The sequence below is a fragment of the Pontibacter sp. T17 genome (genome assembly GCF_057219875.1).
The window spans coordinates 862,590-977,932 of the sequence record NZ_JBXVVW010000002.1; the positions used below are offsets into that span (position 1 = coordinate 862,590).

The following is a 115,343-nucleotide window of genomic DNA, read 5'->3' on the forward strand; positions in this document are numbered from 1 at the left end:
GATCAAAGCCCTGATCGCGGCGCGGGGCAAACTTCACGCTGTCCAGTTGCAGTGCCTGAATGTAGAATTTGTCGTAGTCGAAGATGAATTTGTCCAGCCCGCGGCCGTAGAGGTTCACTTTACCGGCATACACCAGACCACCGAAACGCAGGTCGCGGTTTTTCTCCACCAGTACCGAGCCGTCCTGTGGCCGTACTATCACCTTCTGCGAGTCGGAGAGTGTAAAGGCCTCTACGCCGTTCACACGCATCAACTTGGTACGGAAGTTCAGGTCGGCGTTGTCGGGGCGGCTGGTTTTGGAGATCAGCTGCAGGACATCGTAGTCTTTGCGCTTGCTGGCGGCGCGGGTCCAGCGCACCAGCTTGGGCTTCACCACCAGCTTGCCTGCCGCCTGGTCGTAGTCTACATACCCTGCGGCCCACATATTGTATACGGCTTCCTTGAAGCCCTGCATCCACTTGCTCAGCTTGTAGGCTTTCAGGATTTCGTCCAGGTAAATGCCATCGCGATAGGGATTCACGATTTCACCAAAGCCAACAGGCGCCTTTTCCTCGCCAGGATTGGTGGCTCCTTCCACACTGCCATCCCAGCTGGTGACGGCCTCCGCCGACGCGCCAGCGTCTTCCCAGCCCGCCAGGCCCGTACTGCCCGCATCGGTGGGAGTACTGGTACCCCAGCCAAACATCTCGGCTTCTTCCTCGGCAGCCTTCTTGGCTTCTTCCTCACGGCGTTTCGCGTCACGTTCGGCTTTGGCGCGCTTGGCCCAAAGCTTGTACATCTCGTCGGCATAGCGGCCAATGATGCCCATTGGGTTGAAGGGCAGCACGCCGTTAAACTGCATGAAGCGGTTCTGCAGGAAATAGTCGTAGCTCTCCACCAGACCAATGCGGTCGGCCTGGTCCACAAACGCCGACAGCACCATGGTGTCCTGTTCGGGGTTCCAGCGCAGGGCCTCAAAATAGAAGCCATAGCGGTGGAAACTGCTGGTCATGGCCTGACGATAGAAGGGGTCCTTGATGTCCTTGGTAAGGAGCAGCTCGGGCTTGTCGGGCAGGTAGGTGAAGTCCATCGACGGGTGATAGAGCGTATCGCCGTCGGGTAAATAGATGGTCACGCGGTTGCGGGTGTTGCGCAGTGGGCGCGCCGAAAGATCAATCTCAGTGGCCTGCATGCGCAGAATACGATCCTGCCCCCGCTTAACGAACAGCGCCGCCGGGTTGGTTTTGGTACCATAGCCCAGAATACGAAGCCCCCGCATGGTGAAGCCGCCCGTAAAGTCGATGCCGCGCTGCACGTCTTTGAGCTCGTGGTTCATGTTGCGCGAACGGAACACCGGCTGCGTGGCCTTGTTGATGTCGGTCACGTGCTCGATCTCGTCTTCAAAGGTGCCTGGCACTGGAGTGGTCGACAGCTTGGGATAGACCAACACGCAGCTGTCGGAAGAAAAACCCATACTGTCGATGTATGCCCGGAAACGGAACATCCGAACGTACATTTCATCGGGCTGGCGACCCAGGCGTACATAATTGTAACGCGCAGCTTGCCCGTAGAGCACTCCACGCAGCAAGTCAAGCGAACCCGTGGTTTCATCTATGGCGGTAGAGTCTGCACCGTTTACCAGACTGAAATAGGCATTCTTCATCTTAAGGCTGGGATATCGGTTCCACACCTGCATGGTGGTATCGAACGCGGCATCCCAGGTGAGGTTGCCATAGAGTTTCTCGAAGCGGAAATGATAAGCCGAGCCCTTACCGCGGTCATAGCGGCCATTGGTGGCGATGAGATCCATGCGGGCCAATACCGACGCCAGCTCCTGTGGTGAAAGGCGAACAAAGGCCGTGTCTACAAACCGCAACACCTCAGGTATCGGGAGCATCATGTGGGCTCCTTTGGCTGAAATCCGCTCTACCAGGCTCAGATAGGTAGCAACGTGGGGGTAAAACTCCAGCCCTTTTTCCATCATACGGTTCACCTGATTGGCCAGCCTTACCAGGTCGGGGTCAGTAAAACGCTTGTCGTTCCAGGCGTTGACGAAGCGATAGTTGATGGCAGTACCTTCTGGCTTGCCCAGCCGCTCGAAACGGCTGTTTACCCCCAGTGCAAACTCCTTGGGCGTGTTGGGCAGCGGCAGGTTGAAGGGGCTGACCTTCTTGCCGGAGTCGGTAGGCGTGGTAGTCTGGGCCCAGGAGGCCGAGATGCCCAGGCACAGCAGCAACCCGGTTATCAGCAGTCGAACTTTCATGAGCGGAGTGCGAGCAAAGTCAGTTGGTAGCGTTCGGTAGTAGTAGTTCCAGTGGGTCAGGCCTGCAATTGCAAGCAAAGGCTTTGCCAACCTGCTTCCTGCAGAGAGCGATGCAGACGGAAGCCCAGTATTTGGAAATTCCGCAAAATCTCATCGCCGTCCAAATCAAAGAAGCCGCTGAGCAACAGCCATCCACCTGGCTTCAGGTGGCGGGTATATATGCTGGCGTCGTGCAGCAGCACGTTTTTCTGGATGTTGGCCAGAATCATATCGTAGGTAACGTCCGGGATGACGGCAGCATCACCCAGCAGCACGCGGGTAGAGGCATCCGACAGCCCATTCCGCACGATGTTCTCGCGGGTGTTGTTGGTCGCCCATTCGTCAATGTCGATGAGGTCGCAATGGGCGGCACCCATTTTCAGGGCCAGCAGCCCCAGCAGGCCAGTGCCACATCCCATGTCCAGTACCTGCATACCCGCTACGGGCAGGTCGTACATCTGGCGCATCATCATGCGCGTGGTCGCATGGTGACCGGTACCAAAGCTCATCTGCGGCTGCACACACAGCGTGTAGCGAAAACGCCCCAGCTGGCTTGTATCGGGTGTCCGGTGCTCGGGGTACACCAGCACAAAGTCGTCTACCTCCACCGAGTCGTACCCGGCCTCCCACACTGCATTCCAGTTCTGGTCGGGCATGTCGGCTACGGCAGTCAGCGCGGCACCATAGCGGGCCAATACCTCAGCTACTGCCTCCCGGTTCCAGGCATCGGCTGCCACATAGGCCTTCATCAGCTCGGGCGTTTCCTGCACAAAGCTCTCGAAACCCTGTGCATCCAGCTCGGCGATGATCATCTCCTGGGCATCTTCGTTGGGCGTGTGAAAAGCGAGTTCCTGGTACGACATAGGGCGGTGTAAAGCACAAAGGTGCACAGTTCCGCTGGCACTGCGGCACCAATGCACAGCGGCTTTCGGTCGAAGCGTTGGCATTTTGCGTAACTTTGCAGCGCAATAATGCCTCAGAGCTATGGATATCAAGCAATTGGATCAAGCGCTTCAGCGCATCAACGATACGTACTACGAAACCGAGGACCGCGCCCAAGCCATAGCCGCCCTGGATGAACTGCACCGTTCGGTCAAGGGCAACGAGGCCGCTCTGGCCCATTTCCAGACTGCCGCCGCCACTGTAGCCGGAGGCCAGTATGTAGCACACCTCTTCTGGGTAGCCCTGGCCCAGTACCAGAAAGACCCTGCCACCCGTGGTAACCTCATGCCGCTGTTCGAGGCTTTGGCTGCCAGCGAGTTCGACGATGAACTCAAGTTGGAAATCAAGCCCCTCATCGTCATCTACCTCGCCATCGAAAAGCAGTTCGAGATCGACAAGGTAAAGGCCCGCGTGTTCGACAAAGCTCACCCCGCGGTGAAGGAGTTCTTCGAAAAGCTCATTGAGTTCGTGACCAAGAACGTCAACTCCGTGAACGCCTATCGCCAGAAGTTTGCCCTTCTGCGCAACCGTCACCCCGACTTCGAACTCTTCTCCCAGCCCATCTCGCGTCTGGAAGAAGAACTGGCCTAACCCTGTTCACCTCCAGCGCATGTCCTGGCAAGCCTTTCTTCTGGTAGGCGCGGGCGGAGCGCTGGGCAGCATGCTGCGGTTTGCCCTCAGCCACACCCAAGGTGAGGCAGCGGAAGGGCACTTCCCCTGGGGCACATTTGCCGCCAACGTAATCGGATGCCTGTTGCTGGGCTGGCTGGCATGGCGTGGCGGTATACCGCGTGTGCAATGGCTGCTGTTGGCTACGGGCTTCTGCGGCGGCCTCACCACGTTCTCTACGCTGTCGCTTGAGCTGGTGCAGCTTTCGCCAGCAGGCTGGGCCCGTGCGGCGGTGTATGGTGTGATCACGCTTGCCGCTGGCATTGGTGCCATCGTTGTGGGGGGTTGGCTGTCGCGCACGTTTGCATGAAAGGCTGGCTTAAACGACAGTGGCAGCGCCGTTGGGTGCGTCACACCGCGTGGTCGCTGTTGGGCCTGCTGTTGTTGCTGGGCGTACTGAACGTCGTGTTTCCCCCACCCCAGCCACCGGGCTGGTCGGTAGTAGTGGAAGCCGAAGACGGGCGCATGCTGCATGCCTTCCTCAGCCCCGATGACAAGTGGCGGATGTACACCCGGCTGGAGGAAATCAGCCCCCGCCTGCAACAGACCCTGCTGAACAAAGAAGACCGCTGGTTCTACTGGCACCCCGGCGTCAACCCGCTGGCCATAGTTCGGGCGCTGTTCAACAACCTCGTGAAAGGCCGCCGCACTTCCGGCGCTTCTACTCTCACCATGCAGGTGGTGCGGATGCTGGAACCTGCCGATCGCACCTACTGGGCCAAGCTGCGCGAAATGCTGCGTGCCATTCAGCTGGAGTTGCACTACTCAAAAGAAGAAATACTGCAACTCTACCTGAACCTGGCGCCATATGGCAGCAACGTAGAGGGCATCAAGGCCGCCTCATGGATATACTTTGGTCGCCCGCCGGAAGCCCTGAGCCTGGCACAGATCACCGTGCTGACCATCGTGCCCAACCGGCCTACTTCGCTGCGTCCCGATCAGGCTGGCGACTTGCTGCAACGCGAGCGCGACCGCTGGCTGGACCAACTGGCTATCGAGGGTATTGCCACTACCGATGAAGTGGCTGACGCCAAGGCCGAACCCATACGGGTGCAGCGCCATCTGTTGCCCAAAGATGCACCCCATCTTGCCCTGCGCTTGATAAAGGAATCAGGAAACAGCCCCCTCATTCGCTCTACTGTCTCCTATAACGTGCAGGCGCGCACACAACAGATGGTGGCCAACTACGTAGAGCGCATTCGGCACCTGGGCATCACCAACGCCGCCGTGTTGGTGGTAGACAACCGCACGCACGCAGTAAAAGCCTATGTGGGGTCGGCGGACTTTTACGATGGCCTGGCGAGCGGACAGGTAGACGGCATTCAGGCGCTGCGCAGCCCCGGATCTACTCTCAAGCCCCTGCTCTATGGCCTTGCGATGGACAGCGGCCTTGTGAGCCTGCGCACGATCGTAACCGATGTGCCCATCAACTTCTCAGGCTACTCGCCGCAGAACTACAACGAGAAGTTCAACGGGCAGGTGTCCATCCAGCAGTCGCTGGCGCTTTCGTTGAACATTCCGGCGGTAAAAGTGCTGAACGAGCTGGGCGTTCCGGCGTTCACAGGTTCGCTTGCCTCGGTTGGGTTTCGGCACATCAGCGCCAACCGCAAGAAGCTGGGGCTCTCCATGATACTGGGCGGTTGTGGTGTGCGGCTGGACGAGCTGACGGGCCTGTTCAGCACTTTCGCGAATGGGGGTATTTACATGCCACCCACTTTGCGTTCCGACATCCCTTCCGACACAACACTGCAGCATCGCCTGCTGTCAGCCGAAAGCACATACCTGATCACTCAGGTGCTGTCGGACATTGTCAGACCCGACCTCCCCAACAACTTCGAGAACAGCCTGCACCTGCCACGTGTAGCCTGGAAAACCGGTACCAGCTATGGCAGGCGCGATGCCTGGGCTATTGGCTACAATGCCCAATATACCATTGGTGTTTGGGTGGGCAATTTCGACGGCAAGGGAAGCCCTGCGCTGGCTGGCGCCGACATTGCCACTCCCCTGTTGTTCCAGCTGTTCAACATTCTGGAATACAACAGTACTGCCGCATGGTTTCAGCAGCCTTCTGGCCTTGCACCACGGCAGGTGTGTGCACAAACCGGACTTCCGCCCGACAGCTTCTGCACCGACCTTGTGCCGGAACTCTTTGTACCCGGCGTGTCGCCTGCCCGTAAATGCGACCACCTCAAACCTTACTTCGTCAGCACCGATCGCCGTTATACCTACTGCAAAGATTACCAGCCTTCCGACGCTGTACTTCAACGATACCCAAACTATCCGCCGGAGCTGATTGCCTGGTGGCGCGACAGCAATATTCCGTTTCAAGGACCACCGCCCTTCCATCCTCGCTGCCAGCAGATTACCCAAAGCGAGGGTCTGTACATTACGTCACCTACAGCAGGTGCCACTTACTACTTAGATCTGCTGGGGAAGAAGCAGTTGGGCCTCCAGGCCCACTCCCCATCCGATGCTCGGAAGCTGCATTGGTTTGTCAACGACCGCTATCTTGGCGAAAGCAAGCCAGGTGTTCCATTCTTTTTCCGGCCCGACACCGGCCAGGTGAAGGTGTCGGTCACCGACGATGTGGGCCGCACGGCAACTGTTGTGTTTCTGGCAAAACCACTCTGAAGTGCCTGGCCTTGGGGCACATTGCGTAACTTGCCGCCCTCATGAGCACGCCTAGAATCCTTATTGCCAACGACGACGGCATCACTGCCCCCGGTATACAGGCACTTGTTAATGCAGTACGCGACCTGGGTCACCTGATGGTGGTAGCACCAGACAGCCCACAGAGTGGCATGGGCCACGCCATCAGTATTGCCAAGCCTCTGCGCCTCACCCGCAGCCAGCAGTTTGGCCCCGATATCGAAGCATGGGCCTGCAACGGCACCCCCGTAGACTGCGTAAAACTGGCCCGCGCCGAACTCCTGAAAGCCGCCCCAGACCTTATCCTGTCGGGCATCAACCACGGCCCCAACAACTCCATCAGCATTTTCTACAGCGGCACCATGTCGGCAGCCATGGAAGGTGCCTTCGAGCATATTCCGTCTATCGGGTTTTCGCTCTGCGATTTCAGCCACGAGGCCGACTTTACCGCCGCTGCCGTTGTGGCACGCCAAATTGTGCAGCAGGCGCTGGCCAAAGGCTTCCCCTCCAACTCTGTCCTCAACGTCAACATCCCCAAAGGGCCGCTGGAGGTCATCAAAGGCATGCGCGTAACCCGCCAGGCGATGGGCCGCTTTGTGGAGGAGTTCGACCGCCGCACCGACCCCTATGGCCGCGAATACTACTGGCTCACCGGCAAGTTCGTAACCGAGGACGTGACCGAAGACACCGACGAATGGGCCCTGCGCAACAACTATGTGAGCATCTGCCCCGCACAAACGGACATCACCGCACGGTTCGCGATGCCCGCTATTGAGGCCTGGGATCTCAACGTCCCCCGTTAAGAGGTTACTTTACAGCCTGCTGTATCTGCGCGAGCAGTTCGGCGGGCTGTATATCCATATGGCTCTCGGCCAGTACGCACTCGCCGTCTACAATCAGCAGGGCCTGCGGGCTCTCATGGTGCACGGCAAACTTCTCGGCAATGGCGTTGGAAACATCGCGATGGGCCAGGAGGTCAAGGTAGTAGCAGTCTGCTACTGCACTCAACTGGGACAATCCCTGCTCCATGCGCTTGAGTGCTACGCTGGAGATGGAACAGCGGGTGCTGTGTTTGAAAAGAATTTGAGGTCTTTCAGCTGAAGCCAGGGCAATGGCGTCCAGTTGAGCGATATCGGAGAGGGTCTGCCAGGGCATGGAATCAGAAACGATGATTTCCCACCTTGTTGGTGGCACACCGGCCGTTCATATTTTGCCGTCCGCCCGAGTTGAAGGAGTACGGTTTGTTCACCGCGCAGCCAGTAACAACTACAGCCAACAGCAATAGGGCCAGTACTATACGAATCATCTACAGTTCTGAAAAGTTCGCCACAAAATAAGCGGTTTAGCTCGAGCCAGCCACCATCTTCGGAAACGTTAAACTGGGAATGGCTGGCCAGTACCGAAGGGCAATCGCTCCTCTCGTCGCTCCATGCGGCCAATCCATCGGATGTGGCCCTGAAACTGCGGACCCGCCTGGGCCTACGGGCCGCCCTGCTGGCCACACAGTTGCAGCTGCGCCAGAAAGCCCAGCACAAACTGCCTGATTGGGTAGCCGCTGGCTGCATTTTCTTGCCTAAAGCCTACGAGCAGGCCACACGGCAGCGGGTTGCCCACGCCAAATGGCAGCAGGCACCCAGCGGCACCCATGCGCTGGACCTCACGGCAGGCATGGGCGTGGACGTGTGGCAGCTGGCCCAACGCTTTCACAAAGTGACGGCCCTGGAATGCGACCCCGGGTTGGCCGCACTTACACGCTATAACCTGCACAGACTGGGTATTGCCAACGTCGAGATTGTGGAGGCGGAAGCGGAAGCCTGGCTGAAACAGCTGCCGCCGGATGCACGCTTTGACTTCATTCACCTGGACCCCGACCGGCGGGTAGCCCCCGGACAACGCAGCCATGCCTTGGCAGACCTCAGCCCCAACATACTCACGCTGGCGCCCCATCTGCTGACGCTGGCATCCGAGGTATGGGTGAAGCTGTCGCCGATGTATGATCTGGACGAAGGTCTGCGCCAGCTGGCAGGAGCCTTCAGCGGCATCGCCGTGTCGGCTGAAGGAGAGGTGCGCGAATCGTTGTTTCGCCTCTCTGCCAATGCCCGACCACTGTCGCGAGAAGCATGGGTGATTTCAGAAAAAGGATCCCTACAGACGTATCGCAACGCAGACGACATGTCCACGGAAATAGCTGACCCTGCAGAAACCTACACTACCGTGTGGCTGCCAGACCCTGCACTGCGCAAAGCACGGCTGATGCGCGAAGCCCTTGCCATGCACCAGGTTGCTGGTGTGCCCACTGGGCCCGATGGCGTCTGGCTGCTGAAAAAGCCTGCCCCTGCCGCATTACCGGGGCGCCAACTGGAACTGCGAAACCGCATGACCACAGAGAAGAGTCTCCTGAGCTACCTGAAGCAGCAGGGTATTCAAAAAGCCAACGTACTGGTATGGGGCTTACCAGAAAAACCCGAAGCCCTTCGCAAGAAATGGAAAGTGGCCGAAGGGGGTAACGATTACCTTATTCTCAGCGCGGGCCAAAGCCGATCGTCGGCTTGCTTGCTCCATGCTCGGCGTCTTTGAGCACATCTGTGCTGGTGCGCCAGAGGTCAATCATCTGTAGCGCTGCCACAGCCGACTCTGAACCTTTATTACCGTGCTCGCCACCAGACCGCGCCAACGCCTGCTCTTCTGTATCGGGCGTAAGCACACCAAAAATGACGGGCCGCCGCGACATGAACGAGAGGTTCATCAGGCTGCTGGCCACCGCATGGCTGATGTACTCGTTGTGCTTGGTTTCGCCAGTGATGACGCAGCCAAGCGTGATAATGGCATCGAACTTGGCCTTCCCTGCCAGGTGCGCAGCCGCCTGTGGCAACTCATATGCCCCAGGCACATCAAAACGCACAATCTTGGTTACCCCGTATTGCTTCAGCGTCTGCTCACAGCCCTGATAGAGGGCATCTGTCACCTTGGAGTTGAACCGGCTGACCACTACCGCTATGAAGTCTTTGCTGTGGTCTTGCCCACCTGTGTAGGTCTGGGCACCGATAGCTTCAGCCGGATTTGCCATTTGCAGGTGCTTATTGGTTGGCCATCAGCCCTTCCAGACGGGCAATTTCGCGGTCTGCGATATAGCCTTCCTGGCTGATGGGATACTCGTTCTTGATCTTCTTCACGGCATCCAGTGCCTTGGCCAGCTTCCCAGCAGCCTCGTGGCAACGCGCAGCCGACATCAGATAATAAGGAGTGAGCGCTTCGCTTGGCTTGATGGCAGCAGCCGACTCATAGGCAGCAGCGGCTTTCTCCATGTTCTTCTGCTCCTCATAACCAAAGCCAATAGCTGCCCAGGCCTGTGCCGATACCATGTTTTCGTTTTTGTCGAAGCTCTCCAGCTGGGCTACCCCTTCTGCAAATTTACCCTGCTTCAGGTAGGCTACTCCCAGGTAATAACGGCACTGGTTGCCAGCTTTGGTTCCACTATACTCATCTACCAGCGCCTCAAGGCCCAGGTGTTGCGAAGTACCTTTGATGGCCTTGTCCATCGAGTCGGCCTCGAAGAACTGAACGGCGGTCCACATCTGCTCCTGTGCCTCGATCTCGCGCTCGGGCAGGTACATGAACTGGTAGTAACCCCAGGCAGCGGCGACCACGAGCAGCGCGATCAACACGCCCAGCAGCGGCTTCTGGTTCTTTTCAGCCATGAGGCTCAGGGTTTCCAGTACGTTGGCTTTGGGGGCTTCGGCGTTGGGTTGGGCTTCCACAGCGGGTTGCGTCTTGGGGGCTTCAGTTGCCATGCGGTGAGGTCGCGAATGCGGTATAAGGCGAGAAAATCAGGACGGCAAAATAAGTGAGTACGAAAGCAAATTCCAAGTGCCTTTCGCTGAGGCATTGCCGCCGTACCTTTGAGGCATGTCTGCTGTGCCCACTCCCGAACAGGCTCAAGCCCTCCGCATCGCCGATTTCACCTACCTCCTGCCCGACGACCGTATTGCAAAAACCGGCCTCACGCAGCGCGACGCCGCACGTCTGTTAGTCTGCCGACCTGACAGCGCGATTACAGACCACGTGTTTCACCAGCTGCCCGGCCTACTCCCTGCCCATGCCCTGCTCGTTTTCAACGACACTCGCGTGGTGCCCGCCCGATTGCAGTTTGCCAAACCCACTGGGGGCCTTATCGAAATCTTCTGCCTCTCGCCTTTGGAAGGCGATGTAGCCCTGGCAATGGCCCAGCGAACAGCCGTGCGCTGGAAATGCCTCGTGGGGGGTGCCAAAAAGTGGAAGGAAGGGCAGGTACTGACCCTGCAGGGCCCTGATATTCTGGTAGAAGCACGGCTGGACCGCACGATAGCCTTACCCGAAGGGTTCGCGATAGAGCTGTGCTGGCAGCCCGCCGAGCTGCCCTTTGCGGAGGTGCTGGAACGCGCTGGCAAAGTGCCCCTCCCACCCTATCTGAACCGTGAGGCCGATGCCGACGATCTGATACGCTATCAGACTGTCTATGCCAGCCGTGCAGGCGCCGTGGCAGCCCCCACCGCAGGGCTGCACTTTACCCCCGAACTGCTGCAAAGCCTGTTGGAGCGCGGCTTTGAGGAAGCGTTTGTAACCCTGCACGTAGGCGCTGGCACCTTCAAGCCCGTCAGCAGCGAGCAGATGGCTGGCCATGCCATGCATCAGGAGCAGATTCTTATCGCCCGACAGACGCTGGAGCAACTGACCTCACATCTGCGCGATGGCAAGCCCATCGTCCCGATTGGAACCACGGCCCTCCGCACTCTGGAAAGCCTGTACTGGTATGGCGCCGAGTTATGGCGCCATGATACTGACAGCCCCACCCTATGGGTATCACAGTGGCAACCCTACGAACGCAGCCATGATGGTCGGCCACTTCCCTCATCCGCCGACGCCCTGGCTGCCATAGTGCGGCATCTGGAAAATACAGGCCAGCAGGTATTAACTGGCCACACCGAGCTGCTCATCGCTCCTGGCTACCCACTCCATCTATGCGATGCCCTTATTACCAACTTTCACCAGCCCGAGAGCACCCTATTGCTGCTGGTGGCAGCGCTCCTGGGCCCGCGCTGGAAGGAAGTATATGCCCACGCACTGAACACAGGCTATAGATTCCTCAGTTTCGGCGACAGCTCTCTGCTGTTTCGTCATGCGAAATGAAAAACGCCTGCCACAGATTGCGGCAGGCGTTTGTATGAAATCGTGGCAGCTTACTTGCGGCTGCTGATGGCAGTGTAATCGCGGCGGGGCGAACCAGTGTAGATCTGGCGGGGACGGCCAATCGGCTCGTTATTGTCCATCATTTCCTTCCACTGGGCAATCCAGCCGGGCAGACGACCCAGCGCGAACATCACCGTGAACATGTCGGTGGGGATGCCGATAGCGCGGTAGATGATGCCCGAGTAGAAGTCTACGTTGGGGTACAGCTTGCGCTCAATGAAATAGGGATCGGTGAGGGCAGCTTCTTCCAGCTTCTTGGCGATGTCGAGCAGCGGATCATTTACGCCGAGGGCGTTGAGCACGTTGTCGCAGGCGGTCTTGATGATCTTCGCACGGGGATCGAAGTTCTTGTACACGCGGTGGCCAAAGCCCATCAGACGGAAGTTGTCGTTCTTGTCCTTGGCCTTTTCTACCCACTTGGCAGTGTTGCCACCATCGGCGTGGATGGCCTCCAGCATTTCCAATACTTCCTGGTTGGCACCACCGTGGAGCGGGCCCCAGAGGGCACAGATACCTGCGGCAATGCTGGCATAGAGGTTGGCGTGGCTGGAGCCTACAATGCGCACCGTGCTGGCCGAGCAGTTCTGCTCGTGGTCGGCATGGAGGATGAGCAGCTTGTCGAGCGCGTCGCGTACGGCAGGGTTCACTTCATACTCCTCGCTGGGCATGGCGAACATCATCTGCAGGAAGTTGCTCACGTAGTCGTGGTTGTTCTTCGGGTACACATAGGGATGACCTACGCGCTTCTTGTGAATCCACGAGATGATGGTGGGGAACTTGGCCAGCAGCCGGATGATGGTGAGCTCCACCTCTTCAAAGGGCCGGTGCGTCAGCAGCGACTCGGGGTAGAAGGCGCTCATTGAAGCCGTGAACGAGGCCAACACACCCATCGGGTGAGAAATGGTGGGCATTACCTCGAAGAACTTCTTCGACTGCTCGTGGATGAGCGTGTGGTTGGTAACGCGGTGCTCGAATGCCTTGTACTGCTCGGTGGTAGGCAACTCACCGTAGATGAGCAGATAGGCAACTTCGAGGAAGTTGGACTTTTCAGCCAGCTGCTCAATCGGATAGCCGCGGTAGTGCAGAATACCCTGTTCACCGTCGAGGAACGTAATGGCACTCTTGGTGGCACCCGTGTTCTTGTAGCCCGAGTCCAGCGTAATGTAGCCGGTCTGGTCACGCAGTTTCAGGATGTCAATTGCCTTTTCGTTCTCGCTGCCTTCTACGACGGGCAGGGTGTAGGTTTGTCCATTGAGTTTGAGTTCTGCGACTTCTGCCATGGCTTTGATAGTAAAAGTGGGAGCTTGCTTGGCGCGCCCAAAGGTAAACAATCGAGTGGAACAGGCGAGATGAAATTTGTATTACCCAGCCTGTAGTACCGCTGTTTTACAATTCGGGAGGGCCCTTTGGTTCCCCGCGCGCAACATTAACCTGCCTTAACAAGAAAGGCCCACTCCCGTGGGGGAGCAGGCCTCAACTACTTACCAGCAGTCTTCGCGGATCAGAGCTTCACGATGCGCAGGAAATCTACCTGGCCGTCGGCTGCAATCCGTATGGTATAGACACCTGAGGGCAGAGGTGCTACCGCATCGTAGAGCGGCATCACGGCTACCTGGAAGGGGCCCGTCTGTGTGAAGTACACCTTGCCATCGGCCCCCACCAGGGTCAGCGTAACCCGAGTGTTGAGGTTGAAGGCGGCATCGGTGGCTGCCAGGCTCCAGAAACTGTCGCTGATGGGGTTGGGGAACACCGTGAAGCGGCCATTCTGATTGGCCTTACCGGTAATTGCCACTTCCATTGGCGAGGTGTGGTGCATGGTACCATCAAAATCTACCTGTACCAGACGATAGTAGACGTAAGGGGCACTTGGCACGTCCGTATCCAGCCAGGTGTAGTTCTGCACGAAGTTGGTGGTGCCATGGCCAGCCACCGTTCCCAATACAGTTACATCGGTGAAGTCGGGGCTGAGCGAGCGCTGCACGATGAAATGCGAGTTGTTCAGCTCGTTGGCAGTTGTCCAGCGTACCGAAACCGTGCCTGCGCCCGTCAGTTCGGCTACAATGCTCAGGTAAGTCACCGGCAGCGGGTTGGTGCCACCAGTAGCGTTACCGAGAATGAAGTCGCTGAAAGCAGTGAAGTTGGTTGTAGACGAGATATTGCCCGTCATGCCCGAACCTACACCTCCCAGGTCTATCCAGCTGCTGCCATTTGACTTGGCAACACGCAGGTTGTTGGGGTCATTCACCCCATCATCGGCACCATAGCTGAAGCTGACAGCACCTGTTGCTATACCATCGTTAGGGGCCTGCGTAATGTTGTAGTAACGCACAGCCGATACGCGATCCAGGGTACCGGGCAGCGTGCGGGTAGCAGGCTTACCGGTGCGTACTTCAGTGGTGTAGGTGCGGCTGGTAGCGTTCGTCTGTGTCAGCGACAGTGTCAGCGGACGGTAGCTCGCTGCATCGTTACCGACAGGGAAGAACTTCACAACCGGCGTTGCCGAAGCCACAGTCTGCGTCATGGGGCCAACTACAAAACTGCTGGCGCTGCCACCGCTGAGGATAGCTGCAGCGCTGAGGATCAGACGGTGCGTAGCACTGGAGGTTACGATACCGCTGGTCATGGTCAGCTGATTGCCAACCGTAGTGCTGCCTGTACCTGTCAGGGCAATTGCACCAGATGGCTTGTTGAGCACCAGGTTGTAGAAGGTATTGCTACCCGACACATTCTGCGCGGCAGTACCGTTCAGTGTAACCGTACCGGTCCCGGCGGTATAGGTGCCTGCATTGTTCCAGTCACCAGCCACCGACATGTTGATGTTGTTGGTGTTGTTCACCGTAACACCTGCCCCGATGGCGAAACTACCATTCATGGTAAGGGCAAACGATGGGAGACTGATGCTGCCGGCGCCGGAGAAAGCCAGGTTACAGTAGGTGGTACGGCTGGCAAGGTTGCTCATAGGCAGCACATACTCAATGGTGCCGCCACCTGAAGCCACAAACGTGGTGTAACTCGCAGCCGGGAACGTGGTAGTGCGGGTTTGCAAACGGCCCGCGCCCTGAATGGTACCGAAGATGTGCCCGATGTTGGTACCGATGAACAACGTACCGGGGGTAGCGCCACCTGTCAGGGTGATGGAGTTGGCGCGACGGCCCGAGCCATTGGTATTCACACGGTGTCCTGGCAGAATCACCACCGGAAGGCCCTGCGGAATCTGGGGATTCACACTGGTGGCACCCGTCGGATCGGTCGTCCAGGTATTGGCGTCGTTCCAGTTGGCGCCCACCGCCATATTGGTGATGTTGGCTGCGCCATTGAAGGAATAAAGGGGCGTAATCGGGTTGGGGAAACGATCGCCATCACCAGCTGTGTAATCTACCGAGTTGGTGTTGGTGCCGTTACCGGGGGCCGAGTTCACGTTGCCGAAACTGATGAGCGAGATAGTAGCGCTGGAACTGGGTTCGCCAGTGGTCCATGCGCTGGGCGAGCCACTCAGGCGCGCAGCCACCAGCGTACCGGTAGTGCCCGTCATATCCGAAGCGGCGGGCGTGTAGGTGTGGCTCAGGCTGCTGAGAATGTTGCCAGTGCTGGTAACATTCCAGTAATAAGCCAACTGATACGACGTGCCGCCACCCAGTGTCAGCGGATGCTTCGAGTTGATGGGTCGAACCGTAATGGTCCCCGACGTCGAGAGGTTGGGCGTGGTGTAGGTAACAGGCGTGTACTTGCCTGCAACACCCACCGGATACACAAACGTAACGTTGGCGCCACTGTTGAACACCTTGGCAACACCAGCATCGCTGAGTGCGCCATTGGTGATGACCATGCGGGTAACAGAGCCAGCCGTAGCCGAGGCGTTTGGCCCGAAAGTCAGCAGCGTGCCGCCGATATCCAGCAGGCGTGTCGTACCAGCGGTCAGGTCCAGGGTACCAGTCAGCGTCTGGGTACCTGTCATCGTAACAATCTTGGTAGCTACAGCGCCACCAATGGTCAGGTTACTGATGGTACCATTGCTGCCACCCAGCGTGTGGGTGCTGGCAGCGCCCGCAAAACGAAGCGCCAGCGAACCATTGTAGGTGCCACTGTTGAAAATGCTGCCGTTCACATCGATAAACGTGATGGCCCCACCACTGGTTACTGTGCCCTGCGTGATCGTCAGGTTGTTGTTGATGGTGATACCACCCGCCAGTGTACCGTTGAAGGTCAGCGTACCTGCCGACTTATTGATCTCAAGGTCATACAGCGTCGCAGTAGAGCCAGTGTTATTGGTAAATGCCTGGGCGGCAGTACCATTGAAAACAGTGAGCGCAGCACCGTCAGCTTTGAACTGGCCGTTGTTGATTACATCGCCCAGAATCGTTGTGGTCAGGCTGTTGGTGCCCGAGTCGAAGATGGAGTTGGCACTGCCGGCACTGGTAGTAAGCGTCCCGCGGATGGTGAGCGGATGCACCTGTACTCGTGCAGTTACCGCATTGCCCGCGGCACCAGATACTGTCAGGTTGAACAGTGGTGTCGTAGACTCCACCAATATCGTCTGCGCGCCAGCCGTGGCAATACCCAGCTGAATGGTGCCTCCGGTAACATTACCTGTTTCGGGCAGCAGGTACAGGTCGCCGATAGAGCCGCCGCCGGCACGCTCTACAACCAGTGTACCACCGCTCATATTGAAGCTGGTACCAGTGTTGGAATAGAGCTCAAAAATACCTCGGGTATTCTGTGGATTACGACCCCGCACCGTTACCGTACCGTTCGACTGCGTGTATACCAGCGAGCCGGAGGTGATGGTCGTACTGCGTCGAATCTGGCCGTTCACGTTCAGTGCGCCACCGCTTACCGTCAGCTGCGAGTTACCGTCAGAGGTGTACTCGATATCGTTGTTGTTGTTGTTGCCAGCCACACCAACGTTTACCGTGCCATTCTGGATTTCCAGCTCACCGGCCAGCGTAACATCGTTGTTGTCGGCTGCGCTCTGTGCCAGGTTTACTGTGCCCTGCAACACGCGCAGACGGCCAGTGGTAGGAATATTGAACGTAGAGGTAGTCGAGATGGAAAGCGTGTTGTTGCGGTTCCATACCAACGTACCATTGGTCAGCGTCAGCCAGTTGTCGGCAGGCAGCGTTACAGTACCTGAAGCATCGAAAGTCAGCAGGGTTGCCTTGCTGGTGCCCTTGTTTACGGTCAGGTTGGTAAGCGTAATGGTGCCAGCACCCGTGAGCGAGGCATTATTGCCACCGCTCATTGTCAGGTTGATGTTGCCTGCACCGCCAGAGAAAGTGCCTGCTACACTCAGGTTGCCACCGACCGAAAGGTTGTGTGTACCTGCTATCGACTGGAACTGACCTGTTACTGCACCTGCACTTACGGTCACATTTCCTGCAACATTTACGGTTTGGGCTGTAGCATTGTTAAACAGAACTCGCCCGTCTTCAATCGTCATGTTACCGCCCACCGTAAGGGTACGCGAGTTGCCTCCGGTATTGAACCGAACTGTTCGGTTTGCATTATTGGTCTGGCTGAAGAGGGTAAGATTATTCAGCACAGTCAGGTCTACGTTCGGCAGGGTCATCTGCTCCGTACCGCCGGCAGCAGTGTTTCGCACCGACAGGTTCCAATAGCTTGTAGGAGCGGCGGGCAGTGTCAGAGCCGTAGCCGAACGATACTCGATGGTACCACCATTGGTGCCCAGGAAGGCGGAGAAGTCGCCAGTAGGAAAGGTCGCCGTCTGCAATCGGATGGTGCCTGTACCAGTTACGGTGCCCCAGTTACCGCCTGTAAAGGTTACGGCATTGAACGTTGCATTCGTAGCTACATCCAGCGCACCCATAGTAACGTTTGCTGTGAGCGTAACAACGTCATTACCGACAATTCGTACCACATAGCCAGTACCGGAAGGTGCCACACCACCTGCCCAGGTAGCATTCGTGTTGAAGTTACCACCGCCGGTGCCGTTGGAAGTAAACACCGTGGGCGAGGTAAACCCTGCACTACCTACGGTGTAATCACCATCGATAAAATCCTGCGTCAGCGTATTCCAGTTGGCGCCCGTCCGGAAGCTGCTGTTGTTGGGCGGGTTGGGGTTTACCACCGTAGTAGCGCCGGCATTGAAGGTGCCAGTACTGGTAGTCCAGCTGGAAGATGCCGCGTCATAACGCGCCACACGATAGTTCGCGGTTGCACCCTGCCGGTCTCCCGCGATATACGTGTACGTCTTGTGCGTGGCCGACAGTGTACCCGTCCAGCCAGCAGATGTTACACGCCAGTAGTACAGCAGTGCATTGCCCGTGGCGGTTAGGTTGGGGTGTGCGCTGTTTACCGGACGAACCGTGACAGTGCCATAGGTGCCCGTAGTGGTTGCGTTCAGCGTGGTGGGGGTGTACTTGCCACCGGAACCTACCGGGAACAGTACATCGCCGCTGGCTGCCGTAAAGGTGCGCGTAAGACCGCCGTTAGAGCTCTGGCCTGCCGTCTGGATGTGACGGGTAGCCGAGTAACCGGGTGAAGAAATCGCCGCTGTACTGCCCAGTGTCAGGTTGTAGCTGGCGAGGTCCAGAATCTTGTTGGCGGTAAGCGTAAGCGTACCATTCACCCGCTGGTTGGCCAGCAGCGAAATAGGTGCTGTCGCAGCGTTGGTGTTGTTTAGCTCCAGGTTCTGGAACACACCACTGCCGCTGCCGCCAATGGTCTGCACGGCCGCAGCTGTCTGCATCAGAATCTTACCACTGCCGGTATGTGTACCGGAGTTGACGATGTTGCCTGTTACGGTTACAGTCTTGCTGTTATCGTTCAGCGTGCCGCTCGTGATGGTAAGACCACCAGTGGTAACCGTACCCGCACCATTGAGGGTAAGTGTGCCGCTGGTTTTGTTCACCACCAACGAGCCCAATGTCAGGTTGGGTACGTTGTTAAACGACTGCGCACCAGTACCATTGAAAGTAGTGGCGGCACCGGGTACGTTATAGGTAGCATTGGTATTTACCAGCAGATCGCCGCCGACAGTGAGGCCAACCGTATTGGTGTTGCCATCCCAGGTAGTAAAGCCGTTCAGCGTAACATTGCCAATACTGCGCACATCAGTTGGCCCGCCTACAGCACGACCACGCACAGTAATATTTCCTGCACCGCTGGTATTGGTGACATTAATACGGGGCAGCGGTGAAGTGGAGTTGATGGTAAATGCAGCAGTAGCATCTGGGTAGGAGATATTGATTACACCGCCAGTTACATTGAAGTTGCCCGCGCGTGCCCGGATATCTATCCCATCGGTTGTTGCAGCTGTTGGAATGCTGCCAACAAAATTCATGGTGCCACCCGTCATGGTAAAGCTGTTGTTGGCAGATGCCATATCAAACAGCGGATATCCTGGCCAGGCACCAGGAGTAACACCAGAGCCCAGGATATTCATGGTACCGCCCGATATGGTGACGAAGGCAAACAAACCAACGGCAGAGCCACCTAACTGTGAAATATCCAGCTGCCCACCGGAAAGTTGTATTGCTGGGCCTGCGGAGTTACCATACAGGATACCCCCGGAAGCACCCGTGGAGAACAGCCCAGCTGTAATCCTGAGCGTACCCACCAGATAGGTTGCGGTAGCAGCTCGGTTGTTGTTGGGGCCGGCAAATTTGGTAACAACTACTCTTGCAGAGTCTACCCACAACTGTACGGGCACACCAATCTGAAGTGCCTGGCCACCCTCGGTGAGCGATTGGATACTGATGTTGTTGCCAAGCCGGAAAGTACCAGCCTCCAGATACAGCGCCTTGGTGGTATCTGCCGGAGGAGTATAGCCACCTGGGCCCTGTATGTTGGGCGCATACAGTCGGAAGTGAGTGGTGTCGGTGCTGAGCACACGCAGCGTGTAGGTCTGGTCGGTGCCCTTCCGCACGCGCAGACGATAGAAGTCGGTAGTGCCTGCACAGAACAGCGTTGCGTTATTGGCACCCGTAAACTTCACGTCTACCGTAGCACCATACCAAGCGCGCTGAAAGGGCGTATTGGCATACGTACCATTGTAGTAGTTGGCAGTGGTCAGGTCGGGCCCCTGGCCTACAGTCGTATTGAAGAATCGGGCGGTGCCTCCCCGGTTGTAGAAGTTGCCATTCAGTACCAGCTGGTGGCCACCGTTCGCTTGTGTAGCGCCTGCCGGAACCCCAGTGCCTACCGTGATGAGCCCACCCTGCTCCAGCGCCAGATCGCCCGTCACTCGGATGATGCGGCGCACTGTACTGGCATCGTTGATCTGCCAGGTAACTGTACCGGCCCCACCATTGCGACGAACGATCGTCAAATCGCCGTTGATGGTCCAGTCGCTAACCAGCGTATACGTGTAGTTGGTAGCCGAACCGTCTTCTTTCACCAGTTCAACGTTATTGAATATGGTCTGGCTGGTCGGCAGGTTGCCGGTAAAATTGTAGAACACAACCTTGCCACCTGTGGTTGCGGCAAAGCTGGTATAGGTTGCTGTCGGCAGGTTCCCCGAGTTGGTCCGGAGCGTACCCTGTCCTTCTACATTCCCGAAATTGTGTCCTGTAGTGGTTCCGAGGTCCAGCACACCGTCCTGTTCCAGTTGCAGATTGGCAATGGAGACGTTGCTGACGTTCATGGTTACAGTCTGTCCGTTCAGAATGACGGCCTTGTCGCCATTGGCAGGGCCATTTGTTGGCGAGTTGATGAGCGTAGAGCCAGAAGGATCTACCGTCCAGGTATCTGGGTCGGTCCAGTTGCCGGAAGTGTAGGAATAGTAGGTAATCGGATAGGCTACCGGCGTACCCAGAGTGTAGATATCGGTGTCAGACACCAGGCTGGCAGCGCTGGCCGTAAAGGTGTTCGCGCCGGTAGTGCCCGCCAGGGACGTCCACGTGCCGCCGCTTGTAGTACGGCTCCAAACTGTGTTATAGGTTGCGGCGTTGTCGCCGGAGAAAACGTCGTTGTTAACGTAATTGAAGGTAATAGGGGCAGTTCCAGTCGTGATGTTGCTGGTAGTGATGCGGAAGTAACGCGCGATCTTGCCCGTGTAAACGGTCTCCACCGTCTGCTTCACCGACAGCGTACAGACAGCAGCAGAACCACCCGTTACAGTACCTACTGTCACGGGCGCGTATGCGTTATAGTTGACTGTGGTACCTACCGGAAAGGTGTAGGCAACGCCTGCGGCGTTAGTGCCAATCCTTGCAATGGTACCGCCAGTGGCAGTGGTTGCATCGGGCACAATCATACGGGTAGCACTGAATGCTCCTGCACCCGGACTGATCGCTGCCGCATTGGCACTCATGAATACATTCGCAGAAGCTGCAATGTTCAGATAGCCGTCTGATTGCAGTGTCAGCTGGTTGTCGATAATGATGTTTCCACCAGTAACCGTAAGGTTGCGGCCCGACTTATTGATCGTGACGTTTCGGAACGCGGGTGTACCCGCACTTACCGTAATGGTTTGGTCGGCCGTCGTACTGTTGAATACAAAATTCACGAAGTTGTTGGCTGACATGGCCGTACTGAACGTGCCCGAGTTGAAATTGACATTCCCCCCAATAGTGATGGTGCCTGCACCATTAGCGCCATTGTAGGTAAATGCAGTTCCTGTCTGGTTGAAGTTCAGGTTACCAGAGATGGTAAGGTTGTTGGTATTGGCAGATGTCCACTGCAGCACGCCAGTACCCTGAATCGTCAGCGAGCCGATGGTGGCTGTCAGCGCGCCCGGCATCTGAACGGTGTGTCCGGTCAGGATGGTCACCGCCGGATTTGCTACCGACAACAGCCCACCTGGATAATCGCCTATAGTGGTGGCATTTACCCACCCTGCGCCATTCCATCGCTGCCATGTAGTGGTACCTGTCCATGACAATGGGCCAGCTTGTCGCGACCGGTAGTCACCCGTCGTTTGGGCCCATGTTCCATGACCTGTCAGGAGGCACAATACCAACAACATGGTGCCCACCCAAGCTGTTGTTCCTCTAATCCGATTCATTGCTTTGTAGAAAGTAGTTGTCGCCGCTTCTCTACAAAGGCATTGCCAAGAATCAGTATAAATGAGAAAAATGGACGAGCACGGGAATCTGACTGTCGAAATCGCTGTTTCTCTGTTTGGAAAAGCGTGAATACTGAAAAGAAGGTACACTCATCGCCAGTCTACAGCCGTCCTAAAGTGGGAAAAAAGAGACATAGCTCTCTCAAAAATGCCCTCAGTGACAGCGCCAGCAAGGATTTATCAAGGATTCACCTACTATTAATCACTGAGTTAAAACTAACTATTTTGCAGGATGAGTCCCCGCGTTAACACTTATCATCTTCCTTAAAAACTGAAATCTCCGAGCATTTTAGCATTCCACTACCAGCGGCTCGTTGAGTTTGTGTAATACCTATTCCCAATTCAAGAAACCCAACCAGCATTATATATTATAATTGATTCATCTATCCAGAATAGGCCAATTATAATCACTTACCTATGCAAAACTTGGAGAATATATTGCCCAGAATTTCGTCGTTGGTGATTTCTCCGGTGATCTCGCCCAGATAAAGCAAGGCATGGCGGATGTCCATCGCCAGCAGGTCGCCTGGGCGGCCAGCCCGCAAGCCCTCACGCACAGCCTCCAGACTGCCCTTGGCCCGCTCCAGCGCATGCAGGTGTCTCTGATTGCTCACCAAAGTGTCACCACCAGCCAACTCGCCAGCCAGTGCCGACAGCCGATGGGTGAGCACCTCAAGACCCACTCCCCCTTTGGCTGACAGACCAATATGCCCACTCGGCAGAAGCGCATCAGGCCGGGTATCCAGCTTGTTGGCTACAAACAACAGGTGCGCACCCTCACTCAGCGGCAGCTCGCGGGCATAGGCTTCCGCATCCTCGGGTGTACTCATACCAATGTCATACAACAGCACCACTACCATTGCTTCCTGCACCTTGGCAAGCGTACGGGCAACCCCTTCGGCCTCTACCGCATCCCCTGTCTCGCGGATACCGGCAGTGTCCATCAGCCGAAACTCAAAGCCGCCTATATATAAGGTATCCTCGATGACGTCGCGGGTGGTACCGGGTATGTCCGACACAATAGCCCGGTTCTCCTGCAACAGCAGGTTCAGCAGGGTAGACTTACCCGCATTGGGCCGCCCCACAATCACGGTCGGCAGGCCCTGCTTTACGGCATTGCCCGCAGCAAAACTCTCGATAAGGCCCCTTAGCGCAAAGATGGCCTCCGCCGCAGCGGCATCAAGTGCCCCGCGGTCCGCAAACTCCACGTCCTCTTCCACAAAGTCCAGCTCCAGCTCCACCAGTGAGGCAAACTGCACCAGCCGCTCGCGTATGCTGCGCAGGTGGGCACTGTAGCCACCACGCAGCTGCCGCATGGCCAGTTGTTGGCTTTGGGCCGAGCGCGCCGCAATGAGGTCGGCCACCGCCTCGGCCTGCGACAGGTCCATCCCTCCCGCCATGAACGCCCGCAGCGTAAACTCACCAGGGGCCGCCGGGCGAGCACCGTTGGCGGTCAGCAGCGACAGCACCCGGTGCAGGATATACGAACTGCCGTGGCATGACAGCTCTACAATATCCTCGCGGGTATAGCTGCGGGGCGCGCGAAACAGCGACAGCACGGCTTCGTCCAACACCGTCCCGGAGGGTTCGCGCAGGCGGGCAAAGTGCAGGGTATGGCTGGGCAGTTCGGCCAGCTTGAGGGCGGGCACCAGCGGCTGCACCACCTCCAGCGCACGGCTGCCACTCACACGGATAACGCCCAGCGCACCACTACCCGGCGGAGTAGCAATGGCGGCAATGGTGTCGGAAAGATCGGGAATCAGGGCCACGGCGCAAAGGTAGCGCATTGGCAGCGCCCCATGGTGGAATGGCCTGTGGCACGCGGCCTTTCCGTATGTTTGCACCGCTGGGTGATGCGCATGGGCCTGCCTGTGCCGTCTGAAAAGGGAATCCGGTGAGAATCCGGAGCAGTACCCGCTGCAGTAAGTGCCTTCTCTGTCACAGGAGAGGTGGAGCACAACCGCCACTGCGAGTAATCGCGGGAAGGCGTGCCCCACAGCAAGGCCGAGCCTGAAGACCTGCCCTGCACCAACCGGTAATCCTGCCGCTTTCGGGACCAAAAGCGAACCGCCCATGTCTATCGTCTCCTGGCGCGCCGTGCGTGCCGCCCTACTTTCCCTTACCCTGCTGGCCGCTGCCTGCACACAACAGCCGCGCATTCAGCATCCGACGCAGGCTGCTGCCGCCCTGCCAGACTCCTTCACCGTCAGCCATGCCAAAGGCTTCCGGATGGAAATGCCTGCACCGGGTGTGCTGCTGCTGCACATCCTGCGGCCTGCACAGGACACCCAGGACTCCCTTACGTTTGTGCTTACCCGCGCTGGCGTAACCGTACCCCCAGCTTACACCGGCCTGCCACAGGTGCAGGTGCCCGTGCAGCGCCTCGCACTGTCTGGGGCCTCGCAGGCAGCGATGGCCGCCGAACTGGGGGCTGTCTCAGAAATCGTGGGGCTCTCGGGCGCACAGTATGCCTATCACCCCGCTGTAAAACAGGCACTGGCGGAAAAGCGCATACAGGACCTGGGCCAGGAAGGCCTGAACCCCGAAACCCTGTTGGCCCTGAAAACCCAGGCCGTGGTAACCACTGCCGCCATTGCGGGCAGCGGCACCAGTGTACGTGCCGTAAGTGCCACCGGGCTGCCCCTTATCCCCATGGCCGACTGGCTGGAAGAAACGCCGCTGGGCCGCGCTGAATGGATCAAACTCATGGGCGCGCTCACGGGTAACAGCGCCAAAGCCGCGGCGTTATTCCGCCAGACTCAAACCCGCTATGACTCCCTCAAAGCCCTGGCCCGTGGCGTGCAGCACCGCCCCATTCTGCTGGTAGGATTGCCCTACAAGGATGTATGGTATGTGCCCGGTGGCAACAGCTACATGGCGCATTTCTTCATGGATGCTGGCGCCACTTACCCCTGGGCGGGCCAGCGCGAAACCGGCGGCCTGCCCCTGAGCCTCGAAGCCATTCTGCCTATTGCTCAGAAAGCCGAATTCTGGTTCAACCCCGGCCAGTACAAACTGACGCGCCTCGACGAGCTCCGCGCCCTCGATCCCCGCTTTGCATCGTTCCCCTCGCTGCGCCCCGGCAAAGTATGGATCTACAACCGCCGCCTGCTGCCCGACCTCACCAATGACTTCTGGGAACGCGGCCTCCTCTACCCCGACCGCGTGCTGGCCGACCTTCTCTTCATCCTGCACCCCGAGCTGCTGCCAGGCTATCAGCTGGAATTCTACCTCCCTCTTTCCTGACGAATGAACGCCCCGCTGCTTCGGTTTGCGCGTCAGCGATGGCTGCCTATATTGCTGCTGGGGGTAGCACTGGCCTTCCTGCTCGATCTCTGTTTCGGCGCCGTTGACATCCCACTCCCCGGCCTCCTACGGGCGCTGTGGCAGGCCCCTGCCCCCACCGACGACCCCGTCTGGAGCGTCATTATCCACCAGGTACGCCTGCCCAAGGCGCTCACTGCTCTCTGTGCAGGGGCTGCACTGGCTGTGGGGGGCCTGCTGATGCAGACGCTCTTCCGCAACCCCTTGGCCGGGCCCGATGTGCTCGGCATCTCTGCTGGTGCCAGTCTGGGCGTATCGGCGCTGCTGCTGGCTTCGGGCGGGCTGGGTATTGCCGCTGTGAAGGGCATGGGCATTGCCAGTGGGTCGTTGCTGGCTGGGGCCGCCGCTGCCGGGGCTGCACTGGTGCTGCTCATCGTACTGCTGCTGGCCTCACATGTGCGCGACGCCGTGGTGCTGCTGCTCGTCGGCATGATGATGGGTGCCACTACGCTGTCGGTGGTCAGCATCTGGCAGTATTACAGCGCCCCCGAGCAGTTGCAGGACTATCTACTCTGGACGTTCGGCTCGCTGGGCGGGGTGCCCCCTGCGCAGATAGCCCTGCTGGCGGCTATCACCCTGCTGGGACTGGGGCTGGCATGGGTATCGGCCAAACCGCTGGACGCCCTGCTGCTGGGCGAAGACTATGCCCGCAGTCTGGGCCACCATCTGCGCCGCAGTCGCTTTCTCATCATACTGGCTACCAGCCTGCTGGCGGGCGGCGTCACGGCCTTCTGTGGGCCCATTGCCTTCATCGGCATTGCGGTGCCGCACGTGGCACGGGGGTGGCTGGCCGCTTCCAGCCACCGCAAACTCATACCCGCAACGGCCCTGCTGGGCGCTCTGGCACTGCTGCTCTGCGACGTACTGACAGCCCTGCCCGGCCATGCCGCCGTGTTGCCCGTCAACATTGTTTCCTCCTTGCTGGGGGCACCCGTTGTCATATTCCTGCTGCTGCGCAGCCGTTCACTCCAACGCGCTTTCCACTGATGACCACTCCCCTGACACCCCGGCTGGCAGGCACAGACCTGAGTATCGGTTACGGTGGCCGCCACACCCGCACAGTGGCCAAGGGCCTCAGCTGCCGACTTTACGCCGGCCAACTGGTGTGCCTCCTGGGGCCCAATGGCGCAGGCAAATCTACCCTTCTGCGTACGCTGGCTGGCCTGCAACCGCCACTGGCAGGCGCTGTCTACACCAACGGTGCCGACCTCGCCAACCTGGGCCATGCCGAGCGCGCCCACCGGTTTGCGCTGGTGTTTGGCGCACAGAGTGGCCACAGTCTGCTGCGAACACACGAGCTGGTGGCACTGGGCCGCCAACCCTACACCAATTGGCAGGGCACGCTGTCGGCCACCGACCTTGCCCTGGTGCAACAGGCCATGACCGACTGCGGCATTGCCCATCTGGCCGACCGCCCGCTCCACGAGCTCTCCGACGGCGAGCGTCAACGTGCCCACATCGCCCGTGCACTGGCGCAGGATACCCCCGTCCTGCTGCTCGATGAGCCTACCGCCCACCTGGACCTCCCCGGCCGTGTCAGCATTCTGCATCTGCTGATGCGGCTGGCGCACCAGCACCACAAAGCCATTCTCGTCAGCACACACGAACTGGACCTGGCCCTACAGGCCGCCGACAGCCTGTGGCTGCTGCCCCCCGGCGGTCCACTGGTGGCAGGCCTGCCCGAAGACCTTCTGGCACAGGGCCATCTCAACGCCACGTTCCCCACCGAAGGGCTGCATCTGGACGCTGCCACAGGCCGCGCCGCACTATTGCCACAGGGCACACTGCCCCTCTGGCTGGCTAACGACTCGCCCGAAGCCTGCTGGGCCCTGCGTGCACTCTTCCGGCTCGGCTTCTTTCAGGCCAGCACACCTGAGGCACCCTGGCATCTGGACACCCGTACTTCAAACGGCACCACCCACTTCATACTGACACACCACGGCAGACCAGCCGCTGACGCTACCGACATGGCCATGCTGCTGCTGCAAACCGGCCAACATCTGAACCAGATCACAGAAAAGGCCCCGTTGCCGGAGCCTTTTGAAACACAGGTCACGCTGACGCGCTTCGTCAATTGACGCGCAGCACACGGCTCGGCAGCAGGCCCACACTGAAACGCAGTTTCTGGACACCGGTGCGGTCAAACACCAGCGTTTCGCCTGCACGCACATAATCCTTTGCGTCCGTCACATAAACTTCGCCAGTGACTGGATCAGCCGAGATGTTGTAGGGATTGCCTACGTTGTTCACGGTCATGTTGATCCAGTTGATGTTCGCAACTGCATCGGTTTGGGTGTTGACCAGCGAAACGCGGCTGTTGCTGAGCACAAAGGCCGAGTCGCCACGCAGGGCAAAGGAGGCGGAGTTCAGGCTCAGCGTCTGTTTGATACTGCCATCAGTAGCGTTAAGCACATGGATGGCAGAGGGTGTGAGCTCGCTCCAGTCTGTGGGGTCATAGGTTGCGCGGGCCGATACGTAGATGTCGCCGCCCTTGTCGGCCGCTATCAGGAAGAGGTTGTCGGCCACTGTCCAGTTGGCCGTAACGGTGTTGGTGGCAGCGTCAATCACCGAAACGCGGTTATCGTAGGTGCTGAGGGCGCCGCTGTTGGCTACATACAGCTTGGTGCCCAGTGACAGAATGCCTTCGGGATCGCGGCCCACGGGTATGGTGGCAACCGTTGCAAAAGTGGCTGTGTCTATCACCACCACGTTGTCGTCGTAGCAGGTCACGTACAGCTTTCCGCTGTTACCGGCCGCATACCGTGGCTGGCGGCCCGTGCCTCCATTCTTCACTTCAATCTGGCGCAGGTGCTTCAGGGTGCGGGCGTCCAACACCTCGATGGTGCTGGAGACGTTTACCACGACATAGATGCGGTCACCATACCGAATGAGGTCGTTGGCGGTGTCGCCCAGGCCCCGGTCGGTGACTGTGCGGAAGTAGTCCTGGAAGTTGATGCCGGGGGCATTCTCGGGGCGCACGTTGGTCTGCAACAACGAGAGCGAGGCGTTGTTGCGGCCAAAGAGCCCCTCGTTCAGCACCAGCAGACCCTTGGGAGAGACCGGAGGTGTGGGTTGTGGCTGGTCTTCAGGTGCGCTTTCGCAGGCAGTCAGCAACAGTGCGGCACACAGCAGCGCCAGTGCGGGTCGGGTAACGTTCATCATATTGTAAACAGTCAGTGGGTCAGGTTTTACAGGGAAAAAGACAGCGCCAGACGGTATGACCGGCCCGGCATGGGATAGCTCTGGATTAACTCGTATTGCTGGTCGGCAAGGTTGTTTACCTCGGCCTTCAGCAGCAGGGGGGGCCGGGCCGAACGGATGCGCCAGCTGGCCTGGGCATCCAGCAGAGTAAAGCCAGGCAGCACGTTGGCGGCAATGTTCTCCGGCAGGGAATAGCGGAATCCCGTGTATAGGAGGCCTGCCCCCACACTCACGGTGCCATAGGTAAGCGTCAGGCGGGAAGACGCCAGGTTGAAGGGCGTGTAGGGAATCTGGCCATTGGGTTCGGTGCCACTGCTGCCCGCAGTGCTCTGGTCGGTGGCATACTGCATGGTGAACTGTCCCTGCCACTGCGCGGAAAACCGGCCCCACTGGCGGGTTTCCAGTTCGGCCTGCACTTCCAGCCCGCGCGTCGCCACCTCGGCCACATTCACCATGGACCACACGAAGAGGTTGCGGGTGGGGATGGCCAGAATGCGGTCGTACACCCGGCCCAGATAGACATCTGTCGCCAGCCGTGTGCGTGCCAGCACGCCCCGGGTACGATGCTCCCAATCCAGCCCAAGGTTCAACTGCTGCACGCGCTCGGGCCGCAGGTTGCGGTTGCCTACACGGGTATAATACAGGTCGTTGAGGGTGGGCAGGCGCAGGGTCTGCTGCCCCGCAAGCCGCAGGCGTGGGCCCGCATCGCCAAGCGGAGCCCAGCCGATAGCCAACTGTGGGTTGCCATAGGCAACGGCTGGCCGGTCCACCGTCCCTACCGGACTGTCGTTTACACGTGTCAGCAGCCACGAGGCATCCACCGCCCAACGGCCCTTCGCGTCGGGCTGCCACTTTACTGCCAGCGCCTGATAGAGCGTAACGCGGGTAGGCATTCCCGCCAGAATCGTCGTTGCCAGATGGTTCCAAGCAACATCGGTGGCTGCGGAAAAGGCCAGCCTGCCAGTTGCCAGCCACGACACCGCCGCCGAGGCATAGCCCTCCTGCTGCTGATAGGTGTCGTCGAGACCACCAAGCTTGCCGGGGTCGTTAGGGTCGCGGTAATGGGTAAACTGCGAGCCATAGCGTACCTGCACTGCCAGTTGCCAGCTGCCCCCCAGGCGTTGCTCCCACCCCACCTGCACAAAGGCATCACGGTTGCCCAGCCGCTGTGCCGCCGCCGGATTGTACAACACCGTAGCACCGGGTAGGCCACGGTCGCTGTCGAAATACCACAGCTTGGCCCGTATATGGCCATTCTGCAGGGCGCGGGCAAGGTCCAGCTCGGCGCGGAGGGTGCGCAGGTCGGCGTTCTGGCGCGTCAGCGTCTCCGAGGCGCTGCCGTTTTTCAGCAGAAAGTCGTAGCGGCCATGGCCCTGCTGCACCTCCGCATTAAGTGCGGCAGCCCACTTACGGCCCATCCGCCAGTCGGTCCCTACGGCCCCGGTGTACAGGCCAAAACTGCCGCCTGTCACGCTTCCCCGCAGCCGATACGGCACCGTCATGGACAGAAGTGTTGCTCCCCGCGAGGTCAGATGCAGGGTGCTGGCCGCAGCATAGGCACGGGCTGGCTGTGCCAGCAGGGTGGTAGCGCCCAGCTCCAGCCGCACGCTGCGCAGGTTGTCCAGCGACAGCCGCCCGAGGTCGGTCTGTCCGGTTTGCGCATCCACCAGCTGGAAGCCGTCCAGAAATACTGCCGTGTGGTTGGCGCCCAGGCTGCGGACACTCAGCGTGCGCAAGCCTCCAATTCCGCCATAGTCTTTCAGCATGACGCCGGGCAGCTCGCGCACTGCATCGGCCACCGAGGCGGCGTTGCGGCGGGCCAGCGCGGCACTGTCCAGCACATGGGCCGGCAGCAGGCGTCGGTTGGGGTTTGGCAGACGTTCGCCTGTTACCTCTACGGCGTCCAGTACAAGTGTGTCAGGGGCGGTTTGCGCCAGCATCCCCAGCGGGGTGACAAACAGAAGCAGCAGGAGCAGGTGGCGCATGGGACGGTACAGATTCAGTATGGAAACCGAATCGGCCCGGTATGCCCACGCACAGAATGGGAAACCCAATGTGGCAACAGCCAGGCCCTGTAGGCCCCTGTGCCCAAAAGGAAACACCGTCCTGCCTTTTCTCCGAAGGCGCCGGAACGACTCGTGCACAGGCAGGTCTTCTGGCTCGCCTCGTGGCTGTGGGGCGCCTTCCCATCCTGGCCGGACAGTGGCTTCTGTGCCCAACAGCTGGCCTGCGCAACCGCAGACCGGAGACTTACAGCAGCGGGAACTGCTCCGGTTTTGCACCGGATTCCCTTTTCACGCACCCCCAAACGGCCATTCGGCGGTGCGACCTGAGCGGGGCAAAGGTAGGCACTGTACCCGCGCTTTCTCCAAACCAAAGTTTTCAACAGAACCCAATGCCCCGTCCGCCCTGTCTTCCAGCCGACAAATGCGCAGCGCCCTGCCACTCACCTTTGCTCTATGCGCAACTGGCTCACGCTCACATATTCACTCCTTCTGCTGCTGGCAGTGCCACTTTCTCTGCGGGCACAGGAAAGCCGCTTCGATGTGCAGACCACCGACTGGGCCAATACCCAACCCGTAAAACTGGCCGGCGACTGGGAGTTTTACCCCAATCAGCTGCTCACGCCCATCGAGATGGCGGTAAAAGCGCCCAGGGGCGTGCGGGTGGCCGTACCAAATAGCTGGGATGCCTACACCGTAGACGCCAAATCATTCGGCACGCATGGCCATGGCACCTACCGCACGCAGGTGCTGCTGGGCCGCAACCACAGCGGGCTGGCATTGCAGGTGCCCTTCATCTGGACGTCGTACCGTGTATACGTCAATGGTCAGTTGGCAGCTGTGAGTGGCACCCCCGGCACCTCGGCCGCCGAAACCGAGTCGAAGATGCTGCGCCAGCTGGTGCGCATTCCCGACAGCACCGACCGGCTTGACATCGTAATCCAGGTGGCCGACTACAGCCTCTTTGGTGGCATGCTCGAAACGCCCACCGTAGGGCGCGAACCCCAGTTGCGTCTGGCGTACGAGTTTGGCAACAGCCGCGACCTAGCCATCATCGGCGGCCTGCTCGTTATGGCCATCTATCATTTTCTGGTGTATCTCTTTCGGCGGAGAGAACGCGCCATGCTGTGGTTCGGCCTCATCTGCCTCACGGTGATGTTACGCTACATGGTCTTCGCCGACCATTACATCTACTTCTGGCTCAACGAATACAGCGGCTTCTTCACCTTCGCCTGGCAGGTAAAAGGCTACTACCTGCTCACGCTGGCTTTGGTAGTTGAGGGCGCCTTCTATCTGCGGGCACTCTTCCCGCGCGACATGCCACGCCGTGCAGCACAGGGCATGGCCCTGGTAACGGGTCTGTACACGCTGGTGGCCCTGTTACTACCCATTGCCACCTTCACTGAAACACTGATTGGCCTTCAGCCTGTCCTGATTGTGGTAGTAATCGGCCTGCTGTACGTACTGTTGCGGGCAGCCTGGTTTCGTCGTCCCTATGCACGTGCCCTTTCCGTAGGCCTGCTGGGCATGGTGGCTGCGGGCCTGCATGACGTACTCCAGCTCGCAGGCTATGGCCTGGTAGAATACGAACTGTTCACCTATGGCTTCCTCTTCTTTCTGGCAGTGCAGGCCATCGTGCTGTCGCGGCGCTATGGCTTTGCCCTCACAGAGGCCGAAGACCTCAGCGCCAACCTTGAACTGAAGGTGGCCCAGCGCACCGAAGAACTGAACCACGCCAATCAGGAGATCAGCCAGAAGAACCGCGACATCACCGACAGCATCGAATACGCCCGCCGCATCCAGCTGTCCATCCTGCCCAAAACCGATACCTTCTACCGCGCCTTCCCGCAGGCCTTCGTCCTGTACCTTCCCAAGGACATCGTCTCCGGCGACTTCTACTGGCTGCACGAGCAGCAGAACAGCTTTTACGTCTGTGCGGCCGACTGCACGGGCCACGGCGTGCCAGGTGCCTTCATGTCCATGCTGGGCAGCAACCTGCTCAACCGACTGGTGTCAGAAAACGACCGCCCCTGCCCCTCCATACTGCTCAACAGCCTGGACCAACTGGTGCAGGAAGCCCTGAAACAGAACCAGACCCGCCGCGAGCGCGAAGACCTCGCCGCCGAGGGTAGCCAGGACGGCATGGACCTCAACCTATGCCGCTTCGACCGCGACCAGCAGCAACTGGTGTATGCTGGCGCCAACCGCCCGCTGCTGCGCCTGCGCAACGGCGAAATGGAGGAGTTTGCCCCCACCAAGCAGCCCATCGGTGGCGGCGCCTCACTGTATGGCGACCGCACGGCCTTTGCACGCACCGTCATCGACACACAGCCCGGCGACACCTTCTACCTCTTCACCGACGGCATCACCGACCAGTTTGGCGGCGACAACAACCGCAAGTTTACCAGCAAGCGCTTCCGCACGCTGTTGCAGGAAACAGCCCTGCTGGACCTGCCCGCCCAGAAGCAGCACCTGCACAATGCCCTGAAAGCCTGGCAGGGCGACCGCCCCCAGACCGACGACATCCTCGTGATCGGCATCCGCATCTCCTGACTTTCCTCTACACCATGACTGCTACCTCCACTCTCCTTCCCGCCGCCGAGCGCCGACTGGCCCTGGTGCTGGCTGTACTGATGCTGGCCTTCAGCCTGCCCAAACTGCTGGCCCTGCCAGTATCGCTTGCGCTCTTCAACAAAATCAATGCTTTCATGGGCTGGCAGGGCCGCTGGTTCATGTACCTCACAGGGGTGCTGGAGCTCTTGTGTGGCAGCCTGCTACTGGCCGTGCTGGCTGTGAAAGACCGTCACTGGCAGCACACCCCCTATCGCCTGTACCTGCTGGGCCTGCTGGCCGTAGCGGGCACCATGATGGGCGCTCTCTTCACCGAGCTGGCCATTCGCCCCGGCGAAGACCCCGTACTCACCCTGCTTGCCCTGCTGCTGCTGGTGCTGTCGGCTGCTCTTCTGCTGCGCAACCGCCCCCATTGGCCCCTTCTTTCCCGCTGATTCCCATGCTGATACAGGCTACCCAGAACACCGTCTTCAACCAGCTGCAATACCTGCTGGAACACCTGCCGCCTGCGCTCTACAGTCAGCAGGTAAGTGAGATGGGCAACGCAAGCATCGGCCAGCACGTGCGCCACACGCTTGAGTTCTACACCTGCCTGCTGGAGGGCGTAGCCACTGGCACCGTCTGTTACGACCGCCGCCGCCGCAACCCTGCGCTGGAAACAGCTCCCCCCGCTGCGCTGGCATGCCTGGCGTGGGTGGAGACAGAAATAGCCCGTGTGGAATGTAACCTGCCGCTGGTGCTGGAAGCGCCCCTGGGCCGGCAGGGCACCATCGTGCACCAGACCCGCACGCACTTCGACCGCGAACTGCTTTATCTTTCCGAGCATTCGACCCACCACCTTGCCCTCATCCGCTTTGCACTCGCATTTACTGCGCCCGAATTCACCCTCCCTGCCGACTTGGGCATTGCCGAATCCACCCTTCGCTACAGGGCAGCCAATAACTTAACAGTCAGCGGCCTTCCACCTCAATCTACCAAGATGTAACTTCCGGCAAAGCCTATGTCCATGCCCGCCATTCCCCAATCGGTACCGGAGTCGAAGTACTGGTACTTCAAGAACTTCTTCTTCTTCGACATGATCGACGATGCCGACTACAAGGCGCTGGACGTGCGGAGCGAGATGGTGCAATGCCACAAGGACGAGTTTGTGTACCTGCCCGGCGAAATGCAGGACTCGGTTTTCTTCCTCAAAAAAGGCTTCATCAAGCTCGGCAGCTATGCCCCCGATGGCCGCGAAGTCATTCTGAATGTGCTTCAACCCGGCGACATCTTCGGCAGCATTGGTGGTGTCAGCACGCCCACGCAGGAGTTTGCACAGGCCATCAGCGAGGTGGCAGTATGTGCCATCAATACCGACCGCTTTCAGGAAATGCTCAGCACCCGCCCCGATCTCTCGGTACAGGTCATCAAAACTGTGGGCGAGCGGATGAACAAGCTGGAGCGCAAGCTTATCTCCCTCGCATTCAAGGATGCCCGCACCCGCATCCTCGACTTCCTCCGCGACTTCGCCAACGACTACGGCCGTATCCGGGGCGAGGAAATCCATATCGACAACTTCCTCACCCACCAGGATGTAGCCAACCTCACGGCAACCTCGCGCCAGCTGGTGTCCACCGTCTTCTCCGAACTGAGGGAGGCCGGCCAGATGGAATACGACCGCAAGCACATTCGCCTGTTGGTAGCACCAGACCAGCTCAGGTAGCAGCCAGATATCGCACCAGCTCGGCAGCCAGCCACAGCCATAAGGCCGCCAGCAACCAGAACGCTATCCGCAGCACCCTGTCCACTACATGTTGCAGTGCCTGCTGTTGCAGCCGCTGCCCCAGTCGGATGACTCCCCAGTGCAGCAGAAAGCTGCCTAAAGGTGCGCCTGCCATCAGGGCCACCTGCTCGGCCGAAGCTGTCAGCATCCCAGCCGTCTGGCCCATCACCACCACACCAGCCCAGAACAGCGGCAGTTGAACATTGGCCAGCCCAAGCGCCAGCCCGGTGAACAGGCCGCCCCACACCTGGCGGCCTGCCGACACAGGCAATGGCCCGTCCAGCAGCACTTTCGGCTGTCTCCAGAACACCACGCAGACCATTCCCACCGCCACCAGCGCACCCATTCGGGCCCAGAGGCCATGGGCTGACACCAACGGCAGCCAGCTGGCTCCCAGCAGAGCTACACCACTGTACAAAGCCTCGGGCAGACTGAACCCCACCGCTTGACCCCATGCGGCCTGTGTACGCCCGGCAATCGTGCTTCGCAGCACCATCAGGTTCATGGGGCCGGGCTGAAGCGAGCCCATGAAGCTGATGGCCACTGCCACCACAAACACCAATAGCGCACTCATGGCCGTGGCGAATGGGCTTTGCGGTAGCCTCGATACAGCTGCCAGAACTGCCCCCACGACAAAGCAGGGGCGCCGCGGCGCAGGTTGGCTACGGAGATGTGCATCACCTGCCGCCAGTGGATGAAAAGGTCGCGCCAGGCTTTCCAGAGTGGCATATCGGGGTCGTAGATATGGGCGGGCTCACTTGCCACGCCGTTCAGTTCCAACACCACAAAGTCGCCACGCAGCAGGGCTTCCTCGCTGGCTGCGCGGATGTCCAGCCGACCCACGTAAAAGCCAGCGATGCGGCCGCAGAGTGGGGCAAAGACGTTATCCAACGCTGGCCCCAGCAGATGCTGCCCACTGCGAAACAGCGTACCACGGCTGTGGTTGCCAATGCTCACCAACTCCAGACGCTCGCCGGGGGCCAGTACCCGATCCCACTGAGCCGCATACTCCTGCCGCAGCCGCTCCTGCTGAAACCGCGCGCGGTCGGTCTGCGCTACCCACTGTCCCAATGTAGTGCTGCCATCGCCTACAGCCGTCAGCAGTTCTTTCCTCACCACCGAGGTTACGCGCCCTATCGTGGCGTCAGGGTGGCGCATGTACAGCACCCCCAGTTCCAGCGGCAGGTCTACATATGTCTGAAGCAGCGTGGGCTCTCTACTGCGTTGCAGATAGTGGCCCAATTGCTGGGGGGTGGCCAGCTTCTCCACCAGGCGTCCGCGTTCGCCTACCTCGGGTTTGGCAATGAGCGGAAAGGCCATGCCAGCAGCCTGCACCTCTGCCAACACCTTCTCCAGTGCCTCATCTCCTGCCAGAAAAAGGGTCTGCGGCAGATATTCAGCGGGAAGCATTTGGTGCAGTTCGCGCTTACTTTCGCCAGCCAGCCCCCCAGCAGGTATGCCAGGATTGGCTGCCGTAAAAAACAGCAGGTTGCGGGCCCGCAGCGCCAGCAGGGCAATCCAGGCAAAAACAGGCAGATAGAACACGTAGAAGTTCCAGTACTCCCAGTGCAGCAGCCGCACCAGCCATAGAGGCCGCTGCCAGCGTCGCGAAGTGGCCACGGGCGTCACTGTCAGTTCCATGCTGCAAGATGGCCCTGCCCAGCTGCCCCAACTGTCACCCAGCCGACAGGCCAGCGCCAACCGCCGGTTTGGGGCATTCTGCCTACCTTTGCGCCCGAATCCTCAAAACGCTACTATCCCTATGCACCCTCGCAAGCTGTTGGCCGCCAATTGGAAGATGCACCTCACACTGGTAGAGGCCCAAAGCCTGGTCAGTGAAATTGTGGCTGCCCTGGGCACCGACCCTGGCCTGCGGGTGCCGCTGGTGCTGGCCGTTCCGGCACCCTATCTCCAGGCCTGCCACCATCTGGCCAAGCGTGAGGGCAACCGCATTTCCATCGCTGCGCAGAACATGCATCAGGAAGAGCGTGGAGCCTTCACCGGCGAAACCTCAGCAGAGATGATTGTGTCCTGTGGCGCCACCCACGTGGTGCTGGGCCACAGCGAGCGCCGCCAGTATTTCCACGAGGACGACGCTCTGCTGGCACACAAGACAGACCGTGCCCTGGCAGCCAACCTGCGCCCCATTTTCTGCATTGGCGAAACCCTGGCCGAGCGCGAGGCCAATCAGACCCTCGACGTAGTGAGCCGCCAGCTTTCAGCCGGGCTCTTCCATCTCAGCGCCGAACAGTTCGGCCGCGTGGTGTTGGCCTATGAACCCGTGTGGGCCATTGGTACTGGCCGCACTGCCACCCCGGAACAGGCACAGGAAGTACATGCCGCCATCCGCCAGCAGATCACCGCCAAGTATGGGGCGGCCGTCGCCGAAAACACCACCATCCTCTACGGTGGCAGTGTAAATGCTGGCAATGCAGCCGTACTTTTCGCACAAACCGACATTGACGGCGGCCTTGTAGGTGGCGCCAGCCTCAAGAGTGGCTCCTTCCTCGACATTGCCCGCGCCTTCAAATCCTGACTTGCCTATTGGCTCAGTGCCGCTTCACCCCTATTTTGAGGGATGAAAAAGCTGCTGCGCCGCCTGTTGCAAATTCTCCTTGGCTTGCTGGTGCCGGTGGTACTGTACCTGCTGCTGTGGCCTACCGACGTTGACCCCGTAGCCTGGGAGCCGCCCACCCCGCCCGCGCTGGAGAACAAGTATAACCCCGACCCCCACCTCGCACAGGCCGTGGTCTTCGGTGGCGACACCGCCGCCGTAAAGCTGCTGGGGCCTGAAGACGTTGTGCGCGACAGTGCCGGCTGGTTCTACACCGGCTGCGTTACAGGCGACATCTATCGCTTCAAGGTTGGTGGGCAGGATATGCAGCTGTGGGCGCACATCAATGGCCGACCGCTGGGCATGGCATTCGACAGCACCGGACACATGATTGTTGCTGCTGGCGATGGTGGCCTGCTGCGTCTCTCACCAGATGGCAAGACCGCAACAGTACTCACCACTGGCCTGCCCGACAGCCGTGCCATGGTAGTAAACGATGTAGCACTGGCCGACAGCGGCCTCATTTACTTCACAGATGCCAGCCGTAAGTTTGGCCTCGGTCGCCTGGTAGCTGACGTCCTGGAACACCGCCCCAATGGTCGTGTCATGGTGTATAACCCCAGCACCCGTGAAACCAGCCTCCTGCTCGACAGTCTATACTATGCCAACGGCCTGGTGCTGTCGCCCGACGAAGATTTCCTGCTCGTGAATGAGACCTGGATGTACCGTGTGCGCCGCATCTGGCTCAAAGGCCCCAAAGCTGGCACCACCGATACCTTTGCCGACAACCTGCCCGGCTTCCCAGACAACATTGATTTCAACGGAAAAGGCAGCTACTGGGTGTCGCTGGTATCGCCGCGCAGCAAGCTGGTAGATGGCCTGGCACAGTATCCCTTCATCCGCCAAGTGCTTTCGCGCCTACCCGATGTGCCCCGCCCTGTCCCCAACGGTATGGCGCTACGCCTCAACAGCGAAGGCGATGTGACAGGCTTCTTCATGGACAACACCCTTAAAGTGCCCAGCATAGCCAGCATCAACGAAATCGACGGATTTTTATGGTTGGGGTCGCCATACCGCACGGGGGTGGGGCGTGTACCTGCACCGTAAGCAACCGGTGCTGGGAGGCCTCAGCTGAGGTGACTGTCGAACCGCAGCCCAATCACCAGCACGTCGTCCAGTTGGTTTGCGGTGCCTCGCCACTGGTCGAAGAACTGCTCCAGCAGGCGCGCCTGGTCGTGCATGGAAAGCGTGCTGGCCTCGCGCAACAGCTCTTTCAGACGGGTCGGCATCAGTTTACGGGGCGGGGCATCGCTGCTGAACTGATCTACATAGCCATCGGTGAAAATGTAGGCGCTGTCGCCAGGCTGCACGTCTATGGTAATGGTCTCGAAGGGTGCAGGTGCCTTGTTCTGGCTGCCTCCTACCGGATGGCGCTGGCCTTTGTGCTCCATTACGGTGCCTTTACGGTAGAGATACAGCGGGCGGTTGGCACCAGCAAACTGCAGCTGCATGGCGTCGGCATCGTAGCTCAGCAGCGCTACATCCATGCCGTCAAAGGTTTCGCTTTCAGCATCAAACTGTCCCAGCATCTCCTTCACCTGCCGGTTCAGTTCGTTGAGAATGGCCCCAGGGTCGGTCTGTCCGCGTTCGTTCACAATCTGGTTCAGTAGAGTGTTGCCCAGTACGCTCATGAAGGCACCGGGAATGCCGTGGCCCGTGCAGTCCACTGCCGCAATGAGGCTGCGGTTGTTGCGCGAGCTGAACCAGAAGAAATCTCCCGACACCACATCCTTGGGCCGGAAAAACACAAACGACTGAGGGAAGGCTTTCTCTATCTGATTGCGGCGGGGTAGAATGGCTTCCAGAATGCGCCGGGCATAGCCAATACTGTCGCGGATTTTGCCGTAGGTCAGCTCCAGCTCCTGCTTCTGTTGCTGGATTTTCTTCATGTAGCGCGCCTTGCTGAAGGCGCCGGCCGCATGCTCTTTCAGGCGTTGCAGCTTACGGGGGTCCAGCCCCTCGAAGGCCCGCATATTGTAGGTGTTGTCAAACACCATGATGCCCACCAGCGCCCCTTTGATATGCACCAGCACCACCAGACTGGCCGCCACATTGGGCATGATGTTCTTGAAGCGCTCGATGGTGGGGCCGGCGTAGGGGCGCTCTTCTGAAAAGAGATAGCAGCCATCGTACACCTCTCGGTCGGGCACCATGTAGCGCTGGGTTGCCTCGCGGTATGAAAGGTGAATGTCCTTCACCTGCTCGGGGAGGTAGCCACGCTGCGCCAGACACCGGAAGCGCTGGGTGTCGGTGTCATACACCATGAACACCCCCGCCTGCACCTGGCCCAGCAGCACCATGCCCTGATCCAGCAGCATACCCATAATGGCCTCCATCTCCACTTCCTGGTTGATGGCGTGCAGAATCTTCACCAGGCTTTCCAGCTCGGTGCTCTGCTTCTCCATCTGCTCGTTTTGCAGCTGAATCTGCGCGGTCTGGCCCTGAATGGCCAGGTTCTTCATCATCAGCTCCTGTTGCGCCCGCCGCGACTCTTCCAGCAACCGGGCATTCTGTATCGCACTCACAATGGTGCTGACATACTTGCCTATGGTGTCGAACGCAGTTGCCGAAATGCGCAGATCCTGTGTCTGATTGGCAAAAGCGATGACGCCAACAGGCTCGTCGTTCAGCCGCAAGGGATAGAACAGCGCCGAGCGGAAGGGGGAAATCTCGAATATCTCCCGGTCGAAGGGCGACATCGGCTTGTCCTTAGACAGCTCGGTCAGCAGATACGGCTTGTTTTTCAGTATCGTCTTGACAGTGACGCTCTCTGCTTCAACCAGCGAGACCGTCATGCGCTCATAGCGGCTCAACTGCTCGTTGCTGAGACGGTTGCCCTGAACGGCCAGCACCTTCAGCGTGTTGCCGTCTGTGTCCAGCATAATCACGGCCATGAGGTCTATGCGCAGCACAGCCGCCATAGCCTTGCGGATCGCCTTGATGATTTCGTCCAGGTCCAGTGTCTGGTTCACCGCCTGCAATACCCGGTTGAGGTTGGTGGCCAGTAGTTCGCGGCGACGGGTCTGCTCGTAACGCTGTGCATTGGCCAGCAGGGGCGCCACAAAACGGGCCAGCGTCTGAAACTGGTGTATCTGCTCAGAGTTGAACGGGGCCGTGAAAGAATAGTGCTCCACATTTACAAACCCGATCACCTCCTGCGCCACCACCAGCGGCAGCACAAGTATTTCGGTAGGCACCTGGCCCCCATGGTGCGCCAGTATCTGTGGCCGCAGCATTACCTGCAGGCTGGCCCCGGCATACACCCTGGGTTCCTGTAAACGCAGCGCCTCCCAGCCCATCATTTCGCCGTTCTCATCGGGCAGATGGAACTCGTTCAGGTCGCGTACGTGCAGGCCGTGTACGGCACGCAGCGAATAGCGGTCCATGTCGGTATCCAGCAGGAAGACCGAGCCTACGCCATCCGGACGAATTGCCGAAATCGATTCTACAAGAAACGCGTGAGCAGCGCTTTGCACTTCTGTGTGCGCCGATACCTGCTGCACCAGATACAGCACCATAGGCAGAAGATCCCCCTCCAGCGGTGGCGCACTCGACCAGTCTATAGGATCACGCGGCGGAGCATCCCGGTCGGTCCGGAAGCCGCGATCACCATTCAGCAGGTCCCCATTGATGGGTTCATCCTTTCGTTTCGGATCCACCATAGGTGGGATTGTTTGTCTAACCGCAGGGAAGCGTTTTCTTTCCTTAACAAGTTACGCCACGGTCATTATTTCATCATCAATTCAGGCCATTTTGTGGGAAACAAAACTGGCCTTTGTATTTACCCGTCTAGGCGTCCCTGCCTTGTTAGGCAAGCACCTTTCACCGTTATTTGTGGGGCACACCCGTCTTCCATCATGATCTCTACTCAGTCACGGCGCGCCGCCGGTCTTATTCTGCTCTCGTACCCGCTCGTGGTGTTTGGGGGCGTCTCGCTGCTATCATTGCTTCAGGACCCCGCTTCCGGCTACCAGACCCACCCCCTCATGCAGGACCTCTACCGCGCTGGTCATGCTCATGCCGCTGTCCTGCTGGTGTTGTCGCTCATTTTGCTCCGCTGGGTAGACGACGCCCTGCTCAACGACCGCGCCAAGCAGATTGTCCGCTGGTGCGCCCCTTCAGCCGCCATACTGATGCCACTGGGCTTTTTTGGCGCGGCTATCCCTGCCGATACAGCCACCCCTGGCCCCATGATCTACCTCGTGTATCTGGGGGCAGCCATCCTCGTCACCGGCTTCATTCTGCTGGGGGTAGGTCTTATCAGAAAGTAATTTTTCCCTCTGCCATTCAGGCAGTTAGAACTTCAAACTGGCCATTTTTCACTGGGGTGAAATCCACCGTTTGGACCCGTCTCGTACATGGGTAAACCAAACAGTAATTCTTTCACTCCCTATGAAAAACCTGATCAAAGTGCTGGCAGTGGCCGGCTTCGCATTCAGCGCCCAGGCCGTGCTGGCACAGGGCGCCATGATGAGCAACAACACCGTGATGGTGGGCGGCGAAGCCATGTCTCCCAGCCGCGACATCGTAGACAATGCCGTAAAATCGAAAGATCACACCACGCTGGTAGCAGCCGTACAGGCCGCTGGTCTGGTACAGACCCTGAAGTCCGCAGGCCCTTTCACGGTGTTTGCTCCCACCAACGATGCCTTTGAAAACCTGCCCGCAGGTACCGTCGAAACGCTCCTGAAGCCCGAAAACAAGGCTACGCTCACCAAGGTACTCACCTATCATGTGGTGGCTGGTCGCTTCACCTTCGACGATGTAGCCAAACTCATCAAGGCAGGCAATGGCAAGGCGGAAATCAAAACCGTCAGTGGTGGCACCCTCACAGCCATGATGAACGGTGCGCACAATATCCAGCTCCGCGACGAAAACGGTAACGTGGCCAATATCACCACTTACGACGTACTCCAGAGCAACGGCGTCATCCACGTGATCGACCGCGTGGTGCTGCCCAAATAAGACCTCAGCGTCTCCGATTTTGGTTCATTGGTTGGTACTGTTGTCAAGGGGCCGGGCGTTCGAACACCCGGCCCTCTTTGTTTCTGCAACTTCCTTTTTCTTTCACCTGTATCCCCTGATACCTGCCTGCCCTGTATCTTTCGGAAATTCACCCACCCTCACTGGCCCCATCGTTACGTGTCTACAGACCGCACGACCCTCCCCGAAGCCGCCCTGGTGGCCTGGCTGCAGCGGAAAGACCCTGCTGCCTTCACGTACCTGTACGACAACTACAGCACTGCCCTCTGGGGTGTAGCCCAGCGCGTCCTTAACGATGAGGAAGCTGCTCAGGACGCTCTACAGGAAGCCTTCGTGAAAATCTGGCAGTATATCGACCGCTATGACCCTGCCAAGGCACGCCTCTTTACCTGGCTCCTCAACATCACCCGCAACGCGGCCATTGATAAACACAGGAGTCTGAATACCAAGTCGCAACCCAAAATCCGAAGCCTCGACGATTCCGTACGTACAGTAGACCGTACTCACAACATCAGCACCCCCGTGGAGCACATTGGCATTCAAAGCCTACTGAAAAAACTGCCCGAAGAGCAGCGTACCCTTCTGGACCTTGTCTATTACCAAGGTTACACCCAGGCCGAGGCCGCTGAAGAACTCAATATCCCGCTCGGCACTGTAAAAAGCCGTATCCGCATTGCCATGAAGTCTCTCCGCGAACTGATCTGACCCTTCTCTCGCCGTGAATACACAACAACTCATTTCTTCTGGCGATCTGGAGCAGTATGTGCTGGGATTGTGCACGCCCGAAGAAGCCGCGCGTATCGAGCAGGCCGCCGCCGCCGATCCCCTCATCCGGGCCGAACTGGAAGCCCTGCACGAAGCCTATGCTGGCTTTGCCCGTGCCGAAGCCCTGTCGCCACCCCCTGCCCTTCGCAGCCGGGTATTGGCACAGATAGAACAACTGGCAGCCAACGAACCCAAAGCATCTGCCAAGGGTGCTGCTGGTGCGCCCATCCTGCGCATGCAGCCCTACTGGATGGTCGCGGCTGCTGTGCTGCTGCTTGTCAGCCTCACCGCCAACTACCTCTTCTATTCCCGCTGGCAGCGCGCCGACGAACAGCTGGCCGTGCTCCAGACCGAGCGCACACAGATGGCCGAGCGCCTCAATGTCTTCCAGACACGCTTCGCCCTCATGCCCGACGAGCTCAAGGCCATGTCGGACCCCCATCATGTGCACTTCGCCCTCAAAGACCAGCAGGGCAACGAGTTTGCCATGATCTACTGGAACACCCAGACCAAGGAAGTCTTCTTCGGCTCGCACAACCTGCCCGCACCGCCCCCCGGCAAACAGTATCAGCTGTGGTCCATCGTGAACGGCAAACCCATTGACGCAGGTGTCATTTCCGCGCACGATGGCATGCTGCGCCTGAAAGTGGTGGAAAAGGCCGACGTATTCGCCATTACGCTGGAGCGTGAAGGTGGCGTACAGATACCCGAAGGCAAGCCCCTGGTACTTGCTACTGTGCAGAGCTGAGCCCCTGCACCTCAGCTTACCAGCGCACGCAGGCCGTCGGCTACTTCCAGCAGCTTGCTGATGGCCTTGTGGCCATTAGGTCCCAGTTCGCGGGTGTAGCGGTTCACGTACAGGTCTATGTGGGCCTTCATCACGGGCTCTTCCATCTCCTGTGCGTAGTCGCGTACGAAGGGCATCACGTCCTGCGGATGTGCCCAGGCATAGTCCAGGCTGCGCTGCAACACGCGCGTTACCTTCTCCGCCACCTCGTTGCCCAATGTTTTGCGCACCACAATCCCTCCCAGCGGAATGGGCTGGCCCGTGGTCTGTTCCCAGTATTCCCCCAGGTCCTGCACCAGTTGCAGGCCGTGCTGCGGATACGTGAACCGACTTTCGTGGATGATGACACCGCAGTCTACTTCGCCCCGTTCTACTGCGGGCATGATCTCGTGGAAAAGCATGACCCGCCGCTGGCTGTGCGGCACCTCTGGCGCAAAAAACTCCAGCAGCAGGTGCGCCGTGGTGTCTACGCCCGGTATGGCAATGGTCTTGCCTTTCAGCTCGCTACGCGCAATGGGTGTGCGGCTCACAAGCAGCGGGCCGCAGTTCTGGCCCAGCGCGCTGCCAGCTTCCAGCAGTTGATAGTCGTTCTGCACCAGCGCATAGGTGAAGTACGATAGCTTGCACACGTCCACGGCACCGGCACGTGCCAGGCGGTTCAGCTCCAGTATGTCGGCAAACTGGGGATCAAACGTCAGCCCCTCGGTATCCACTTTGCCCTGTAGAAGTGGCGCGAACGCAAATGTGTCGTTCGGACAGGGACTGATAGCCAGCGAAAGCGTCATGCCTGCTTAACGCAGGTTCAGGCTGTCGAGGTATAGTGCCACGGTATCCTGTGCGGCATTTACGGCATCGGTCAGCTGCCAGGCGGCGCGGTTGCGCGGCTCCACCCGGTTCGAGACGGCACGCACCGCCCCAAAGGGCAGCCCGGCCATCAGCGCACACTGGAAAAACGCCGCGCCCTCCATGCTCTGCACCTGCACATGCGGGTGCAGCAGTTCTTCGTGCCGTATGCTGTTGGCATTGCCCAGCACCTTGTTGGCAGTGCCGCCCAGCACCTGGGGCACTGGCAGCATTAACGGCAGGGGGTTCCGCAGCGTCTGATAGTGGGGATTATCGTTCAGCACAAACAGCGGAAAGCCCAGTTTTTCCAGCGGCAGCCAGTGTTCGTGGTCCTCAGCACCCAGTTCGGTGTAGGTCTCCTGCACTATCTGCACCACACTGCTCAGCGGCAATGCCTCGTCAAACGCCCCGCAGATGCCAACATTGAGCATCAGGTCATAGCGGCGGTCCAGCAGATGGCGGCCCAGTGCCCAGGCGGTGTTCACCATGCCAATCCCGGTTGGCAGGATGTCCAGTTCCAGATGGGCAAACCGCCCCGCATGTCGCCATTCCCGCAACCGCTGGCTCTCCAGCTCCGTCGCACTTGCTACCAATACACGCATGCCTAAAGGTACTCCTTATCTTCGTGGCAGTTCACCTGCCCATGCACATCGCCGTTCTTTCCGACCCCTCCAACTTCCACTGCGAGAAATGGGCGGGCGCCCTGGCGGCTGCGGGTGCGCAAGTCACCATCTTCACGCTCGACCCCAAACCTGCCGAGATTCCCGGCGTGGAGATCGTCCGGTTCAAAGCCCCCTTTCAGGCGGGTGGCCGCATCCGCTACCCTTCCTACTGGCTCACACGCAAAAAGTTGCGACAAGAGCTCTTTGCCCGCAAAGTAGACATCTTGCACCCCCTGCATCTTACGCCCTTTGGCACCTGGGCGCTCTGGGCCGATGTCCAGCCCTATATCCCCATCCTATCTGCCGCGATGGGCGCCGACGTACTGGAGTATCCGCGCCACAAAGCCCAGCAGCCCGAGGGCCTGCGCACCTGGCGCGAGAGCGAAGTGCAACGCTCGCCCCTCCAGCGCCTCAAGGCACACCTGCTCAACCGCTTCTTCCGGGCCCGCGTCCAGGCCGTCATCAACCGCTCCGACCTCCTCACCGGCGACAACATGCCGCTGGTAGATGCCATGCGCGATTGGTTTGGCGCACCTATTGAGCGCACGCGTCTGCTCCGCTGGGGGCTGGAACCCGAGCTCCTCGACGCCCACACCAGCCCCGAGGCACAGGCCGCTACCCGCGCCGCCTATGGCATTCCGCCCAATGCCCGGGTAGTATTCAGTCCCCGCGGCGCCAACGCCCTCTATCAGGCCGACATCATCCTCGATGCCATTGCCCGCACCCTCGCCCATCCTGCCACTCCTGCCGACACGTTCTTTCTGGTGCTGGGTGCTGGCTACCCGGCAGCGCCCTCTGTAGCCGCACTGGCACAGCAGCTTACCGCCGCACATCCCTCGCAGTTCCGCTTCATCCCCCATCAGATTCCCCGCATGGAAGTCTATCGCCTCTGGGGTATCACCGACGTGTTCATTACTGCGCCAGTATACGATGGCTATTCTGCCGCACTGGCCGAAGGGCGCTATGCCGGGGCCATTCCGCTGGCCAATGCCATCCCAGGCAATCTGGAAGTTATCACCGATGGCGAGAACGGTCTCATCGTTCACCCCTTCGACGCCCCCACGCTGGCCCAGCGGCTCTCCTACACACTCGCCCACCTCACAGAACTGAAAGCCCTCTTCGCCCCGCGCAACCGCCAGTGGATCATTGAGCACAGCCTGCTGGCCAGCAATGCCCGTCTGCTGGTACAATGGGCGCAGGAACTCCTCACCAACCAGTCAGACAATTAACCCCTGCGTACGCGCTCTTAGTTTTGAGCCGGTCCCACGGCTCATGCAAACTCAAGGAATTCTCAGAGCGTTCTGCTCAGCGCGGGATGTCTGCTGAAACCATAAGTAGATTTCTCCAGAAGCACGCAGGGGCAAACTTCGCGATGACGCCTCACAAGAATCTCCCCCCACTCTCACGTCATTTCGAGCGCAGCGAGAAATCTACTTTTGGGCGGTGTACCGCCCAGTCAGACGGAGCACGCGAGGCCTTCTCCGAAGGCCAAAGGTAGATTTCTCAGGAAGCCCCAGCGGGCACCCTTCGAAATGACGTGTTTCCTTTTTGAGGTAACCTTCTTTCAAACACCCGTCATTCACTCCTCACCAACTGGCCAGTCAAATAACCCCTGCGTTACGAGCCCTGCCTGCGGATGTCTGTTTCTTAACGCTGCCTTAGCACTCGCACTGCCCTGTACTAACACGCTGCCAGCACCTTTGTACATGTCACTACGGTAGGTGACGGGAACCTGTAGACCTGGCAGTGCAGTTGGTCAGTCTCTTCAAGAACGCTTCGTTTCATCCGTAGGTATCCATTTCCAAATGCCAACTGCATACGCGCCCTGCCTCACCGTAGGGCGCTGCCATTTCTACCCGGCAGCCACTACCTTTGCCGTATGCTCAAACGCCTGGAGCACGCCAACAAACGGCTGCTGCTGAAACTGCTGCTGGCCTCGCGGCCCAAACCCGCCGTTCCCGATGGGCCGCTGCCGCCCAATCCCCGCATCCTCTTCATCCGGCTCAACAACATCGGCGATGCCCTTGTCACTACACCGCTCATTCATGCGGTGAAGCAGCAGCTGAATGCTGAGGTGCATGTGCTGGCCGTGCCACATAACCAGGTGGTGTTCCGGGACCATCCCGATGTAGACCACCTCCACCTTTTCCGAAAAGGGCTGGGCGGCTTCCGCGACTACCTGACGCTATGCCGCACCCATGCATTCGACGCCGTAGTAGACCTTCACGATGACATTTCCACTACCGTCACCTGGCTGATGGCGCTGGCCAACGCACCCCGCCGCATTGGTCTGGCACGCGACGGCAGCGAGGCCGTGCTTACCCATTCCGTACCCCGCCCCGATCCCGGTGAGACGCACGTTATACAGCGCCATCTGGCTTTGGCCCCGCTGTTGGGCGTACAGGTGAAGCCCGAAGACGTTAATGTCTTCTATCCGCTTAAACCAGCGTCAACAGCCATTGCCAAGGCATTTACCGCACAGCACTTCCAACACGGTCAGCCCCTGCTGCTGGTCAACCTCTCGGCCGGCTCCGATGCCCGCTGGTGGGGGGTAGAACGCTGGCAGGATGCCATCCGATACATGCGGCAGCACCCCAACCTAGCAGGCTGGGGCCTCATTATCGTCTGTGCCCCCGCCGACCTGCCCCGTGCGCAGGCCATCGTCGCCACCGAAGACCTGGCCCACACCCCCGTATACTGCCAGAAGAACTACAACGCCTTCGCAGCCATTCTGTCGGAGGCTCGGCTGCTCATCACCCCCGACACCGCCATCGTGCACCTGGCTTCGGCCATCAGCCTGCGGCTCTTCGGCCTGTATGTCTCCATACGCAGCCCCAAGCACATCTGGTACCCGTGGCAGACTGCCTACGAGGCCTTCCTCACTTACGACGACACCCTAGAGACCATTGACTTTGCGCAGGTGAAACCCAGCCTCGAGCACTTCCTGACACATTTCGCTCAGCCCCATACCTGAGTTTCTCGGCACTGGGCCACCTTTCGTGCCCTTCGTGGCTTAACATATAGTATATTGCGCAGCTAAAATCCGCAGAGCGATTGCAACCGACCGAAACCAAACTGACGATTACAGAGATCGCTGCGTTTGTCGGCGGCATGGTCGAGGGCGACGCCGACCGTGTGATTACCCGCCTTGCCAGTCTGGAAGACGGTAAGCCGGGCGCGCTCTGCTTTCTGGCCGACCCCCGTTACGTACACTATATCTACGACACCGAGTGTGCTGCCGTATTGGTCGACAGTCGGTTTGTGCCTGAGAAACCCGTAGCTGCTACGCTCATCCGGGTGGCTAAGCCCCAGTTTGCCTTCAACCAGATCTGCACGTCGTACTTTGTGCCCAATCACCATCGTGAGCCCGGTATAGAGCCGCAAGCCTTCGTAGCAACCGGGGTGAAAATGGGCAAAGACGTTTCGATTGGCGCTTTCTGCTACATTTCCGAGGGCGTAGTGTTGGGCGACAATGTGACCCTCTACCCCGGAGTATACCTGGGTAAAGGCGTTACCATCGGTGACAACACCACCCTGTACCCACACACCTGTGTATACTATGGCTGTCAGATTGGCGCCAACTGTATCATACATAGCGGCAGTGTCATCGGTGGCGATGGCTTTGGCTTCCTCCGTGACGGCGACCGCAACGTGAAAGTGCCCCAAATAGGCATTGTCGTTGTGGAAGACGATGTGGAGATTGGCTCCAACTGCGCCATCGACCGTGCCACCATCGGCATCACACTCATCCGCAAAGGCGTCAAGATCGACAACCTCGTTCACCTGGCCCATAACACCGACATCGGCGAAACCAGCATCATAGCAGGACAGGCAGGTGTGGCCGGCAGCAGCCGCCTTGGTAAGGGCTGTTTACTCGGCGGTCAGGTAGGGGTATCACCTCACGTACAATTGGCCGACTACACGCAGGTAAGCGCACAGTCGGGCATCTCCAAATCCATCAAGAACCCTGGCAAGAAACTCCGTGGCTCTCCCGCCCGTGAGATGAGCAGCCAGTTGAAATTCGAGGCACAGCAGGGCCGCATTCCTGAGCTGCTCAAGCGTATCGAGCAGCTGGAGAAAGCCCTGGAGAAGTTCCTCGACCAGGAAGACTCGTAATCCAGCCATCCTTCACCCTTAGCGCGGGCGACATCCCCCAACGCCCCTTCCATCGCATGTTTCTCAAGCAGCATACTATCCAGCAGCCCATTACGCTGGAAGGCCGTGGCCTCCACACGGGTGAGCCCAGCCGTATTACCATTCATCCTGCCCCTGAAAACCACGGCATCCAGTTTCAGCGCGTAGACCTGCCAGATAAGCCGATTATCCCCGCTGATCTCGACCACGTTACCGACCTCTCCCGCTCTACCACTCTCGCCATTGGCGATGCACGCATTCACACAGTAGAGCATTGCATGGCCGCCCTCTCCGGCATGCAGATCGACAACGCCCTCATCGAAATTTCAGGCATTGAACTGCCCATCCTTGACGGCTCCGCGCTTGACTATGTACAGGCCATTCGCCGCGTTGGCACCGCCGAGCAGAAAGCCAACCGCGAGTTCTACGTCATCGACGAGCCCATCCACTACCAGAACAACGAGCGCCAAATCGATGTCGCAGCGCTCCAGTTCAACGACTATCGCGTAACGGTGATGGTGGATTACAATTCCAAAATCCTTGGCATTCAGCACGCCACCATGGTGCGCTTTGAGGATTTTGAGACCGAAATTGCCCCTGCCCGCACGTTCTGCTTCTTCCACGAACTGGAAGCCCTGCTCAGTGCAGGCCTTATCAAAGGCGGCAGCACCGACAACGCCATCGTCATTGTAGAGAAGGACGTACCCGCGGCCGAGCTGCACAAGGTAGCTACCCTCTTCAACAAGCCCGACGACATGCCCGTGCTGAAAGCCGGCATTCTCAATAACGTGGAGCTCCGCTACCAGAACGAACCCGCCCGCCACAAACTGCTGGATCTCATCGGCGACCTCGCCCTCATCGGCACGCCGCTCAAAGCACAGATTCTGGCCGCCCGCCCTGGCCACGCCTCCAACATCGCCTTCGGCAAGCTGGTCAAGCGCCAGATCAAGCAGAAGAAGCTGATCCGCAAATACCAAACCGCCGAGAGCGAAAACCAAGGCTTCGTGTTCGACATCAACGCCATCCAGAAAATCCTCCCCCACCGCTATCCCTTCCTGCTGGTGGACCGGATCAAGTCGTTCGACGGCCAGACCATCGAGGGCATCAAGAACGTCACCATCAACGAGCCCTTCTTTGTGGGCCACTTCGATGGAAACCCCATCATGCCCGGCGTGCTCATTCTCGAGGCCATGGCACAGGTAGGCGGCGTGATGCTGCTCCAGATTGTCGACGAGCCCGAAAATCACTGGGTCTACTTCGGCGCCATCGACAAGGCTCGCTTCAAAAAGCCTGTTGTGCCGGGCGATCAGCTGGTCTTCAAGCTGGAAATGCAGAGCCTGCGCCGCAACATCTGCAAAATGTATGGCCGCGCCTACGTGGACAACACCCTCGTAGCCGAAGCCGAGATGATCGCCAGCCTCGTCAAGCGAAGCTGAGCCCCTACCCCATGCTGCGTCTGCTGGGCTCCCAACTCGGGCATCGGTTCGCGGGCCACTGGCTCTTCCGCCAGTTGTCGTTCGACGTACCGCCCGGTGGCAGCCTGGCAGTGCTGGGTCCCAACGGCAGCGGTAAAAGCACCGTGCTGCGCATGCTGGCAGGTCAACTGGCTCCTGCAGAAGGCGAACTCCAACACCTTACTGTCGCGGGTACGTCTGTTCCCCCAGAAGACATCTACCGCCAGGTGTGTTGGGCCAGTCCGGCCGTAGAGCCTTATACCGCCCTCACTCTTGCCGAGGCGCTGGACCTGCACTTTCGCTTTAAACGATGCCGCCATGCCAAAGGCAATGACGGCGTTATGGAAGCCATTGGCTTGCAGGCGCACGCGCATAAACCGCTTCGGCAGTTCAGCAGTGGCATGCTGCAACGCGTAAAGCTGGCACTGGCACTTTACAGCGAAGGCGCACTGCTGCTGCTCGATGAACCCACCGCCAACCTCGACGAAACAGGCTCGGCGGCCATGCTGGCCCTCATCCGCCAGGAGCAGGCCGGCCGCACGCTGGTACTGGCCAGCAACCTCGCCCGCGAGTACACCGACATCCCCCTGCGCATACACATTGCGCCACCCTCCGCCTGACTTCCATCGGGGTTCCGTATCTTTGTACCCCGCTGAAAAACTGGCCCTGTAGTTCAACGGATAGAACAAGCGTTTCCTAAACTCTAGATCCAGGTTCGATTCCTGGCAGGGCTACCAGCTGCAAGCCGCCTCCCACCGAGGCGGCTTTTCTGTTGACCACCAACGAATAACCCCTTGATTTAGCACAATGCTAAACGTCGCCCTAACCTTTAGCATTTTTCGATTTTTTGCTAAAACAAAAATTCAAGCGCTTCTTTATCAATTAATTATAAGCAGCGTTGCAACTGCAAAATCTGCTTCGGTCACTGGTCCCCGATCGGTGTCCAGAATGAAGCGATAGGTACCGTTTTCCTCGGCACTCTGCGTAACAAACTTGCCATAGCCCGTCCCAACTCGACCGTCGGGCTGTACATGGCGCAGCCGATAGTAGCCCACATCCGTCACCACACCACCTGTCACCGACCGGTGCAGCAGGGCAAAATCCAGCACCACCTTTCCTCCCGCTTTCCCAATCTGCTGCAAAAAGCCGCCCAAATGCTCCTGCACTGCCGTTTGCCCGTTCAACGGCCCTTGCTCGGTTACATACACGGCCTTTTCTGCGTAAGCATTTGCCAGCTGGGAAGGGTCCAGATCGGCATAGGCCTTGGCCAGCGCTTTGTATGGTGCGTTATATGCCGGGTTGGTCATCAGCGCCGACTGGCCGTAAAGCGATTGGCCCAGCACCAGCAGCAGAAGGCAGTAACAGAATGTGCGCATGCCCTAAAAATACAGGCCGTCACAAACCAAACTCCGCGGGCAACATTCTTTAACCTAGAGTACCAAACAAAAACAGCCACCCTTTCAGATGGCTGTCTGCATTCTATCAGCAGCACTTACACGTGCTTGATGCCCAGTTCTTTCAGCGACTGCTCGGGTACAATGGCAGGGGCGTCCAGCATTACGTCGCGACCCGACGACGCCTTGGGGAACGCAATGACATCGCGGATGGTGTCGCCACCAGCGAAGAGCATTACCCAGCGGTCGAAGCCGAAGGCACAGCCCCCGTGTGGCGGCGCACCATACTCGAATGCCTTCAGCAGGAAGCCAAACTTCAGCTCTATCTCCTCGCGGGTCAGGCCCAGTTTGTCGAAAATCTTGTTCTGCGTCGCCTGGTCGTGGATACGGATACTGCCAGAGAGCACCTCGCTGCCGTTCATCACAAAGTCATAGCAGTAGGCGCGGATCTTCAGCAGGTCGTCGGGGTTGCCACTGTCCAGCAGGTGGGCGTCTTCGGGATTGGGCGCCACAAAGGGGTGGTGCACCGGCACAATGGCACCCGAGTCGGCATCCTTCTCGAACATCGGGAAGTCTACCACCCAGAACACTGACCAGTCGCCGTCCTTGCGCAATCCCTGGCGGTTGGCAATCTCCAGTCGCAGTTCGCCCAGTGCACGGCGCACGATGGCGGTAGTGTCGGCCACCAGCAGCAGCAGGTCGCCCGGCTTGGCGTTGAAGGCCGCCCCCATCTGACGCAGACCTGCTTCGTCGTAAAACTTGTCGATGGAGCTCTTCACACTTCCGTCTTCGCCAAAGCGAATCCATACCAGGCCTTTGGCCCCGGCCTTCTGGCCTTTGGCAAACTCGGTAAGGGCGTCAATATCCTTGCGGGTATAGGCGGCGCAGCCTTCAGCGTTGATGCCAGCCACCAGCTCGGCGCTGTTGAACACACCAAACTCCGACTGCGGCAGTAAGCCTGTCAGTTCCACAATCGGCATACCGAAACGCAGGTCGGGCTTGTCGCTGCCATACTTGCGGATGGCGTCCTGGTACGTAATACGGTCAATCTCCACGGTAGCAGGCACCCGGCGGGCGATGTCCTCTATGCCGTTGGTGGTGGCCCAGGTGTTGACGCTGGCAAACATGTGGCGCACCAGGCCGCTGAACATCTCCAGCACATCTTCCTGCCGCACGAACGACATCTCGCAGTCGATCTGCGTAAACTCGGGCTGACGGTCGCCGCGGAAGTCCTCATCGCGGTAGCACTTACACAGCTGGTAGTAGCGGTCCATGCCGGCCACCATCAGCAGCTGCTTCAATATCTGCGGGCTTTGGGGCAGGGCGTAGAAGGTGCCGGGGTGCAGGCGCGAGGGCACTAGGAAGTCGCGGGCGCCTTCGGGTGTGCTTTTGATGAACGTCGGCGTCTCGATTTCCAGAAAGCCCTGCCCGTCCAGATACAGGCGGGTGGCTTTGGCCATCTGGGCACGCAGCACCAGCGACTGTGCCACCTTGGGGCGGCGGATGTCGAGGTAGCGGTATTGCAGGCGCAGGTCTTCCAGGCCGTCGGTTTCGTCTTCTATCAGAAAGGGCGGCTGGGTAGCGCCGTTCAGCAGCACCACCTGGCTGGGCACCAGCTCCACCTCGCCAGTGGGCAGCTTGGGGTTCTTGTTCTCGCGCTCACGCACAGTGCCCACAGCCTGTATCACAAACTCGCGGCCCAGGCCTTTGGCAACCTCGTAGGCATCCGGATTCACGTCCTTGTCGATGGCCAGCTGCGTGATGCCGTGGCGGTCGCGCAGGTCTACGAAGATGAAGCGGCCAAAGTCGCGGGAGCGCTGCACCCAGCCGCACAGCGTGGCGGGCTGGCCTGCGTCGGAGAGCCGAAGCTGGCCGCAGGTGTGGGTGCGCAGGGTGGTGGCGGTAGCAGATACGGTGCCCATAGCGGCTGCAAAGGTAGCGCACAGCAGGCGTGTTCACAATTCTGAATAAATAATCAAATTTAGTTTGTTCTATAAAGAATTTCAGGCATAGAACAATTGACAAATTTAGCGAATAAAGTAACAAAACTAGAATCCATAATGTCTGGTCCATGCGTACAAACGTCCAGAATCATTCTTATTTCTCTTTCTAATCTACAATTAAAAATAGAAGAAGTATTTAACATAAATATAAGAAACTCACCTCTAGGAAAACGATAGCGCCACTCTGCATGCTCAGGCACAACTCTCAACTCATCTTCAATCTCGTAATATCCATTATGCATTTCAGCACTAGTGATATATACTCCATCAAAATAACCAGCTTGATACTCTTCATTTCCATTATTTAAAAAAGGACCAAGGCTAGAAATTTTTACAATGATAAAATTAGTGTACAAACTATCAGAACGATAAGCCCAAACTACTTCGGGATATATTTCCCACCCAGACTCACTATCACCATCTTTTACTTTCCAATTATCTCCAATCTTGCTAAAGCCACAATGCATATCCCCCCCACTAAAATAGTACCACATTCCATTCCATTTCCTTGAAGAAAGAGCATCAAACATCCTATTTATCTTATTTCGGTCAGAAGTACTTACTGAGCCATTTTCAAAAGAAGGAAACGTTCTACTGATAACATCTGCAAAAGCATATTGCTCTTCCCAAGCTTTTTGACTTTCGTCGATATAACGTCTACTAGTAGACATTTCATTGTGAAAATGATCTATTTGATCTATTGACTCAAATCTATCGTCTTTTCTGATAGACAGACACTGCCCAATAATTCTATCATACTCTTCAATTGACGAATCTATTTTAAATAGCTCAGCCAAATTTCTTCTCCCCTCACCCCTACACAGCTCTCCAAATACAAACCAATAAAGCACCTGACCAAAAGAGTAGATATCAGTTCGCTGATCAACTTCAATGCCTAAACTTGGAGCTTGCTCAGGTGCGTTAAATTCAAAGTTTGCCAGCCGTTCGCCTTCCTTAGTTATTGAATCAGGATAATCAATAAAATGAGCAATACCAAAATCACCTAGTACATATCGCTCACCATCAAAGAATATATTCTGAGGCTTGATATCGCGATGAATAATACCCGCATCATGTAATGATTTCAGGCTGACCAGCAAATCATCATATAGTTTTTTAAAATCTTCAAACTTAGGAGACCCATCTCTTTTCAGAATACTTTTATAAAGTTTCATGATTATTATATAGAAATCATGAGTATCAATACTTATCCTATCAAAATCATAGTATACAGCCACATTCTTAACTTCTTTAGAAGCTACCAGAAAATATTCCCGTTTGAATCTCTCCAGTTTCTTGGCGTCATAGTTTATCAGCACTTTAACGGCCACATCTGTTTCATACAATCGCCCGCTAAAAACAACTCCATTGGCAGACTGTCCAATCTCTTCACAGGAAGAAATAGTGCCCAAGCTAACCGGAAGTGAATACCGATTATCTTTTAAATACTTACGAAATACAGATGCTCTATTCTCCATCATATGAGCAATATAGCAGAAGAACGCTCATAAATATCTCCCCCCCTACTGCAAGCCCAGCCGCTCGCCGTCGGCGGGTATCCGCACCCGCTGTGCCAGCCCCACCCGGTGCATAGCCTCGGCCAACTGGCTGCATGTCAGCAGGCAGTGGTTCACCGTCTCCATGTGTACGGCTATCACCTGGGCTGTGGGCAGTGCTTCGGCGGTCTTCTGTACATCGGCGGCCGTCATGGTAATGGGGTCGCCAGTGAGGAACTGTGCTGCACCCGCGTTCACCACCACCCACTCGGGCTGGTGCTGGCGCAGGGCGGTTTCTACTTCAGTGCAATAGATGGTGTCGCCGGCAATGTACACCTTGCCACGGCCAGCCGTCACCACAAAGCCGGACACCGGGCCCATCTTCGCGCCAATCTCCCCCGTCCCATGCTGGCCGCTGGTGCGCCACAGCGTCAGGCCCTTCCAGTCCAGGCCGGTCTCGGCCACTTCCACCACCTGCGTAAAGCCCTTCTCCCGAATGGCCGCAGCCGCATGTGCGGGCGCAAGGATGGGCTTGTCTTTGGCGATGCGCTCAATGGCCACAGCATCCCAGTGGTCGCGGTGGGTATGGGTTACCAGCACGGCATCTACTTTGCGCAGCAGCGTTGCCAGTTCGGCATCATCCATCGGCAGGTCTACCATGGGGATACGCGTGCTGTTGGCGGCATTGCCTATCGGGTCCATCGCTGCTTTGGGCGCCAGCATGGGGTCTACCAGCAGACGCCGCCCACCGATTTCCAGCACCAGCGTAGCGTGGCGCAGCAGACGCAGGCGAATAGGCGGCTGTGCCAGGGCCATGAGGCGCGAAGGAAATCCAATGGCCGCGGCTGCCAGTGCAGACAGGCTCAGAAAATGGCGACGGGTCATGGTATCAAGGTAAACACCGTGCGGAAAGAAACATCACCCCACAGGCCGCGAATACCCTACTCCTCTTCCACCACTTGCAGCCCGCGCTTGCGGCGTGCGTTTTTCAGCAGGCGGTTGATGTACAGAATCACCCCCGAGACGATGAACGTAGCGCCGATCATACAGGCGAGAAAGCCAATGATGCGCCCCGGCATTCCGGCTATCGAGCCCGTGTGCAGCGGGAACATCATGGAAGAGAGCTTCTGCCCGGCGTTCTGGTCTTTGTACAGGCGGGCTTTCAGGGGCGCGCCAGTGGTGGGATGGTAGAAATACTGGTCGGCGGCGCGCTCATGGGGCGCCGACACTGGCAGCACCCGTACCGACACCGTCCCCAGCGTATCCTCTGGCAGGTTAAGGCTCAGGGTATGGTAAGGTCCCGCCTGTGCTGCGGTCTGCGCTATCATTTTGGCATACAACCCTGCGGCTGCGGGTGGCCGCACTGAGCCACTGTCAAGTGTTACGGGCTTCAGGGTCACGCGCTCGGTCCCGGTGATGGCATAGATACCTTTTATATAGGTATCGCGATAAGACCAATAGAGGGCGGTGAATGCGAACACAAACAGAAAAAGGGCAGCATAAAAGCCCAGCGAAATGTGCAGGTCATGGTTCAGGCGCTTCCAGCCAGCACTCCACTTCACCTTAAGCCGCTGTTTCAGTTGTGCTTTGGTGCGGGGCCACCATTCGATGATGCCCGTGAGCAGGATAATCAGGAAGAGCAGTGTCGATGCGCCGGTAATAACCTTGCCGGTATCGCCCATTGCCAGCCAACGGTGCCAACGGAACATGACATCGAAAAAGGAACCCTGCCGCCGATATTGTCCCGTTACTTCTCCGGTATAGGGGTTCACGAACAGATTGGGCGCACCCCGGCCATTCAGGTTCAACTGCCACGCCATGCCAGGGTCGCCAGGCACTGCAATGCTCTGTATCTGGCGGCCGAGTAAGGTGGTGTCCGTCTGAGAGGCCAGCCAACGATTCGTCTGTGCCAGCAGGCTGTCTGCCGTCATGGGTGGGGCACTGGCAGGAACCGTCACATAATACCGCGACGGATTGAAAAGGTGCAAAAGCTCTTTCTCAAAGGCCAGCATCGCACCAGTAAAGCACATGATGCTGATTACCATGCCAGCGGCCAGCCCCAGATACAGGTGCAGTTCGAGAAACAGACTACGCTTGGGAGATGTAGACATACGGGTTTGCTTGTACCTCCTCACCAGTTCCAGGCGAGAAAGGGACGCAAGTTTAGGCAATATCCCCCTATGTAGATTCAGTCTAATTTGCGAATCATCCTACAGGTTCTTGTAGTAGTACAGGAAGGGGTCGCGGTGCCATCCTAGGTTTTCATACAGCTGCTGCGCACCTGCATTGGCCATCTCTGTGCAGAGTGTCAGGCCTTTGGCGCCAATCTCGCGGGCATGCTGCTCGGCGCGGCGCACGAGTGCCTCGGCAATACCCCTACGCCGCGCCAACTCCAGTACGAACAGGTCGTTGAGCACCACCACCTTCTTCAGACTGACGCTGCTGAAGCCCTGATAAAGCTGCACGAAACCCACCAGACGGTCGCATTCGGCATCATGCGCCACAAAGACGGTGCTTTCGCTGGCCGCCAACCGATCTATCAGCCATTGCCGGCAGGCAGACACGCTGCTGGGTTGACGGTAAAACTGCCGGTAAGCGTCAAACAGCTCGGCTACCGCTTCGAGGTCAGCAGGTTGGAAGGCACGAATGGTCATATCGCAAGCAGGGAAAAGCGTCAGTTTTTAAGAAAAATATTAACATTCTTCAGATCTGCGGAACCAAAACAGGCAGCCCACAGGCAGGAGAGAACACCAATCTGTTAACGTTTTTTAGGTAAAATTTAACATTCACTCAAAAACAGCCTACCAGAAAAACGAAACGTTCATTTCCACAGACACGTCTAGACTGTTGATTCTGAGTAGGCAAAATCCGGTAGGCTATTGCATGTATCGATTAAGAATCCTTAACATTGTTTAACAACCTCGCGGAACTTCTGCTGCGGTCTTCTGGGGAGACACGCACGGTGTCAGCGAGACAACCCATCCTAACTCCAACCCTATTAACAGTTTTTACGCTTCACAAATGAAGAAGTTCAAGTCCCTGCCAGTGGCCCTGGCCCTTCTGGCAGCAACCGCTGTAGGCTGCTCCCAAGACAACATTGCACCCGACAGCAACAACCAGAACACTACTCAGGCAGAAAAAGCGTTCAAGAGCCGCTACATCGTAGTGCTCAACGATGACGCCCTCACCCTGCCAGCCGAAGTCAAGTCGCTGATGGCCCAGCGCCCCAGCCGTCTCGAGAAATCCCTGGGTGAAATCCAGGCTCGCTACGAAAAGGTTAAAGGCGCACACATGAGCGCAATGTCGCCTCTCTTTGGCGCCATCGGCCTCAGCCAGGAAAAAGTAACTGGCGTATATGCCTTTGCCGTAACTGGCTTCGCCGCCGAACTGACCGATGCCCAGGTTGCCGCCCTGCGTCGCAATCCGCTGGTCAAGTACGTGGAAGCTGACCAGGAAGTACAGCTCGAAGCCGTAGAAGTGCTTGAGCCCATCACCCTCACCGACAAGGCCCAGACCACGCCTTACGGCATCACCAACGTAGGTGGCGCTGTAAACGCTGCCGGCCTCAGCCGCTGGGCTTGGGTTATTGACTCGGGCTGTGACATGAACCACCCCGACCTGACCATCAATACCACTTTTGCACGCTCTATCGTCGACAGCACGCCTGAAGACGGAAACGGCCACGGTACGCACGTAGCGGGCACCATCGCCGCCCGTAACAACACCATCGGTGTGATTGGCGTTGCTGCCGGTGCTACCATCGTACCTGTGAAGGTATTCGGCGCCAGTGGCTCCAGCTCCAACTCCATCATCGTAAGCGGTATCGACTACGTTACTGCCAACGCTGAGCCCGGTGACGTAGCCAACATGAGCCTGGGTGGTGGTGCTTCTTCTACCACTGACAACGCTGTGCTTCGCCTGGCTGCTGCGGGTGTGCATTGCGCCATTGCCGCTGGTAACAGCGCAGTAAATGCTGCCAACACCAGCCCCGCCCGCGTAAACGGCACCCGTATCTACACCATCGCTGCCCATGACGTGAACAACCGCTTTGCTTCCTTCAGCAACTACGGTCGTCCCCCCGTCGACTTCAGCGCTCCTGGTGTGTCGGTTTACTCTACCTACCGTGGCGACACCTACGCTACCCTCTCTGGCACCTCGATGGCTACGCCCCACGTTGCTGGCATCCTGCTCGCAAACAACGGCACCATCTATGCCAAGGGCACCGTTACCAGCCGTGGTGTAACCTATCCCCGTGCTTCACGTATCCCCTAATCGGGAATACGCCTGCACCAGGAATTCGTCTGACAGAACGACTCTCCCCAGCGCACAGCCCCGGAATTCCGGGGCTGTCTGCGTTAAAGGGGCTATGCGATGGCGGTGTGCTGCTTAGAGCACAATGAGTGCTTCGTCAGGCATGTCATCGGTAGCCGAAAGCGTTACCTGCTGCTTCAGCCAGCCTGGCAGATTGTCGCAGGCGCGCAGGTCGCGAAGCGTCGACACGCGAATGGTACGGTTCCATCTCATGTTCTTGTCCTCCATCCGAATCCGGAAGACTTCACAAGCCTCGGCAGAGGACCTAAACTTGGTAACGGCTTTCAGATACAGGTCAAACGACATGGGAATGCGGGGATCCAGTTCATTGGCGCGTTGCAGATACCCTACCGCCGTGCTGTCGTTCTCTACCAGCAGGCCGTGGCCGGCAAAAAAATTGATGCGCGCACGCCCCGAATCTGTCGGCGGGATATAGCCATAGTCCATAGCCATCCGGGCGATGTATCCTGCCTTCGTAGTCCGATTCATGGAATCCTGTCGGGCTGCCTCAGACAGAAACGCCCGGTGCAGCTGCCGCACGTTCAGGTTCGCCAGATACTGAATGTCCCACGGGTCGCTGCCCCAGGGCCGCCGGGTCTTGATGATTGAGTCGGTGATGAGCTGCATGGTTTCCAGATTGTCCATCACGCGGCCATTCTCGCCTCGCATCTCGTTCACGATAGCCCGCAGCAGATAAGCATCCGGATTACGCTTCTCCAGCCGCATATAGTGCTGGATGTTGTGATAGGCATGAGGGGCATCGTTGGTATCCACGTATGCCACTGCACGGTAAAACAGCGCCCGCTTCTGTGATGAATCTGTGTTGAAGGCGGCATAGAAAAGATTGGCAGCCTTCAGGCACTCCTGCTTCGCCAGATGAACATGCGCCCGCAGGTAGATAGACGGGCTGTGTGTAGGCCCAAATGCCTGTCGCAGGCTGTCGGCCAGCCGTTCGGCGGCCAGTGTGTCGCCAGCCAACAGAAGGGTTCGGCCCAGCGCCACTTTGGCTTCAGCGGTAGCGGCACCCTCCAGCACAGCCGCTGCCCGAAAATGCCGGAGAGCCTTGCGGTAGTCGCCCTGCATCACCCATGTTTGCCCTACCAGGTAGTGCTCCTCGTAACTGGCGGCAGTGGCGTCCAACCTTTCCAGCTCGGTCCCGGCATAGGAACTTCCATAGGACAGCGTAGTGCGAAGTAGTTGATAGTCGCGGTTGCGGCTGTACTGGTAATAACCGTAGTAGCCACCGCCAATCAAAGCAACAAAGGCTACCAACCACAGAATACCTGATGTTTTCCTGAACATGGGGACGCAATAGGAGTTATCCCCTCAAGATACAGGCCCGATTGCCAACCGCCAACCCGTCTAGCCCATATTCCAGACAGCGACCAGAAAGTAAAAGACCGACACCAGCGACATCAGCAGGTAATACACCATAAAAAGCGCACCGAATTTCAGCAGCGTCCAGGTCCAGGACTGGGCATAGAAACGCCGCAACGCCAGTACGATATACCATGCCAGCCAAAGCATGGCTCCGGCTACCACCAGCAAAACGTACTCTTCGTCGATGTCGTTGAGGTTCACCAGCACCATGAATGGCAGAAAGGCTACGAAGGCAAATGCCTGGGTGTGAAGGGCAAACGTCAGGTGGGCCACATACTGCCCATATGACCGGAAGTACAGCGCCCACAGCAGCAGTGCCAGCACTGGCAGCAGCGTAAACATGGAAATGGGCAGGTACTCCACTACGCTCTGAATCAACTGGCTGGGGCGCGACTTACGCATGTGCTCGTTCAGCCGGTGCTCTACCTGCCACCAAACCGAGGTCGAATCTTTGCTCGGCGTACCAAAAGAAATACGTGGCCCCCGATAGGTAGTCTGTGTCTTGTGGGAAGTATCGGCAGTCGTAAGGGCGGCAGCCGTGTCACGCACTACTGGCAGGCTTCCCTTGGCACTATCGGTCATTGCCAGCGCCTTCTGCCTTCGGCGTGCCTCCAGTTCCATCTGCTGTTTGCGGTCCAGCTCTTCCAGCGGCACATCCACCGAGGCGTTCACCTTCAGGTTGTGGGCCACGGTAAACGACACCAACACAAACAGTACCACGCTGATGTTGAGGTACATTTTTACAGGCGCCACATATGAAGCCTGTCGGCCGGCTATGTATTCGCGCGACAGAAAGCCGGGCCGGAAAATCAAGGGCCAGAGGGTCCTGAATATCTTGGAATCCAGGTTGGTAACAGCCTCTATGGCTTCTCCCAGAAACCCGGTACGGCTGCGGGCACTGCGGTCGCGCTGGCCACAGTTATGGCAGTACTCGCCCTGTAGCGTGGTGCCACAGTTCAGACATTTGCCGTAGGGCTTGCGATGGGCAGGTTCCTCCGGGGCAGGTTTTGGCTTTGGGCGGTCCAGAAGGGCCATGCTGCAAATAACTGAAAGAAACCACTGCCCACACTTGCGTTGCAGGTACTTGGCATCCTATTTTCACATCATTGCATGAAACACCTTTTACCCCGACTGGCTCTCTGGATATCTGTACTCTGCCTCGCCACGCTCACATCGTGTGGCGGAGGAGGTTCTGACGCCCCTGCCCCGCAGCCTACTACAGGCAAGGTTGTCTTTTGGGTAAATGGTAACAATGTCATCACGACGTCTGATCCTGCCATTGTTGTGGTAGGAAACTCGCAGGTTGGCTCAATCACTGTGAGCCGCACTGCTGCCCCTACCGTCTTCAATCTGTCGCCCGATGTTGCCTGGGCCGACCTCGCCGCAGGCAGCTATACATACCGTGCCTTTACTGCCTCGGGACAGTTTTGGACTGGCACCGTAACCCTGACCAATGGTCAGAACACCGTGGTGGAACTTCGCAGTCAGAATACCGGACGCGTAACCTTCTGGGCCAGCAACATCGGCAACACCAACAATGCCAACATCCGCCTTATTCTCGACGGCATTGACACGCTGGGCACCCTCAGTGGCCGGCTTGGAACTGCACCTGCCTGTGGCTCCGGGGCCTCTTTTGTACGGCCTGTTGGAAATTATTCGTATATTGCGCTGTCAGTTGATAACAAATGCCAGTGGTCTGGCTCCATCAATATAACTGCTGGAGGATGCACGATACAGGAACTAGCAGCCTGTAACTGATTGTTCTAACAGCAAAAGAGTTTGAGTGTGAGTGAGAGCTCCGGACGGGAAACCGCCGGAGTTTTTTTTTCAAGCCCCCATGCTACAGAACCTCCGCCGCCTCGTTGCCCTACTGCTGGTATTAGCGGGACTCGTCATACTTGCGCAGTATTTCAAATATCCCCGCACCCACCTGATTGGCGATTGGAACGGCCCTAATGGGCAAGCACTCGTCCTCAACGCTGACAACACGGGTCTCTGGTATCTGCGCGATTCGCTCGGCAATATCAACACCTACGGCTTCACCTACCACTATAACTCGGGCACTTCGCCAGCCGAGTTCGACCTGACCCGTTTCGATAAAGGCCCACTTGCTGGGCACAGCCTGTTCGGAATCATTGAGGTTGCACTTGACGGTAAGTCCTTCCGGTGGGAATACGAACTGGCCGACTCGCCCGCCAGCCGTCCCAGCCAGTTCAACCTTTATAAGGCGCAGCGCTTCACAAAAGCAGACTGAGCCAGGCGGGCTTTTGCTTTTGTGAGTTGTTGCTTGCTGCTGCCAGGCGATTTCCTGCCGCGTGAATTTTCCGCATAGCCTGCTTTCCTTTCGAGGGCCCTGCAACCGGGGACGTTGTGAACTACAGGGCGCCGTTGCAGTCAGCGCAATACTTCGCCCTACATGGGTTCAGCGCCAATCTGTTAAGGCTTAAGCCTGATAGCACCACGGCGTTCGTTCCGGCGCGGAAGGGGGCCTCAACCAAACGCTCTTCAACGAACTGGCAGCGCTGGCACAAACTGACGCGCCGTCGCTCGCCCTGTCTTACGTCACTGGCACCACCAGCAGCACGTAGTCGTCATGCTGGGCGGCCATGCCTCCGCAGGCCCGCAGTTGCTGCCGCACAGCAGTTACCTCCCAGAATCCAGAAGCGTGAAATAACAGTCGATATGCTAATTATTGCTGTACAAATCGGCAATGCCAATAGGAAATTTTCTAGTTCAGAAGTTATTAAAATCAAAATAATGTCATTAGTAGTATGGATACCCCTAACAAATGTAAATTTCGAGTTTAAATCTACACAGCATGCAATCATCCAATCCAACAACTCCAGCGGAAATGATCACATACTGGGCAAAGCAATGGCAATCGGCTGGTATAGAACCAGGTGACCTTTTGCTGATACACAGTTCGGCAAGCAGAACAATGAAAGCTGCTAAAGAGCTTGTAAAAGACATTACACCAACCCATTTAATGGAGTCATTCCTCGAAGCAGTTGGAAAAAAGGGAACTGTCCTGTTTCCACTATTTAATTTCGACTGGCCGAAAGGTACAGCATTTGATATGAGAAATACGCCTTCACAAATGGGAGCGATAACTGAGGCGGCAAGATTACACCCAGCGTCTGTACGAACTGGACATCCTATATATTCTTTTGCTGTAATTGGTGAGCGGCAGAATGAATTTGCCAATATTTGCAACACAAGTGGCTATGATGCAGAGTCTCCTTTTGCCTTACTTCACAGATTAGATGGAAAAATCGGTATTCTTGATTTAGTCGATCAAGACAGTATGACGTTCTATCATCACGTCGAGGAAATGAATCAGGTTGAATACCGATACTTTAAAAAATGGACAAATGCATATACTGATCTCAATGGAAACACATCAGAACGAACATTTAGTTTGTTCGTCCGAGACATTGAGCGGGGTATTTGTACAGACGTTAATCGAATGATGGAGCATCTTTGGAAGAAAAATTTCTACCAAGGACAGCGTCCAGGAATCGGGCATGGGTTCCGTTGCATCAGAGCGAAAGACCTGTATATGGAAACCGAGATGGTAATCCAATCTGGGAAAGCACTTGACTTCCTCATATCAATCAAAAAATAATATGCATACGCCTGAATTGATCGAAAGCTATTTCGATCGTCTGTGGCCTATTAATCGAAGCCTCACTGGCGATGGTGTCCTGAAAACTCTGGACATCATCGCGGAGTTGGTCCCTAATCTTGAACGAATTGAGATACCAAGTGGAACAGAGGTATTTGATTGGACGGTCCCATCAGAATGGAATATCACTAAGGCATGGATAAAGGGGCCAGATGGAAAAAAAATTGTAGACTTTGAAAATAATAACCTGCACGTTGTAGGATACTCTGAGCCATTCTATGGCAAACTGACACGTGAGCAACTTATGCCTCATATCTATTCACTGCCAGAGTACCCAGATTGGATACCATATGTGACTTCCTATTATAAAAGAAGATGGGGATTTTGTATGACGCATAATCAAAAAAACAGTCTCCCCGAAGGTGAGTATGAAGTAATGATTGACTCCGATTTGAATGAGAATGGAGTAATGACAATGGCGCATGCCATTTTACCTGGTATAACAGAAAAAGAAATACTGATCAGCACCTATATCTGTCATCCATCAATGGCAAATAACGAACTTTCAGGTCCGTTGGTTGCCAGTTTTCTCTACCAGCTGTTATCAAAAATACCCAATCGCCGATATACTTATCGATTTGTTTTTGTACCCGAAACTATTGGCTCCCTAACCTACCTTTCGCTCTATGGAAATCAGCTAAAGGAAAATCTAGTTGGTGGATTGGTGGTAACCTGTATTGGTGATGATAATCCATTTACTTATAAGCAAAGTAAAAGAGGAGACTCACTGATTGATAGAGCAGCAGAAGCATATCTTTCAGCACGGTACCCAACGACAAAAATTAGAAAGTTTTGGCCTATGGGTAGCGATGAGAGGCAGTATTGCTCTCCTGGTTTTGACCTACCTGTAGGGTCTATAATTCGAAGTGTGTATGGGGAGTTTAAGGAATACCATACATCAGCAGATAATAAAGACTATATATCTTTCTCTGCATTGTCAGAATCTATCAACACCTGCTATGGCATTATTTCCCTAATTGAAGCTAATCAATATTTCGTACGTACAGAACCACACGGAGAGCCTCAATTAGGAAAACATGGCCTTTACCCATCTGTAGGTGGTCCTAAATCAATCGAATCAAGAGTAGCAGCCCTTCTTTGGCTGCTAAATTATGCAGATGGAAAGCATGATGTAATCGATACCCTCAATGCCTCTCGATGTAATCCAACTGACATTCTTGAAGGTCTGCAATCGCTTCTGGCAGCAAAAATCATCTACCCGATGCCAGTAGACTCCCTACAAATGGCTTAAAGGATTAAGCCGCAATCTTACCTTTTTAGCTACGCCATCTGCATCACGCCACCGGCAGCACCATCAGCACGTAGTCATCGTGCTGGGGGGCCATACCGCGATAGGCCCTGAGCTCCTGCCGCACAGCGGCAATCTGCGCATCGGGGGCTTTTTCCAGGGAGTTCCGCAGCCAGGCCTCCCACTTGGCCGCAGGCACCGGATTACCATCTACGTTGGGCTGCGACGATATCCCCGGCGTGTGCAGAATCAGTCGTCCGCCCCGGCGCAACACCCGTTGCAGCCCCAGCGGATCGCTGGCCGTCCGTTCGGGCGATACCAGCAGCTCCAGCTTGCCATTCTCGGCCCACCATACGGCGCAGCCATTGGCTGCAAGATGCAGCGCCATGCCGTCTGTATGCGGTTGCAGTTGCAGCACTGCCAGTTGTGCCAATTCCGGCTGCTGCTCTGGGGCGGCGCTGTACAAATGCTCGGCAAAGCCCAGCAGCACCCGTGCGGGTTCGGGCGGCGCAGGGGCATCCTTCACCAGAAACTCCAGTGCCGAGTGGCCCAACACTGCCATCAGCGCAGCAGGCACCCCCAGGCCCGGACAGTCGGCCAGGCCCAGATACAGCAGTCCATCGCGCTGGAAAAAGTAGTAGAAATCGCCGCTCACCTTCTCGGCGGGTTCATATAGTGCAGCTGCTGTAGGCAGTGCCTTTGTTACCTCCTGCTGTGCCGGCAATATGGCTTCCTGAATGCGCCCGGCGTACCGCAGGCTGTCCTGTATGTCGCGGTTCTGTTGGTCTATGGTCTGGGTCCGTTCGGCAATTCTCGCTTCCAGCAGGTCGTAGAGCTGAGCGTTGGCCAGCAGCGGGCCCATCTGTTGGCTCACCAGATGCGCCAACTCCTGCTGTGCTTTGGAGGGCATGGCAGTTTGGGGCCACCACAGTATCAGTTCGGCCGCATCCCCTTCAGTCGTTACCACATCCCAACGCAGGGTATGCCCTTCAAGCTGCCCAAGCTGAAAGTAAGGAGCGTTTGGAGCGGGAAGCGATAACTGACCGCCACAAGCGGCAGTCTGCTCCATCAGCGCCGTCAGCAACACTGGAGCCAGCTGAGACAACCCCTGTACAGCCTGAACCCGTTCCAGCGTGTTACGCAGTTGGTTCAGAATGGCCAGTCGTTCGGTCAACTCGCGCTCCTGTGCAAACGACAGCGCCGCCTGTGCAATGGTCTGCCGAAGGTCTTCGGCTACCCAGGGCTTCTGCACATAGCGATACAGACCACCCGTGTTGAGTGCCCGGCCAACAGCCTCGGCGCTCGCCTGGCCAGTCAGCAGTATCTTCCGTATCTGCGGATTCATCTGCTGCACCGCCACCATCAGTTCGTCGCCACGCATGCCTGGCATCAGGTGGTCCGATACCAGCACAGGAACGGCCACCCCCTGCTCCTGCAGTTCCAGCAGCAGTTCCAGACACTCTTCGCCACTCTGCGCTATCTCTATAGTGTAGGCAGCACCGAAGGCATCTTCCAGTTGGTCTTTCAGGCTGTCGAGAATGACTTTCTCGTCGTCTACGCAGACAATGGTGGGGCGCGGCATTAGGTTAAAAATCGTGGTTTTCCATCCCCCAGACAAGGGCCATTCGGCCCGGAAGTGTTAAGCACAACCTTATCTGACAAAATATAGGCATTAACCATTTTTTAGTTGGAAACGAGGCAGCCCGCCCGCACTTTTGTATTGCCATAAGCAATAATATGACGTACGAAAGTTCCTCTGCTTCTATGCCTGTACTCATCGAAACTTCGCCAAACCTAGCCCAGCGCCTCGCCCAACTGCCCGAAGAAGCGCAAATACCTTTCTGGCAGCGGCTTCAGCGCCTCAACGACTCGCTCCACCAGCAACTGGCCGCTGCGGAAACCCGCGTCACGGCCCTCACGGCTCGCCAGCGTGCCGAACTCCATCTCCTCGATTCCGTCTGCCAGGCGTGGCATGTGCCTGCGCGCCTCATCCTCTCCCGCAGCCGTCTTGGCTACGTCATTCAGGCACGCCGCCAGTATGCCGCACTGCTACATACTGTGCTTGCGGCCTCCCAAAGCCAGATTGCCCGCCTGCTCAACCGCAGCCGCAAAACCATCGCCAAGCTACTCCATTCCCACTACCATGACCTCTACACCTACCCTGCCTATGCCGAGCGCTTTGGCCGCTTGCTCCACCGCAACACCTCTGTGCCCCATGCAAAATATTGCTGAAACCAATAAAATAACCCGCCGCCATTTTCAGCGGGCCAACTACCGCATAAGGGTGCAACTGGACCACCGTGCCCGGGTTTTTGCCCTGCCCGGAAGCCGACTCCGGCACGCCTTGGCAGCACTCGCGGCCTGGCTCAAGGCCCATGCACCGGGCGGTGGCTGGGCTGTACAGGTAGAATTGCCAACCGGACGTCTGCTCCGTGGCTGGAAGCGGACCGGCACTCACACCCTGCTGCCACATTGGCCCACCGCTGTTCGCGAGGTTCTTTACGCGGCACAGGCCAAAGCCCCACCAGCCTTTTCTACCTGGGCCTGGCTGCGCGAAGCCGCCAACCACGCCAACTATTCTGCCGGTAGGCCCTTGCGCACCCCCATATCACTGCCCCGCATCCCTTCACGCTCCTCTCTCTGATCCTTATCCCTGTTCCCAATGTCATTGCCTACCCATTTTCCCCGCACCGACCTGCGCCGCGCTCGCAACAAAGCCCTTCGCGAACGCTTCGACGTCCTGTACAACCAGCAGCGTCTTCGCCTCGATGATGTCATCGAGCGGCTCTCGCGCGAGTTCTTTCTGGCGCCTTTCACTATCGGCCGCATCCTCAAATACCAGCCCTGATGCCCATGTATGCCTTTCTGCTGTGGCAGCAGGCCCAGCTGGCAGCAGCCTTCCCTGCCATCCTCTGGGAAGGCACCGCTCCTGCTGGCAAAGCCACCCTCCCCCACTATCTGCCGCTGGCTTCACTCACCGCCCACAGCCAGGAGCCGCGACCCGCACCCGCAGGTCTTCAGCGCCATTGGGTAACGCTGAAACTGCACTTCATGGCCGCAGCCACCAGCAGCCACACAGCCCCGGTAACCACCACCGACGATACCCTGAAATCACTTCTCAACTGGCTGAACGCCAATGCCACTGAACTAACCACCCCACACTTTACACTGGGCCAACTGGTGGTGGCGGCCCTGGAAGCACAGCCTGCCCCACACGGTGCCTTTGCCTGCGTGCTTACCCTGCAACGCCTGGTGCAGACAGCGTTGCCAGCCGCAGGCTGAGGGCCTTTTTGCATCTTGCATGCTGCCATGCGCACGCGTTTTGCTCCCAGCCCCACCGGCCACCTGCACCTGGGCCACGTAGCCCACGCGCTCTTTGTGTGGGGCTGGGCGCGCCTGGCTGATGCAGAGATCCTGTTGCGTATCGAAGACCACGACCTGCCACGTTGCCGGCCCGAATACACCGACAGCATACTCGACGACCTGCGCTGGCTGGGCTTTGAGCCTACTCACTGGGCCGAACCACTCCGGCAAAGCCAGCAACCCCAGCGATATCAGCTTACACTGGACCAATTGCAGCAGCAGGACCTGTTGTATGCCTGCGATTGTAGTCGCGCCGACCTCCAGCGCCGCTGGGAACAGCGCCTGGGACACCCTCCTGCCAAAGACACCGAACTGCCCTACGATGGCCACTGTCGCAGCCGGAAACTGCCTTTCTCCGGACAGGTTGGGCTGCGTGTAAAGCTGCCCGACACTGCCACTACCTTTTCCGACCTGCTGCTGGGCATACAAACCCAACAGCCCAGCGGCGATACCCTCCTCCGCGACCGCACAGGCCTCTATACCTACCAGTTCTGTGTGGTAGTAGACGACCTGCACCACAATATCACCCATATCGTGCGTGGGCAGGACATTCTCGGCAGTACAGCCCGTCAGCTGGCACTGCGCCAGTTGCTGGCACCCCATGTGCCAGCACTTCAGTTTCTACACCATCCGCTTCTCCTCACACCTGACGGCCGCAAGCTGTCCAAACGCAACCGCGATGCGGGCCTGGGACACTATCGGCTGCAGGCTGGCGGACCTCAACAGGCCATGGGCGACGCCCTTGCAGCAGCTGGACTTATGCCCGAAAGCCGTCCACTACAGCTGACGGAGGCATGGGAAGTGGTGGCTTTATGGCTGGAAACCCATGGGCGCCAGCGCAGCAGCGTTTAACTGGAGCAGTAGATGCAACCTCGCTTCAGCCCGGGCATCTTTCGTGCTGTACGAATCCTCACTCAACTTAAAACATGAAAGCTACCCTTCTGTATCGCTCGCTGCTGGGCGGCGCTTTCCTGCTCACAGCCCTCTCGGCCCAGGCTCAGACCGGCGACCCCTGGATCGACTCCAGCCCCAACCGCAACAACCCGCCTGCCACCACACAGCCCGCCCGATCTTCGTCGGACGACTGGCGCACCCGCGACCGCGACCGCCGCGACCGTGACAATGACCGCTACTACCGCGACAACAACTACTACCGAAACTATCGCTACCGCGACAATGACGAAAGCGTCATCTTCCGTGATTCCGATGTAGGGGCCTTTGGCAGTTTCTTCATGGAGTTTGGCCAGCTCAACGGCGGCGACAACTTTGTGACCTTCACCGGTGGCGGTGGTGCCCTCACCTTCAACAAGAGCTTCTTCTTCGGTGGCTACGGCCAGTCGCTGGTAGGCGGTGTACAGAAAGTGCCCACCGGCGTCATTGACTTTACCGGCCGCGATGATCTTCAGCTGTCCTTTGGCCATGGTGGTTTTTGGCTGGGTGCGGCCTTCAGCCCACGCAACGCCATCCACATTACCATCTCCACCAAACTGGGTTGGGGTGGTGCCAGCTGGGAAGACAGCGGCGGTAACACCGTGCTGAACCGCGACCGCGTTTTTGTCGTATCGCCTGCTGTAGGCGTCGAGGCAAATATCTTCTCCTGGATGAAAATAGATCTCAGTGGTGGCTACCGCATCGTTTCGGGCCTCAACGTGCCCGGCATGAAGAGCACCGACCTCGACGGCTTCAACGCCAATCTCGCTTTCAAGTTTGGCGGCTGGTAAGCCCCGCCTGACCTCTCTGCTTTTTTCTCCAATCTCTCTCAGCAAAGCAACGGCCACGGGTTTCCGTGGCTGTTCTGTTTATGATGGAAGCCGAGACGGCACAAACGCGGCAACGCCTTCAGCCTTTCACAGCCTTGATTTCCACCGCCAGGCCAAACGACTCTTCGAAAAGCTCCAGATTGCTCAGCGCGGCTTCCACCTCTATGTCTATCTCCTGTGGTGCTACCACTTCTATCAGCAGGGAGGGAAACATGCCACTGCCTTTCACTTTCACACGCAACTCTTTGGCCAGCCCCCGGTGGCCACGGTCCAGACTGTCGGCTATCCGAAGCATCCCCGCCAGACGGCGCACCACGTCCTTGTGCTCCTTATACAGCATCTGGTAATGAAAGTGCTCACGGGTGGGCAGGCTTTTACGATGATAGCGCACGATGTTGGATATCAGCAGCAGTTCGTTGCTGCTGAAGCCCCGCAGCCCACTGTTCAGCACAATGTACTGGCCATGCTTATGGTGTCCACTGCGGTTGATGTAGTGACCGATGTCGTGTAGCAGCGCCCCGTATTCCAGCAGCTCGCGCTCTTCTTCACCATAGGCATGAAACTCCTTCAGGGCGTCAAACAGCTGTAGGCTCAGCCGGGCGGTAATGCTGGCATGCCCCTGATCATAATTGAAGCGTTCGGCCAACTGCTTCACCCCCTGCATCCGTATCGACTTCTCGCGATGGTCGTGCAGCCGGTCGCGCTGCGTTTCCAGATAGTCGGCCAGAATACCCTCTTTCAGCGCATAGGAAGAGGTTGTGATGTATTCGATATCCAGCCGTTCCAGCACCCAGTCTACCAGTATGGCACCCATCAGCAAGAGATCCACACGGGCGGGGTCCATGCCTGGAATGTTGAGGCGCTCGGGGCGGGGAAGGGTCAGGATACGCCGCAGCACTTTCCGAAACTTCTTCCGGTCCCACTTATAGCCGTTGGGGTTCTCGGCACTCAGCAGGTCCTGGTTGTCGTGGGCAATAATGGCCGCCAGCGTTTCAAAAGAGCCAGAACTGCCAATGATGCGCTTCACGCCAAAGTCGGCTATCTCCTGCATCAGCTCCTCGGCCTGTATCGCAATGAGCGTGCGCACCTGTTCTATCTGCTTCGGGGTGATAGGGTCGGCGGGGTTCACCTGCTCCAGCAGACGAGCCGCCCCCAGACGCAGGCTCCTCAGCAGCTTGGCCTGCTGGTGGTTGCCCACGATGAATTCCACCGAGCCGCCGCCGATGTCTACCAGCAGGACGTCTTCGTCGTAGGGAAACTGCACCCCACGACGCACTCCCTTGTAGATGAACAGCGCCTCTTCGTTGCCGTTGATCACCTTGATGTCGATACCGGCTTCGGCTTTAGCGCGCTCCACAAAGTCTTTGCCGTTGCTGGCGCTGCGGATGGCACTGGTGGCGCAGGCCAGCGTCTTGGTCACATGGCGTGAGTCTATCAGCTTACGAAACCGCTGAAGTGCCGCAATGCCCCGCTCAAAAGCTACCGGTGCGATTACACCCGAATTGATGCCGCCCTCGCCCAGTTTCACCATCTCTTTGAACTTCTCCCGGATGACGTAGTCGTCCGAATCGGTCAGTTCTACAATCAGCAGGTGGAACGTATTGGTTCCCAGGTCGATGATTGCAATCGACTCATTGGCGGGGGCCGCCTGGTAAGAGGCGGGTTGTGTCGGAGGCGCAAAGTCGGCTGGCATCGGCAACAAAGGTAGAACCCCGGCCCGAACATTCCCTGTGGATAGTCAGGTTCCAGCCTGCAAGTTTTCAACTGTCAGCCTGTCGTGGGTCAGGCAGCAGGATCGTCGGTTGGCGGCACCTCTTCGGCATCGCGCCGCGCCCACTCGGCCTGTTGCAGTGCTATTTTCTTCAGGCGCTTCTGTTCCTCGCGCCAGCTCACCAAAATGCTGATTTCATAGAGCAGCAGCATCGGCACCGCCAGCAGCAACTGTGACATCATCGAGGGGTCAGGCGTCAGAATACCCGCCAGAATAAGAATCACCACCACCGCATGGCGGCGATAGTGCCGCATAAGGGCAGGTGTAACAATGCCTAGCTTGCTCAGCACCCAGATCAGCACCGGCATTTCGAACAGCAGCCCGCCCGCCAGCGATATCTGCACAATCAGCGAAATCACCTCGCCGATACGCCAGATGTTCTCTACCTGTGGTGCCAGCTGAAACGTGGCAAAAAACCGCAGCGTAGCTGGGGCAATAACGAAGTAGCTGAACAGTACCCCGAGAAAAAACAGCAGACTGACAATCGCTACCACACCCTGGGTAGCCTGAATTTCGCGCTTGCGCAGGCCCGGCTTGATAAACCGCCACAGCTCCCACATGGCATAGGGGAACACCACCACTACCGCACCGATGAACGCTACCAGAAGCGCTTTAGTGAACTGCTCGCTGGGGTCAGTGGCCTGGAGCGTCACTTGCAGTGGCTTGGTATCGCACAGGGCTGGGTCGATGCGGCACAGTGCCTGGTTGGTAACAAAATCGGGCTGGAGAGGGCCCAGCACCACATACTGCATCACCCACTGCAGGTTCACGAAGATGACAATCATCATGACCAGCAGGGCTGCGGCTACCCGGATAATATGCCAGCGGAACTCCTCGAGGTGCCCGAGGAACGACATCTTCTTGTCCGGATTGGGGGTGGGCTTGGCGAACAGTGCCATGGGCCGCAAAGTTATCGTTCTTCCGCACTCAACACCAAACAGATGGCGCAACAACATTTTGGCTTGCGGGAACGGGACAACCGTATATTTGCGCAATGCGTAACATCGTCCTCTTCGGCCCGCCCGGCGCGGGGAAGGGCACCCAATCGGCCCGCCTGCTTGAGCGCTACGGCCTGGTGCACCTCTCCACGGGCGACATGCTCCGCGCCGAAATCGCTGCCGGGACCGAACTGGGAACCCAGGCCAAGACGCTCATCGACGAGGGAAAACTCGTGCCCGATGCCGTCGTTATCGGTATGATACAGAATAAAATTCTGGCCAACCGCCAGGCTGCCGGCTTCGTCTTCGACGGCTTTCCGCGCACCGTAGCCCAAGCCGAAGCGCTGGACCACATGCTGGCCGAGAACGCCCTCGCCATCACCTGCATGGTAGCCCTTGAAGTGGAAGAGCAGGAACTGGTAAACCGCCTCCTGAAGCGCGGGGCCGAGCTCGGCCGTTCCGACGACACCGAGGAAACCATCCGCAAGCGCTTCAATGAGTACATGGCCAAAACCCTCCCCGTAGCCGACTACTACCGCGGGCAGGGCAAGTTCTACTCGGTGCCTGGCATCGGCCCCATCGACGAGATCAGCCAGCACATCGAAGCGGCCATCGACACCGCCATGGCCAAAGCCTGAGTGCGCCGCTGGCACACCCTACAGCCGCCTGCCATCCCGCAGGCGGCTTTTTCTGCTTATGCCCCTCTCGGGCACACAGCAGGGTTGCACCACAGGCAGGGAAACCCGCATCTTGCAGCCTCTATCTTCCCTGCCCCCTCCATGTCTGCCCAGCCCACCTATCTGCTTCGTAATGTATTGGCCGTCAACGAAGGGCGCACCTTCGAGACCGACGTCCTCATCCGTCACGGCCGCATCGACCGCATGGCCTCCGGCATCACCGCCGCCGCCGATTACGTCATCGAGGGCCGCGGCAGGCTCCTGCTGCTGCCCGGCCTCATCGACGACCAGGTACACTTCCGCCAGCCCGGCCTCACCCACAAAGGCGACCTCTTCACCGAAAGCCGCGCTGCCGTAGCCGGGGGCATCACCTCCTACATGGAGATGCCCAATACAGTGCCCCCCGCCACTACACAGGACCTGCTGGCCGACAAATACCGCTACGCCGCCGAGAGCAGCGCCGCCAACTATGCCTTCTACATCGGCGCTGGCAACCACAACCTCGACGAACTGCGCCGCACCGACCCCACCCGCGTGCCCGGCATCAAAATCTTCATGGGCAGCTCTACTGGCGACCTGCTCGTAGACAACCCTGCCGCCCTCGAAGGCATCTTCCAGCTTTCGGGCGAAACCGGCATTCTCATCGCCACGCACTGTGAAGACGAGCCCACCGTCCGCGCCAACACCGCCGCCTACCGCGAACGCTATGGCGCCGACGCCCCAGCTCGCGTGCACCCCGAAATCCGCAACGCCGAAGCCTGCTATCTCTCGTCCAGCAAAGCCGTAGCCCTGGCCAAACACTTCGGCAGCCAGCTCCACATTCTGCACATCAGCACCGCCCGCGAACTCGAGCTCTTCCAGCCTGGGCCCCTCAAAGGCAAGAAGATTACCGCCGAAGCCTGTACCCATCACCTCTGGTTCTCCGACGAAGACTACGACCGCCTGGGCAACCGCATCAAGTGGAACCCGGCCGTGAAAACCGCCGCCGACCGCGACGCCATCTGGCAGGCCCTCCGCGACGGCCGCATCGACGTGCTGGCTACCGACCACGCGCCTCACACCATCGAGGAAAAAGCCAAGCCTTACTTCGACGCACCCAGTGGCGGGCCGCTGGTGCAGCACACATTGCAGGCCCTCATGGACTGCGTGAAAGCCGGCCGCCTGACCGTGGAACTGCTGGTTGAAAAAGCCTGCCACGCCGTGGCCGACCGCTTTGGCGTAGTGGAGCGCGGCTATCTGCGCGAAGGCTACCACGCCGACCTCGTCCTGTTCGACCCCGCACTGCCCCACACCGTCACCCGCGAAAGCCTGCTCTACAAGTGCGGCTGGAGCCCCTTCGAGGGCCATACCTTCAGCGGCACCGTAGTGCACACCTTAGTCAACGGCCACCTGGGGTGGAGCGAGGGCAAACTACTGCCTACGCCTGTGGGCCAGGAACTGCGCTTCACACCCCGTCAATAGGGGCTTTCCCCGCAAACTTCACCCATCCGGGTGCTGTTACCCCATCATCAGATAGGGGCGCCACTCGTCCTGCACACGACCGTTGAAGTCGCTCAGGAAGAGAATATAGCTGGGGCGATAGGGCCGCTTCGACAGCGTCATGTTGGCCTGGTCAGGGGTCCGGTTGCCCTTATCGGTGTTGCAGCGCTGGCAGGCTGTCACGAGGTTCTCCCAGGTGTCCTTTCCGCCACGCGAGCGCGGCACCACGTGGTCAATGGTCAGGTTGTGGGTTTCGCCACAGTACACACACTTGTAGCCATCGCGGCGGAAGATGTTCGTGCGGCTGAGCGACACCTTGCGGTAGGGCACACGCACATAGCTGTAAAGCCGGATGATGCTGGGGAAGCGGTGACTGGCCGCAACCGACCGCATGTTGCGGTCTTTGCGGTCGGCCAGCATTTCGGCCTTCCGCAGATACACCAGAACGAACGCACGCTCGGGCGAACAGACACTGATGGCCTGATAGTCCTGATTCAGTACTAATACCCTGTTTTTCACGGTGCTAACGGTTTGTCTAATCTACAACCGCTGCACCACAATTAAAAGTGTCGTTTTATCCCCGATAGTTGGTGGGTTAACACGCCACTATGTTGGTTAACAATGCCTTCACTTGTAAACAGGTCGTGGCGGGTGTGGCCACTGCCTGCCGCGTGCACAATCCGGTCGGGTGCGGTAAGAATGCCCACGTGCGTCACCCGCCCGCTGGCGTTGGCAAAGAACGCCAGGTCACCGGCTCTCTGCTCGCCCACAGGCACTTCTGTGCCCTGTAATGCCTGCTGCCAGGCATCGCGCTGCAACGCCACCCCGCACAGGGCCAGACACACCTGCGTCAGGCCCGAGCAGTCGATGCCGGCCACCGTTTTGCCACCCCACAGGTAGGGCGTGTTCAGGTATTCCATGGCCAGCTTCACGGCATCTGCCGCTCCTGCCTCTGACCGAAAACTTAACAGACTGGGCACCACCAGTTCGCGCCCCTCGGCCAGCGCCACCGTGCTGCCTTCCTCGCTATAGAAGCGGCTGCCCCGGAACAGCGTAACACGCTCGCCTGAGTTACTGAGCCGGCCCACATTGAGCAGCGGCGCCAGCATCCGTGGCGGTGCCTGCGCCAGAGCTGGATCGGCCCGTACCAGCCCCGTAACGCGCGTCCATCCTTCATAGCCATCGGCCAGGCCTCGCCAGCGCACATATTCGCCGTCCTCGGTGGTTTCCAGCACATGGCCCAGCTCGCCTAACAGCAGTTGGCTGCCCAGTTCAGCTTTATGAGTGGGCTCCACGCGCAGCGGGGCCACCGCCTCAACACACATCCACAGCGGCTCGTTCATGCAGCACAAGTTACACCCGGCGCAATTGTCAGCCGCTTTTGCCGTTACCCTTAACACATGCAGCAAGCCCCATCCCCAGCGCCAGACGCACGGCCCTCGCTGCCCGCTCGGGCCCTCATCGGGCTGTTCACACTGCTCATCCGGGGCTATCAGCTTATTCTGTCGCCCCACCTGCCAAACAGCTGCCGCTATCACCCCACCTGCTCACAATATGCCATTGAAGCCCTGCGCAAACATGGCCCGTTGAAAGGCAGTTGGCTGGCCGCAAAACGCATCGCCCGCTGCCACCCCTGGGGCGGCCACGGCTACGATCCTGTGCCCTGAAAAGTCGTCGGAACCCTACAACATAGATTCCCGCTGCCTGTGCAAAGTTACCGGCATGGAAATGCTGCTGGTAGACCGCATGGGCCCCGAAAGCCTGGACATTGATATTCAACTGGTTGACGGCCATAACAACGTCGTCGCCACTACAACCATCAAGGCCGGTGAACCCAACACTGTGCTCCACATTCCCGGCCTCAAGGCGGGTAGTTACATGCTGAAAGGCCAGCACAGGATGGGCAGCTGGAGCCGCCGGATCATCGTCCGCACGCTGACACACGAGCCCGTCGCTTAACATTCCGCATACAATCCGGGCAAGGCTGGCGCGTTGGGTTGTTGTATATTCACCCGACTATGAAGCCTGTACGGTTCCTGCCTCAGCGGTTTACACGCCCGGCGCTGTTCCTCCTCCTGCTCTGTGCCGCTTTCATGCTGGGCACAGCCTGGCGCGACAGCCGTCCCACCCCCAGCGACAGCTATTTCGAGGTGTCGAAGAACATCGACATTTTCGGCCGCATCATGCGCGAGGTGCAGCAGAGCTATGTCGACGAAGTAGAGATCAACCAGTTCTCGCGCTATGGCTTCGACGCCATGCTCAAGACCCTGGACCCCTACACCGACTTCTACTCCGCCAGCCAGATCGAGCAGTATCGCTTTCTCAACGCCGATGAGCGCGGCAACCCCGGTCTTGACTTCCGTCTGCTCGACGGCAAGGTCATCATCACCGAGGTCTTTGAAGGCGGCCCGGCAGACAAAGCAGGTCTCAAGGCTGGCGACCAGATTCTCCAGATAGACCGCGAGAAGATAGAGGAAAAGCCCGGCACTGCCCAGCGGATCGAGGGCCTGCTGGCAGGCGAAGTCCGCTCCATCGCCACGCTGAAAGTGCGCCGTGCGGGCACCCCACAGCCGCTGGAAGTGAAGCTCGAGCGCGCCGACCGCAACGCCGCCAACATCGACTTCTACACCCTCACCGGCCCCAACCGCGACATCGCCTACGTCTCCTTCCCCAACGGCTTCTACCGCAACGCCACCGCCGAAATCCAGAAGGCGCTGGAAGACCTGCGAAAGCAGAACCCCCAGCTCAAGGGCTACATTCTCGACCTGCGCGGCAACCCCGGCGGCCTGCTCATGGAAGCCCTGGCCCTCAGCAACCTCTTCATTCCCACTGGCGAGCGCATTGTAGAAACCCGTGGCCGCATGGAGGGCAACACCGCCACCTACACCGCCGAGCGTACCCCCTTCGACACCGAAACACCCCTGGCCGTGCTGGTAGACTCCAACAGCGCCTCGGCCAGCGAAATCGTGTCGGGCGTGGTGCAGGATTATGACCGCGGCGTTGTCATCGGCCGCCGCACCTACGGCAAGGGCCTCGTGCAGACCACCCGCCCCCTCAGCTACAACAGCCAGATCAAAATCACCACCGCCCGCTACTACACCCCCAGCGGCCGCTGCATTCAGGCCATTGACTACACCCACCAGGATGCCGAAGGCGGGCTGGTGCGCAAAACCGAAACCCAGCAGCGCACCTTCAAAACACGCCGGGGCCGCCCCGTGAAAGACGGCGGCGGCATTGAGCCCGACCTGCCCACCGAGGGCCTGGCCCTGCACCCCTTCACTCGCGCGCTGCTCAGCCGGCACATCCTCTTCGACTTCGTGACGCAGTGGGTAGCCACACACCCCACCGCACCCGATGCCGCCGCCTTCCGCGTAGACGACGCCCTCTATGCCGACTTTGCCGCTTATGTGCAGAAGCGTGCCGCCGAAATCACCCCCAGCGGCAGCAAAGAACTGGCCGCCCTGAAAACCGCGCTCGCTGCTGAAACCTGGGGCACCGAACTGGCCGCCGACGTAGCCCAGCTGGAAAACAAACTGAAAGCCGCCGCCCTGAAAGGCGTGCAGACCTACCGCCCCGAACTGACCGAGCAGCTGCGCCGCGAAATCGTCCTGCGCTACCACTACCGCAAAGGCATGCGCCAGAGCTCCCTCGACGTAGACCCCGACGTTCAGGCCGCCATCCGCGTGCTCAACACCCCCACCGAATACCGCGCCCTGCTGTCGCCCAAGAAGTAATGCCCGACAACACCGAACTGGCCGAGCGCCTGCGCCTGCTCTTCCCGCAGTTTCCGCAGGACCTGCGCGACGAAATGGCCCGCAAAGGCGTGGTGAAGGAATTCGCCACCGGCGACACCATTGTCCGCACGGGGCAGTATTTCCGGTCGTCGCTCATCGTGCTCGACGGCCGTCTGAAGCTCTACCGCGATGGCGGCGAGGGCGATGCCTTCTTCCTCTACTTCCTGGAGCCCGGCAAGGCCTGCGCCCTCTCCATGCTCTGCACCCTTCAGAGCCAGACCAGCGAGGTGAAAGCCGTGGCCGACGAGCCTACACGCGTGCTCATGCTGCCCATCGAGTTGCTCGACAGCCTCATGCTCTCCCACCGCCAATGGTACCAGTTTGTGCTGGAAAACTACCGCGAGCGCCTGGAAGAACTGCTGCTGCTGGTAGACCACGTGGCCTTCCGCAGCATGGACGAGCGCCTGGAGTTTTACCTCCAGCGACAGACAGAAGCCCTCGGAACGCGTCTGCTCAACACCACCCACGAGCAGATTGCCACCGATCTAAACTCTTCACGGGTCGTCATCTCCCGCCTGCTGAAGCAGATGGAACACGACGGCCGGGTGCGCCTCCACCGCAACCAAATAGAGCTTCTGTAACTCCGGTTACAGAGTGCGCGAATTTGGGGGTGTACGTTTGCGGAAACATCCGCGTACATGACACTCCTCGTTACAGTTGCAGGCTATCTGGCAGCTCTGCTCATCGGCATCTCGCTGGGCCTGATTGGCGGCGGCGGCTCCATCCTCACGGTTCCACTGCTGGTCTATGGTTTTGGCGTGGCCCCCTTGGTGGCTACCTCGTGGTCGTTGCTGGTGGTGGGCAGCACCAGTCTGGCAGGCGCTGCGCTCAAATACCGCCGCGGCGAGGTAGACATCCGCACGGCCCTCACCTTCGGTGCAGCCTCGCTGCTGGTGGTGCTGCTCATGCGTCGTTTCGTCATGCCGGCCATCCCCGACGACCTCTTCACCCTCGGCGGCTTCACCCTCACCAAAAGCCTGTTCACGCTGCTGGCCTTTGCCGCTCTCATGGTGCTGTCAGCCGTAAAAATGCTGTGGGGTGCCCCGCCTGCCCCGGCGTCTGACACCGCCACCGCCAACCCCCTGGTGCAGATGGCTCTGCGGGGGGCTGTGGTGGGCGTGGTCACGGGCTTTGTAGGCGCTGGTGGCGGCTTTCTCATCATTCCGGCGCTGGTGCTGTTTGCCCGCCTGCCCATGAAACAGGCCGTGGGCACCTCCCTGCTCATCATCGCCGTCAACTCCCTGCTGGGTTTCCTTGCCGACCTCGGCCGCACCCCGCTCGACGCACCACTCCTCACGGGCATCATCATTGCTGCTCTCGCAGGCATGCTGCTGGGCAACTTCCTGGCGGCACACATCGACGGCAACCGCCTCAAAAAAGGCTTCGGCTGGTTTGTGCTGGTCATGGGCCTTTTCATTTTCCTGAAAGAAATTTTCCTGAAATGAGGCTGTGTAACACAGGTTACTGAAACAGCCCCTGGCCCTGCCCCACCTTTGCATCATACCTAACGAATCACCCCTCAGCACCCCATACCATGAGCACCCTCACCGCTCCCCGCATCGAACAGATTTACACCGGCTGCCTGGCACAGGGCGCCTACTACATCGAGTCAAACGGCGAGGCCGTCGTCATTGACCCGCTCCGCGAGGTAACGCCCTACCTGGAGCGCGCTGCACAGTCTGGCGCCCGCATCAAGTATGTGCTGGAAACCCACTTCCACGCCGACTTCGTCTCCGGTCACCTGGACCTCGCCAAGGCCAGCGGTGCCGCCATCGTTTTCGGCCCCAACGCCCGCCCTACTTTCGACGCCCACATTGCCACCGATGGCGAAATCCTCACCGTCGGCAGCCTCAAGCTGAAAGTGTTGCACACACCCGGCCACACGATGGAGTCTACCTGCTATCTGCTGCAGGATGAAACCGGCCGCGACATCGCCGTCTTCACCGGCGACACCCTCTTCATCGGCGATGTAGGCCGCCCCGACCTGGCACAGAAGTCGGACCTGACGATGGAAGACCTCGCAGGCCACCTGTACACCTCCCTGCGCACCAAGCTGATGCCCCTGGCCGATGACGTCATCGTCTACCCGGCCCACGGCGCTGGCTCGGCCTGTGGCAAGAACATGAGCAAGGAAACCTCCGACACCATCGGCAACCAGAAGGCCACCAACTACGCCCTCCGTGCCGACATGTCCCGCGAGGAGTTTGTCCGCGAGGTAACCACTGGCCTTATGCCACCGCCCGTCTACTTCCCACAGAACGTGCGCATGAACAAAGAGGGCTACGACAGCATCAACGACGTGCTCAAGCGTGGCACCCAGGCGCTGTCGCCACAGGCCTTCGAAGCCGCCGCCAACGAAACCAGCGCCCTCATCCTCGACACCCGCGACGCCGAGACCTTTGCGCAGGGCTTTATCCCCAACAGCATCAACATCGGTATCGACGGCAACTTCGCCCCCTGGGTGGGCGCCCTCATCCCCGATGTGCAGCAGCCTATTCTGCTGGTCACCGAGCCCGGCCGCGAGGAAGAGGTGGTCACACGCCTGGCCCGTGTAGGCTACGACAACACCCTCGGCTATCTGGAAGGCGGCTTCAGAACCTGGAAGCTGGCCGGCCGTGAAGTAGACACCATTCAGCGTGTGGGCGCCACCGAGCTGGCACGCCTGAAGAACAGCCAGCCCGCCCTGAAGATCGTAGACGTGCGCAAGCAGAGCGAATACCTCTCCGAACATCTGATAGACGCCGCCAACGCCCCGCTCGATTTCATCAACGACAGCATGGCCAAGCTGGACCCCAGCCAGCCGGTTTACATCCACTGCGCGGGCGGCTACCGCTCCATGATCTTCGTGTCCATCCTGCGGGCACGCGGCTACGACAACCTCATCGACGTACGCGGGGGCTTCAAGGCACTGAAGGAATCCGGCCTCTTTGAGGTAACCGACTACGTCTGCCCTACCACCCTGCTCTAAGCCAACAACCTTACGGGGGCTGCCGGGGCAACTTCCCTGGATGCCTGAACGCTGCTGGCGGCCCCCTCTTTTCATCCGATCATGTCATTCTTCCGAGCCATGTTCAACCTGCTTTTTGGCCAGCCCAAGGCCTACGACCTCAATGGCGCCGACTTCAAGGCCCAGTTCAAAGCCACGCCCAACGCCGTGCTGCTGGACGTACGCACCGCTGGTGAGGTAGCACAGGGCGCCCTGCCCGGTGCCAAAAACATCGACATCATGCGCGCCGACTTTGCCGAGCGCATCCAGAAGCTCGACCGCAACGCCACCTACTTCGTCTACTGCCGCAGTGGCAACCGCAGTGGACAGGCCGTGGGCATGATGCAGAACCTCGGCTTCAAGGCCTTCAACCTCGTGGGCGGCATCGGTGCCTGGCCCCGCTGATTTCCCCAAAACACTACCCATGAAGCCCCTGCGCATCCTCCTCCCGACCGACTTCTCCGTCCAGTCGGACTACGCCTGGATACTGGCGGAGAAGCTGGCCGAGAAGCTGCCCATCGAACCCCATTTCCTGCACGTGTTGCAGGTACCGGCGGCGGCCAGCTTCACACCCGATGGCGAGCTCATTCGCGACGGTGAATGGGACCCTGCCATCTACACTCGGCTGAAAACCGCTGCCGAAAACCGCCTGCAACTCCTGGCCCAGCAGCACCCCGAAGCCCAGGTGCACCTGACCCGCGGCGCCCTCACCGACGCTATCGTGTCGTACGCCACCGAGCACCAGTTCGACCTCGTGCTCATGGGCACCAAAGGCTCGTTCGGGTTGCAGGAAAAGCTGTCGGGCAGCGAAACCCAGCATGTGGCGCGCCTGTGCCCCGTACCCGTGCTCTCGCTCATGTGCGACCGCAGCGAGCTGAAGATCCGCAACCTGCTGCTGGCTGGCACCTTCAACGACGAGCACCCGCGCAACCTGCACGTGCTCAAGACCCTGCAACAGGCGTTCGACGCCACCCTGCACCTGCTCTGCGTGGTACCCAAACCCATCCCTGGCGATGTAGAGGCCGCACGTGTGCGCATGGAGCTGTTTGTGCTGGACAACGGCCTGAAGAATACCCAGTTGCACGTCCTCTCCGACCACGACCTTGAGCACGGCGTTACCCACTTCGTGCAGATGCAGGAAGTGGACCTCGTAGCCATTGGTCTGCACCCCCGCAAAGGACTTTCGGGCCTGCTTAAGGAAACCGTAGCTGAAAAGCTTGTGAACCATCTGTTCAAGCCCCTCCTGACGTTTCATTTGCAGTAACTCCTCCTTCCCATACTAGACCCAACATGCTGGAACTCCTCCGTGCGCCCTGGCCGTGGTACGTGTCGGGCGCGATGATTGCAGCCCTGCTGATGGCGCTGCTGTTTTTTGGCAAAACCTTTGGCTTCTCGTCCAATTTCCGCACGCTCTGCGCCATGTGTGGCGCGGGCCGCACTGCCCCCTTCTTCCAGTTCAACTGGCGCGGCCAGCTCTGGAACCTGGTGTTCCTGATCGGTGCGGTGATTGGTGGGGCGCTGTCGGCGCTCTGGCTCAGCAATGGCCAGCCAATCGCCATTGCCGATGCCACCGTGCAGGATCTGGCCCAGTTGGGCTTTGCCGCCCCCACAGGCGCCCAGCCCGACGAACTCTATGGCCTCGGCGTGCTGGGCTCGCTGAAAGGCATTCTGCTGCTGGTAGTAGGCGGCTTTCTGGTGGGCTTCGGCTCGCGCTGGGCGGGTGGCTGCACCTCGGGCCACGCCATCACGGGCCTGTCCAGCCTCCAGCTGCCGTCGCTCATTGCGGTTGTGGGCTTCTTCATCGGCGGCCTTGTAATGACCCATCTCATCTACCCCATCCTGTTCTGACACCCCACCCCATGAAATACCTCAAGTTTCTGCTGGCCGGCGTGGTATTCGGCATTGTCATGGCGAAAAGCGAAGCCTTCTCCTGGTATCGCATTCAGGAGATGTTCCGCTTCCAGGCCTTCCACATGTACGGCATCATTGGCGTGGCCGTGGTGCTGGGCGCGCTGGGCGTGTTCCTCATCAAACGGCTGGGCCTGCGCGACATCGGCGGCAACCCCATCGTCCTGCCGCCCAAAGAGAAAGCCATCTGGCGCTACCTGCTCGGCGGCACGGTATTTGGCCTCGGCTGGGCCCTTACCGGCGCCTGTCCCGGCCCCATGTTCGTGAACCTCGGCCAGGGCGTCTGGACTATGCTACTGGTGATTGGCAGTGCCTTTGCGGGCACCTGGGTCTATGGCCTGGTGCAGCACCGCCTGCCCCACTGACAATCATGAGTAAGTGAGTGTGAGAGTACCCCACGGCCTCGTTGGCGTGGGGTTTTTTATTGCAGCAGGCCCTGCAACTCGCCTACGGCGTCGCGCAGTTGCTGGCGAGTACACCTGTTGCTGTGTTTCATCTGCTGGCACAGGGCATAGACATCCCGCAGCAGGTCCAGGTCGTCCTCGCTGGTGGTGTACAGCAGCGGAATGTCGGCCGTATCGGGGTGGCCGTGCAGTTGCCGCTCAAAAGCCTCGCCTCGCAGATTCCCCACCTGCCGACTGCAGATTACCAGATGCGGCTGGTGCTGCCGGGCCAGGTGCAGGCCGCTCTTTCCGTCCAGCGCCACCAGCAGGCGGATGCTCCGGGGCGGCAGCAGGGCTTCTATCATTCGGGTAACAAGCGGGTCGTCGTTCACAAGGAGGACTAGCGGAACAGGATCCATGGTGTCAGGCATTTACCTTACCTACGCGGGCCGGATCAGCACAGGTTGCAAAAAGCTGCCCTGGACCCAAAAACCTCTTGACGGCCCTGCGGGGCCTACTGCAAATGCGCCTGACGGGGCCAGCAATGGCTATATGCCTGTGGGAACAACGACGTCAGAACACCGGCCCCAACAGCTCTTCCACGGCATCGCGTAGTTCGTCTTCCGTAAAGGGCTTGGAGATAAAGAGCAGTTGCTGCGGCAGTTCGTGCACCTCGCGCAGCAGTTCGCGGTCGCGGTCGCCAGTCACGAACAGCACGGGGATGTTCTTGGTTTTGGCCTTCTTCACCAGCTGCGTCAGCACCTCCTGCCCACTCATACCAGGCAGGTGCATGTCACAGATGATGAGATGAGGGGTCTGGGCTTTGGCCAGTTTCAGGCCGGTTTCGCCGTCGGTTGCCGTCACGAGTTCTACAGTCTCGGCCGGCAGAAACTTGCGCACTACGCGCGCAGTGAGTGCGTCGTCTTCGATGAGAAGGACGGTAGGTTTGCCAAACATAAGGGAGGGAAATGCTTCAGGTACGGCAAACCTAAGAGCTATTCGCTTTCTGGAAAAAGGAAGGCGTCCAATCTCTTCTTTTCATAGACCAACCGCCACAAAGTGCTGACCAACACCGCAGTGGGTTACGGACGCCCTGTCTCCCGATACGTCATTTCGAGCGCCAGCGAGAAATCTACCTTCAGGCGGCTTGCAGCCTTCTCAGTACACAGGTCTGCCTTCGGCAGCCCAAAAGTAGATTTCTCAGGAAGGCTCCGCCAACCTTCGAAATGACGCATTTCGATATAGTCCGAAACATACCCACTCTCACTCCTATCCCTGCCCTTCGTAACTTGCCCCCATGCGGCTGTTCGGCCATCCGGTTCTCTGTAACTACTATCTCACGTACCGCTGCAACGCGAAGTGCTCCTTCTGTGACATCTGGGAGAAGCCCTCGCCCTATGTCACGCTCGACCATTTCCGCGACAACCTCCGCGACCTCCTCCGCCTCAAGGTCCGCGTCATCGACTTCACCGGCGGCGAGCCTCTCCTGCACCGCGACCTCCCCGAAATGCTGCGCCTGGCCAAGGACGCAGGCCTCATCACCACCGTCACCACCAACACGCTCCTCTATCCCAAATACGCCGACAAGCTGAAGGGGCTGGTGGACATGCTGCATTTCTCGCTCGACTTCCCTGACCGCGAGCGTCACAATGCCTCACGCGGCGTAGACTGCTACGACCACCTCCTGCGCTCTATCGAAGTGGCCCGCAGCCTCGGCGAAAGGCCCGATATCCTCTACACCCTCACGGACGACAGCGTAGACGGTATTCGGCAGGTGTACGAAGAGATTTCCCGGCCCAACGACCTCATCCTTATCCTCAATCCGGTGTTCCGCTACGGCGACGTCGGCACCGACCTCAGCCAGCACCACTTTCCTGCCCTGCGCCGCTGGGCGCGCCGCAAGCGCGTATACCTCAACACCGCCTTCCTCGACCTCCGCGAGGCCGGCGGCAACCAGACCCACAGCCCCGTCTGCGTGGCTGGCAGCAGCACCGTGGTCATCAGCCCGGAAAACAAACTCGTGGTCCCCTGCTACCACCTGGGCGTGGAGAGCCTGCCCATCGACGGCCACCTCTACGACGTCTACCACCACCCCCACACCCAGCAGTTGCTGAAGCAGGAGGGCCGCCTGCCGGGGTGTCAGGGCTGCACCATCAACTGCTACATGCAGCCATCGTTTGCCACGCAGGTAAACCGCTATTTCTTCCGCGCCCTGCCCAGCACCTTCAAGTATGCCTGGGAAAAGTGGGTGTGAAGCTGCGTCAGTTACCAATAAGGTACAGGCTCAGCCTGAAGGTGTCGGTCAGGGTGCCGCTGTCTGCCTCCCGTGTCAACAGTAGAAGTGTGCCTTGCACGGTTGCCCCAAGCCAGTAATAGCCCTCCTGTGAGCGGGCATCCAGTATCAGCAGATTCATGCGGCGGCCTTTGCGGTACACATACCCTTTTACAGGAGCATTGTACCAGCCGATGCTGTCGTTAAGCGTCATCAGCGGTCCGCCGTAGTGTCCCAGCGAAGCTACCACGCGCCCATCACCATAGAAGCCCAGCCATTTGCTTAGGGTGTCGTTACTGCCCGCAGCCACCTGAACATACAGGCAGCGGTCTTCGACGCCTGCCGGCAGTGCTTCCACTGGCTTCCCCTTTTGCCGCTCGGCACGGGCTTCGCGTCCGCTGCTGCGGGTCGTGGGTCCGGTGAAGCTCATCCGGCAGCCTACCAGCACGCTGACGCCAGCCAGACACACCAGCAGGCATTTCCAGAGGAGACGTTCGGAGACAGACATAAAGCCAAGCTAGGGGCTGAGGATCGAGCGGCATAAGGCGGGCGGAAACTTGTCTGTTAATTACATCTTGCGTGGCCGATAAAATTGAAGGCCTGCACTTCCCTCATACCAAAAGCCTGACTGGCTGCGTATCTTTAACACATGGCCCGTGTTGCGCTGCTCTTCCTCTTTGTCTGTCTGGCACTCCCGGCCAGTGCCCAGCGCGATTGCAGCTTTCGTGTGGGCAAGCTGAAGTACGGCGGCGGTGGCGACTGGTATGCCAACCCCAGTTCCCTGCCCAACCTCATCCGCTTCGTCCGCGAAAACACCCGCTTGGCCATTTGTCCTGAGGCCGAATCTGTCGAGGCCAGCAGCAGCCAGCTTTTCCTCTACCCTGTGCTGTACATGACCGGCCACGGCAACGTCGTCTTCACAGACCAGGAGGTGCAGAACCTGCGCACTTGGATGCTGGCGGGCGGCCTGCTCATCGCCGACGACAACTATGGCATGCAGAAGTACATCCGCCGCGAGCTAAAGCGCATTTTCCCCGAATACTCGCTGGAGGAAGTGCCGTTGAGCCACCCCGTCTACAACGTGCACTATGCCATGCCCAAAGGCATACCCAAGGTACACGTACATGACGGCCTGCCCGCACAGGGCTTCGGCATTTTCCACGAAGGACGCCTGGTGTGCTACCTCACCTACGAGGCCGACCTCGGCGACGGCTGGGAAGACCCCGCCGTACACAACGACCCCGAGCCCATCCGGCAGCAGGCCCTGCAGATGGGCACCAACCTGCTGCTGTACGTAGCCCTGCGCTCGGCCAACGGCCTCTGAGCCAGCTCCAGAAACCCAGCTTTGCGCTGCGGTTCGTAACTTCGGCTCCCCATGCGTCATTTCTGGCCCTGCCTGCTGTCGTTTCTCCTGCCCGCGTTGCTGTTGGTGGCACCTGCAGGAGCATTTGCGCAGCAGCCGGATCCTCCGGTACTGCCCAGCGAAATCCGCGCTGTGCTTGCTGGCGGCGGTGAGGCCCGCATTGTGCCCGACACCACCGTGCCGCTGGTGTCGCTGGTCATCGCCGCACGTCATCCCATCACCGACGAAGGCTGGGCTGCCTACAGCCGCCTGTTGCCAGGGCTGGTGATGCGCCCCCTGCCCGACGACGCCCGCTACGCCAACCGCGCCGCGCTCAATCTGGCCCTGCAACAGCTGGGCATCTCCTACAAAGCCGGACATCTGCCGGGCGGCGTGTACTTCTCCGTCCTTACCCAGCCACGGTATCTGCGCCCTGCCGCCGAACTGCTCATGGCCATGCTCACCGACGCCCGCCACGACAGTCTTTCCGTGCGCAAAGCCACGCTGGCCCTCGCCGACGCCGAGCAGCAGTCGCAGAGCGCCGCCGACTACTTCCTGCGTGCCGAAATTGCCAATGCCCTCTACGGCGAGGAAGGCCAGGGTGGCTTTCTGCCCACCCCTACGTTCGCTCCGGTGCGGAAGGCTGGCAGTCAGCAGGTAGCCTATGCACAGCGCAAACTCCTGCGGCCCGACAACCTGCTGCTTATGATTGGCGGCGACGTGCAGCCCGGGCCGGCGCTGGCCCTGGCCGACAGCCTGTTTGCCGCCTGGCCCACCGCTACCCTTGCCGCCGACAGCAGCCAGACCCCTGCACACACTCCCTTGCAGAAAGATGAGCTGCTGATTGTGGTGAACGAGAAAACCACCGCGCCGCGCCTCACCGTGGCCTGGCCTCTGCCCGGCCTGGCCAGCGACAGCACCCTGCTGCTGCGGGCCAATCTGCTGGCGGGTCTGTTGCAGCAGACCGACCACCCCCTGCGCCGCCTGCTCCAGCGCCGCCGTCTGGCGCGTACCCTCGTGGCCGAAGCCGAACTGCTGCCCCAGCAGGGCTGGTTCCGCCTCACCGTCATCCCCACCCGCGACAGCCTGCTGGCCTGTTACAAGGCCCTGCGCGGCATTCCCGCCCTGCTCTCCGACCCTGCCTTTTACGACACCGCCATGGTGGCCCGCGTGCTGGCCCGCACCGAGGCCGAACTCGTCTTCCGCAAGCAGGAGAACAGTGCCTTCTGCCTCTGGCTCACCGAAAGCTGGGTACGCGGCGACCACACGCCTTACGATACCCTCCTTGCCGCTACCCAGCCCCAACATGTAACCAACTGGACCGGCCTGCTGCGGGGCTTTGCCGGCGAACACCTCGTAGACCGCCCTGCCGTTTACGGCGCGCTGGCCACCTCCACCCAGCCGGGTCTGGAGGCGTTGGAAGACTACGTGTACCGCTACAACGAACGCCCGCAACCCGCGCAGGTGCAGCTCTCCGATGCCGTGCTGGCCGAGCAGCGCGCACGCATGGCCACTGCCGATGCCGCATGGACGGGCGCCCTGAAGGACTCGTTGGAGCGCGCTGCCGAAGACCTGTACCGCAGTCCCGTCGCCGACTCGGTTGAGCATACACCAGATGCGAAAGCCGACACACTGCGAAACACACTGCCCACCGCCGACAGCTTGGCCACTGTACAGGCAGATCCAGCCCCCAGCACCGACGACACCCCCGACGAACCGGAGTCGGCCCCCGACTCCACCGTGCTGAAGCAGCCTGTGTTTACCCCCGCCGCCACAGACACCACTACTGCCGCACCAGGCATCGCCGCCCAAGTGCCCGTCTGGTATCCGGTAGACACCACCGGCCTGCGCCAGCTCTACGCCCCCGACACCGCACTGGCCCGTTTCACGCTCTTCTTCCCGCTGGACGAAATAGCCCTCGACAGTGCGGGGCAGGCCCGTCTGGCCCAGCTGGCCGCCATTCTGGCCGAACAGCCCAGCCGGATCCTCTACATCAACGGCCACAGCGACCTCAGCGGAAACCCCGACCATAACCGTGCCCTCAGCAGCCTGCGGGCCCGCTACGTGCGCGACCAGCTGGTGCAGCAGCACAGCGTCAGCCGCAGACAGCTGCGGTTCCGCGCCCGCGGTGAAAGCCAGCCGCTCTTTGACGAAAAGCCCAAACCCACCCGCAAGCGGGCCCGCGCCCTCAACCGTCGGGTAGAATTCACCTGGAACTGATGCTACGCTTCTGCTCTCTCCTGCTGGTGCTGGTGGCCTTTGCGGCCCCTGCCACAACCCATGCCCAGAAGCGCAGCAAAGCCAAGACCGACACCCGGCTGGCCCAGAACATCACCGAGCTGAGCTTTGCCGGCATACCGCTGCTGCAAAAGGCCACCAGCCCCGACAAAGTGGTGGCCATCAACCTTATGCTGATGGGCGGCCTGCGCATGGTGCCCGAAGGCAAAGAGGGCATTGAAGCCCTGTTGCTCGAAGCCCTCGTCAACGGCAGCAGCCAGGACCTGCCCGCCGAAGACATCCAGCGGCAGCTGAACGCAATGGGTACCCGCGTGGCCGTGTATGCCGGACCCGAGTTCTCCTATGTGTCGCTTCAATGCCTGGAAAAGCACTTTGCCCAGAGCTGGAACCTGCTGGTACAGCAACTGCTTTCGCCCGCCTGGCTGGAAGACGAGTTTGAAGACACGCGCGCCCGCCTGCGCATACAGGCTCAGAATCTGCCGCAGGCCGAGCGGTTTCGCCGCAATGCCCTTGCAGCCTCCCTACCAGGCCAGCTCTATGGCCGACAGGCCAGTGGCACCGATGCCACCCTGGAAAAGCTGACCCTCGACGAAGTGAAAGCACACTACGCCGGGCTCTTCCGGCTGGGGCGCATCCGCTTTGTGGTAGTGGGCGGCGTGGCTCCGCTGCGCTTGCAGAACGCCCTTATCGGCACCCTCAGCAGCCTGCCCAAAACCAGCCCCGACGACGCCGAACAGGTACTCGGCGAACTGGACCGCACCCACCAGCCCGTGCTGGTGCCGATTCCCCGCCAGACCACCACCTATATCCAGGCCCTGCTACCAGCACCGCCACCCGGCACCCGCGATGCCGCTGCACTGGAGGTGGCCCTCGCCATCCTGTCCGACCGCATGGGCGAAGACCTCTGCCTGCGCCGCAACCTTGCCTGTGAAACCTTCACAGCCTATGCCCCTACGCAGCGCAGCTATGCACTGGTGGGCGTTACTTCCGAACGGCCCGCGGCCACCGCACGCGCCTTGGCCCAGCTTATGCAGAACGTGAGCCAGCAGGGCTTTACCCAGGCCGAGCTCGACGCCCGTAAGAACGCCCTCATCACCCGTTACTACGCTGGCCTGCAGAACAGCGTGGGTCAGGCTGCGCTGTTGGCTGAAGGCTATGCCCGCCCCGGCAACGACTGGCAGGCGCTGCTGAAGCTGCCCCCGCTGGTGCAGAGCCTCACACTGGAAGAAGTCAACGCCGCGGCACGCTATCTGGTCCCCGCCCAATGGAGTTGGTACATAGAGGGCGACACCCGAACCATTACGCCTGCCGTTTTTGGGCAATAAGACGTATTACAGGGCAATAATAGACCTCTTTCAAATCCACTTACTTTATTTTTTAGGTTGATTTAAAAATATATCTTTGCGCATGCAAAAACGCGTGCGCCAGATAACTGCTGCCATCTGTGCACTATTACTGCATCCTGCCGGGCTTTTGGCCCAGCAGCCCGATACTGCTGCCGAGCACACTGCTGCCGACGCACTGGATCAGATTGTCATCACCGGCACCCTGCGGGCAGTCCGCCGCGCCGAAGCCCCCGTCCCGGTAGAGATCTACTCGGCCCGCTTTTTCCAGAAGAGCCAGAGCCCTACCCTCTACGAATCGCTGGGCATGATCAATGGCGTGCAGCCGCAAATCACCTGTAACGTTTGCTACACAGGCGATATCCGCATCAACGGAATGGAGGGCCCCTACTCTCTGGTGCTGATCGATGGTATGCCAGTGATCAGCGCACTGGGTACTGTATATGGCCTGATGGGAATTCCTACCGAACTGATACAGCGGGTGGAGGTTGTCAGGGGGCCGGCCAGCACCCTGTATGGGTCTGAGGCCGTGGCCGGAATCATCAACCTCATTACACGCGAACCTGCAAAGACGCCCAGGTTAATGGTTGGCACCCAGGTCAACAGCTTCGGTGAGCAGAGCCACGAGCTGGCCCTGCGCGTGGGTAAGCGGCGATGGAAAGGCTTCAGCACTGCCAGTTGGCTGTCGCAGAACCGTATCTGGGACCGAAATGGCGATGGCTTTACCGATGCCAGCCTGCAGAATCGGGTCGTTGCCTTTACCAAGTGGAGCATGCAACGCCCCGACAACCGCGAGTTCAGCCTGGCTGCCCGCTACCTCTACGAAGACCGTTGGGGCGGCCAAACCAACTGGACCGCCGCAGAAAGGGGGGGCGACCAGATCTACGGGGAGTCCATCTATACCAACCGCGCCGAACTGCTGGGCGTATACCAGCTGCCAGTAGCAGGGCAGAACCTCACAGCCCGATGGTCTTACGTCTTGCACGACCAGAACTCGGTGTATGGAACCACCTACTATCTGGGACGCCAGCAACTGGCCTTTGGCCAACTTACCTGGGATCGCCCCCTGGGACAGCACCACCGCCTGCTGCTGGGTTCGGCGCTTCGCTTCAGCTGGTACGATGACAACACCCCCGCAACAGCAACGCCAGAGGCAGCCAACAGGCCAGACGCCGTGTGGCTGCCGGGCCTGTTTATCGAAGACCAATGGCAGGTGAATGCCCGATGGACTGTGCTGGGCGGGCTTCGCTATGACTATGACCCACGCCACGGCAGCATTCTCAGCCCCAGAATCAACCTGAAGTGGCAACTCAGTGACTTCAGCACCCTTCGTTTGAGCGGGGGCAACGGCTTCAGGGTGGTCAACCTCTTCACTGAAGACCACGCAGCCCTGACCGGCGCCCGCACTGTCGTACTGACAGAAGCCCTGCGGCCCGAGCAGTCCTGGAATACCAGCCTCAACTGGAATCACCTCTTCTCCCTGGGCCATGCATCTTTCCTCAACGTGGACCTAAGTCTGTTCCACACCTACTTCTCCAACCGGATTCTGCCCGACTACCTCACTGACCCCAACCTCATCATCTATCGAAACCTCCAGGGATACAGCATTTCGCAGGGAATTGCGCTGAACACCGACTGGAACCTGCACCAGAACCTTCGCATCAATGCAGGGGTAACCTGGATGGAAGCCTTCCAACAGAACCAGCAGAATGGCCGCGCCCAGCGACAGGATCAGCTCTATGCCCCCCGCTTCACCAGCACCTGGCAGGTGGCATATACCTTCCCCCGGCTGAAGCTGACACTCGACTATACCGGCCAGCTTTACAGCCCCATGCCCATGCCGATTGTCCCCAATGATTACCGCCCCTCCCATTCCCCGTGGTACGCTCTGCACCACCTGCAACTCAGCAGGCAATGGAAAGACCGGGTGTCCTTCGCCGTCGGCGTCAAAAACCTCTTTGACTTTCTGCCCAGCGATCCGCTGCTGCGCCCATTCGACCCGTTTGACCGCGAAGCCGACAATCCCGTCAGCAATCCCCAGGGCTATACCTTCGACACCGCCTACAACTACGCACCCATGATGGGCCGGCGCTGGTACTTCTCGCTCCGTTTCAGCCTCTTGTAAGCATTTTCAGTACGAGCTGGAACAAAACCTCCGGCCCAACGGTGCTGCCTATGGAGACCGATCAACGGCAGACAGCTGCCAATAAGTAAACGCCCGATTGTGGAAGCCCCCGTTTTTGCGGGGGCTTTCTGTTTTCTGCTGCCGGAAAAACTTAGGCATTAATCCGCATTTTTCACTTCGCCGCCAGCCAGTGCGAACAATTTGCCGACATGCGCGTTACAGCATAACCCCCGCGCTATTAAGTTGTTGCACCACCTACCGTACACCCCCATCTTCTTCGCCTATCGCCTGATACCTCTACCTGCTTCCAGCGGCTGACACTTCTTCTGCCTGCAACCCTCCCTGTCGCATGGATACCAAACGCCTTACGTCTACCCTGCTCTTCACTTTCAGCAGCCTGGCGCTGCTGGTGGTAGTGTACCTGCTCACCAGCAGCCTGTTCAGCACCTACGAGCAGCACTCCCTGCGTGCCCGCGCCGCCGATTACACCCGCCTGCGCATCACCCGAGCACACCTCTGGCTGGAGAAAGGCATGGCAGGCGACGCTGCTATCCGCTGGGACAAAGACATTGCGCCCCTTTTCACCAGTACTTATGGCATTCTGAAGCAGATGGAGGCTGGCGGCAAACACGCACTCGGCACATTTCAGCCCCAGGAAGACCCCGCCGAGCGCGACTCCATGGAATCACTCACCAAAAGCATCCACGCATTCGAGGCCGCTACCTTTCGTCGTTGGCAGCAGCGCGACTCTACCGGAACCGCCCGCTACAACCCGGACACTGCCTACAGCCGACAGTTTGAGGCCGTGCTGACCCAGATCCGCGAGATGGCCATCCGACATGACAGCCAGCTTGAACCTACCTCACTGCGTCTGCGCGTCGTCATCTACGCCCTGCTCACACTCTCCATTCTGGGTCTGGGCTTCTCGTTGATCAACCGAAGCCGCCTGCGGCAGCAACTGGCCCTGACGCAGGAGCAGACCGCCGCCCTCCGCCGCTCAGAACAGGAACTGAACCAACAACAGCAGGAGCTGCGGGCCTCGGAAGAAGAGCTGCGCCAGAACCTCGAGGAAATGAGCGCAACCCAGGAGGAAATGCAGCGCATGACCCAGAGCCTTGAAGCCCAGAACCGCGCACTGGTAGATGCCCAGGCCGAACTTGAAGCCAACCGCCAGAAACTGGAGGCCCAGCGCCAACTGGAAGCCCGCCTCGCTGCCTACGCCGAAATACTCCGCTGGCGCCCCGACGACACGCTTGACACCTGGGGCCAACGCTTGATGATGGGCATCACCGACGACCTCAAGGGCCTCCAGTGCTGCCTGATGATGACCGAGGAAATTGCAGGCGTACGCGTACTCAAGCCCATTGCCACCTACGCCTGTGACCTTGAAAACATGCTCCCACAGGTACCATTTGGCGAAGGCATCAGCGGTCAGGTGGCCAGCAGCCGCAGGCCTTTCTGGCTGGACGACAGCGAAACTACCGCCCTGTACAGCGAAACCACCTCTGCCCTGGCCCGCATCTCTGCCAAAGCCATCACAGTGTACCCTCTGCTTTACAACGAGGAGGTGGAAGGTGTAATGGAACTGCTGTTCCTGGAGCCCCTGGACGAATACAAACAGTGGCTGTTGGAACGATTGGCACCCATGCTGGCGGCCCAGTTGCTGACCCTCCGAAACCAACAGCGCATGCAGCAACTCTATCAGCAGGCAGAGCGCAGCAGCATCGATCCTACCGGCGGCGACAGCCTTTCATACGCCATCTGAGCCATTTGCAAAAACTGCCGCAGGCGGGAACCTTAGGGCCTCAATGCCTGTGCTGCCAGTGAGTCTGAATTGTTTAAGGGTAACATTCGAACTCAGTTCTGGATTGCTTGTGCCCCTGCTTTTCCCAAAGCGGGGGTTTTTTATTGCGCGCGCTCGCGGCGGTATTCCAGCACTGTAAGCACGATCAAATACAGCAGAAAGCCGTAGAAGGTGTCTTCAAAGGGAACTGTGTAGAGGCGGATACCCAGGTTTTCGGCGTCGTTATAGCTCACGACTGGCAGGGCAGTCAGCACGCCGTTCACCAGAAAGAACGGCACCTGTGCAATGCCCCAGCCGATGAAGGCATTGCCAATGTATCGTGTCCCCAACAGGTGATAGTGCACCACTAACATGCCTGCCAGCAGCAGGAAGGTAGTGGCGGTATACCAGCGGTCAAGATATACGAGTCCCATCACTGCACAGAACAGCCACAGCGCCCACATTATGATGGGAAGATGCTTTTCGGGCAGGCGGGGCAGGTCGTAGCAACGGTAACACTCGTAGATGAACACCGTGGCATAGGGCACTACCAGAAAGAACAGCCATTCCTCAACCGGAAGTCCCAGCAGGCGAGGCCCCAGCAGATAGGGGTCGTTGAACCACCAGATGCCCATCTGCGTGAACATCACATCCCAGTACAGGAAGATGGCTCCGCCCACCAGAATACCAGAAAAGAGCCAGCGCCACGTGCGCCAGAACGCCACCTTGCGGTCAAATGACAGTGCCAGCGGCCCCAACAGCGTGAAGAGGTCGAGGTAGAGATAAACGTTGCCCAGCAGGTGGTCCATCTGTCAGAGCACTCCCAGCTTATGCCGCACAAAAGAGCCAGCCAACAGCGCCAGCTTCTGCTGATCGGGCACACGCACGCGCTCCTGCAGAATGCGGGCAGGCGGCACCCGGCGAATACGCGCAAACAGCTTGCGGTAGTAGATGTAGGCCAGATATACCCCGAAGCGCGCCCCTTTGGGCAGATTCATGATGCCCTCATAGGCAGCGTCGAAGTCGGCTTCGATGTCTGCTTCAATGCGGGCTTTGGCTTCAGCATCAAACTGGTTGAAGTCTACCCCGGGGAAGTACACGCGGCCGCGGTCTTCATAGTCGGCCTGTACGTCGCGCAGGAAGTTGACTTTCTGGAAAGCCGCGCCCAGCGAACGGGCAGGGGCCTTCAGGCGGTCATACTGTGCCGAATCGCCCTCGCAGAATACGCGCAGACACATCAGGCCCACCACTTCTGCCGAGCCATAGATATACTCTTCGTAACAGTCCTGGTCGCACTGTTGCAGGCCCAGATCCATTTCCATGCTGCGCAGAAAGGCGTCAATCAGCTCGCGATCGATGCCATATTTGCGCACCACCGCCTGAAACGAGTGGAGGATGGGGTTGAGGCTGATGCCCCGTTCGATGGCCTTGTAGGTCTCCTCGCGAAACTCCTGCAGCAGCAGGGCTTTGTCATAGTCGTGGAAGGTATCTACGATTTCGTCGGCATAGCGCACAAACCCATAGATGGCATAAATGGGGTCGTGCAGCTTGCGCGCTAGGCTTTTGATGCCCAGCGTAAAGCTGGTGCTGTAAGCCTGCGTAACCTCACGGCTGCAGGCGAACGTGGTCAGTTCAAACAACTGCAGCATGGTCTTTCAGGATGCGCTCGGTTACGAGCCGTGAGGAAATGACAACGATGGGCAACCCCGTACCCGGCACCGTGCTGGCGCCTACATAATAGAGGTTGCCGTACTTTTCGTCTTTATTTGCAGGGCGCAAGCCACCCACCTGGTCCAGCCCGTGGGCCAAGCCAAGGCCACTCCCTTTGTAGAGATTGAACATATCCCGCCAGTGCACGGGATTATATACGGTACGGGTGAGGGTATTGGATTTCAGGTCGTAGCCAATTCGCTTGCCCAGGTCTTCCACAATGGTGTCGGCCAGCTGCTCGCTGTCGCTCCAGTCGCTCTTGTAGCGCAGGTCGGGCACCGGGCACAGGATGAACAGGTTCTCGCAGCCTTCGGGCGCACAGCCGGGTGTCGTCTGCGACGAGATGTTCACGTAGTAGTAGGGCTTCTCGGGCGCTACGCTCTGCTTGAAGATATTGCTGGCATACTCCTGGAAGTTGCTGCCCAGATAGTAGTTGTGGTGATACACATTGTCCAGCTTGCCCTTGATACCCAGGTAAATGGTGAAGGGCGCCAGCGTCCATTCCAGTTTGTCCAGCTTTTGCTCGCTGTGGCTGGGCCGGTTGAGGATGGTGCCACGGAAGGCCGCGGCGTCCGAGTTGCTCACGAAGAGGTCGGCTGTCCAGCGCTTACCGGTTTTGTCGGTAAAGGCTTTCACGCCAGTGCCGTTAGGCTCAAAACCTGTGATTTCCGTGTTGTAATGAACTGGTATGTTGCGGCGCTTCAGTTCGGCCAGCAGCACTTCCACGATGCGATACATGCCGCCTTCCACATACCAGTAGCCGTCATGCTTCAGTTCGGTGTAGTTCAGCAGGCTGTACACCGAGGGGGTGTCGAAGGGCGTAGCGCCCAGAAAGAACGCCACCAGCGAGAACACTACTTTCACTTCTTCACTGGTAAAGTGGCGGTTCAGCTCTGTCCACATGCTGCGGAACAGCTTGGGGGCGTGCTTCAGCGGCACGGTAGTAAGGGCCAGCAGGTAATCTACAATGCCGTTGTAGTTACGCTTTACGATACGGTATTCGGTGTCGTGGAAAATGGCCTCAGCTGCTTTGAGATACTTCTCCACCTTCCGCTTCATGTCGGGCTCCAGCGCCTCAAACTCCTTGGCCAGCTTGTCAAGGTCTTTATGAATGAGGAAGGGCTTGTTGTGGTGGGCGAAGTTGACGGCGTACAATGGGTTCAGCTCTTTCAGCACCAGCGGCTGGCCCATACCGAGGTCCTTGAAGAGCTCGGTGAACTCATAGCTCATGCTGAAGAACGACGGACCTACATCAAACGTAAAACCTTCTTTCACCAGCTGATTAAGGCGGCCGCCCGCCTGATGATGCTTCTCTACGATTTCGACATCGTAGCCACGCTGGTGCAGACGCAGGGCCGTAGTCAGGCCTCCCAGGCCAGCTCCTATGACGAGTACTTTCTTACGCACGGGGTTGAACTGGTAGTTAGGATGGGAATGCAGCTAAGACAGTGCAACCACCCACCCCCCTCTGCCAGTTCCCGGCAGCAGGTTGTTTTAGCGCAGTAACACAACGACTTAACCCTTTCTGCCTGAAAATCAGACAGAAAAACACTTACTGGAATATACCCAGAAGTACGAGAAGGCATGTAAAAAAAAGCGCCTGCAAGCCTAACACCCACCCAGACAAGCGATTAGTGTTTGCGCCTTTCCAGAAAAGGAAGGGCACTGCCAGCCCAAACGAGATGAGGAACCACGCGAGGTAGTTCTGAAGCGGGGGCACGCCAAGCGCCCAGTGCCAGAAATCGAGCCGGATCGCCACCGGTTCTATCAAGGCGTCCATCAGGGTCATGCCTGCTGCTACCAGCAGGGCTTGCACCAGCAGGGGCAACCGCGGCAGATGCCGTGTCAGCAGGTCGCTGAAGCAGTAGAGCAGCAGCAGCCAGTTGACACCGATGAGCGGCGGCACATTCAGCACCTTGGGGCCAAAGGGATCGCCATAGTCATAGTCGCCGAAGATCCAGCCCGTAGCCACGCCCACCACTTCCACGCCATAGCCCACCAGAAAGGTAAACACCCACAGCGCCACCTGTATGGGAGTGCGCTGGCCATGGGCCCGCAGCAGCAGAAACAGCGTCAGCAGCAGGTGCACGGGCGTCAGCAGCAGAAACCACGGCCTGGAAAGTGGCAACACCAACCCTACTATGCCTACCACATAGGTAATCAGCAAGATACGGCTGTCGGTAAGGCGGAAAGGGAGGGACATGGGGAGAAGGGAGGCTGATTGGCAGTTAAACCCACCGGGAGGCCGCAGAGTGCCCTCGGAGGCAAAGTTCTGTACAGGGCATCAGGCCAGCCGGAAGAGTGTGCGGGCGTTGGCGCTGGTAAGTGCGGCCAGTTCGTCAAAGCTCATTTCCCAGATATCGGCCAGGCGCTGGGCTACCTGCACAATATGGGCGCTTTCGTTGCGCTGCCCGCGGTAAGGAACTGGCGCCAGAAAGGGCGCATCGGTTTCCAGCACCACACGGTCGCGGGGAACGCTGCGCAGGGTCTCGTCAAGCCCGCCGTTGTTCTTGTAGGTCAGTACGCCACCTATACCCAGGTAAAACCCGACTTCAATAGCCCGCGCCGCCTCTGCCTGGCCATCGGTGAAGCAGTGAAACACGCCCCGCAGACGGCCGTCCTGCCCCTCCTCCACCAGCTCAATGGTTTCGGCAAAGGCATTGCGGCTGTGCAGCACTATGGGCAGGCCAAACTGCCTGCTCCACTCGATGTGGCGGCGCAGACTCACCTGCTGCTGGGCCAGCGTGGTCTTGTCCCAGTACAGATCGATGCCGGTTTCACCCACGCCGCAGTAACGGCCGGTGGCCAGTTCAGCTTCCAGTGCCGTCAGCACCTCGGCGGGGTCGGCAGGCACATCGCAGGGATGCAGCCCGGCCATGGGCAGCACCCGACCCGGGTGGGCATCGGCCAGTGTGTTCATGCCCGGCAGGGTGTCGAGGTCAATATTCGGCAGCAGCAGGTGACTGCACACAGCCAGCGCCCGCTCCATCATGGCGGGGCGGTCGGCCGCAAACTGCTTGTGATACAGATGTGCGTGGGTGTCGATCAGCATTCCGGGCATAGCGCCGCGAAGGTACAATCCCGATGTTTTCTTTCCTGCTGGAACCCTTTTTTGTATCTTATCTGTAGGCCCTTTAATACCTCTTTTCCATCCACGCTATCGAAACATGCATCTCCCGATCCTGACGCTCCAGATTCCTCTGCTGTCCGATATCATCATTCTGCTGGTGCTGTCGGTTCTGGCCATTCTCATCTTCCACCGCTTGCGCATGCCTTCCATCATCGGGTTTCTGGCGGTAGGCATTCTGGCGGGGCCGGGCTTTCTAGGACTGGTGCAGGCGCAACACGAAATCGAGATGCTGGCCGAAATTGGCGTCATCCTGCTCATGTTCATCATCGGGTTGGAATTCTCACTCTCCAGCCTGGCACGAATCAAGCGGGCTGTGTTTCTGGGTGGTGGCTTGCAGGTAGGGCTGTCGATCGCCGCGATGGCGGGCCTGGCGGTCACGATCGGCCTGGCAGTGAACGAGGCCATCTTTCTGGGCTTTCTCGTCTCGCTGTCCAGCACGGCAATCGTTCTCAAGCTGCTGCAGGATCGCCTGGAGATGGAATCCATGCACGGTAGGGTCATCCTCGCCGTCCTCATTTTTCAGGACCTTATCGTCGTACCTATGATGCTGCTCACGCCCCTGCTCGGCGGCAAAGGCGGCGATCTCTGGACCACCCTGGGCCTCTTACTGTTGAAGATTGTAGGCGTACTGGGCTTTGTATTGGTGGCGGCACGCTATCTCATGCCACGCTTACTGTTTCTGGTGGCCCGCACCCGCAGCAAGGAGCTGTTCATCCTCACTACGCTGGGCACCTGTCTGGCTGTTGCCTGGCTTACGTCGGAAGTAGGCCTCTCGCTGGCGCTGGGAGCGTTTCTGGCCGGGCTCATCATCTCCGAGTCGGAATACAGCCACGAGGCCGTCAGCAACATTCTGCCTTTCCGCGAAATTTTCTCCAGCTTCTTCTTTGTCTCCATCGGCATGCTGCTCGACGTCTGGTTTGTAGCCGAGCACCCGCTGGGAGTGGTGGGGCTGGGGCTGGGCGTCATCGTGCTCAAACTGCTGGTGTGCATCATCGCCGCCTGGTTCCTCGACCTGCCCGTCCGTACGGTCCTGCTGGTAGGTATCGGTCTGGCGCAGGTGGGCGAGTTTGCGTTCATCCTCTCCAAAACCGGGCTGGAGGCAGGCGTTCTCCGCAGCGACCTCTACCAGTATTTCCTTGCCGTGTCCATCTTCACCATGGCCCTCACGCCCATCATGCTGCTGTATGCCGACAAGCTGACGGCCCTGCTGATGAAAGCACCCCTGCCCAAAAAACTGCGCGAACGGCTGGCGCAGGGCCCCCAGCGCCCCATCCCGGTGGCCGATCCCGCCAAACTCAAAGATCACCTCCTGGTTATCGGCTACGGCCTCAATGGCCGCAATCTCGTTCAGGCGGCGCGTTTCGGCGGCATTCCCTATGCCATCATCGAAACCAACCCCATTACCGTACGGCAGGAGCGCGCCCACGGCGAGCCTATTCTCTATGGCGATGCCGCTCAGGAGCATGTGCTGGAGCAATGCCAGATCGCCGATGCCCGGGTGGTGGTCATTGCCATTTCCGACACACCTGCCAGCAAACGCATCGTTGCCGCTGTGCGCCACGCCAACCCCAGTGCCTGCATCATTGTGCGCACACGATATGTGCGCGAGATGGAAGAACTGCTGCGCATTGGCGCCTCCGAGGTTATTCCTGAAGAACTGGAAACCTCCATCGAAATCTTCTCTCGTGTGCTTGCCAAATACCTGGTTCCCGTGCCCGAAATCGACCGCTTCGTCCGCGAACTCCGTTCCGAAAGCTACGAGATGATGCGGGCACGGTCTATGACGTCGGGCCAGTGGTCGGCCATGCAGGTCACCCTGGCCGATTCCGAGTTGGCGACCTTCGAAGTCTCCGACACCTGCGATCTGGCTGGCCGAACGCTGGCCGACATTCAGCCACGCCAGCAGTTTGGCGTTAATTTATTGGCCATCCGGCGCAATGGCAGTATGCTGTACGATGTCGACGGCGACACGCAGATCCAGCCTCACGACACACTTTATGTCTTCGGGAAGGCAGATTTGGTACACCGGTTTGCCCAGCAGTAAAGCGGGCCGCATGGGTGCTTACTTCAGGTTCAGCACAAGCCGCGCGTAGGCATCCTGCGCCTGCATCAGCAGCGCGTAGGCGGTGTCGCCTTTTACGTGTACAGCCTCCAGGTCCAGGTAGTTGTACTCGCGCTGGGCGGTGGGCTCGCTCTTCAGACGGTGATGGCCAGCCAATATCAGTTCCATGTAGCTGCGCAGGGCTCGCCACTTGGCCGCGTCCATATGTATGCGGTCAGCAACGGCACTCTGTATGGCATCGGGCACTACCTCGGGATGCCCACCCAGCGGGCCAATCTCGGAGCGGAACTTCTCGCGCAGTTCGCCGATGTAAGCCTGCTCGGTGCGCATGGCATTCATGAAGATGTCTACGTCGGTTTGGGTCAGCTGACCGCCTGCACGGTAGTTGGGCACACCCGCCTGCTCAAACACTGCCAGCGCGCTGGCCTTGGCAGCACCCACCTCTACCGACTCCTGCGGCAACTCGTTGCTGCAACCGGTACCTGCCACTGTCAGCAGGGCTCCCAGCAGCGGGAGAAGAATTCGTTTCATGAAAGTACCAGGGAAGTGTGCTTGTTGTTTGTCCATCAAAACTAGAAACGAAAGTTCTACCCTCGACGCTCAGCCGCCATTTACCACCCATTCTCGCCCTCATTTACCCCAATTGCGACTTCACCCCAGTGATACAGGGCCAAGCCAGGTGACAGTGCTAGTACCTAGCAGAACACGCTACCGAAAACTGGGTGGCGCTGCACAGAAAAAGGGAAAGTAAAGGCGCGGGCACCCTATCTTGCAGGCTTGTATATACCGCGACATGACTGAACAGCTATTCAATTCCAATATATCTGTTTATTACAAGAACATTGAAGGCAGCATATTACATATAAATGGAAACAGAATGACTACCGATTTAATTTCAAAATTAACCGGATCAATTGATGAAAGCGTAGTAGATGCTATTTTAACCAGCGATAGAAATCAAGCCTATTTCATCACTTATAACAGTGATTATTATGATGGCAAAATGATCAGGATAGTCCACAGGGACATCAAAGGAGCATACACCCTTGAAATCGCGCTTCACTATCTGAAGCCATATCACCGTAACAAAGGTATAGGCACAATTGCTTTCCAGCGACAGATTGAAGCCTGCACTGCATTGGGTATTTCTAAAATCACGGCTAAATCTGTCCGCAATGATTCCCCAGACCATTACTCGAATGGCTATTACACCTTGCCTCGATGGGGATTTGATGGCGATATTCCATCGTCTGTAATCGAGAAAATGGAAACTGATTGGCAGGTACCAGAAGAGTAGAAATCGTTTACAAAAATTTCCCAACTGATTTCAACAAGCAGAGGGCTGGTCTGGTGGCGAACACATGGCGAAGGGACATGGTTGAGTTTTGAAATTTCCAAAGAGTCGCCTTGCATCAAGGCTTTCCATACCTATCTTAGCTCAAAGAACCAGCAGTTGTGTGAAGATTGAAGCCAAACTGCGCACCGATCTTTCGCCACAGGAACAGGCCTCAATAGCCCACGAGCTTGAGCAGCTTGCTGCCGAAGTAGCGTACTTCCGCATGCATGGCAAGCGCATGCCTGAGCCTGAACAGACTACGTTAGTGGTTACTCCAGAACTGGCCACCGCCAAAGCCCGCTGAGCCTGTTCACATCCGCAGGCCCATCACCAGAATATCGTCGGTCTGCTCCATGTCGCCGCGCCAGTGGCGCAGTTCGGCATCCAGCAACAGGCGCTGGTGGTCCATGTCCTTGTCCTGATACTCCAGCAGTAGCTGGTGGAAACGGCGGCTCTTGAACCGCTTGTTGATTTCCTCCCCTATCTGGTCAGGATACCCGTCGGTAAACATATAGAGCGTGTCACCTGTCTGCAGCTCGAAGTTGTGCAGCGTGTAGTGGCGCTCGTCTTCCACCTGCTCACCCCCGATGGGATACTTGTCTGGCTTCAGTTCAATGATTTCCTGCCCCCGCACAATCAGCAGCGGGCGGTTGGCGCCAGCGTATTGCAGCTTGCCCCGCTTGGGGTCTATCTGGCACAGGGCAATGTCCAGGCCGTCGCGGCTGGTATCGGGCCCTTCACCGCCCTGGTTCAGCGCAATCCGCACCCGCAGGTTCATCTGGTACAGAATCTCATCGGGCTTGAACAGGCCCTCAATTTCCACAATCTGGCGCAGCAGCGTATTGGCCATAATGGTCATGAAGGCACCCGGAATACCGTGGCCTGTACAGTCGGCCGTGGCGATGATGGCCTTTGACAGGCGCTGCGAAAACCAGAAAAAGTCGCCCGAAACGATGTCCTTCGGTTTGTAGTAGACGAAAGACTGTGGGAAGACGTCGCGGATGTCGGCGATCTTCGGCAGAAAGGCGTCCTGGATGCGACGGGCGTATCTGATGCTGCCCAGGATGTCGTCGTTCTTGGCCGAGATTTCATCGCGCTGGCGCTCCAGCTCCACCGACTGCAACCGCACCTCTGCAGTGCGCTCCTCTACCTTCTGCTCCAGCTCTTCATATAGCTGGGCATTCTGGATGGCAATGGCCGCCTGCGCCGACAACATCCGGAACAACTCGAGGCTATAGCTGCTGAAGGCCCCCACTTTGTTGCGGTTCTCCAGATACAGCAGCCCAAAGAGCTTGCCCTGATATACCAGCGGCGTACACAGCACACTGCGCAACAGGTGGCGCCGCACATAGGGGCTGTGCATGAACATGCCATCATTCAGGGCATCGGCCAGAATGATGGTGTCTTTCGTCTTACGGGCCGAATCCACGATGGCTGGGCACACGCCCGTCTGTTCGCCTACGGCCTGGTCCACCATTTCGGTTTCGTAGCTGCCGGTGTGGCCCACTGCCGCTATGTATACGCTCTCGTCGTCTTTCTGCAGCAGAATGTAGCCGTTCTCGGCATCGGCGTTGTCCACCACAATACGCATGAGCTTGTGCAGCAGCTTGCTCAGGTGTATCTCGCCCGTCAGCGACATGGAAGCGCGGTGCAACTCGCCCAGAATGCGGCTCTTTTCGTCCAGCTCCAGGCGCTGCTGAAAATAACGGCCCGCTTCCTGAAGCGCATAGCGCAGTTCCTGCTTGCCCACCGGACGGTTGAGCACACGATATACCTTGGCCTCGCGCACACGCTCGTCGCTAACGGGCATGCCTTCGTCCACCAGCAGGATGCGAATGGCGTGGGGCCACTTCTCGTACAGCTTCACCAGCGTACTGTCGCCCATTCCATCGGGCAGGCGCTGGGCCGACACCACCATCGCGATTTCACGCTGCCCCTGTACCAAACGGTCTACCAGTTTCAGGGCTTCCTCGGCGCTGCGGGCTGTCGTCAGCTCAAAGGCATGGGCCGGGAGCGCGTCCGCAAGGCTCTCCAACAGCTGTTCCTGCTCGGCCCGGTCGGGCTCCAGACACAGGATAACAGGCAGAGAGGCGCGTTGGGTCATGGGCGAAAAGCGGGTGGAGAAGTGAAAAAGAAAGCAAAGGACGGGCCGCAAGTTACAGGTATTTCACCGCCTGCATCCGCACAATCTGCACTTGTCAGTTCGTTACACGCACCTCTACTACATAGGCGGTACTCTCGTTCCCGGCAGCATCGCGGCACTTGATGGTAAGGGTGTAGGGGCCATTGCCAGGCTCGCTGCTTACGCAGAGCGTAGGGGTAGTGGCGGCGTTAGGCGTGCTACCCAGCACAAAGCCACTGAAAGGCACCGTACGCCGGGTGAAGGTGTCGGGCGAAGAATAGGAGAACTGCCACTGTGTGCAGCTGCCCCCTGCAGGTGGCGGAAAGGCCGGCTTCAGCTCGAAGGAGTAGCCTTTGATCTGTTCGTTGTCGGTGAGAGTGAAACTGGCTCGCAATTGCGTTTCAAAGCGCGATATGCTGACCGGCCCCGCGGGCGAATACACAGTGCTGCCTGCCTGAAGGGAAGTAACCTGCACCTGCGGCTGCACTTCGTCGCCGGGAGTTTCTTTTTTGCATCCAGCGGTCAACGCCAAACACAGCGCTACCGCCAGCAATTTACCTGCCAGTGTTTTCATTGTCAGTAAAGGTGAACCGTCCTCAAGATAACAATCCCTTGCAGGCGTAGGTTTGCAGCGTAGCTTTGCAGGCCTTATTCTCTGAATTCTACATGGAAGTGAACCGCAAGGCCCAACTGCAACTGCATGTCTCGGTCTTTCTTTTCGGCTTCACCGCCATTCTGGGTGCACTCATTTCGCTCTCCAGCGTGCCGCTGGTATGGTGGCGAATCCTGCTGACGGTGGGGGTGTATCTGGTATACCTGCGCCTGCGGGGACCTATTCCACGTCTGCCATGGGCCGATCTTCGCATGCTGGCGCTCGTGGGCCTTACACTGGGCCTGCACTGGGTCACGTTCTACGCCAGCATCAAGCTCATTGGCGCATCGGTTACACTTATCTGCCTCAGCTCGGCTACATTTTTTACCGCACTCATCGGCCCCTTGATGGCCAAACGCCCCCACAGCCTGCGCGAAATCCTGCTGGGGGTAGTGGTGCTGTTGGGCATTGGCCTCATCTTCACTTTTCAGAACAGCGGCTGGGGCATGCTCGTGGGCATCTTCAGTGCCCTGCTGTCCGCACTGGTAGGCATCCTCAACAAACGGGTGGTGGGCAAATACCAAGGCACCGTCATCAACTTCTACGAGCTGGCCTGCTGTCTGGCAGTGTTCACGGTGCTGGCGCCCGTCTACCACTGGCTTTATCCTGCTGAGGCACTGGTGCCTGCCAGTACCGACTGGCTATGGATGCTGCTGCTGGCCTTCGTCTGCACCAACTTCGCCTACGACCTCTCCATGCGCGCGCTGCGCCACCTCTCGGCGTTCGACTTCATCCTTGCCATCAACCTCGAGCCCATCTATGGCATCGTGCTGGCCTTCCTCTTCCTCGGCGAAGCCCGCGAGGTCAACTGGGCCTTTTTCGTTGGTGCGGCATTGGTGTTTGGCGCTGTGTTTTACGACGTCTTCCTGGCCTTTGCCCGCCGAATGACCGAGCGCCCTCAGGCCTGACCCCACCTCTTGCCGACTCACTACAGCCCCTGCCCTGCTATCCAGCGGACGATTTCCTCCCGCTCGTCCGGGTGGAACCACTGCACCGGCTGGCGGCGGAACCACGTAAGCTGCCGCTTGGCGTAGTTGCGGGTATGCTGCTGTATCTGGGCCACGGCTTCGTCCAATGAGAGGCGGCCTTGCAGATGCGCCACCAGTTCGGCATATCCGATGGTCTGAAAGCCGGGAGCGTCGGGCGGATACTGCATCAGCAATGTCTGCACCTCGGCCAGCAACCCCGCCTCCATCATGGCCAGCACGCGGGCATTTATGCGGTCATAGAGTTCCTCCCGCGGCAGGTCCAGCCCCAGCTGCACGATGTCCCACGGCTGTGGGCGGCTCCGCCCTGTCTGGAATGCCGATAGCGGCTGCCCCGTAGCACGGTATACTTCCAGCGCTCTGCGCACGCGGGCCGGATTGTTGCGGTCTATCCGCTGCCAGGTTATGGGGTCGGCGGTACGCAGTTCCTCCACCAGTGCAGCCAGCCCCTGTGTGTCCAGGTCCTGCTGCACCTGCTCGCGTATGGCGGGCGGTGTGGGCGGAATATCGTCCAGGCCCTGTGCCAGCGCCTGCACATACAGCCCCGTGCCCCCACACACCACCACCTGCGCATGCAGGGCCAGCATGTCAGTGGCGTCAGCCAGAAAACGGGCTACACTGTAGCTCTCGGCTGGCGTGATGAGGTTGATGAGCAGATGCGGCACCTGCGCCTGCTCGGCGGCAGTGGGCTTGTTGGTGCCGATGTCCATGCCCCGGTATACCTGCCGGGCATCAGCAGACAGCAACGCCGCATTCCGGTGCTGGGCCAGTTCCAACGCCAGGGCAGATTTGCCAACGGCGGTGGGGCCTACGACAGCCAGAATGCGGCGGCGATCGGTCATCTGACGGGCGCAGGGCGCCAGTGCAGGTTACTTGGCTTTCTTGCGGGCCAGCAGCAGGTTGCTGGGCTTTCCGCCGTAGCCGATGATAAAATCCAGCGGGGTGATGGTGCTGTCGGCCTGATAGGCAGCGCGGAGGTCGGGCTGGTACATGTTGGAGAACAGCGCAATCGGCCGTGTGTAGCCCCCATAGAGTTTCACGTCCCACACGTTCTTGTCGAAAGCCTTCAGTGGCATGCCGGAATCGTCCTGCAGAATGGTGAGCGATACTTCCTGAACAAGCGAGCGGATGGTGCTGAAGTAGTCCTTGTGCATCAGGTAGCTGGCGCTCTTGATGTAAGTGGACGTCGGAGCCAGACTGCGCAGGTACGACTGGAACGATTTCTGGGCGGCCATGTTGCCGTTGGCTACGTCTACGCTGAAGTAATACAGTTCTTTCACGTTGCCGGTGGCTTCATCAAGCAGTTCCAGCTTCACGCCTGTCACGTTCTTGGCAGTGGGGGCGGGCTTCTTGGGGGCGCTGTCCAGCACGGACAGGGTGCCGTCGTCCTGCACCATTACATGGCGGAAAGAAAGTACACGGTGGCCCGTGCGGGCGGCAAAGGCCATCAGCAGGGGCGCCTGACCTTTCAGGTCGGTGCGGATGAGGTCCACGGCCATGTCTTTCGTTTTGAAGAATGACAGGCCCATGATATCATCGATAGAAACGCGGAGGTTCTCCAGCGCCTTGCCTACGCGGTCGGCAGGCAGGGTGCGGAGGTCGGGCAGGCTGCCTTCGGGCTCCAGCCCAAAGAGCACAAAGCGGGTAGCCTCGGGGAACAGAGCGTCTACGGTTAGGAAGTCCGAGCCCGCGAAGGGGTAGAAGATGTTGCGCTTTTCGGCGCGTTCGGCGGCCAGTGAGCCTGCGGCCCAGCTTTCCACCTTCACCAGAAACCGTTCCTGTTTTTTCTTCCACATGGCATCCCACAGCTTTTCGTGGGTCCTGGCAGCGGCAAGGGTATCCACGCGCTGGAGGGTACTGCCATCACGGGGTGTGAGCCCGGCCAGCAGGCGAGCCGCGTCGTCCCAGTAGCGGTCAGCCTCGGTCAGCTTGGCACGGCGGGCGTTGTCGGCCAGAGCCTCCTGGCGGGCAGCACGCTGTTGGCTGTCGGCCTGGGCGGTGGTGATGGTGGAGTCGCCTGCACCGACGGCGGCCTGTTGCTGGTCGGTGGTGTTGTCGCAGGCAGTGAGTGTGAGGGCCAGGGCCAAAAGGCCCAGCATCGAACGAGTCATCCGGTTGTTGGTTGTAATCCGCATCAAAGATAGCATTCCCGCCTGAGCGTCAGGGAGGCTGTCGAAAAACAGACGGTTCTTTACCTACGCTTACGATTGAGCAGATACCATGCCACAAGGCCCAGCACCAGCGTAGCCAACACTGCAAGGTTGGTTCGGAGGTTGTCTTTCAGCTGGTACACGAACATCCAGGCGCTGAGCCCCATGAAGATGAGGGGCGTCAGTGGGTAGCCAAAGGTGCGGTAGCCGTCGTACTGCACCCCAGCCTTCTTCTGCTGCCAGCGCAGGATGAACACTCCTGCCACCGACAGGAAGGCAAACAGGCTGAGGGTAAAGCCGATATAGTTGAGTGTCTCGCGCAGCTCTGACACAAACACCGTGATAAGTGCAATGCCTGCCTGAAGTGCCAGCGCATTCACAGGCAGCCCCTTGGCGTTGGTTTTGCCCAGAAAGGAGAAGGCTGGCACATCCTGCCCCATGGCGTGCATTACGCGCGGGCCCGCCATCACCATGCTGCTGACACTGCTTACCAGCGCCAGTGCAATAAGGGTGGAGACGATGCGCCCGCCGACATCGCCAAAGATGAACCGCGCGGCTACATCGCCCACCTCGGCCTGGCCTGCCAAGGCCGAAAGCGGCGCAGCCGTCAGATACGCGAAGTTGGTAAGCAGGTACAGTACGATCACGATGGCCGTGCCGCCAAGCAGCGCCAGCGGCACATTGCGGCGCGGATTGCTGATTTCACCCGAGATGTACGCGGCAGCATTCCAGCCACTATACGCAAACGACACGTACACCAGCCCGATGGCAAAGCCAGCCGAGAGCACAGCATCCCAGTCTGTGGGGCCGGGCACCAGTGAGAACTCCTGCGGCTGCGACACCAGCAGCCCCGAGAGGCCAAAGCCCAGAATCAGCAGGATCTTGGCTACGGTGAACACATTCTGGATGCGACTGCCCAGCGTCAGCGAAAAGCCATGCAGCGCCGTAATAGCCAGAATGAGCAGGGCTGCACAGGCTTTGTCGTTCAGCGAGGGCAGCACTGCCGAGGCATACTTGCCAAAAGCCATGGCTGCTGCTGCCACTGGCACTGAAAAGCCCGCCACCAGCGACACAAACCCAGCCAGAAAGCCCAGCGAAGGATGATAGAGTTGGCTAAGGAAGGTGTACTCGCCGCCGCTGCGGGGCATGGCCGACGCCAGTTCGCCATAGCAGAGTGCACCGCAGATGGCCAATACACCTCCCAGCAGCCAGATGAGCAGAATGGCGAACGGCGAGGGAATGCTGGCCGCCTGAAAGCCCGTGGTAGTGAAAATGCCCGTACCGATGATATTGGCCACTACAATGGCAGTGGCGGAGAACAGCCCCAGACGGGCTGCGGTTTGCGAAGTGCCTGACACAGCGGGTAAGTAGGTAGTAGAAGGGCGGCAAGATAACCCCAAAACCGCGTACCCCACACTCCATTAACGCACGAAGCCGGGCTCGCGCCCGGCTTCTGCTGTGACAAGACTGTCATTAAAGTACAACAGGCGACGTCTGGATGACGCGGTCGATTACGTGGATGACACCATTGGTTGTCAGCACGTTGAAGGTGGTGCCGTTGCCAGTGGTCACGACGTTGGAGGCCGTAGCACCGAAGCCACGTACGGTAACACCCGTGGAGCCAGCGGTGAGGGTGAGAGGCACCTGGGTATTCAGCGAGGACACCACACCGTTGGAGGGCAGATCAGACGAAAATACTGCACCTGATACCACGTGGCCCTGAAGAATACCAGCAAGCGTGGTGGGGGACAGACCGTTAATGGTAGAGATGGCAGCGGCTTCATCGGCTACGCCCAGGAAGGTGATGAAGGCAGCGTCGGTGGGGGCAAATACCGTGAAGGGACCAGCCGATGCCAACGTGGTGGCCAGGCCAGCACGTACCACGGCAGCTTCCAGTACATCAAAGTCGGCGCCAGCTACGGCCACGTCTACGATGCTGTTGGTAGGCTCAGCCAGTACGCCATCAATGATGTGTACCGCGCCGTTGAGGGCCTGGATGTCGGCGCTGGTTACGTTGCGGTTGTTGACGCGGAGGCTGCCTCCGATCTTAGATACGAAGATGCGGCCTGTGATCTGGGGGGCCGAGGTGTTGCGCAGTGTGCGAAGCGCTGTGCTGCTGGCGGTGATGTCAACCGACAGTACCGAGCTGCGTACTACGTGATACAGCAGCAGGTTGGTGACTTCTTCTACCGTCAGGTCGTTGTTGATGGCATCAATGACAGCACCTTCAGAAGCGGCATCAAAGTAGGCCACGAACGCAGCATCGGTGGGGGCAAACACCGTCAGGAAGTCGGTAGAAAGCGTGGCACCCAAGCCGGCCTTGCCTACAGCCGCTTCGAGCACGTCAAAGTCTGACGACGAAGCAACAATCTCCAGGATGTTGTTCTCTGGCACCGAAGAGTTCTCGTCTTCGCTGCAGGCAGAGGCGAAACCTGCTGACACAGCTACTGCAAGGGCGAGGCCCAGTTTGCGGAAGGATTGAAAGTTCATACTGTTTATGGATGGGTGAGCTGGCCCAGAGTTGGACCAATGCACGTTCCAACACACAGCAAACTTCTTCTGTTTCCTACACCTCGAAAATAGCCTGTAAAAAATAACCGCTCTAAATTAAATATCCGGGAACTCGCTCCTATCGCATTTCAAGAGGCGTATTATTCAAAAATCTGTTAAGAAGTACTTTACAAGGAACTAAAAGAATAATAGCCACTAATGGGTATTATCGAGACGCCTCGCCCTCGAAACAGGGCACAGCCATTTACGTTCACCCTTGGAGGCGATCATCCCGATAACCGATGAATACGAGTGCCGGGTGCTAGAACCGCACACCAATCACCATTACGTCGTCCAGCTGCTTAAGCTTGCCCTTCCAGGTGTCGAACTCCTGGGCGAGAATCTCCTTCTGACGCTGCATGGGCTCCTTGTAAATCTGGAGCAGCAGGTTCTGGAAACGCTTGGTACTGTACTTCAGTTTGGTGGCATCTTCTACCCCAAACTGATCGCGGAAGCCGTCGGAAAACAGGTAGATGACATCACCCTGCTTAATGGGCACCACATGGTTCTGGAACTCCTTCACCTCGTTGAGGCGGCGGGTGCCGCCAAGTGCCGCATGTTTGGCGGGTACAGTGGTCATGCCATTCTCATTCACCACATACAGCGGGATGTTGGCGCCAGCGTACTGGAGGGTGTAGTCTTCCAGACTGATGGACACCACTGCGGCCTCCATGCCGTCGAGTACGTCGTTGGAGCCGTCCTGCTGCGACAGTTCTTCCACCAGTCGCTGATCCATGGCCTGCAGAATCTTGGCCGGGATGAAGGTGTAGTTTTCCTTGACTACCTGGTTCAGCAGGCTCTGACCCAGCACAGACATGAACGCCCCAGGCACCCCGTGGCCTGTACAGTCCACGGCTGCCAGGATGATGCGGTCGTTCCACTCGGTGATCCAGTAGAAGTCGCCGGAGACGACATCCCGGGGCTTGAAGTAGACAAAGGCATCCGGCAGCAGTTGCTTCACGGTTTTTTCGCCGGGCAGCATGGCTTCCTGTATGCGGCGGGCATAGGCGATAGAGTCGTTGGTGAGCTCCAGGGCTCGCTCCAGCTCCTGATTGGTGGTGGCCAGCTCGATGTTCCGCAGGCGGTAGATTTCCGCCTCTGACTTGGTTTTTTCCGTAGCGAAGGCAATCTGCTGGTTGCGGAGCTTGCCGCGGGCTTCGTCCGAGACCACGGCCTCGCGCAGCTCGTGGTACTCTACGTGGTGTTCCCAGGCCTTTTCGTAATTGCCGGTGCGGGCATAGGCTTCTGAGATGTACTTGTGAGCAAGGTATACCTTGGGTCTGGCGCGAATTTCCTTTGCCTGGTCCAGCGCCTTGAACAGCACCACAAAAGCTTCGTCTACGTGCTCCTGTTGCAGGAACAGGGCGCCGATGTCGATGAGGGCGGCAGCCTCGTTGAAGCGATCTTCGAGGGTGTCGTAAATCTTCAGGCCCTTATAGAAGTATTCCAGCGCCCGCTCAAAATCTTCGAGCTTCTGGTACACGAGGCCAATGTTGTTGAGGGTTTCGGCCTGGCCATACAGCACCTGAGTCTGCTCGAAGAGAGTCAGCGCGGGCATATGATATTCCAGCGCCCGGCCATAGCTGCCACGCATCCGATATACACAGCCGCAGCCATCTTTGGCCAGGGCCTCGCCTTCCTGGTCGCCCATCTGGACGAAGAAAGTCTCGGCGTTCTGAAAGTGTTTGAGGGCCTGATCCAGGTTTGCGAGTTCCAGATTGGTGCGGCCAGTTGATAGCTCGGCATAGGCTACGCCACGCTTGTTGCCTTCGTCCTCGAAGATGTTGAAGGCACGGGTGATAGCCGTGATGGACTCGGCATATTCGCCAGTGCGCAGATAGCCGTGACCCATGGCAATCTGGGTAGTGCCCTCGCCGTGGCGGTCGCGGATTTTGACAAACAGGCGCAACGCCATTTGCAGGTGCTTCAGCGCGTTCTCAAGGTCGCCCTTGATGACCATGGCAAAACCAATGTTTCGGTAGCTCATGGCCAGGCCTTCGGGATATGCATTGTCGCGGGCCAGGCGATTGGCGTCGAGGCTCAGCTGAAGGCACTTCTGGGGGTCGCGCAG

Annotated in this window: 101 protein-coding genes, 1 tRNA gene and 2 riboswitches (2 of these 104 cut by a window edge); of the genes, 58 read left to right on the plus strand and 44 right to left on the minus strand. The window is 58.7% G+C overall.

The features are described 5' to 3' along the window. Positions 1-2,242 carry the beginning of a hypothetical protein gene (locus tag AC2D8O_RS11725; protein ID WP_484679012.1) on the minus strand. The gene continues 2,636 nt to the left of window position 1, outside the view, so only the first 2,242 of its 4,878 coding nucleotides appear in the window; its start codon is at positions 2,240-2,242; its stop codon lies off the left edge, out of view. 56 nt (positions 2,243-2,298) lie between these two features. Beyond that, positions 2,299-3,144, minus strand: coding sequence for a 50S ribosomal protein L11 methyltransferase (prmA, locus tag AC2D8O_RS11730; protein WP_484679013.1), 846 nt, complete (start codon positions 3,142-3,144; stop codon positions 2,299-2,301). Positions 3,145-3,265: 121 nt separating this feature from the next. Between prmA and AC2D8O_RS11735 the strand changes: the two genes are divergently transcribed. The 4 genes from AC2D8O_RS11735 to surE are packed head-to-tail and all read left to right on the plus strand — an operon-like array spanning position 3,266 to position 7,344. Further along, on the plus strand, positions 3,266-3,814 hold the full coding sequence (locus AC2D8O_RS11735; protein ID WP_484679014.1) for a hypothetical protein: 549 nt from the start codon (positions 3,266-3,268) through the stop codon (positions 3,812-3,814). A 19-nt stretch (positions 3,815-3,833) separates the two neighbouring features. Then, positions 3,834-4,202, plus strand: coding sequence for a fluoride efflux transporter FluC (locus AC2D8O_RS11740; protein WP_484679015.1), 369 nt, complete (start codon positions 3,834-3,836; stop codon positions 4,200-4,202). Beyond that, a complete protein-coding gene (pbpC, locus tag AC2D8O_RS11745; protein ID WP_484679016.1) occupies positions 4,199-6,523 on the plus strand; it encodes a penicillin-binding protein 1C in 2,325 nt (774 codons plus the stop codon). The genes AC2D8O_RS11740 and pbpC overlap by 4 nt, the downstream gene beginning before the upstream one ends. A 41-nt stretch (positions 6,524-6,564) precedes the next feature. Beyond that, positions 6,565-7,344 (plus strand): 5'/3'-nucleotidase SurE, encoded by a 780-nt coding sequence (surE, locus tag AC2D8O_RS11750; RefSeq protein WP_484679017.1) that lies wholly within the window; start codon positions 6,565-6,567, stop codon positions 7,342-7,344. 4 nt (positions 7,345-7,348) lie between these two features. Here surE and ytxJ read toward each other — a convergent pair whose 3' ends face one another. Continuing rightward, the gene (gene ytxJ / locus AC2D8O_RS11755) at positions 7,349-7,696 is read right to left on the minus strand and encodes a bacillithiol system redox-active protein YtxJ (protein ID WP_484679018.1); all 348 of its coding nucleotides are present in this window, start codon (positions 7,694-7,696) and stop codon (positions 7,349-7,351) included. 294 nt (positions 7,697-7,990) lie between these two features. Between ytxJ and AC2D8O_RS11760 the strand changes: the two genes are divergently transcribed. Then, on the plus strand, positions 7,991-9,118 hold the full coding sequence (locus tag AC2D8O_RS11760; RefSeq protein WP_484679019.1) for a THUMP-like domain-containing protein: 1,128 nt from the start codon (positions 7,991-7,993) through the stop codon (positions 9,116-9,118). Here AC2D8O_RS11760 and ribH read toward each other — a convergent pair. After that, the gene (ribH, locus tag AC2D8O_RS11765; protein ID WP_484679020.1) at positions 9,063-9,608 is read right to left on the minus strand and encodes a 6,7-dimethyl-8-ribityllumazine synthase; all 546 of its coding nucleotides are present in this window, start codon (positions 9,606-9,608) and stop codon (positions 9,063-9,065) included. The two genes, AC2D8O_RS11760 and ribH, sit on opposite strands and share 56 nt — an antisense overlap. A gap of 10 nt (positions 9,609-9,618) precedes the next feature. Further along, the gene (locus tag AC2D8O_RS11770; protein WP_484679021.1) at positions 9,619-10,332 is read right to left on the minus strand and encodes a tetratricopeptide repeat protein; all 714 of its coding nucleotides are present in this window, start codon (positions 10,330-10,332) and stop codon (positions 9,619-9,621) included. Between the two features lie 115 nt (positions 10,333-10,447). On the opposite strand from AC2D8O_RS11770, the gene AC2D8O_RS11775 reads away from it, so the two are divergent. Continuing rightward, complete coding sequence (locus AC2D8O_RS11775; protein WP_484679022.1) at positions 10,448-11,707, plus strand: S-adenosylmethionine:tRNA ribosyltransferase-isomerase; 1,260 nt, start codon at positions 10,448-10,450, stop codon at positions 11,705-11,707. A 50-nt stretch (positions 11,708-11,757) separates the two neighbouring features. Here AC2D8O_RS11775 and AC2D8O_RS11780 read toward each other — a convergent pair whose 3' ends face one another. From AC2D8O_RS11780 to mnmE, 3 genes are all read right to left on the minus strand, one after another. After that, positions 11,758-13,047, minus strand: a complete 1,290-nt coding sequence (locus AC2D8O_RS11780) for a citrate synthase (protein WP_484679023.1) — start codon at positions 13,045-13,047, stop codon at positions 11,758-11,760. A 221-nt stretch (positions 13,048-13,268) separates the two neighbouring features. Then, a complete protein-coding gene (locus AC2D8O_RS11785) occupies positions 13,269-21,692 on the minus strand; it encodes a hypothetical protein (protein ID WP_484679024.1) in 8,424 nt (2,807 codons plus the stop codon). 506 nt (positions 21,693-22,198) lie between these two features. Continuing rightward, positions 22,199-23,560 carry a tRNA uridine-5-carboxymethylaminomethyl(34) synthesis GTPase MnmE gene (gene mnmE / locus AC2D8O_RS11790; protein ID WP_484679025.1) on the minus strand — a complete coding sequence of 454 codons (1,362 nt, stop codon included), beginning with the start codon at positions 23,558-23,560 and terminating at the stop codon, positions 22,199-22,201. A gap of 62 nt (positions 23,561-23,622) precedes the next feature. Continuing rightward, positions 23,623-23,831: riboswitch (cobalamin riboswitch) on the plus strand. A 33-nt stretch (positions 23,832-23,864) separates the two neighbouring features. Here mnmE and AC2D8O_RS11795 point away from each other — a divergent pair. From AC2D8O_RS11795 to AC2D8O_RS11805, 3 genes are read left to right on the plus strand one after another with little or no spacing between them, the layout of a single operon-like run. After that, positions 23,865-25,037 carry an ABC transporter substrate-binding protein gene (locus tag AC2D8O_RS11795; protein WP_484679026.1) on the plus strand — a complete coding sequence of 391 codons (1,173 nt, stop codon included), beginning with the start codon at positions 23,865-23,867 and terminating at the stop codon, positions 25,035-25,037. A 3-nt stretch (positions 25,038-25,040) separates the two neighbouring features. Next, positions 25,041-26,102 (plus strand): iron chelate uptake ABC transporter family permease subunit, encoded by a 1,062-nt coding sequence (locus AC2D8O_RS11800; protein ID WP_484679027.1) that lies wholly within the window; start codon positions 25,041-25,043, stop codon positions 26,100-26,102. Then, positions 26,102-27,193: an ABC transporter ATP-binding protein gene (locus AC2D8O_RS11805; protein WP_484679028.1), complete on the plus strand. Its 1,092-nt coding sequence runs from the start codon at positions 26,102-26,104 to the stop codon at positions 27,191-27,193. Before AC2D8O_RS11800 ends, AC2D8O_RS11805 begins: the two co-directional genes overlap by 1 nt. Here AC2D8O_RS11805 and AC2D8O_RS11810 read toward each other — a convergent pair. Next, positions 27,186-28,277, minus strand: a complete 1,092-nt coding sequence (locus AC2D8O_RS11810) for a YncE family protein (protein ID WP_484679029.1) — start codon at positions 28,275-28,277, stop codon at positions 27,186-27,188. The two genes, AC2D8O_RS11805 and AC2D8O_RS11810, sit on opposite strands and share 8 nt — an antisense overlap. A gap of 26 nt (positions 28,278-28,303) precedes the next feature. Continuing rightward, on the minus strand, positions 28,304-30,301 hold the full coding sequence (locus AC2D8O_RS11815; protein ID WP_484679030.1) for a TonB-dependent receptor plug domain-containing protein: 1,998 nt from the start codon (positions 30,299-30,301) through the stop codon (positions 28,304-28,306). Between the two features lie 143 nt (positions 30,302-30,444). Further along, positions 30,445-30,664: riboswitch (cobalamin riboswitch) on the minus strand. Positions 30,665-30,775: 111 nt separating this feature from the next. Between AC2D8O_RS11815 and AC2D8O_RS11820 the strand changes: the two genes are divergently transcribed. Genes AC2D8O_RS11820 through AC2D8O_RS11835 form a run of 4 tightly spaced genes read left to right on the plus strand, consistent with a single transcriptional unit; the run spans position 30,776 to position 34,592 of the window. Continuing rightward, entirely contained in the window at positions 30,776-32,872 is a 2,097-nt protein-coding gene (locus AC2D8O_RS11820) for a PP2C family protein-serine/threonine phosphatase (RefSeq protein ID WP_484679031.1), read from the plus strand. A gap of 14 nt (positions 32,873-32,886) precedes the next feature. Next, positions 32,887-33,324, plus strand: coding sequence for a hypothetical protein (locus tag AC2D8O_RS11825; RefSeq protein WP_484679032.1), 438 nt, complete (start codon positions 32,887-32,889; stop codon positions 33,322-33,324). Beyond that, positions 33,303-33,875 carry a hypothetical protein gene (locus AC2D8O_RS11830; protein WP_484679033.1) on the plus strand — a complete coding sequence of 191 codons (573 nt, stop codon included), beginning with the start codon at positions 33,303-33,305 and terminating at the stop codon, positions 33,873-33,875. The genes AC2D8O_RS11825 and AC2D8O_RS11830 overlap by 22 nt, the downstream gene beginning before the upstream one ends. 21 nt (positions 33,876-33,896) lie before the next feature. After that, positions 33,897-34,592: a Crp/Fnr family transcriptional regulator gene (locus AC2D8O_RS11835; RefSeq protein WP_484679034.1), complete on the plus strand. Its 696-nt coding sequence runs from the start codon at positions 33,897-33,899 to the stop codon at positions 34,590-34,592. On the opposite strand, the gene AC2D8O_RS11840 is transcribed toward AC2D8O_RS11835, so the two are convergent. Next, entirely contained in the window at positions 34,585-35,226 is a 642-nt protein-coding gene (locus AC2D8O_RS11840) for a LysE family transporter (RefSeq protein WP_484679035.1), read from the minus strand. The two genes, AC2D8O_RS11835 and AC2D8O_RS11840, sit on opposite strands and share 8 nt — an antisense overlap. Continuing rightward, entirely contained in the window at positions 35,223-36,293 is a 1,071-nt protein-coding gene (locus AC2D8O_RS11845) for a hypothetical protein (protein ID WP_484679036.1), read from the minus strand. Before AC2D8O_RS11845 ends, AC2D8O_RS11840 begins: the two co-directional genes overlap by 4 nt. A 121-nt stretch (positions 36,294-36,414) precedes the next feature. Here AC2D8O_RS11845 and tpiA point away from each other — a divergent pair, with 121 nt between their 5' ends. Both tpiA and AC2D8O_RS11855 read left to right on the plus strand, forming a co-directional pair. Continuing rightward, positions 36,415-37,188, plus strand: coding sequence for a triose-phosphate isomerase (gene tpiA / locus AC2D8O_RS11850; protein WP_484679037.1), 774 nt, complete (start codon positions 36,415-36,417; stop codon positions 37,186-37,188). A gap of 42 nt (positions 37,189-37,230) precedes the next feature. Then, positions 37,231-38,313 carry an SMP-30/gluconolactonase/LRE family protein gene (locus AC2D8O_RS11855; protein ID WP_484679038.1) on the plus strand — a complete coding sequence of 361 codons (1,083 nt, stop codon included), beginning with the start codon at positions 37,231-37,233 and terminating at the stop codon, positions 38,311-38,313. 20 nt (positions 38,314-38,333) lie between these two features. Here the strand turns inward: AC2D8O_RS11855 and AC2D8O_RS11860 are convergent, their stop codons facing one another. After that, positions 38,334-40,928 carry a SpoIIE family protein phosphatase gene (locus AC2D8O_RS11860; RefSeq protein ID WP_484679039.1) on the minus strand — a complete coding sequence of 865 codons (2,595 nt, stop codon included), beginning with the start codon at positions 40,926-40,928 and terminating at the stop codon, positions 38,334-38,336. A gap of 195 nt (positions 40,929-41,123) precedes the next feature. Between AC2D8O_RS11860 and AC2D8O_RS11865 the strand changes: the two genes are divergently transcribed. From AC2D8O_RS11865 to AC2D8O_RS11880, 4 genes are all read left to right on the plus strand, one after another. Beyond that, complete coding sequence (locus AC2D8O_RS11865) at positions 41,124-41,537, plus strand: hypothetical protein (protein ID WP_484679040.1); 414 nt, start codon at positions 41,124-41,126, stop codon at positions 41,535-41,537. 121 nt (positions 41,538-41,658) lie between these two features. After that, positions 41,659-42,231 carry a fasciclin domain-containing protein gene (locus AC2D8O_RS11870; protein ID WP_484679041.1) on the plus strand — a complete coding sequence of 191 codons (573 nt, stop codon included), beginning with the start codon at positions 41,659-41,661 and terminating at the stop codon, positions 42,229-42,231. A 177-nt stretch (positions 42,232-42,408) separates the two neighbouring features. Further along, entirely contained in the window at positions 42,409-42,954 is a 546-nt protein-coding gene (locus AC2D8O_RS11875) for an RNA polymerase sigma factor (protein ID WP_484679042.1), read from the plus strand. A gap of 13 nt (positions 42,955-42,967) precedes the next feature. After that, on the plus strand, positions 42,968-43,762 hold the full coding sequence (locus tag AC2D8O_RS11880) for an anti-sigma factor (protein ID WP_484679043.1): 795 nt from the start codon (positions 42,968-42,970) through the stop codon (positions 43,760-43,762). 11 nt (positions 43,763-43,773) lie between these two features. Here AC2D8O_RS11880 and AC2D8O_RS11885 read toward each other — a convergent pair whose 3' ends face one another. Both AC2D8O_RS11885 and mqnB read right to left on the minus strand, forming a co-directional pair. Then, the gene (locus tag AC2D8O_RS11885; RefSeq protein ID WP_484679044.1) at positions 43,774-44,586 is read right to left on the minus strand and encodes a 1,4-dihydroxy-6-naphtoate synthase; all 813 of its coding nucleotides are present in this window, start codon (positions 44,584-44,586) and stop codon (positions 43,774-43,776) included. 6 nt (positions 44,587-44,592) lie between these two features. Then, entirely contained in the window at positions 44,593-45,246 is a 654-nt protein-coding gene (mqnB, locus tag AC2D8O_RS11890; RefSeq protein WP_484679045.1) for a futalosine hydrolase, read from the minus strand. A 23-nt stretch (positions 45,247-45,269) separates the two neighbouring features. Between mqnB and AC2D8O_RS11895 the strand changes: the two genes are divergently transcribed. The 6 genes from AC2D8O_RS11895 to AC2D8O_RS11920 all read left to right on the plus strand — a co-directional run bounded on the left by AC2D8O_RS11895 (position 45,270) and on the right by AC2D8O_RS11920 (position 51,631). Then, positions 45,270-46,535 carry a glycosyltransferase gene (locus AC2D8O_RS11895; protein WP_484679046.1) on the plus strand — a complete coding sequence of 422 codons (1,266 nt, stop codon included), beginning with the start codon at positions 45,270-45,272 and terminating at the stop codon, positions 46,533-46,535. Between the two features lie 650 nt (positions 46,536-47,185). Further along, a complete protein-coding gene (locus tag AC2D8O_RS11900) occupies positions 47,186-48,280 on the plus strand; it encodes a glycosyltransferase family 9 protein (RefSeq protein WP_484679047.1) in 1,095 nt (364 codons plus the stop codon). 80 nt (positions 48,281-48,360) lie between these two features. Then, a complete protein-coding gene (lpxD, locus tag AC2D8O_RS11905; RefSeq protein WP_484679048.1) occupies positions 48,361-49,422 on the plus strand; it encodes a UDP-3-O-(3-hydroxymyristoyl)glucosamine N-acyltransferase in 1,062 nt (353 codons plus the stop codon). 56 nt (positions 49,423-49,478) lie between these two features. Further along, positions 49,479-50,876, plus strand: a complete 1,398-nt coding sequence (locus tag AC2D8O_RS11910) for a bifunctional UDP-3-O-[3-hydroxymyristoyl] N-acetylglucosamine deacetylase/3-hydroxyacyl-ACP dehydratase (RefSeq protein WP_484679049.1) — start codon at positions 49,479-49,481, stop codon at positions 50,874-50,876. An 11-nt stretch (positions 50,877-50,887) separates the two neighbouring features. Continuing rightward, positions 50,888-51,514 carry an ABC transporter ATP-binding protein gene (locus AC2D8O_RS11915; protein ID WP_484679050.1) on the plus strand — a complete coding sequence of 209 codons (627 nt, stop codon included), beginning with the start codon at positions 50,888-50,890 and terminating at the stop codon, positions 51,512-51,514. Between the two features lie 42 nt (positions 51,515-51,556). Beyond that, positions 51,557-51,631 (plus strand) — tRNA-Arg (locus AC2D8O_RS11920). A 141-nt stretch (positions 51,632-51,772) separates the two neighbouring features. Here the strand turns inward: AC2D8O_RS11920 and AC2D8O_RS11925 are convergent. The 6 genes from AC2D8O_RS11925 to AC2D8O_RS11950 form a co-directional block, all read right to left on the minus strand. Further along, complete coding sequence (locus AC2D8O_RS11925; RefSeq protein ID WP_484679051.1) at positions 51,773-52,270, minus strand: YybH family protein; 498 nt, start codon at positions 52,268-52,270, stop codon at positions 51,773-51,775. A 116-nt stretch (positions 52,271-52,386) separates the two neighbouring features. After that, positions 52,387-54,210: an aspartate--tRNA ligase gene (aspS, locus tag AC2D8O_RS11930; RefSeq protein WP_484679052.1), complete on the minus strand. Its 1,824-nt coding sequence runs from the start codon at positions 54,208-54,210 to the stop codon at positions 52,387-52,389. A 59-nt stretch (positions 54,211-54,269) separates the two neighbouring features. Then, a complete protein-coding gene (locus AC2D8O_RS11935) occupies positions 54,270-55,772 on the minus strand; it encodes a serine/threonine protein kinase (RefSeq protein ID WP_484679053.1) in 1,503 nt (500 codons plus the stop codon). Positions 55,773-55,814: 42 nt separating this feature from the next. Continuing rightward, positions 55,815-56,672, minus strand: a complete 858-nt coding sequence (locus tag AC2D8O_RS11940) for an MBL fold metallo-hydrolase (RefSeq protein WP_484679054.1) — start codon at positions 56,670-56,672, stop codon at positions 55,815-55,817. A 56-nt stretch (positions 56,673-56,728) separates the two neighbouring features. Then, positions 56,729-57,898 (minus strand): PepSY-associated TM helix domain-containing protein, encoded by a 1,170-nt coding sequence (locus tag AC2D8O_RS11945; protein ID WP_484679055.1) that lies wholly within the window; start codon positions 57,896-57,898, stop codon positions 56,729-56,731. Between the two features lie 99 nt (positions 57,899-57,997). After that, entirely contained in the window at positions 57,998-58,441 is a 444-nt protein-coding gene (locus AC2D8O_RS11950; RefSeq protein WP_484679056.1) for a GNAT family N-acetyltransferase, read from the minus strand. Between the two features lie 367 nt (positions 58,442-58,808). On the opposite strand from AC2D8O_RS11950, the gene AC2D8O_RS11955 reads away from it, so the two are divergent. Further along, positions 58,809-60,059: a S8 family peptidase gene (locus AC2D8O_RS11955; protein WP_484679057.1), complete on the plus strand. Its 1,251-nt coding sequence runs from the start codon at positions 58,809-58,811 to the stop codon at positions 60,057-60,059. Positions 60,060-60,173: 114 nt separating this feature from the next. Here the strand turns inward: AC2D8O_RS11955 and AC2D8O_RS11960 are convergent, their stop codons facing one another. Together AC2D8O_RS11960 and AC2D8O_RS11965 are read right to left on the minus strand one after the other, a co-directional pair. Then, entirely contained in the window at positions 60,174-61,400 is a 1,227-nt protein-coding gene (locus AC2D8O_RS11960; RefSeq protein ID WP_484679058.1) for a tetratricopeptide repeat protein, read from the minus strand. A 60-nt stretch (positions 61,401-61,460) separates the two neighbouring features. Next, positions 61,461-62,513, minus strand: a complete 1,053-nt coding sequence (locus AC2D8O_RS11965) for a DUF3667 domain-containing protein (RefSeq protein WP_484679059.1) — start codon at positions 62,511-62,513, stop codon at positions 61,461-61,463. Positions 62,514-62,588: 75 nt separating this feature from the next. Between AC2D8O_RS11965 and AC2D8O_RS11970 the strand changes: the two genes are divergently transcribed. The 4 genes from AC2D8O_RS11970 to AC2D8O_RS11985 all read left to right on the plus strand — a co-directional run bounded on the left by AC2D8O_RS11970 (position 62,589) and on the right by AC2D8O_RS11985 (position 66,415). Next, entirely contained in the window at positions 62,589-63,236 is a 648-nt protein-coding gene (locus AC2D8O_RS11970) for a hypothetical protein (RefSeq protein WP_484679060.1), read from the plus strand. A 79-nt stretch (positions 63,237-63,315) separates the two neighbouring features. After that, a complete protein-coding gene (locus AC2D8O_RS11975) occupies positions 63,316-63,732 on the plus strand; it encodes a hypothetical protein (RefSeq protein WP_484679061.1) in 417 nt (138 codons plus the stop codon). A gap of 564 nt (positions 63,733-64,296) precedes the next feature. After that, on the plus strand, positions 64,297-65,103 hold the full coding sequence (locus AC2D8O_RS11980) for an AAC(3) family N-acetyltransferase (RefSeq protein ID WP_484679062.1): 807 nt from the start codon (positions 64,297-64,299) through the stop codon (positions 65,101-65,103). Between the two features lies 1 nt (position 65,104). After that, entirely contained in the window at positions 65,105-66,415 is a 1,311-nt protein-coding gene (locus AC2D8O_RS11985; RefSeq protein ID WP_484679063.1) for a DUF4910 domain-containing protein, read from the plus strand. A gap of 43 nt (positions 66,416-66,458) precedes the next feature. Here AC2D8O_RS11985 and AC2D8O_RS11990 read toward each other — a convergent pair whose 3' ends face one another. Next, positions 66,459-67,994: a response regulator gene (locus AC2D8O_RS11990; protein WP_484679064.1), complete on the minus strand. Its 1,536-nt coding sequence runs from the start codon at positions 67,992-67,994 to the stop codon at positions 66,459-66,461. A 182-nt stretch (positions 67,995-68,176) separates the two neighbouring features. On the opposite strand from AC2D8O_RS11990, the gene AC2D8O_RS11995 reads away from it, so the two are divergent. The 6 genes from AC2D8O_RS11995 to AC2D8O_RS12020 all read left to right on the plus strand — a co-directional run bounded on the left by AC2D8O_RS11995 (position 68,177) and on the right by AC2D8O_RS12020 (position 71,496). After that, on the plus strand, positions 68,177-68,644 hold the full coding sequence (locus AC2D8O_RS11995) for a hypothetical protein (protein WP_484679065.1): 468 nt from the start codon (positions 68,177-68,179) through the stop codon (positions 68,642-68,644). Beyond that, the gene (locus AC2D8O_RS12000; protein WP_484679066.1) at positions 68,628-69,056 is read left to right on the plus strand and encodes a hypothetical protein; all 429 of its coding nucleotides are present in this window, start codon (positions 68,628-68,630) and stop codon (positions 69,054-69,056) included. Before AC2D8O_RS11995 ends, AC2D8O_RS12000 begins: the two co-directional genes overlap by 17 nt. Before the next feature lie 18 nt (positions 69,057-69,074). After that, positions 69,075-69,260: a hypothetical protein gene (locus AC2D8O_RS12005; protein WP_484679067.1), complete on the plus strand. Its 186-nt coding sequence runs from the start codon at positions 69,075-69,077 to the stop codon at positions 69,258-69,260. Continuing rightward, positions 69,260-69,694, plus strand: coding sequence for a hypothetical protein (locus AC2D8O_RS12010; protein WP_484679068.1), 435 nt, complete (start codon positions 69,260-69,262; stop codon positions 69,692-69,694). The genes AC2D8O_RS12005 and AC2D8O_RS12010 overlap by 1 nt, the downstream gene beginning before the upstream one ends. 27 nt (positions 69,695-69,721) lie before the next feature. Next, positions 69,722-70,627: a glutamate--tRNA ligase family protein gene (locus AC2D8O_RS12015; protein ID WP_484679069.1), complete on the plus strand. Its 906-nt coding sequence runs from the start codon at positions 69,722-69,724 to the stop codon at positions 70,625-70,627. Between the two features lie 74 nt (positions 70,628-70,701). Further along, positions 70,702-71,496 carry a hypothetical protein gene (locus AC2D8O_RS12020; RefSeq protein ID WP_484679070.1) on the plus strand — a complete coding sequence of 265 codons (795 nt, stop codon included), beginning with the start codon at positions 70,702-70,704 and terminating at the stop codon, positions 71,494-71,496. Positions 71,497-71,614: 118 nt separating this feature from the next. Here AC2D8O_RS12020 and AC2D8O_RS12025 read toward each other — a convergent pair whose 3' ends face one another. Next, positions 71,615-73,228, minus strand: coding sequence for a Ppx/GppA phosphatase family protein (locus tag AC2D8O_RS12025; protein WP_484679071.1), 1,614 nt, complete (start codon positions 73,226-73,228; stop codon positions 71,615-71,617). A gap of 89 nt (positions 73,229-73,317) precedes the next feature. Then, on the minus strand, positions 73,318-74,205 hold the full coding sequence (gene tatC / locus AC2D8O_RS12030; protein WP_484679072.1) for a twin-arginine translocase subunit TatC: 888 nt from the start codon (positions 74,203-74,205) through the stop codon (positions 73,318-73,320). Between the two features lie 95 nt (positions 74,206-74,300). On the opposite strand from tatC, the gene AC2D8O_RS12035 reads away from it, so the two are divergent. Then, complete coding sequence (locus AC2D8O_RS12035; protein ID WP_484679073.1) at positions 74,301-74,882, plus strand: adenylate kinase; 582 nt, start codon at positions 74,301-74,303, stop codon at positions 74,880-74,882. A gap of 141 nt (positions 74,883-75,023) precedes the next feature. Further along, positions 75,024-76,382, plus strand: a complete 1,359-nt coding sequence (locus AC2D8O_RS12040; RefSeq protein WP_484679074.1) for a dihydroorotase — start codon at positions 75,024-75,026, stop codon at positions 76,380-76,382. A gap of 36 nt (positions 76,383-76,418) precedes the next feature. Here AC2D8O_RS12040 and AC2D8O_RS12045 read toward each other — a convergent pair whose 3' ends face one another. Together AC2D8O_RS12045 and AC2D8O_RS12050 are read right to left on the minus strand one after the other, a co-directional pair. After that, positions 76,419-76,919 carry an HNH endonuclease gene (locus AC2D8O_RS12045; protein WP_484679075.1) on the minus strand — a complete coding sequence of 167 codons (501 nt, stop codon included), beginning with the start codon at positions 76,917-76,919 and terminating at the stop codon, positions 76,419-76,421. Positions 76,920-76,960: 41 nt separating this feature from the next. Beyond that, complete coding sequence (locus tag AC2D8O_RS12050) at positions 76,961-77,743, minus strand: C40 family peptidase (protein ID WP_484679076.1); 783 nt, start codon at positions 77,741-77,743, stop codon at positions 76,961-76,963. A 57-nt stretch (positions 77,744-77,800) separates the two neighbouring features. Between AC2D8O_RS12050 and yidD the strand changes: the two genes are divergently transcribed. The 10 genes from yidD (at position 77,801) to AC2D8O_RS12100 (ending at position 85,453) form a co-directional block, all read left to right on the plus strand. Beyond that, a complete protein-coding gene (yidD, locus tag AC2D8O_RS12055) occupies positions 77,801-78,067 on the plus strand; it encodes a membrane protein insertion efficiency factor YidD (RefSeq protein WP_484679077.1) in 267 nt (88 codons plus the stop codon). A gap of 55 nt (positions 78,068-78,122) precedes the next feature. After that, the gene (locus tag AC2D8O_RS12060; protein ID WP_484679078.1) at positions 78,123-78,359 is read left to right on the plus strand and encodes a hypothetical protein; all 237 of its coding nucleotides are present in this window, start codon (positions 78,123-78,125) and stop codon (positions 78,357-78,359) included. 59 nt (positions 78,360-78,418) lie between these two features. Further along, the gene (locus AC2D8O_RS12065) at positions 78,419-80,134 is read left to right on the plus strand and encodes a S41 family peptidase (protein WP_484679079.1); all 1,716 of its coding nucleotides are present in this window, start codon (positions 78,419-78,421) and stop codon (positions 80,132-80,134) included. Further along, positions 80,134-80,775: a Crp/Fnr family transcriptional regulator gene (locus AC2D8O_RS12070; RefSeq protein WP_484679080.1), complete on the plus strand. Its 642-nt coding sequence runs from the start codon at positions 80,134-80,136 to the stop codon at positions 80,773-80,775. Before AC2D8O_RS12065 ends, AC2D8O_RS12070 begins: the two co-directional genes overlap by 1 nt. A gap of 57 nt (positions 80,776-80,832) precedes the next feature. After that, complete coding sequence (locus AC2D8O_RS12075) at positions 80,833-81,639, plus strand: sulfite exporter TauE/SafE family protein (RefSeq protein WP_484679081.1); 807 nt, start codon at positions 80,833-80,835, stop codon at positions 81,637-81,639. An 89-nt stretch (positions 81,640-81,728) separates the two neighbouring features. Beyond that, complete coding sequence (locus AC2D8O_RS12080; protein WP_484679082.1) at positions 81,729-83,162, plus strand: MBL fold metallo-hydrolase; 1,434 nt, start codon at positions 81,729-81,731, stop codon at positions 83,160-83,162. 81 nt (positions 83,163-83,243) lie between these two features. Further along, positions 83,244-83,585: a rhodanese-like domain-containing protein gene (locus tag AC2D8O_RS12085; protein WP_484679083.1), complete on the plus strand. Its 342-nt coding sequence runs from the start codon at positions 83,244-83,246 to the stop codon at positions 83,583-83,585. A 19-nt stretch (positions 83,586-83,604) separates the two neighbouring features. After that, positions 83,605-84,444 (plus strand): universal stress protein, encoded by an 840-nt coding sequence (locus AC2D8O_RS12090; protein WP_484679084.1) that lies wholly within the window; start codon positions 83,605-83,607, stop codon positions 84,442-84,444. Positions 84,445-84,470: 26 nt separating this feature from the next. After that, a complete protein-coding gene (locus AC2D8O_RS12095; protein WP_484679085.1) occupies positions 84,471-85,028 on the plus strand; it encodes a YeeE/YedE family protein in 558 nt (185 codons plus the stop codon). Between the two features lie 11 nt (positions 85,029-85,039). Beyond that, on the plus strand, positions 85,040-85,453 hold the full coding sequence (locus tag AC2D8O_RS12100) for a DUF6691 family protein (protein WP_484679086.1): 414 nt from the start codon (positions 85,040-85,042) through the stop codon (positions 85,451-85,453). A 56-nt stretch (positions 85,454-85,509) separates the two neighbouring features. On the opposite strand, the gene AC2D8O_RS12105 is transcribed toward AC2D8O_RS12100, so the two are convergent. Next, complete coding sequence (locus AC2D8O_RS12105) at positions 85,510-85,890, minus strand: response regulator (RefSeq protein ID WP_484679087.1); 381 nt, start codon at positions 85,888-85,890, stop codon at positions 85,510-85,512. Positions 85,891-86,044: 154 nt separating this feature from the next. Further along, on the minus strand, positions 86,045-86,428 hold the full coding sequence (locus tag AC2D8O_RS12110; protein WP_484679088.1) for a response regulator: 384 nt from the start codon (positions 86,426-86,428) through the stop codon (positions 86,045-86,047). A 340-nt stretch (positions 86,429-86,768) separates the two neighbouring features. Here AC2D8O_RS12110 and AC2D8O_RS12115 point away from each other — a divergent pair, with 340 nt between their 5' ends. After that, positions 86,769-87,725, plus strand: a complete 957-nt coding sequence (locus tag AC2D8O_RS12115; protein ID WP_484679089.1) for a radical SAM protein — start codon at positions 86,769-86,771, stop codon at positions 87,723-87,725. 7 nt (positions 87,726-87,732) lie between these two features. On the opposite strand, the gene AC2D8O_RS12120 is transcribed toward AC2D8O_RS12115, so the two are convergent. Continuing rightward, positions 87,733-88,251 (minus strand): hypothetical protein, encoded by a 519-nt coding sequence (locus AC2D8O_RS12120; RefSeq protein ID WP_484679090.1) that lies wholly within the window; start codon positions 88,249-88,251, stop codon positions 87,733-87,735. 141 nt (positions 88,252-88,392) lie between these two features. Between AC2D8O_RS12120 and AC2D8O_RS12125 the strand changes: the two genes are divergently transcribed. The 5 genes from AC2D8O_RS12125 (at position 88,393) to AC2D8O_RS12145 (ending at position 96,556) form a co-directional block, all read left to right on the plus strand. Beyond that, positions 88,393-89,067 (plus strand): DUF4159 domain-containing protein, encoded by a 675-nt coding sequence (locus AC2D8O_RS12125; RefSeq protein WP_484679091.1) that lies wholly within the window; start codon positions 88,393-88,395, stop codon positions 89,065-89,067. 51 nt (positions 89,068-89,118) lie between these two features. Next, on the plus strand, positions 89,119-91,305 hold the full coding sequence (locus tag AC2D8O_RS12130; RefSeq protein ID WP_484679092.1) for an OmpA family protein: 2,187 nt from the start codon (positions 89,119-89,121) through the stop codon (positions 91,303-91,305). Beyond that, positions 91,305-92,648: a M16 family metallopeptidase gene (locus AC2D8O_RS12135; protein WP_484679093.1), complete on the plus strand. Its 1,344-nt coding sequence runs from the start codon at positions 91,305-91,307 to the stop codon at positions 92,646-92,648. Before AC2D8O_RS12130 ends, AC2D8O_RS12135 begins: the two co-directional genes overlap by 1 nt. Before the next feature lie 82 nt (positions 92,649-92,730). Next, positions 92,731-94,791, plus strand: a complete 2,061-nt coding sequence (locus AC2D8O_RS12140) for a TonB-dependent receptor plug domain-containing protein (RefSeq protein WP_484679094.1) — start codon at positions 92,731-92,733, stop codon at positions 94,789-94,791. A gap of 349 nt (positions 94,792-95,140) precedes the next feature. Then, a complete protein-coding gene (locus tag AC2D8O_RS12145; RefSeq protein WP_484679095.1) occupies positions 95,141-96,556 on the plus strand; it encodes a GAF domain-containing protein in 1,416 nt (471 codons plus the stop codon). A 140-nt stretch (positions 96,557-96,696) separates the two neighbouring features. Here AC2D8O_RS12145 and AC2D8O_RS12150 read toward each other — a convergent pair whose 3' ends face one another. From AC2D8O_RS12150 to AC2D8O_RS12170, 5 genes are all read right to left on the minus strand, one after another. Next, positions 96,697-97,383, minus strand: a complete 687-nt coding sequence (locus AC2D8O_RS12150; RefSeq protein ID WP_484679096.1) for a lycopene cyclase domain-containing protein — start codon at positions 97,381-97,383, stop codon at positions 96,697-96,699. A gap of 3 nt (positions 97,384-97,386) precedes the next feature. Further along, positions 97,387-98,223, minus strand: a complete 837-nt coding sequence (locus tag AC2D8O_RS12155; protein WP_484679097.1) for a phytoene/squalene synthase family protein — start codon at positions 98,221-98,223, stop codon at positions 97,387-97,389. Then, positions 98,207-99,691, minus strand: coding sequence for a phytoene desaturase family protein (locus tag AC2D8O_RS12160; protein WP_484679098.1), 1,485 nt, complete (start codon positions 99,689-99,691; stop codon positions 98,207-98,209). Before AC2D8O_RS12160 ends, AC2D8O_RS12155 begins: the two co-directional genes overlap by 17 nt. Positions 99,692-99,836: 145 nt before the next feature. Then, positions 99,837-100,487: a carotenoid biosynthesis protein gene (locus tag AC2D8O_RS12165; RefSeq protein WP_484679099.1), complete on the minus strand. Its 651-nt coding sequence runs from the start codon at positions 100,485-100,487 to the stop codon at positions 99,837-99,839. 81 nt (positions 100,488-100,568) lie between these two features. Next, positions 100,569-101,345: a TatD family hydrolase gene (locus AC2D8O_RS12170; RefSeq protein ID WP_484679100.1), complete on the minus strand. Its 777-nt coding sequence runs from the start codon at positions 101,343-101,345 to the stop codon at positions 100,569-100,571. A 106-nt stretch (positions 101,346-101,451) separates the two neighbouring features. On the opposite strand from AC2D8O_RS12170, the gene AC2D8O_RS12175 reads away from it, so the two are divergent. Then, complete coding sequence (locus AC2D8O_RS12175; protein ID WP_484679101.1) at positions 101,452-103,458, plus strand: monovalent cation:proton antiporter family protein; 2,007 nt, start codon at positions 101,452-101,454, stop codon at positions 103,456-103,458. Between the two features lie 18 nt (positions 103,459-103,476). On the opposite strand, the gene AC2D8O_RS12180 is transcribed toward AC2D8O_RS12175, so the two are convergent. Beyond that, positions 103,477-104,007, minus strand: coding sequence for a hypothetical protein (locus tag AC2D8O_RS12180; RefSeq protein WP_484679102.1), 531 nt, complete (start codon positions 104,005-104,007; stop codon positions 103,477-103,479). A gap of 262 nt (positions 104,008-104,269) precedes the next feature. Between AC2D8O_RS12180 and AC2D8O_RS12185 the strand changes: the two genes are divergently transcribed. After that, entirely contained in the window at positions 104,270-104,773 is a 504-nt protein-coding gene (locus AC2D8O_RS12185) for a hypothetical protein (protein WP_484679103.1), read from the plus strand. A gap of 160 nt (positions 104,774-104,933) precedes the next feature. After that, a complete protein-coding gene (locus tag AC2D8O_RS12190) occupies positions 104,934-105,116 on the plus strand; it encodes a hypothetical protein (protein ID WP_484679104.1) in 183 nt (60 codons plus the stop codon). Between the two features lie 6 nt (positions 105,117-105,122). On the opposite strand, the gene AC2D8O_RS12195 is transcribed toward AC2D8O_RS12190, so the two are convergent. Both AC2D8O_RS12195 and AC2D8O_RS12200 read right to left on the minus strand, forming a co-directional pair. Continuing rightward, positions 105,123-106,916, minus strand: a complete 1,794-nt coding sequence (locus tag AC2D8O_RS12195) for a SpoIIE family protein phosphatase (RefSeq protein WP_484679105.1) — start codon at positions 106,914-106,916, stop codon at positions 105,123-105,125. A gap of 94 nt (positions 106,917-107,010) precedes the next feature. Beyond that, entirely contained in the window at positions 107,011-107,508 is a 498-nt protein-coding gene (locus tag AC2D8O_RS12200) for a hypothetical protein (RefSeq protein WP_484679106.1), read from the minus strand. Positions 107,509-107,600: 92 nt separating this feature from the next. Between AC2D8O_RS12200 and AC2D8O_RS12205 the strand changes: the two genes are divergently transcribed. Next, positions 107,601-108,494: a DMT family transporter gene (locus AC2D8O_RS12205; RefSeq protein ID WP_484679107.1), complete on the plus strand. Its 894-nt coding sequence runs from the start codon at positions 107,601-107,603 to the stop codon at positions 108,492-108,494. Positions 108,495-108,514: 20 nt separating this feature from the next. Here AC2D8O_RS12205 and miaA read toward each other — a convergent pair whose 3' ends face one another. From miaA to AC2D8O_RS12230, 5 genes are all read right to left on the minus strand, one after another. Continuing rightward, complete coding sequence (gene miaA, locus AC2D8O_RS12210; protein WP_484679108.1) at positions 108,515-109,414, minus strand: tRNA (adenosine(37)-N6)-dimethylallyltransferase MiaA; 900 nt, start codon at positions 109,412-109,414, stop codon at positions 108,515-108,517. 27 nt (positions 109,415-109,441) lie between these two features. Next, positions 109,442-110,707, minus strand: a complete 1,266-nt coding sequence (locus AC2D8O_RS12215) for a hypothetical protein (protein ID WP_484679109.1) — start codon at positions 110,705-110,707, stop codon at positions 109,442-109,444. Positions 110,708-110,763: 56 nt separating this feature from the next. After that, positions 110,764-112,080: an APC family permease gene (locus AC2D8O_RS12220; protein ID WP_484679110.1), complete on the minus strand. Its 1,317-nt coding sequence runs from the start codon at positions 112,078-112,080 to the stop codon at positions 110,764-110,766. 115 nt (positions 112,081-112,195) lie between these two features. After that, positions 112,196-113,212, minus strand: a complete 1,017-nt coding sequence (locus AC2D8O_RS12225) for a fasciclin domain-containing protein (protein ID WP_484679111.1) — start codon at positions 113,210-113,212, stop codon at positions 112,196-112,198. A gap of 322 nt (positions 113,213-113,534) precedes the next feature. Further along, positions 113,535-115,343: the 3' portion of a PP2C family protein-serine/threonine phosphatase gene (locus AC2D8O_RS12230; RefSeq protein WP_484679112.1), read on the minus strand. 105 nt of this gene lie beyond the right edge of the window; the window shows 1,809 of its 1,914 coding nt (coding positions 106-1,914); its start codon lies beyond the right edge, outside the window; the stop codon is at positions 113,535-113,537.

Coding starts and splice junctions, on each gene's coding strand:
- prmA (WP_484679013.1), bottom strand. CDS start 3,144: ATGTCGTACCAGGAACTCGCTTTTCACACGCCCAACGAAGATGCCCAG.
- AC2D8O_RS11735 (WP_484679014.1), top strand. CDS start 3,266: ATGGATATCAAGCAATTGGATCAAGCGCTTCAGCGCATCAACGATACG.
- AC2D8O_RS11740 (WP_484679015.1), top strand. CDS start 3,834: ATGTCCTGGCAAGCCTTTCTTCTGGTAGGCGCGGGCGGAGCGCTGGGC.
- pbpC (WP_484679016.1), top strand. CDS start 4,199: ATGAAAGGCTGGCTTAAACGACAGTGGCAGCGCCGTTGGGTGCGTCAC.
- surE (WP_484679017.1), top strand. CDS start 6,565: ATGAGCACGCCTAGAATCCTTATTGCCAACGACGACGGCATCACTGCC.
- ytxJ (WP_484679018.1), bottom strand. CDS start 7,696: ATGCCCTGGCAGACCCTCTCCGATATCGCTCAACTGGACGCCATTGCC.
- ribH (WP_484679020.1), bottom strand. CDS start 9,608: ATGGCAAATCCGGCTGAAGCTATCGGTGCCCAGACCTACACAGGTGGG.
- AC2D8O_RS11770 (WP_484679021.1), bottom strand. CDS start 10,332: ATGGCAACTGAAGCCCCCAAGACGCAACCCGCTGTGGAAGCCCAACCC.
- AC2D8O_RS11775 (WP_484679022.1), top strand. CDS start 10,448: ATGTCTGCTGTGCCCACTCCCGAACAGGCTCAAGCCCTCCGCATCGCC.
- AC2D8O_RS11780 (WP_484679023.1), bottom strand. CDS start 13,047: ATGGCAGAAGTCGCAGAACTCAAACTCAATGGACAAACCTACACCCTG.
- AC2D8O_RS11785 (WP_484679024.1), bottom strand. CDS start 21,692: ATGTTGTTGGTATTGTGCCTCCTGACAGGTCATGGAACATGGGCCCAA.
- AC2D8O_RS11795 (WP_484679026.1), top strand. CDS start 23,865: ATGTCTATCGTCTCCTGGCGCGCCGTGCGTGCCGCCCTACTTTCCCTT.
- AC2D8O_RS11800 (WP_484679027.1), top strand. CDS start 25,041: ATGAACGCCCCGCTGCTTCGGTTTGCGCGTCAGCGATGGCTGCCTATA.
- AC2D8O_RS11805 (WP_484679028.1), top strand. CDS start 26,102: ATGACCACTCCCCTGACACCCCGGCTGGCAGGCACAGACCTGAGTATC.
- AC2D8O_RS11810 (WP_484679029.1), bottom strand. CDS start 28,277: ATGATGAACGTTACCCGACCCGCACTGGCGCTGCTGTGTGCCGCACTG.
- AC2D8O_RS11815 (WP_484679030.1), bottom strand. CDS start 30,301: ATGCGCCACCTGCTCCTGCTGCTTCTGTTTGTCACCCCGCTGGGGATG.
- AC2D8O_RS11820 (WP_484679031.1), top strand. CDS start 30,776: ATGCGCAACTGGCTCACGCTCACATATTCACTCCTTCTGCTGCTGGCA.
- AC2D8O_RS11825 (WP_484679032.1), top strand. CDS start 32,887: ATGACTGCTACCTCCACTCTCCTTCCCGCCGCCGAGCGCCGACTGGCC.
- AC2D8O_RS11835 (WP_484679034.1), top strand. CDS start 33,897: ATGCCCGCCATTCCCCAATCGGTACCGGAGTCGAAGTACTGGTACTTC.
- AC2D8O_RS11840 (WP_484679035.1), bottom strand. CDS start 35,226: ATGAGTGCGCTATTGGTGTTTGTGGTGGCAGTGGCCATCAGCTTCATG.
- AC2D8O_RS11845 (WP_484679036.1), bottom strand. CDS start 36,293: ATGGAACTGACAGTGACGCCCGTGGCCACTTCGCGACGCTGGCAGCGG.
- tpiA (WP_484679037.1), top strand. CDS start 36,415: ATGCACCCTCGCAAGCTGTTGGCCGCCAATTGGAAGATGCACCTCACA.
- AC2D8O_RS11855 (WP_484679038.1), top strand. CDS start 37,231: ATGAAAAAGCTGCTGCGCCGCCTGTTGCAAATTCTCCTTGGCTTGCTG.
- AC2D8O_RS11860 (WP_484679039.1), bottom strand. CDS start 40,928: ATGGTGGATCCGAAACGAAAGGATGAACCCATCAATGGGGACCTGCTG.
- AC2D8O_RS11865 (WP_484679040.1), top strand. CDS start 41,124: ATGATCTCTACTCAGTCACGGCGCGCCGCCGGTCTTATTCTGCTCTCG.
- AC2D8O_RS11870 (WP_484679041.1), top strand. CDS start 41,659: ATGAAAAACCTGATCAAAGTGCTGGCAGTGGCCGGCTTCGCATTCAGC.
- AC2D8O_RS11885 (WP_484679044.1), bottom strand. CDS start 44,586: ATGACGCTTTCGCTGGCTATCAGTCCCTGTCCGAACGACACATTTGCG.
- mqnB (WP_484679045.1), bottom strand. CDS start 45,246: ATGCGTGTATTGGTAGCAAGTGCGACGGAGCTGGAGAGCCAGCGGTTG.
- AC2D8O_RS11900 (WP_484679047.1), top strand. CDS start 47,186: ATGCTCAAACGCCTGGAGCACGCCAACAAACGGCTGCTGCTGAAACTG.
- AC2D8O_RS11910 (WP_484679049.1), top strand. CDS start 49,479: ATGTTTCTCAAGCAGCATACTATCCAGCAGCCCATTACGCTGGAAGGC.
- AC2D8O_RS11915 (WP_484679050.1), top strand. CDS start 50,888: ATGCTGCGTCTGCTGGGCTCCCAACTCGGGCATCGGTTCGCGGGCCAC.
- AC2D8O_RS11925 (WP_484679051.1), bottom strand. CDS start 52,270: ATGCGCACATTCTGTTACTGCCTTCTGCTGCTGGTGCTGGGCCAATCG.
- aspS (WP_484679052.1), bottom strand. CDS start 54,210: ATGGGCACCGTATCTGCTACCGCCACCACCCTGCGCACCCACACCTGC.
- AC2D8O_RS11935 (WP_484679053.1), bottom strand. CDS start 55,772: ATGATGGAGAATAGAGCATCTGTATTTCGTAAGTATTTAAAAGATAAT.
- AC2D8O_RS11940 (WP_484679054.1), bottom strand. CDS start 56,672: ATGACCCGTCGCCATTTTCTGAGCCTGTCTGCACTGGCAGCCGCGGCC.
- AC2D8O_RS11945 (WP_484679055.1), bottom strand. CDS start 57,898: ATGTCTACATCTCCCAAGCGTAGTCTGTTTCTCGAACTGCACCTGTAT.
- AC2D8O_RS11950 (WP_484679056.1), bottom strand. CDS start 58,441: ATGACCATTCGTGCCTTCCAACCTGCTGACCTCGAAGCGGTAGCCGAG.
- AC2D8O_RS11955 (WP_484679057.1), top strand. CDS start 58,809: ATGAAGAAGTTCAAGTCCCTGCCAGTGGCCCTGGCCCTTCTGGCAGCA.
- AC2D8O_RS11960 (WP_484679058.1), bottom strand. CDS start 61,400: ATGTTCAGGAAAACATCAGGTATTCTGTGGTTGGTAGCCTTTGTTGCT.
- AC2D8O_RS11965 (WP_484679059.1), bottom strand. CDS start 62,513: ATGGCCCTTCTGGACCGCCCAAAGCCAAAACCTGCCCCGGAGGAACCT.
- AC2D8O_RS11970 (WP_484679060.1), top strand. CDS start 62,589: ATGAAACACCTTTTACCCCGACTGGCTCTCTGGATATCTGTACTCTGC.
- AC2D8O_RS11975 (WP_484679061.1), top strand. CDS start 63,316: ATGCTACAGAACCTCCGCCGCCTCGTTGCCCTACTGCTGGTATTAGCG.
- AC2D8O_RS11980 (WP_484679062.1), top strand. CDS start 64,297: ATGCAATCATCCAATCCAACAACTCCAGCGGAAATGATCACATACTGG.
- AC2D8O_RS11985 (WP_484679063.1), top strand. CDS start 65,105: ATGCATACGCCTGAATTGATCGAAAGCTATTTCGATCGTCTGTGGCCT.
- AC2D8O_RS11990 (WP_484679064.1), bottom strand. CDS start 67,994: ATGCCGCGCCCCACCATTGTCTGCGTAGACGACGAGAAAGTCATTCTC.
- AC2D8O_RS11995 (WP_484679065.1), top strand. CDS start 68,177: ATGCCTGTACTCATCGAAACTTCGCCAAACCTAGCCCAGCGCCTCGCC.
- AC2D8O_RS12000 (WP_484679066.1), top strand. CDS start 68,628: ATGCAAAATATTGCTGAAACCAATAAAATAACCCGCCGCCATTTTCAG.
- AC2D8O_RS12005 (WP_484679067.1), top strand. CDS start 69,075: ATGTCATTGCCTACCCATTTTCCCCGCACCGACCTGCGCCGCGCTCGC.
- AC2D8O_RS12010 (WP_484679068.1), top strand. CDS start 69,260: ATGCCCATGTATGCCTTTCTGCTGTGGCAGCAGGCCCAGCTGGCAGCA.
- AC2D8O_RS12015 (WP_484679069.1), top strand. CDS start 69,722: ATGCGCACGCGTTTTGCTCCCAGCCCCACCGGCCACCTGCACCTGGGC.
- AC2D8O_RS12020 (WP_484679070.1), top strand. CDS start 70,702: ATGAAAGCTACCCTTCTGTATCGCTCGCTGCTGGGCGGCGCTTTCCTG.
- AC2D8O_RS12025 (WP_484679071.1), bottom strand. CDS start 73,228: ATGCCAGCCGACTTTGCGCCTCCGACACAACCCGCCTCTTACCAGGCG.
- tatC (WP_484679072.1), bottom strand. CDS start 74,205: ATGGCACTGTTCGCCAAGCCCACCCCCAATCCGGACAAGAAGATGTCG.
- AC2D8O_RS12035 (WP_484679073.1), top strand. CDS start 74,301: ATGCGTAACATCGTCCTCTTCGGCCCGCCCGGCGCGGGGAAGGGCACC.
- AC2D8O_RS12040 (WP_484679074.1), top strand. CDS start 75,024: ATGTCTGCCCAGCCCACCTATCTGCTTCGTAATGTATTGGCCGTCAAC.
- AC2D8O_RS12050 (WP_484679076.1), bottom strand. CDS start 77,743: ATGAACGAGCCGCTGTGGATGTGTGTTGAGGCGGTGGCCCCGCTGCGC.
- yidD (WP_484679077.1), top strand. CDS start 77,801: ATGCAGCAAGCCCCATCCCCAGCGCCAGACGCACGGCCCTCGCTGCCC.
- AC2D8O_RS12060 (WP_484679078.1), top strand. CDS start 78,123: ATGGAAATGCTGCTGGTAGACCGCATGGGCCCCGAAAGCCTGGACATT.
- AC2D8O_RS12065 (WP_484679079.1), top strand. CDS start 78,419: ATGAAGCCTGTACGGTTCCTGCCTCAGCGGTTTACACGCCCGGCGCTG.
- AC2D8O_RS12070 (WP_484679080.1), top strand. CDS start 80,134: ATGCCCGACAACACCGAACTGGCCGAGCGCCTGCGCCTGCTCTTCCCG.
- AC2D8O_RS12075 (WP_484679081.1), top strand. CDS start 80,833: ATGACACTCCTCGTTACAGTTGCAGGCTATCTGGCAGCTCTGCTCATC.
- AC2D8O_RS12080 (WP_484679082.1), top strand. CDS start 81,729: ATGAGCACCCTCACCGCTCCCCGCATCGAACAGATTTACACCGGCTGC.
- AC2D8O_RS12085 (WP_484679083.1), top strand. CDS start 83,244: ATGTCATTCTTCCGAGCCATGTTCAACCTGCTTTTTGGCCAGCCCAAG.
- AC2D8O_RS12090 (WP_484679084.1), top strand. CDS start 83,605: ATGAAGCCCCTGCGCATCCTCCTCCCGACCGACTTCTCCGTCCAGTCG.
- AC2D8O_RS12095 (WP_484679085.1), top strand. CDS start 84,471: ATGCTGGAACTCCTCCGTGCGCCCTGGCCGTGGTACGTGTCGGGCGCG.
- AC2D8O_RS12100 (WP_484679086.1), top strand. CDS start 85,040: ATGAAATACCTCAAGTTTCTGCTGGCCGGCGTGGTATTCGGCATTGTC.
- AC2D8O_RS12105 (WP_484679087.1), bottom strand. CDS start 85,890: ATGGATCCTGTTCCGCTAGTCCTCCTTGTGAACGACGACCCGCTTGTT.
- AC2D8O_RS12110 (WP_484679088.1), bottom strand. CDS start 86,428: ATGTTTGGCAAACCTACCGTCCTTCTCATCGAAGACGACGCACTCACT.
- AC2D8O_RS12115 (WP_484679089.1), top strand. CDS start 86,769: ATGCGGCTGTTCGGCCATCCGGTTCTCTGTAACTACTATCTCACGTAC.
- AC2D8O_RS12120 (WP_484679090.1), bottom strand. CDS start 88,251: ATGTCTGTCTCCGAACGTCTCCTCTGGAAATGCCTGCTGGTGTGTCTG.
- AC2D8O_RS12125 (WP_484679091.1), top strand. CDS start 88,393: ATGGCCCGTGTTGCGCTGCTCTTCCTCTTTGTCTGTCTGGCACTCCCG.
- AC2D8O_RS12130 (WP_484679092.1), top strand. CDS start 89,119: ATGCGTCATTTCTGGCCCTGCCTGCTGTCGTTTCTCCTGCCCGCGTTG.
- AC2D8O_RS12135 (WP_484679093.1), top strand. CDS start 91,305: ATGCTACGCTTCTGCTCTCTCCTGCTGGTGCTGGTGGCCTTTGCGGCC.
- AC2D8O_RS12140 (WP_484679094.1), top strand. CDS start 92,731: ATGCAAAAACGCGTGCGCCAGATAACTGCTGCCATCTGTGCACTATTA.
- AC2D8O_RS12145 (WP_484679095.1), top strand. CDS start 95,141: ATGGATACCAAACGCCTTACGTCTACCCTGCTCTTCACTTTCAGCAGC.
- AC2D8O_RS12150 (WP_484679096.1), bottom strand. CDS start 97,383: ATGGACCACCTGCTGGGCAACGTTTATCTCTACCTCGACCTCTTCACG.
- AC2D8O_RS12155 (WP_484679097.1), bottom strand. CDS start 98,223: ATGCTGCAGTTGTTTGAACTGACCACGTTCGCCTGCAGCCGTGAGGTT.
- AC2D8O_RS12165 (WP_484679099.1), bottom strand. CDS start 100,487: ATGTCCCTCCCTTTCCGCCTTACCGACAGCCGTATCTTGCTGATTACC.
- AC2D8O_RS12170 (WP_484679100.1), bottom strand. CDS start 101,345: ATGCCCGGAATGCTGATCGACACCCACGCACATCTGTATCACAAGCAG.
- AC2D8O_RS12175 (WP_484679101.1), top strand. CDS start 101,452: ATGCATCTCCCGATCCTGACGCTCCAGATTCCTCTGCTGTCCGATATC.
- AC2D8O_RS12180 (WP_484679102.1), bottom strand. CDS start 104,007: ATGAAACGAATTCTTCTCCCGCTGCTGGGAGCCCTGCTGACAGTGGCA.
- AC2D8O_RS12185 (WP_484679103.1), top strand. CDS start 104,270: ATGACTGAACAGCTATTCAATTCCAATATATCTGTTTATTACAAGAAC.
- AC2D8O_RS12195 (WP_484679105.1), bottom strand. CDS start 106,916: ATGACCCAACGCGCCTCTCTGCCTGTTATCCTGTGTCTGGAGCCCGAC.
- AC2D8O_RS12200 (WP_484679106.1), bottom strand. CDS start 107,508: ATGAAAACACTGGCAGGTAAATTGCTGGCGGTAGCGCTGTGTTTGGCG.
- AC2D8O_RS12205 (WP_484679107.1), top strand. CDS start 107,601: ATGGAAGTGAACCGCAAGGCCCAACTGCAACTGCATGTCTCGGTCTTT.
- miaA (WP_484679108.1), bottom strand. CDS start 109,414: ATGACCGATCGCCGCCGCATTCTGGCTGTCGTAGGCCCCACCGCCGTT.
- AC2D8O_RS12215 (WP_484679109.1), bottom strand. CDS start 110,707: ATGCGGATTACAACCAACAACCGGATGACTCGTTCGATGCTGGGCCTT.
- AC2D8O_RS12225 (WP_484679111.1), bottom strand. CDS start 113,212: ATGAACTTTCAATCCTTCCGCAAACTGGGCCTCGCCCTTGCAGTAGCT.